A 112,679-nucleotide genomic window follows, 5' to 3' on the forward strand; every position below is an offset into this window, starting at 1 on the left:
CCCGAACTCAGTAGTGAAACGATGCATCGCCGATGGTAGTGTGGGGTTTCCCCATGTGAGAGTAGGTCATCGTCAAGATTCAAATTCAGAACCCCCATCTGCGAAAGCAGGTGGGGGTTTTGTCTTTAAGTAGAAGTCACCCAATTTCGCTGTCACGTTACTTGGTAACGGATCGGCAACAGAATTTCTTGACGACCATAGAGCATTGGAACCACCTGATCCCATCCCGAACTCAGCAGTGAAACGATGCATCGCCGATGGTAGTGTGGGGTTTCCCCATGTGAGAGTAGGTCATCGTCAAGATTCATTCCGAAACCCCTGTCTGCTGACGCAGACAGGGGTTTTGTCTTTCTGCTCCCAGCAAAGATATCCCCAGGCTCTCGAAAGCCACACACAAAAAAACCAGCCTCCACTGCTGAAGGCTGGCTTCGAGCGACGCAACTATTTAGAACTGATAGCTTACGGTCGCACTCACATTTCGTTCTTCGCCCATATAACAGAAGCTCAAGCTTGCGCAGGACGCGATATAGGATTCGTTGGTCAGGTTGTTTGCGTTTACCCGCACATCAACACCTTTGAGCCCTACCTTGCTCAGGTCATACCCCACGGATGCATCCAGCAATGTGTACGCTGGAACCCTCATGGTGTTTTCAGCATCCGCCCAGCTATAGCCGACATACCGAACACCACCGCCCAGACGCAGCCCGTCGAGAGCGCCACTGTTGAATGCATAATCACCCCAGACCGAAGCCATATGTTTGGGGGCCTGGGTGGGTGAGTTTCCTTTGTTCTCGATGATAGTGGTCGCCGAACTCAATGTGCTGATCATCGACTTCGAGTATTCGATATCTGTCAGCGTGTAACTGCCCAGCACCTTGAAGTTATCGGTCAGCTGAATATGAGCTTCAAGCTCCAGTCCCTGTGAGCGTATTGCGCCAACAGGACGGTAGAAGTTTTCTTGAGGCAGCTTGGAAGCCAGGTTTTCTTGATCGATATGGAAGACTGAAGCTGTAAACAGATTGTCTGTGCCTGGTGGCTGATATTTGATCCCGGCTTCCCATTGGGTGCCATCCGTAGGCGCCAGCGGATTACCGCTGCTGTCGGAGTAAGAGTTAGGGTTAAACGACTCGGAATAACTGAGGTACGGAGCAATTCCGTTATCGAACAGGTAAAGCACACCGGCCCTGCCAGTGAGTTTGGTTCGCTTGTCACTGATTTCGGTTCCTGCCGGACGCCCTGTCTCAGCCAGTCGGTTCTCGTCGGAGGTATCCACCCAATCCTGGCGGATACCCAGGGAGAAGCGCCACTTGTCGAGCTCAATCAAATCCTGCGCATAAAGGCCTGTCTGTTCCAGGCGTCGCAGGTAACTGGTCGGGCTGTAATAACTGATTGCGGAGTTTCCATACACGGGATTGAAAGCATCCAGGGACGTCACTGCGCCGCTGGTCCAGTCAACCACGGTCTTGCGTCGTTGATAGTCCACGCCGAGCAGCGTCGTATGCTTGGCCGACCCGGTAAAGAACTCAGCCTGCAGCATGTTATCGATGATGAATGCGTGCAGACGCTCATCGCCACCGGAGTAATAACGGTTCAGTTCGTTGCCGGTCGCGCTGGTCCAGCCATAGGCGTAGACCTGCTCGTTCTTCACCCTGGAATCCAGGTAGCGGAAGTTCTGCCGTGCCGTGAAGACATCATTGAAGCGATGCTCGAATTGATAGCCGAATGACTGTTGGTCGCGGCTGAAGCCATCCACGCCTGGTTCGCCATCGAAAAAGTTCTCCGATATGCGCTGGCCATTGCGTTGATGAAGCGCACCATCCGCCGGCACGCCACCGTGATAGCCACCTTCGGGGTCGTGCTGTAGATAGGCTTGCAGTGTCAGCGAAGTGTCTTCGTTGAAGTCGATGCTTACGGTGGGAGCCAGCGCATAGCGTTTCTCTTCCACATGATCGAACTGGGTGTCGGATTTATCGGTCAGCCCCGTAAGTCGATAGGCAATGCGTTTGTCTTCATCCACAGGACCACTGAAATCGAATGCCAAGCCTCGCTGACCCTGTGTACCGACCGTGGCCTGGATCTGGTGATAAGGCTCATAAAGCGGTTTCTTGCTGGTCAGCGCCACCAGGCCACCCGGAGAGCTGCGACCATAGAGCACCGACGAAGGACCTTTGAGGATATCGACCCGCTCAAGGAAGTACGGGTCGACCTGCATGGTGCTGTAAGTCCCGCTATCGCCCATGGACTTCAGACCGTCCAGATAGATGTTATCCACAGACCCGTCATTGAAGCCGCGCATCGCGACATAGTCGTACCGATGAGTTGCTCCATACGGATTGGTCAGCACGCCAGGGGTATAGCGCATGGCTTGCGAAACCGTCTGTGAACCTTGATCGTCCATCTGTTGCCGGGTGACAACCGAGACGGACTGTGAGGTTTCCAGTAGCGAGGTACTGGTCTTGGTCGCGATCTGGCTGTGGGTGGCGTTATAGCCTTCCATGCTGCCCAAGGCATTTCCCAGGGCAAACCCGCGAATATCCGTGTCTGGCAACGACAGTGTCTGGTCTTCAACGGCCCGCAGGACATAACTGCTGCCATCTTGCGAGATGGCCTGCAAGCCGCTGCCACCCAGCAGAATGTTCAAGGCCTGACCTATTGAATAATTACCCTGCAATCCCGGTGAGCGGGCGCCTGCCGTTTGTGCCGGTGTAGCGGATAGCGTGATCCCCGCCTGCCGGGCGAACTGATTCAGCGCCTCGCCCAGTGGTGCTGCCGCGATGGAGTAGTTGCGTACGACGCTGGCTGAAGAAGCGTTGTCCTGGGCCTGCACCTGAAGCGGCAAGACCGTCGTGCCCAGAGCGATGGAGACCAATGCTGCACGAATGGCCGTGCGCAGGGCTGGTGAGTCGGAGGCAGCACAAACTGAATGCGAGATACCTTGAGGCCGGGTCATGAGAGGCAGTTCCGTCAGGTTCAATCAGAGAAATAGGGGTACTGATATCCATGCCGGACACCTGAGCGAAACCCGCCAGAAATAATCAGGCCTGACGCTGTAGCGTCACCCACCAGCGGGTGTGGTAACTGAGTTTTACAGGAAGAGTCTGAGGCAGGACCGCGAGCAACTTGTCGGTATCCTCCAGCCTGAACACGCCGGAAAGCCGCAGGTCTGCAATGTCATCCGCACACCCCAGATAACCCCGGCGATAGCGCCCGACCTCCGCCAGGAAATCACCCAGACGCATATCCTTCGTCACGATCAAGCCTTCGCTCCATGCGCCTGCTTCCATATCCAGTGCCGGGAGCAGGGTGGCGCGCTGTCCGGAAACCGAATAACTCTGGCCTGCCTTCACGTTTATCGGGGATGTGGCAGGCGAGCGGATAATCAGGCTGCCCTCCGTCACGCTGACACGGGTCCGGTCCTGATCCTGACGAACGACGAAGCGGCCGCTGATGCCTTCAAACAGACCGTGGCGGCTCTGCACCAGCAGTGGCCTTGGCGCGACACTTTGCGAGTCGGCCCCGCAGGCAACCAGAATCTCCCCGCGTGTGAGGTTTATCAGGCGGTGCAGGGTATTGAAGTCCTGATCCACCGCGCTGTCGGTGTTCAATTGCAGACGTGTGCCATCCTGCAACCGGTAACTGTTGCGTTGACCCACGTTGGTAGCAAAGTCGGCCTGCCATTGCTGCCAGGGCGCCATATCACGGGAGATCCATGCAGCGGAGCCCAGTACTACGATACCGGACAGTAATTTCAGCGCTTGTCGACGTCCCAGTCGTTGCGCGCTGTTCTCCAGTGCTTCAAAGGCGGCTCCCGATCCGGGTAATGCCTGGAAGCTGCTGTTCAACTCATTGCTCAGTGTCTGGATACGTTGCCAGGCACATTCATGATCGGCGTGTTCGGTACGCCACTGTTCACACTGCTTGCGCAGGCCTGGATCGGCTGACGAATTGTTCAGCCGCATGGACCACTGGATCGCCTGTTTTACAACCTGTGGCGAGGGCTGGCGCTGGCGAGACGGCTGCAAGGTACGGCTCATGCGTCGTATCGCAGTACATAGCAGTGATAAAGCGCATCGGCGATATAACGCTCGACCGAACGCAGGGACACGCCCATCTGTCTGGCAATCTGCTTGTGCGGCATTCCCTCGCATTGGGCCAGCAAAAATGCTTGCCTGACCTTCGGTTTGAGGCCGTCGAGCATTCGGGCAATGCTTTCCAGCAACTCGAAAACCAGCTCGCGGGACTCGGGCGAAGGTGTCTCGTGGGGCGGCAGATGAGCAATGGCTTCCAGATAAGCACGCTCAAGTTCTTCACGGCGCCAGTGATCGATGACCAGGCCCTTGGCAACGGTACGCAAGAAGGCTCGTGGGGTTTTCAGCTCAAGCAGTTCGCTGCGATTGAGCAGCCGCACAAACGTATCCTGTGCCAGATCAGCCGCATCGGCGGCATTGCCCAGTTTGCTGCGCAGCCATGAATGGAGCCAGCCATGGTGATCGTTGTAGAGCATGTGTATGGCCGAGTGCTGAGAAGGCATTGAGGCGCGCCATCCCAGCGCTGCGCGAATGATAATAAATCGCATTGTGTGAAAGCGTCCGCCAATTTGCAACCTCTCAAATGCCTGAACCCGCTCAGGCTTCTGGCGCTGAGCGGGTTTTGGTCACTGCAACAAATCAGGCAAACAGGCTGCGCACGTTACTCATGGCGCTGTCAGCGAAGCCCTGGAGGAATTCCTGGAACGCCGGCAGTGTTTCAGGCCCACCCTGATCGGGTTCGGCGATGATGGTCCATGTTGCAACCGAATCGTTCTCGCCAGTGGGTTGGACGGTCATCGCTGCCCAGAGATTGCCTACGGGCAGGCTGGTGTAGATCAGCGACCAGGTCATGAAGCGCGCATTGTTATCGTGAGAGTTCAGTTGTTCGATGGCCACGTTGCCGTCCTTGAACAGTTTCTTGCGCACCGAGCGCACGCCCTTCCCGGTGACTTCAGTGCTTTCCAGCGCCGGAATAAAGGCCTGGAAACCGCCAAAGTTGCCGACGATCGCCCAGACGCTGTTGGCATCCCCCGGCACTTCCACTGCCGAGACGACTTTGCACAGTGTCGGGTTCTTGATCAGGGTGTCCGGTTGCAGAGTGTTGATTGAGCTCATGTCGTTCTCCATTTGTTTCGTGTTGGGTTGTCGATGGTTCAGATAAAGTCGATTTCTTTCAGGTAGTCGCAACCCTTGCGCAGCAGCGCCGGGGTTTTCTGCGGGTATTGCTCACCCATGTGCCGGATGCCGGCCAGGGCGTTCTGGTACTCGATCATCGAGATGTCGCCGATGTCTTCCTCGAAACCGTCCAGATAGAAGCCCAGCACGCCGAACAGTGCGTTCTGGCTATCGACGCGGTTGAGCTGGGTTTGCCAGTGCGCCACGCTGACCATCTCGAACTCGCGCCCGGCTTCGCGGAAGGCATCCACGTAACTGTTCCAGCTCAAGGGCTCGGGGTTGTGGAGGTTGAATACCGCACGGCTGGCCTGATAGCGGCTGGCGTGGAAACCGATGAAGCGTGCAAGGAAGTCCACCGGCATCAGGTCGAAGTTCATGGCGAACTCCGGGACCTTGCCAAGTTGCAGGGAGCCTTTGAGCATCAGCATCAAGCGGTTTTTCTGTGGCTGGCACACGCCTGTTACGCTGCTGAAAGCAATGTTGCCGGGGCGGTAGATATTCACCCACACGCCTTGCTCTCTGGCCCTTTGCAACACCCGCTCCGCGACCCATTTGGACAGGTTGTAACCGTTCTTGATGTAGATCGGCGGTGTGGCGGCGGCAGGTTGCTCCAGCACACTGCCCGCTGCATCGACGGCGCTGGAAGCCGACAGTGTCGAGACGAAGTTGAAGATCTTCTTGCTGCGTCCCTCGCACAGTCGCAGGCATTCAAAGACCGGTGCCACGTTGTCACGGATAAGCGTTTCGTAATCCTGGACATGGTTCACATTGGCCGCGTTATGCACCAGTGCGCCAAAGTCCCGATCCAGTCGCTCATACACGTCATCACTCAAACCCAACTGCGGTTGAGTGACGTCGGCGGGATAGACCGTTACACGGCTCAGGTCCAGATGCTCCAGCCGGTTTTCCCGCAACGACTGAACGAAGCGTTCGTGTGCGCTTTGCCCCGAGCCTTCGCGCACCAGGCACGCAATCTCGCTCGCTCCCCAGGCCAGCAGCGCTTCGACGATATGCACGCCGAGAAAACCATTGGCACCGGTCACGATGACTTTGTGGACATCGCCCAGCCTGCTGATCGGCAGCACCGGTATTTCCAGATCGGCGTTGGCGTCCAGCAGCGCTTGCGGGCTGACGGTGTAACTCGAAACGCCTTCGCTTTCGATCAGGCTCGCCAGCGTCAGCACGGTGGGCGCTTCAATAAAGCGATTGATGGGAATGCTGCGCCCGAACCGTTCGCGAATCCCCAGCAACATGCGCGACAGCAGGATCGAATGGCCACCCAGATTGAAGAAGCTTTCGTCGGTGGAAATATCCCCGATGGGCAGTTCAAGAAGCTCTGCCCACAGTTCGAGAAGCTTTTGCTCCTGCTCCGTTTCCGGCAGGCGGCGGGGTTGCTGGTCTGCGAAGCTTACTGGTATTTCCAGAAGGGCCTTGCGATCGATCTTGCCGTTACTGGCAAATGGCATGTTCGCCAATACCGTATAGGCGCCGGGATGCATGTAGTCCGGCAACAGGCGTTGCACGTGCGCTTTCAATGCCGACAGGGCGACCTCTTCAGCCTCATGAGGCTGGGCAGCAAAGGCCAGGATGCGGCGCTGGCCATCGACGACCACGGCGACCTGCCGATACAGCTGACTGCTGCGCAGGCAGTGCTCTATTTCCTCCGGCTCAACCCGAAATCCGCGGATCTTCACTTGATTGTCACGACGTCCGGCCAGCTCGATACCGTCCGGGGTCCATTTGCCGATGTCCCCGGTGCGATAGGCACGCAGTTGCTGCCCGTCTGGCAAGGTCAGCGTCACATAGCGTTCGGCTGTCAGCTCAGGATTGTTCAAGTAACCCAGGCACACGCCAGGACCGACGATATACAGCTCGCCCTGAGCCTGCTCCGGCACTGGTTGCAACTGCTCGTCCAGAATCCAGACCTGGCTGTTGGCAATCGGTCGGCCCAGATTGCGGTTGCTGCTGCCAGGCCGGAACTGCCCGGCAGTGACCAGAACCGTGGCTTCGGTCGGGCCGTAGAGGTTATGAAAGTGGCACTGCCGGGTCAGGTGCTCGATGACATAAGGCTCGCAGACGTCGCCTCCGGTCATCACATGCTCAAGCCCCAAGGGCTCGTCCAGCGGCAGGATACTCAGCAATGCAGGTGGCAGAAACGCATGGCTGATGCGGTCTTTCAGCAGGCTGACCAGCCGCAGGGGATCACGTCGCTGGTCTTCATCGGGTATCACCAGCTCTGCACCACTGAGCCAGGTGGGGAAGATATCGATCACTGAAGAATCGAAGCTCAGTGTCGAGAACTGCAACACCCGGCAGTGCTCGGACAGGCTGACGTACTCCGCATACCAGGCAGTGAAGTGGCTGAGATTACGCTGACTGAGCAGCACGCCTTTGGGGTGGCCAGTGGTGCCTGAGGTATAGAGCGCCATACACGGCGAGTCGCTATGCGTCAGTGGCCTGGTCAGAAGCTGATCTGGCTCCGTCACCTGGATCGATCCGATATCCAGTGCGGGAAACCCGGCCTTGGCCAGCGGATGCGAACCGTCATGCAGCAACAGCAGGGCACCCGAGTTTTCCAGAATGTATTGCTGGCGCTGAACGGGCTGGCTGGGGTCCAGTGGCAGGTAGATCGCGCCACTGCCGAGAGTTGCCAGAATGCCTGCATACAACGCGACAGACTTGGGCAGGCAAATGCCGATGACCACAGGTGTTGTCTGCTCTCTGGCCTCAATCAGCGGCAGTAAATGACGCTGGATTGCGACACCTTGAGCGTACAACTCCCGATAGCTGAAAACCTGACCGGCAATCGACAGGGCCGAGCGTTCGCCAAAGGTCTGAAAGCTTTGCTCCAGGCGTTCGACCAGAGGCGTTTGGGCCACTTCCAGCAGATGCGGTTGATCGGTCTGATTCAGACGATGCCTGAACAGCAGATGATCTATCGCCTGCAGGCCATCCTGCCATTCGCTTTGTGCGGGAGTGGTCGTGGGCAGGGTGCTGAAATACTTCTCGTCCCTGGACAGGCGACTGATCAGCAGCGCGGTCTGGTCGACACACTCCGCGATTGCCGCGTCGCGCAACATACGGCCGTTGCCCGACTCCTGAGCAGGCAGCCACTCTCGCACGATCAGGTGCTGGGCCGTGGCCGAACCGTGCCAGCACAGCAACTCAAGGCGTGGCAGGCCATCGGTTGAGTTCGGACTCAAGCCGACACGAAGGCTCAGGTGATCGGTGCTAGCGAATGCCTTGAGCCGTTCGCCATTCATGTCCAGGCTGCCGTCTTCGATCAGTATCGAGGCGTTGTCGACAAGGCTCGCATTCAACTCGGCCTGATCGCTCAGGCGATGTACCGCATGTCCGTGTGCGAGCAGTTCTGTGTGCAGTTCGCTCAGGGTCAGGCTATGACCGATGAGCACGATCTCCAGACGTTTCATTGCAGCATTCCCTGGGCTGGCAGATAGTCGGCCAGCGCCCGCTGCACGCAAGCATCTTCAAGCATTGAACTGCTCTTGAAGAAGCGCACGATATTGCCGATCAGAGGGTGATGGCGATTGATGGGAAAGCTCACCGCCGTGATTTCATCCTTGAGCGCCTGCTTGACGGAATCTGCGACCTGCAGGTGATCGATCAGGATGAAATCGAAGCCGTGCTGGATATCACTGGTCAAATATTGAGCAATGAATGTCGGCATGATGCGGGCGATGCATTCGCGATCCTCTTCGGGCGCGGTGTGCCAGTAGATACGCACCAGTCGTGCCCAGAACCCTGAGTGACGGCCCTCGTCGAGCAAGTGATCGGCCATCAGCCCCTTGACCGACTGCTTGACCGAATCGTCCTTGGCGAAGGCCGCCACATCGTTGGTCACGGTGTTTTCCGCGATGGCTACGCAGATCAGTTCCACTGCGCTGCGCAGATGCTCCGGCGCCAGGGCGAGGGCGGCAGGAATGGCCCGGCTCAGCTCGATTTCATCGGGCAGTTCAATCGGTTCGATCCCCGTCAGGGCGATGGTCTGCTGCATGAAGTCCATCGCCACCAATGCGTGGTAATCCTCATCGACCACTACTGTCATGGCGTCGTAGCGACACGCAAAAGGAAAGCGGATGGTGAAGTTGTCCTTGGCGATACTGCGCGCGGTCTTGTCGACAATTTCGGTTTCAAAGATCACGACATCGTTGATGAACTTGTAGAGGCTTTGCACCAGTGCGTAATCACGCAGGTGCGGGCACTCACGGGTGAAGGTTTCGCTCAACACCAAAGGCTGGCGGCTCAGTGGGTAGATCAGTTTTTCATCGTTCTCGACGATTCGGCGTGGGCGAGTGCGGATAGTGGCGCGACCTTCCCAGGCATCAATGAACGACCTGTAGTCTTCTGCTTTCATGATGGCTTCCTTGTAGACGCGATATCAGGCGCTGGCTTGCATCAATGGCGAGCGCATGCTCATGCGCAGGGTGTCCCACAGCTCGACCCGGCTATCCACGGCGGCAATGGCGGCCTGATAGACTTCTCGCTCGCGCTGCTCGTCGCCATTGACCAGTCGGGCCAGCAACTGCTCGGCAGCCGGGCCGTGGTCCTCCGAATCGACTTCGATATGGCGTTCCAGGTAATAGCGAAAGGTCGGGGCCTGATCGACGGTGATGCCCCATTCATCGAGGATGCTCTGGAACATCACCGGGATAACGCTTTCGCGGCCATGCAGAAAGGCTGCTGCCACGCTATGGGCGGGTGCATGCAGCGCGGTATTGAGTGTGTGGGTCACGAATACCGTTGCCGCCTGGCCTGCATTGACGCGCTGCAATGCCGTGGCGTAATGCACGCCCTGTTTCTGAAGCTCGACGAAACGTTCTATCTGCAAGGTGCTGGCGCCAATCTCGCGCATGGCATCCAGATACAACTCGAAATGGCTGTAGTGGCCGTGGCTCAGCTTGTCGTCGGATTCTTCACCCAGCACGATTTCATTGATCAGCCTGGCTGCCGATGCATCCCGAGGCGGTAGCCAGGGCAATTGGGTACACGTCAGCTCCTGCTGTAAACGCTTGGTCAGCGACATGAAGTCCCAGACGGCGAATACATGGGTTTCCATAAAACGTTTAAGCACTTCCAGGGAATTGATTTCAGCAAAGATGGGGTGTTGGCTAAGTTCGGTTTTCTTGCGGTCCAATAGCGTTTTCTGACAATGCATGGCGATATCCCGGTAGTTGTAAGTGCAAGTGTTGGCTGTGGCGTGTGGCTAAATAACAGCTTTCGTTCTTGAAGAAACACGCTGCAGGAGGCCTGACTAACAGGCAGGTCAGCGCCTGTTAGTTGAAACGATCAATAACCGTAAAAGTCAGTTGTTTCGTTGCAGGTCCTTTGCAGAGCCATGAGTGCCCACAGCTGCAGCCTGTGTGGGCGTGGCCGAATAACCAGTGGTGTCGGCCGTTGTGACGGGCTGCGAATAAAAGTTAAAGCACTTTCAATGAACTTCGCAATTGTTTTTTATTATTATTTTAGTTGCTGTTTTTCAAGGTTGTAAGTTGCCATATAAAACTATTGATTTAAGTTTTATAGGGGCGTGAGCAACCCTTTCGGCTGATAAGAGCCAAAATTGAGAGTAATGAACGAATGCCTCGTTCAGCGTTGCTGTTATGCCGAACAATCAGAGTTTTTGACTTTTGGAGGGCGATACTGGAAGTGACTTCCAATGCCTTGTTGCCCTTGCAGGAACTCCTTTCTCAATACGTTCAAATGAACAGATCGCTGCCCTGCACCAGACGGGCAGTTCAAGAGCGACCAAGGCGCAACCCTCCGGTTGGATCACGCCGCAGTCACGACCGAGTTTGCCTTATTCCTGAGGCAGACCAACCCGGTGGTTCAGGAAAACAGGCATAAAAGCGCTGCCCGCGAGCAGATAGCTCGCAGCGCATGGAAAGGGTGCTGAAAGGGGAGTGAGAAGCGTCAGGCCACGAGGGTCAGGTGATCAACCGGAGTTGATTCAGGCGATGCTTTTCTTGCGTTGGCGTACCGCTGGTTTTTCTTGCTCGGCCTTTTTGTTGTTGAGGTATTGAGTGATTGCCTTGACACCACGATTGAGGTGGTTTTGCAGAGAACTCACGATTTGCTCAACGGCTTTTTCTTCGGCCAGACGCAGCAGCTCCCAGTGGTCGTCCTGGGACAGTTTGCCAAGGCCCATGGACGAGAGATTGAAGCGCAGGAAACGCTCTTCTTCGTTCAGGCCTTCTTCTACCAGACGCATCAAGCGCTTGTTGGGCGTCTTGGCGTACAGAGACATGTGAAACAGGCGGTTGAGGGTGCCCATCTTGGAGTAGTCGGTTTCAACCTCAAGCAACTCGATGTAGCTTCGTGCGCTTGCCAGGTCGTCGGCATCCAGTAACGGAATGGAAAGGCGCAGAGCCTCGGACTCCAGCAGGATGCGCAGACCATAGGCGTCAACGGCATCTTCGGTGATCAACGGTGCGACGACGGCGCCTTTATGGGTTTCGACGCGCAGGAGTGACTGTGCCTCAAGCTGGCGCAATGCTTCGCGCACCGGCATTCGGCTGACACCGAATAATGTGGCCAACTCCTGCTGACGCAGGGCTGTACCACTCGGCAGGCTGCCATCAATAATGGCGTTGCGCAGTTTTTCTTCGATAACAGATCTGGCAAGGTGCGCGGGAGGCTGTTCGTTTCCCAGGACCGAGCACAAAAAGGCTTCTCTATCAGTTTTGCGCATCGCCATACTTCTTCATCAACCTGGCTGGATTGGATTCATGGTTGCCAACAGACCTGAGTCTGTTCCCGTTCTGCTACAAGCAGCATGCCCGCAGTTGCAGAGCATTTTAGCGCTCCTGTCAGCAACATGTTGAATGAGCATTTATATACACACGGCTTTTTAGACGCTTTTTTCGAACATCGCGAGCATTTGCCGATGGCCTGCTCGCGATGATGCCTTACCGGTAACAGAGCGCCTTAAGGTGTCAGTCGCCCCGAGACGAAATGTTGCACATCGTTGAAGCCGGCGGTAGACGCATGCCCCGGTGTCACCAGCGAGTCGATGAAGGCTTCGTCCTCGGCGGTGATCTTCACTTCCAGTGCCTTGGTGTAATGCCCCCACTGTTGTTCTGTACGCGGGCCGACGATAGCCGAAGTGACGGCTTTGTTATTGAGCACCCAGGCAATGGCGAACTCGACGAGGCCGACGCCTTTGTCCTGCACGTACTCCTGGAGCCGCTGGGCGATGCGCAGCGACTCCACACGCCATTCCGTTTCCAGCAGACGCTTGTCCTGGCGGCCGGCGCGGCTATTGCTGTCAGGCGTTACATCCGGTGCGTACTTGCCGCTGAGTACGCCACGTGCCAGCGGGCTGTAAGGCACCACTCCCAGGCCATGAAACGCGGCGGCAGTGATCTGCTCGATCTCGGCCTGGCGATTGACGATGTTATACAGCGGCTGGCTGATGACCGGTTTGTCCACGCCCAGGCGCTGGGCGACGTTGACGATTTCCGCGATTCGCCAGCCACGATAGTTCGACAGGCCCCAATAGCGGATCTTGCCCTGGCGGATCAGATCGCCAATGGCCGATACCGTCACTTCCAGAGGGGTGTCGTGATCTTCTTTGTGCAGGTAATAGATATCCACATAATCGGTATCCAGTCGCTGCAAGCTGTTTTCAATGGCATTGAAGATGTGTTTGCGGTTCAGGCCGGCCCGGTTCGGGATGCCATCGCTCGGGCCTATCGCAACCTTGGTCGCCAGCACCCAGTCGCTGCGATGCGAAGCAATGGCTTCGCCGACTATCTCTTCGGAGCGTCCGCCGTTATAGACGTCGGCGGTGTCGATGAAATTCACGCCCTGATCCCGTGCATGATCGATGATGCGCAGGGATTCTTCGGTTCCGGTCTGTTCGCCGAACATCATGGAGCCGAGTGTCAGCGTGGAAACTTTCAGGCCTGACTGGCCAAGAGTTCTGTAAATCATGCTCAACATCCTCCTTGTCATTGAAAGCTGGATCAGGAGGCCATACTGGCTTGTTTATGGGGGCGTTGAAAAGGCCCAAGTATGTGACTGGATTATTTGATTGCATCGATGCCCGCGCTGAGAGGCGGGCAGGATGGTGTGGCATCAGAAATCGACGGTTGCCGAAACCTTCAGGGTTCTTGGTGTCCCTTGGGTCAGGTAACTGTTGGAAGTCGAAGCCGATGCCCAATAGGCTTTATTGGCTACGTTCTCCAGATTGGCGCGCAAGGTGATGTCGCGCTCCTCCAGCTTGAAGCGATAACGAGCGCCCAGATCGACCCGTGTCCAGGCTGGAATGCTCAGTGTGTTGGTGCTGTTCACGTATTGGCCGCCGGTGCGCAGCAGACGTGCATTGAGCGCCGCGCCATTGATGCCCGGGACGTCCCAGTCTGCGCCCAGGTTGAACTGATAGCGCGGCACGCCGGCCGCCTGGTTGCCATCCGTCAGCCCGCCTGCGGTTTTTTTCAGCTCGGTATCCATCCAGGCCGCACCGGCCAGCAGGCGCAGCCCGTCCAGCGGTTCGCCGAACAGGTTCAGCTCGGCCCCCTTGTTCAACTGTTCGCCATCGACCCTGAAAGTCCCGAGGCTGGAACCTGCGTTGGGGTAGGTCGCGCTGTTGGGTTGCTCGATGCGGTACACACCCAGTGTTGCACCAAAGCTGTCCCAATCCAGCTTGACCCCGGCTTCGGTCTGTTTACTGCGTCTGGGCGGGAACACTTCGTTGATGTTGGTGACACCAGAGCCGGGTGCGGTAGGCCCTTGCGCCAGGCCTTCGATGCGGTTGGCGTAGAACGAAACATGCTCCCACGGCTTGAGCACCAGCCCATAGACAGGTGTCGTGATGGACTCTTCATAGTTGGACGTTCGGGCTCCTGACGCGGTGTTCCAGGAGTCGACTTCGATGGACTGGCGTCGCACGCCGACCGTCAACAGGATGCGGTCGTCGACAAAGCCAAGGGTGTCGGAAACCGCAGCGCTTTTCATGCGGTTCTTGCCAACGATGCGTGGATCATTGATGTCGCTGCCGAAGTAAGTGGCAGGCGGAGTCGGGCGTGTGGCTTGCACCGGGTTGTACAGGTTGCTGGGGAAGCGGTTGGCAACATACAGCGCTTCATAGGCCGAACGCTGTTCACCCCAGACACCCGCCAAGCCGAAGTTGACCTGATGGCTGATCGGCCCGGTCGCGAAATGGCCGTTGAGCCCGCCCATGACGCTTTTGTTGTCTTCGTCATGGGGCGGGTAAAGAAAGCCGCCGCGTGCAGTGCCGCTGGCATCGCTGACATAGAGTGAAGAATAAACACCGTTCTCGCGGGTGTGCTTGGCACCGACGCCTGCATAGGCCGTCCAGTTATCGTTCAGGTCGTACTCGCCATTGAGCATCCCGTAAGTGTCTTCAAGCTCCGACCACGTCCAGTCCTGTGCATAGTTATGCTTGGCCGATGGTGCTTTTGGCACGCTGGTGCCGGTGGGGTACACCACGGCGCGGCCCTGATTGATGCGTTCTTTCTGGTAGCCCAGGTCGGCAGAAAGACGCAGCCGCTCGCCGCGATAATCCAGCGCAATGGCGATCAGTGCCGAGCGTTGGGACTCATCATCAATGGCGGTATCGCCCTCGTGTTGCGCCAGATTGATCCGCGTGCCGAACTGATTGTCTTCGCCAAAACGCTGCCCCAGATCCAGATGCCCGCCAACCTGGCTGTCGCTGGTGTAATCCAGTGTTGCACTGCGTGTCGGCGTATCCTGAGCGCGCTTGGGCACCAGATTCACACTGCCGCCAATGCCACTGCCTTGAGGTGAAATGCCATTGAGGAATGCATTCGGGCCTTTGAACAGTTCGACGCGCTCCAGTGCTTCGGTGGTGATGATCTGGCGCGGCAGAACTCCGTACAGACCGTTGAAGGAAATGTCGTCGGTCTGCAGCGGCAAGCCACGGATGGTGAAGACTTGAGAAAAGTTACCGAAGCCCGCCGACTGCCGCACGGAGGCATCATTGAGCAATACATCGCCTACTGTCCGGGCTTGTTTGTCCTTGATGACTTCAGCGGTGTAACTCGTCACGCTGAACGGCACATCCTTGATCTCACGATTACCGAGCATGCCCAGGCGCGCGCTGCGCGCGACTTGTCCGCCCTCATAGGTTTCGGTCGAACGGCTCGCTTCACCGTTGACAGTGGTCGCGCCCAGTTCCACTGCATCGCCCGCTTCGACTTGAGGCGCCAATGTGTAGCCATGGTTGCCGGTACTCAAAAGCGTATAGCCGCTGCCCGCCAGCAACTGCTGGAAACCTGCCTGCACGGTATAGCTGCCCTGCAAACCCGCGCTCTGGCGGTTGTTCAGCAGCGCGGGATCGAATGACAACGGCACGCCACTGATGGCGGCGAACTGCGCCAGCACCTGGCTCAACGGGCCGGGAGCAATGGCAAAGACCCGGGTTACGCTGCCATCGGCGGTTTCAGCAGCCAGCGTAGTCTGCGCTGGAGTCAGCGTTGTCAGTGCAATCGCCATGCTCAGCGCCGCGAAGCGGAAGCGAGCCGTGCTGTTTTTGAAGGAGGGCTGAAACGGCCTGGAAGTCATTCGGTATTCCTGTCGGCGCAGATAAAGTGAGGATTTATCTGCTTACCGAACGACACGCAAAAAGGTATCAGTGAAAGGTGAGCGTTAACGTGGTTCGACGGCGACCCAGTAGCGCGTCAGGCTGCTGACCGTGATCGGCAGGGAGTCATGCAGCAAGCGCAGGCTGGCATCGGTGTCGCGCAGAGGAAATGCCCCGGACACTCGCAGATCGGCGATAGCCGCATGGCAGCGCAATACCCCGGAACGATAGCGGCCCAGTTCATCGAGCAAGTCGGCCAGGCGCATGTCCTGAGCGAGCAGCATGCCGTTTTCCCAAGTCAACGTACCTGCCGCCAGTGGCGCGACCGGCATGACGGTCGTACGACTGAACGTACTTTGCTCGCCGGCTTTTATCACCAGACTCTGGCCAGCATTCGGCTGCATGTGTACCGAGCCTTCCTGCACCGCGACCAGGCTGCGTTCGCCGTCGATGCGGACACTGAAACGTGTGCCTAGTGCCTGAGCCGTACCCTGTTCAGTCTGGACGTAAAAGGGACGCGAGCTGGAAGCGGAGTCTTTCGCGGTGGTGATCAATATTTCGCCAGTCAGCAACTGGATACGCCGTTCGTGAGCGCTGAAGGCAATGTTCATGGAGCTGGCGGTGTTGAGCAGTACGCGGGTGCCGTCGGGCAATGTCAGGTTTTTCTGCTCGCCGATGGCCGTGTGATGATCTGCCGTCCATTGCCGCCATGGCGTATTTTGCCAGGCCAGCCATGCCGTCGGCCCTGCCAGCAATAGAATGCCCAGACGAGTGAGCGCCTGACGCCGACCGATTCCTTTGTTGTGGCTGACCCGCTTGAATGTCTCGGTGGCAATCGCTGCGGGCAACGTCCGGAAGTCTCCCAGAATCGCTTCTGCCCGTTGCCAGGCTTGCGCGTGTTGAGGGCTGCGATTGCGCCAGTTCTGCACGGCGCGATGGTCTTCTTCGGTTGCAACGCCCGATTGCAGTTGCACCATCCAGTCAGCGGCTTCGCCAAGGATCTGCGGGTCGATCTGCTGGCTCATCAGGCCACGCTCAGACAGGCAACGAAAGCGTCGCGCATGTAGCGTTTGACGCTGATCAGCGAGACATCGAGTTCCGTGGCGATCTGCGCGTAGGTCAGCCCGTCGATCTGCGACATCAGAAATGCCTGGCGCGTCCTGTCAGGCAAGTCGCGCAGCATGGCTTCGACCCGATACAGGGTTTCCAGAATCAGCAGACGTGTTTCCGGTGACGGGACTTGCGGTTCAGGCAAATGAGCGATGGTTTCCAGATACGCTCGCTCGACATCCTGCCGCCGCCAACGGTCAATCACCAGGCCCTTGGCGATGTGAGTCAGCAAGGCACGAGGTTCGCTGCCTGGGTTGCGCAGCGTCTGGCGCGTGAGCAGGCGCATGAACGTATCGTGCGCCAGATCTGCCGCATCGCTGCTGTTTCCCAACTTGCGGCCGAGCCAACCCTGCAGCCAGCCGTGATGCTCGCAGTAGAGGTTATGGATATCCAGATTGAGTGAACGATCACCTGAGGACATAGAAATCACAGAAGCGCTCCAGGCGTCCTTGCTGGATGTAATTAAGAATTGATCGCATTCTAGCTTCGTGTGATGACGGGTGGCAATTCGGTTGCACACACTGGCTGACGTCCGGTCCTGAAGGCCCTGCATGGCGCAGGGCCTCAGCTTGCTAGGCTTTCTTCGGCAGGCCCCATGCCTCGAGCGGGAAATCTTCCAGCGAGGACAGTATCAGATCGGCATGTTCGTACTGTTCGACCGGCATGTGCGAGTCCGGAACCGCCACGGCATACATACCCGCAGCCTTGGCCGCAGTGACGCCGAATGGCGAGTCCTCGAACACCAGGCAATCCTTTGGCGAAACCCCCAGACGGCGTGCCGCTACCAGAAAAATATCCGGTGCAGGCTTGGCAGCTCCGACCTCTGGGTCATCGGCAGTCACGACGGTTTCAAACAGCTCGAACCATGCCCGATGCGAGGTGGTCTTGGCCTCGAAGTAATGGATCGAAGAGCTGGTCCCGACTGCGATGGGAATGTTGTTCGCCGCCAGATGCCGCACCAGTGCTTCTGCGCCCGGCATTGCCGGAGCAAGCGGGAAGCGTTCATCAAGCATCGGCTCGCGTATTTCCAGGAACTCGTCAATGGAAATAGGCAGCTCCAGCGCCTGGATAACGTAGCCTGAAAAGTCACGGGCGCCACGGCCAATGGTGTGCTGCTTGATTGACCAGTCGAAGGTTTTTCCATAACGGCTGGCAATCAGATGGGTGACTTCGGTGTAGACCCCTTCCGTGTCCAGCAACAAACCATCCATATCGAAAATCACGGCCTTGATCGGGCCTCGCTCACCTTGCTGTGCACTCATGTCATCAGATCCCGTTTTCAAATTCGATGTCAGCCTAACCTATAGGGTTGCTGCGACAAACCAGTGGCTAATACATGGCATCCATGCTTTATAAAATTAACTCGTAAGGCTTAAGCGCTTTGACTGTTTGAGGGACTCCCTGGCGGAGCATCATGTCGAGATACTGCTGAACATCCATGGGCGGCGCTTTTAATGTGCCTCGGTGTTTCTGTACTGCCGTGAGGACTGCCGCCTGATCCAGATCCCAGAGGTCAATAATGAATTCGTCCGGGTGCTGGGGCTCGATATCGAAAGCCTCAAGTGCCGCATCAGGAAAGTCTTTCAGGTTGAACGTCACAATGACTTCTGCCTTGCAACGTATCGCTGCTGCAAGCACATGCCGATCATCAGGATCAGGCAGGTTCAAATCCGCGCAAAGCATTTCATGGCCCGTCACCAAGCCCCCGGCATTGCCTTATCCATCAGTTGGACTGTGCGGGCCAATTGCTCCATTGTCAGGTCTGGCCGGTTTTTCAGCACATTGCGTGTCCACTCATCATGAATCTGTGCACTCCAGCGAGCCCTATACAACCCTGAAAGACCCAGCCACATCAGCAGATCGCGCAAGGGGGCGGGATAAAGGACGCAGGCATCATAAACGGCTGTAAATGGCGAATGCCTCACTCGTAGCCCATCCCAAGCTCTTGTGCCTGCCTAGCCAATGCTTCCATCGCCTCCTGGCTAGCCATGTCTCGACGCTGTTTGAACGCCGTCAAATCGGAGAATAAAACCCGGCGATGCCTGCCGGTCTTGTGAAAAGGTAATTCTCCAGCCTCCAGCAATTTCACTAGATGTGGTCGAGAAACGTTGAGCAAGTCAGCGGCTTCCTGGCTGGTCAGTTCGGCGTGAATCGGCACAACCCTGACAGCATTACCAATAGCCAGTTCGCCAAGAATATCTACAAGCAGCCGTAGGGCTGAGGTGGGCAACTCGATGGGGTGCGCCTTGTTTTCGTTATCGAAGATTTCAATACGCTGCGTTTCAAATTTCGTTGACAGAAAGGCAGCCAATTCACGCTGGCCCTGTTCGGCTGCTTTGACTTCCCTGTCGAGAGGAAGATGTGTTTTCGACAAAGCTGTAGCGGTCACGATGGCAGTCCTTCTGAAATTGTTACTGGGTCCCGAGCCTAATCGAAATAAACGAAAATCAAAATAAACGAAATAAACGAAACAAGAGGGCGATAACAAACGCACAATGCTAATCTTTCGCGACTTTTTCGGCAGTGGCGTGTGCTACGCCAACCCCCGCTATTCAAGGCGTGTGTCTGAAGCCCGTCGTGGGCGCAGGGAAGGCTTTTTCAATTATCGGAACGGACATCTTCAAGTCGCTATGAATAAATCAGCAGGTATCGCGGTAGGCGTCATTGTTGTGGCCGGTGCATTGGCAAGTGCTGGCGCCTGGTACACCGGCAATCAACTGGGCGGCGTGCTCAACGACTCGATCCAGGCCGCCAATCAGGAGCTCAAGAAGTCTCTCGACGGCACGGACAACAGCATTACCCTGCAACTGGTTTCGCTGGAGCGTCATTTCTTCAGCAGCACCGCCCATTATCGCGTTGATCTGAAAGGCCCGGATTTGAGCCGCAATGGCCAGGATCCGCAGTTCGTGTTCGTCGATCACATTGAGCACGGGCCGATTCCGCTGTCGCGTCTGAAAACCCTGAAGCTCATGCCGGTCATGGCCCAGAGCAATTTCGAGATGGAGAAGAACACCACCTCGGAAAAATGGTTCGCCATGAGCGGCGATGCTACGCCCCTCAAGGGACAGGCCAGCATTGGCTATGACCGCTCCACCAGTGGCTGGCTGAAAATGTCGCCTCTGGAAATGGTCGATGCGGACGGGACGTTCAAATTCTCCGGCCTCGACATCAATGCCGAAGCATCTGCCGACGCCGAGAAGATCAAGGTCACGGGCAAGCTGGATAACCTGCAGCTCAATGTGGCTTCACAAGAAGGGCCTGTGAGCATCGATATCAAGGGCCTGACCTTCGACACCGGTGGTACCAAGGGCCAGTCCGGCCTGTATCTGGGCCACAGCAACCTGAAAATCGACAGTACCGGCTTCCAGATAGTCGGCAAGCAGCCTGTGTTGATCAAGAACTTCGCCAATACCAACCTTGCGCAGGAAGAGGGCGGTAATCTGGCCATGCAGATCAACTATGACCTGGGCATGATTTCCTACAGCGGCAAGGATATTGGCTCTTCACATCTGGGCTTCAAGCTTTCCGGTTTCAACGCGCTGTCGACCAAGACCTTGTATCAGTTCTATCAGGAGCAGGTTCTGCCACAGCAACAGGCCGCAGCACAGGCCAAACGCCCATTCCAATTGAAGCTCAGCCCGGCTGACGAGCAATTGATGAAGAGCGAGCTGAGCAAGTTTCTGGCAGGTAAACCTCATATCGAGCTGGAAAAACTCTCGCTCAAGACCGCCAATGGCGAAAGCCACATGAGTCTTGCCGTTGATCTGACCGATCCAGGTCCTCTCGATCAGCCTGGCAGCGATACGGCGGTAAAAACCATTAGCCAGCTCAAGGCCCAGGTACTTCTGTCCAAGCCGATGATCAAGGACGTCGCGACCTTGCAGGCAGGCTTTAACGGGCAGACCGACGCTCAGGCGATTGCCGATCAGGCCACTGCCGCCAGCGACATGCTCAGCGCCATGGCCGTCATGCTGCAACTGGCCAAGGTAGAGGGCGACACCATCTTTTCCAACTTGCACTACGCCAACGGTATGGTCGACTTCAACGGCCAGAAAATGACCCTGCAACAGTTCCTGGCAACTGTCATGGTCAAAGTGGGTGCGTTGAGTCAGTAGTGAGGTGTGTCTCCATTGCGTCAGGACTGCGCTGCCCGCAGTCCTGATCTGACAATGAAGTGACTCCTGCGAGGCCGTCTTTAAAAAAGCTCGCTTCCGTCTTCCAGTGCAACCAGATCTTGTGGGTCCAGGGTGGGCAGTGCAGGGATGATGTCCATCGAGTTGAAGAGATTGCCGAAGTTATAACGCCACTGGAGCGCGAAACTCATGCCAATCTTTCCATCAAGGTCACTGCGCAGGAAACGTTGCCATTCATTATCATTGGGAAGGCGGGCGAAGTCTTTGTGGTTGTCGATAACCCAGTCACTGCACGCATTGATGATTGCCGAAGCCTTATAGTTAGAGAGCCGGATTTCCAGCACCTTTTCCAACTCGCTTCTATCAAGCGGCTCAATGCCTTTGCGCAGATCAATTGCCTGCTTTTTATCAAAATCTTTTTCGATACCGTCCAGCAAACCAAGAAGAATATCATCCGTTTCGAATAGCGAGTAAACCAGCCTGAGCAGTGCTTTGGCGCGCCAGTCCTGCTGGTTAACGTGGCAGAGGAATTGAAGCATCTTTTTGCAGGCGGCTTCGTTTCTGTGAAACAGTTCGTCCTTGTTTCGTTTGGCAATCGCGCAGAGGTTTCTGTCCGCGATTTCACTACCACGAAGATAGGCTGCGTTGATGATCTGGATACGAACGGGCGGTGGGTTTCGTTTAGCGGTCTGGTAGTCGGTAAGCAGGATTATTGCATCACTTTCATTACCGAGTACTCGCTCATAGGCAGAGAAGAACGGTTCACTTGTGCAAAAGTTTTCGGACGGAGATTTGACCCCGAGATTCAAGAGAGGAATATCGACGCCTTTTGCCGGGTTGACTACCAGGGCAGGAATGTCAAAGGCGTTCAATGTGTGTTTTTCAAGCACACCGATCAACGTCATTTCAATAACACTGCCGATCGTCTTGCCATCAAGATTGGGCATTGATTGCCCTGTCAACAGCAGCTCATACCAATGAGGTAGCTTACCCCCTCGCCCGATGCGTTGGAGAGTTCCTTGAATATTGGCAACATTTTCCCCGCGCAGGTAGCTGTTCAGCTGATAAACAATACTCTGTAAGTTGTTTTTTATGTGGTCGCGCAGATGTGAGTTATGAATCATATTAAGTCCATTTGCCTTTCAATCGTGGTGTTAGCCGCTGTATTCAGAGCGCTTTGAAAAGAAGTACCCTCGTGGTTGATGACTTTGCGCAAGGCCCACTCGACAAGCACTGGCGGTACGGCGTTGCCATAAAGGGTGTACTGGTCGTAGACCGAGGCTGTATTGCAATGCTGGTCAGGAAACCCCTGAATCCGTGCATATTCGACGTTTGTCAGCCTTCGATATTCGTTGCCTACCTTATAGCGCTCATAATGACGGCTGGCGGTGCAGGTCAGTGTGGGGGCGACGCCATTGATCCCGAAAATGGAGTAGCCCATGCGGGCACCGCCTTTCTGGTTATACAGGATTTCCACGCCGCTATAGTATCTGTTGACCTCGTCGCTATTCTTTATTCTTTCAAGCGTATCTTCTGTGAAAAAGAACCTGGCGTCAGGCCGGGTTTCCAGAATGTCATAAAGCTTTACGTCTTTCTGTTTTTCCGAAAAGCGATTGAGTTTTGCATGAAAGAATTTTCCGTGTAGCGCGAGCCCCCACGTGTTGAACTTTGCTCCGTGGTCTTCAATGTTTTTCCAGCTTGAAAAGTCAGCGGCTTGTCTGATCTGTGCGGGTGTCAGCTCGGAGATATCTTCCTGATTGCACAGGTGAGAGTTTGGCGTTTGGTCTTTTCTGCCGATGATAACAATACGTTCACGGTTTTGGGCAAGACCAAAATCAATGGCATTGAGCACGCGCCACTCAACGAGATAACCCACTTTTGAAAGTGCATCCAGAATGGTTGCGAAGTGCTTTCCGTTATCCATGGATAACAGCCGTTTTACATTCTCAAGTACAAAGTATCGTGGGCTTTTTTTCTTGAGAATATCAACGATTTTTTCAAACAGTGTGCCGCGCATGTCTTCGATGCCCAGTTTTTTCCCGGCGCTGGAAAAAGGCTGGCATGGAAAGCCCCCGGTCAATATATCGTGATCGGGTATGGTATCCAGCAAGAGGTTTATATCACCCTCATGAAAACTCTCAGATCCGAAGTTGGCGCGATAAACGGCAGCTGCTTTGGTATTTATATCGTTGGCCCAGATGGTTTCGATACCTAGCGAGTCGCACGCTATTCTAAATCCGCCAATCCCTGAAAAGAGTTCAATTGCTTTCATTGATTATGTACATCGTGCAGAGCCTGAAATGGCGCAATTCTACACGAATGCCCCAAATAGGGAGAATCGCGGAGGTTTTGCATCCGCATCCCGGTAGGCTTTCTCATTTTTGCGAGGCAACAAAAAACCCGCCGAAGCGGGTTTTTCCAAGACCATTCCAACTCCCTGTCGGCTGCCTTCCCGGCGATGGTCGATCATCCCTGATCCTGGCGAACTCCTTGTTCGCCACTTGTTGGATCCAATAGTACGGGGGTTGTCAGAGGGTAAAAAGAGCCAAATGCCGCTACGGCGTGTAAGCCTTTGGCTATACATGAGATTGAGATTTAATCTCATATAGGCCTTCAAGGGGTAAAGGTCGTGGTGGCTTCACAATACCGCTGCGCTGTATTTTTGCTTTCTTCATTGCGATCCCGCGCCGAACGCTTGGTCCATTCCCGGCATTCTTCCTTGAAATGCACTTGGGCAGAGAGGCGGCACTCGCGCCTTTCCACTGAGCGATTGAGAAAATTCTCGCAAACGCTGTCGCCGTCGATACGGTTGTCATAGAGACGCCATTGCGCACGATAGCGGCCATTGCCGTCCCACTCTCGAATCGACACGGTGGCGACTGTATGAGGTTTTTGCTGGCGTGCGGGGGCTTTGCGCGAGGCGTCTGACTTGAAGTCAGCCATGTAGCTGGCAGACACCATGCCTGTGGCGGGAGCAGTCTGAGCAGGGCGCGAAGCCTGGCCGAAGCGGCAGTTCAGAACACTTTCATCAATGACATTGCCGTCCTTGATGCAGTTATCCAACGGCTGCGCAACGGGGGCCGAGCCCTGTGCGACAGGCGTCGGAACGATGTAGGGCTCCACTCGCAAGGCCGGGCGTGCAAGCTCGCTGACGACCTGGACAGGAGCCTCATCGACGGGCTCTGGCGCAGTTGCAGGTTCTGGCTGTTCGAGAGCGATCAGCGGTACAGGCTTGGGCGAGTAAGCACGCGAATACAGCCCCACTGCCAGCACAGCGAAAATGCTCAGGCAGAGCAGGGCCAATACATAACGACGTGATGATTTGCGGGGGCGAACGATTCGCTGTTTGCCCGGATGCGAGCCGAGCACCACATCGACCTGGCCGGGGACAAGGCGCTGAATGCGAATGATCCCGTCGTCATCCTGTGGCTTGGTGGAATCCATCCCTGCTCCTTGAGTGCTGGTCGGTAGGCAACGCGCAGTTTTTCTAGACGGCGTTTCGGCAGAGGGCTGGATTTCTAAAGTGCTTTTTTCTGTTTTTTATTGCCTGAACGAAAACTGGCCGCTTTTCAGGGCGGCCAGTCAGGTATTGCGCAGATTGATCAGCGATGACGCCAGTCACGACCGTGTTTACGATGACCGTAGTGCTTGCGGTGGCCATGGCCGCCGCGGTAGTCGCGACGATCATCGCGACCGTTACGGTAACGACGGTCGTCTTCGCGGCTCTCGTTACCCATGTAGTTACCGAGTGCGCCGCCTGCACCGCCGCCAGCGGCTGCGCCGATGAGGCTGCCAGTGTTGCCGCCTACGCTACGGCCGATCACGTTACCGCCCGCCGCGCCCAGACCGCCACCAATGGCTGCTTCTGTACGGTTGCGACGATCCGCACCAACCGCACCGCCGGCTGCGCCGCCCAGGCCTGCGCCAATCGCTGAACCTGTGCTGCCGCCGATCTGTTGGCCGACGACCGAACCGAGTACCCCACCTAATGCACCGCCTACGCCTGCTTCCACAGTTCCGCCTGCTGAGGCGAAGCCGCTTGCGAGAGTAAGAGACAACAACAGAATCGAGGAATACTTCATGTATGGAATCTCATAGGGATGACGAGGCGATCCTGATGTGGCGCAGGAAATGTCGCAATGAGAATCCGACGAGTAACACGACTGCAACACAAATAGCTAACTTATTGTTTTACATATGGAACTTAAGTTATTTAATGCAGTCTGAGTTCACTTGATGCAGGCCCGATTCTTACGAATTCGGGCCTTTTTCATGGCCACAAATCTGTGGCAGGTTGCTGGCGAAGCGGTCAACGCAGAATCAGATAATCCGCGCCGACTCGCTCGAGCGCTCCAGACGAATCGCCACGAACTTCGACGTTGGCGTATGGCTGCCTTCTCCGACGCTTTCCAGTGGCACCAGCGGGTTGACCTCTGGATAGTAGGCTGCCGCCTGCCCCGCAGGAATATCAAATGGCAGCAGAGTGAAGCCCTTGACGCGACGCTCGTGGTTATCGCTCCAGATCGAGACAAGGTCCGCTTTCTGACCCGGCTGGAAGCCCAGACGGATAATGTCGGCTTCATTGACGAACAGCACGTCACGTTGTCCTTTCACGCCGCGATAGCGGTCATCCAGGCCATAAATGGTGGTGTTGTACTGATCGTGGGAGCGCATGGACTGCATGATCAGGTCCGGGGTCTGGCCCGTGGAGCTGATGCCTTCATGAATCAGCTTGAGCGGCAATGCATTGGGCTTGAAGTTGGCGCGTGTCGACGCCGTGTTCCAGCGTCGGGCACCTGCGGCATTGCCCAGATAGAAACCGCCAGGATTCTTCACGCGCTCGTTGAAGTCCTTGAAGCCGGGGATGGTGTCGGCAATCAGGTCGCGAATGCGGCTGTAGTCTTCGATCAGCCATAGCCAGTCCACGGGCTGCTTGCCTACGGTCGCGTTGGCGATACCGGCGATGATTGCAGGCTCCGAGCGCATCAGCGACGAGGATGGCTGCAACTGCCCGTTGGAGGCATGGACCATGCTGAACGAGTCTTCCACGGTGACCGCTTGCGGACCGTTGGCCTGAATGTCGATGTCGGTACGACCGAAGCACGGCAGGATCAGCGCTTCCTTGCCATGGAACAGGTGGCTGCGATTGAGCTTGGTGCTGATCTGTACGGTCAGGTCGCAGTTGCTCAGTGCCGCCGCAGTGCGCGGGCTGTCCGGCGTCGCCTGAGCGAAGTTGCCGCCCAGCGCGATGAACACTTTGGAGCGGCCATCGGCCATGGCATGAATGGCTTCGACCACGTTATGGCCGTTTTCGCGAGGGACCTTGAACTGGAAGCGTTTTTCCAGCGCGTCGAGCAGGAACACCGGTGGGCGTTCGTTGATGCCCATGGTCCGGTCGCCCTGAACGTTACTGTGGCCGCGTACCGGGCACAGGCCTGCGCCCGGTTTGCCGATATTGCCGCGCAGCATCATCAGGTTGGCAATTTCCTGAATGGTCGCTACCGAGTGGCGATGCTGGGTGATGCCCATGGCCCAGCACATGATGACGTTCTGGCCTTTGGCATACATCCGGGCCGACTGTTCGATATCGCTCAGCGGCAGGGCGGATTGCTCAAGGATTTCTTCCCATGAGGTTTCGTCGATGGCCGCCAGGTAGTCCAGAACACCTTGGGTGTGTTCGTTGAGGAAAGCGTGATCGAAAACGGCTGGCGCATTGTTGAGCTGGGCCTCGCGCTCCCATTGCAGCAGGAACTTGGCCATGCCGCGCAGCAGCGCCATATCGCCGCCCAATGCTGGACGGAAATACGCTGTGTTGGTCGGGCGATCACCGTTGGTGAGCATTTCCATCGCGTGCTGTGGATGCTGGAAGCGCTCAAGACCACGCTCCTTGAGCGGGTTGACGCAGACCACCTGAGCACCGCGTTTCACCGCATCGCGCAGCGGATCAAGCATGCGCGGGTGGTTGGTACCCGGATTCTGGCCCAGTACGAAAATCGCGTCGGCGTGTTCAAAGTCATCGAACGTCACCGTGCCTTTACCCACGCCCACGCTTTGCGACAGAGCCACACCGCTGGCTTCGTGGCACATGTTCGAGCAGTCAGGGAAGTTGTTGGTGCCGTAGGCGCGCACGAACAGCTGATACAGATAAGCCGCTTCGTTGCTGGCACGACCCGAGGTGTAGAACTCTGCCATGTTCGGGCTTGGCAGGTTGTTCAGGTGTTTGGCGATCAGCGCGAAGGCATCGTCCCAACTGATGGGTTTGTAACGGTCGCTTTCTTTGTCATAAACCATCGGCTCTGTCAGGCGGCCCTGATATTCCAGCCAATAATCGCTTTGCTCCAGCAGCGAGCTGACGCTGTAGCGAGCGAAGAACGAAGCGTCCACGCGGCGCTTGGTGGCTTCCCAGTTGACCGCCTTGGCGCCGTTCTCGCAGAACTTCACCATGCCGCTTTCCGGCGAGTCGCCCCATGCGCAGCCAGGGCAGTCGAAGCCGCCGTTCTGGTTGGTCTTGAGCATCATGCGCAGGTTTTTCAGCGCGTTGTCACTGCCCAACCAGGCCTGTGTCACGCTGATCAGTGCGCCCCAGCCACCCGCCGGGCCTTTGTAAGGCTTGTAGCGAGGCGTCGGTGTTTTGTCGGCTTGGTGATGAGTGCTCACGCTTGAATCTCCATCGCAGGGCTATAGACCCGCGGCGCACTGTGCTGCGGCAGGTGAATTAGATTGAGGTTATGACGGCGTGCCCATTGCAGGGCCAGGCCAGTGGGCGATGACAGGCTGACCAGCGTCTGGATACCGGCACGCAAGACCTTCTGGATCAACTCCAGACTGCAGCGGCTGGTGACGATGGCGATACCGCCTGTCAGGCCAATGTTCTGGCGGACAAGCGCGCCGATCAGCTTGTCCAGGGCGTTGTGGCGCCCGATATCTTCACGTCCCAGCAACAATTGGCCGTTGCTGTCCATGAACAATGCGGCATGCACGGCACCGCAATGTTGGCCCAGTGGCTGGAATTCGCCGATGCGCTGACGCAGGCCTTGCAGCCATTCGGCTGGAGGCAGCGGCGCGCCGGGCAATACATTCAGTTCCGGCAGGGCCTGTTCGACCGCTTCAACGCCGCACAGCCCGCAACCGCTGGTACCGGCCAGTTGCCGACGTTGCTGCTTGAGGTTCCAGAAGGCACGGCTGGCGATCTCGACCTCGGCCTGCATGGCTGACCCGCAACCGCTGAGCTTGAAGTCGTAGATTTCATCCGTTGAGGCAATGATGCCGCTGCCCAGGCTGAAACCGACAATGAAGTCTTCCAGATCCGTCGGGCTGACCAGCATCACTGCCTGGCTGATGCCGTTATAGGCAATGGCAAGCGCCACTTCTTCGGCAAGTGCTGTCTGTGCCGATTCATCGCCCTCGAGGTTCGAGTAGCTGTAGAACTGGCTTGCTTGAGGCGCGTGCGCCTGAAGAGCGGGCGCCGCGCTGGCCGTGCGCTTGGCGTGCATGAGCTGGATTACCGGCAATTTGATAGCCCTTAGCCTAGGCCTCTTGTCGGGTATCGTCTAATCGCTAGTTCCAATGCTCTGATAGATGACGTCGATCAATAATCTTTAATGATTTTCTGCTAGCAGCGTGAAGCAGGCCTCCGCCAGCGCCGAGCGCGGTGCGCTGCGGCGCATGATCAAGCCTATGGGGGCGAGTGTGCGTGCGTCTTCGATGGGGTGCAGGCCCAGGTGTTCGGTGAGCATGTCCAGACCGCCATCCAGCGGCATGATGGTGCAGCAGAAACCGCCATGTACGGCTTGCATCAACTGGTGAACGGCATCGGTTTGCAGCAAGGGTTGTGGATGCAGGCCGCGGCTGTGGAAGTTGTGATCGATGGACTGGCGAAAATGCATGCCGCTGGTCAGCGTGCCCAGCGGCAACCCGATCAGTTCACTCCAGCTCAGCGGTTGCTCGCCAAAACTGAAGTAGCGTCGGTCATACAGCAGGCCCATGCGGGTTTCGTCGAGAGTCAGGGTGTCGAAGCGTTCGTTATCCAGGCGCTCCAGATACGAGACGCCCAGATCGATGCGATTGCTCGCCAGTTGTTCCAGAACCTGCTCGGAGCTGAGCGATGACAGTTCAAAGCGCAGGTTGGGGTGGATCTGATGCAGCCGGTGCAGCAGCGAGAGCGGGTCGAAGCTCGAAAGGGGCACCACGCCCAGGCGCAGGGTCCCGACCAGATGCCCACGGCAGGCCGCTGCTTCGGCCTGCAGGCCGTCATAAGCCGAGAGGACTGTCCTGGCCCAGGCCAGTACTCGCTCACCGGGAGCTGTAAAACCTTCAAAGCGCTGCCCGCGCATGACCAGCGGCAACCCCAGTTCTTCTTCAAGATTGCGCAGACGCATGGACAGAGTGGGCTGGGTGATATTGCAGCGTGCTGCGGCCTGGCCGAAGTGACGGGTCTCGTCGAGCGCGATCAGGAATTTCAGTTGCTTGATGTCCATCTTCACTCCGATAGGCGAGGCAGGGAATCGATTCTACGCGCTCAACGATGACGATGGGATGGGCAACGTTGGTCGGAACTCCGCAAACCCACGGTTACGGGAGCTATGGTTAATCCTTGCGGGCGTGGCAACAACCGTGAAGGAGAATAGGCAATGAGTCTTTTCAGTTTCTTGAAAGATGCAGGTAAAAACATCCTCGATGCGCTGACACCGGGCAATGCCAATGCCGACGAAGTCCTGAAAAAGCATATTTCCGAGGTCGGATTGGGTAATCCCAATGTTCAGATCACACTGGACGGCAGCAAGGTCACCGTGACAGGAGAAGTATCCAGTCAGGAAGAAAAGGAAAAGATCTTGCTGGCGTTGGGCAATATCTCGCGTGTCGATACAGTGGACGATCAACTGACCCTCGCGGCCGGTGCTCCGGCGACGGCCGCGGCCCGATTCGTCACAGTGGAAAAGGGCGATACCTTGAGCGCCATCTCGAAGCGTGTATATGGCGACCCCAACCAGTATCAGAAAATATTCGAGGCCAACAAACCGATGCTCAAGGATGTGAACCATATCTATCCGGGGCAGCAGTTGAGGATTCCTGATTAGGTTTTCAAATGGAGTTTTCGGAGCGAATTCATTCGCGAAGAGGCCACTTCGCGAATGAATTCGCTCCTACAAACCCTTGATCAACTCCAGATAATTCCTCACCGCCTCGAACTCTTCGGTGTTCTTGGGGCCTTTCTGGCTATTGGGTTCGCTGACTGCCAGCAAATGCGCCACACCAAAGCGTCGGGCACTGCGCAGGATCGGCAGGGTATCGTCGATGAACAGGCTGCGCGCCGGGTCGAACGCGGTGTCGGCCTGCAAGGCGTCCCAGAACTGCTGGTTTTCCTTGGGGAAACCGTAGTCATGGGAACTGATGAGGCGCTCGAAGTAGGGCGCCAGTTCGATCCTCTCCAGCTTCAATGACAGCGAATCGCGATGGGCGTTGGTGATCATGATCACGCGCTTGCCGGCTTTCTGGAGCGCGGCCAGAAAGGTCTGTGCGTCGGGTCGCAAGGCGATCAGGTGTGCGGTTTCGAGTTTCAGGTCGCGCACCGACAGCTTCAACTCCTTGCTCCAGAAGTCCAGGCAGTACCAGTTGAGCGTCCCCGCATGGCTCTCGAACAGCGGCTGCATCTCCATCAAGGCCATGGCCAGACTGACTCCATGCAGCTCTGCATAGCGCTGGGGCAAGTGCTGCATCCAGAAGTGGTCGTCGTAATGCAGGTCGAGCAGAGTGCCGTCCATATCCAGCAGGACGGTATCGATAGTGCTCCAGGGCATTGAAAGCATTCTGGCCTCTTCAGGGAATTGATGGCGGATGTAAGCATATCCGACACAGACAATCGGAAAAGCCACGGTATAGTACCCTGTCACCGCAAAGGAGCCTGTCATGCGCCAGAAACCTACCGTACTCGCCCGCGAAATCGTCGCCAGTAGTCGCTTGTTCCGAGTTGAAGAGCTGCAATTGCGCTTTGCCAACGGGGTCGAGCGTACTTACGAGAGGCTGGTGGGCAGGGGCGCGGGATATGGCGCGGTAATGATTGTTGCCATGATCGATGCCGATCATGCGCTATTGATCGAAGAATATTGCGGCGGCACGGACGAGTATGAATTGTCCTTGCCCAAGGGGCTGATCGAGCCAGGCGAAGATGTGCTGGCGGCCGCCAATCGCGAACTCAAGGAAGAAGCAGGCTTCGGTGCCCGCCAACTGGAACACTTGACCGAGCTGTCCTTGTCGCCCGGTTACATGAACCAGAAGATTCAGGTGGTGCTCGCTACCGACCTGTACGAAGAGCGTCTTGAAGGTGATGAGCCTGAGCCGATTCGTGTAGACCAGGTCAACCTGCGGGAGTTGGCCAACCTGGCCCAGAACGCCCAGTTCACCGAGGGCCGCGCCCTGGCGGCTCTCTATCTGGCACGCGACCTGTTAACCCAACGTGGATTTTTTCTGCCATGACTGATGTGTTCGGCAACCTGCCGCATCCGCTCCTTGCTCCTGTGATCGGTCTTGTCCGGCTGGCGGGTGAGGCGATCCTGCCGTTCTGGCGCTCGGGCGTTGCCGTGACCGCCAAGGCCGATGACTCCCCCGTGACCGCTGCCGATCTGGCGGCTCATCAGGTATTGGTCGAGGGCTTGCAGGCACTCGATCCTTCGATTCATGTGTTGTCCGAAGAAGATGCCGATATCCCCCAGAGCGAGCGCGCTGGTTGGGAGCGCTGGTGGCTGGTTGACCCGCTGGACGGCACCAAGGAGTTCATCTCTGGCAGCGAAGAGTTCACGGTCAATGTCGCGCTGATCGAGCGCGGGCGTGTGGTGTTTGGTGTGGTTTCCATGCCCACCAACAACCGCTGTTATTTCGGCGGTGCCGGCCTGGGCGCCTGGCGCAGCGACAATGACAGCCACATTGCGCCCATCGCGGTGCGTAACGAGCCGGGTGCCGGCCAGGAATTCACCGTTGTCGCCAGTCGCCGCCACTCCAGCCCCGAGCAGGAGCGCCTGCTGGCAGGATTGTCCGCTGGCCTGGGCGAGTTGCAACTGACCAGCATCGGCAGCTCATTGAAGTTCTGTCTGGTGGCCGAGGGCGCAGCCGATTGCTACCCGCGTCTGGCTCCGACTTCTCAGTGGGATACTGCCGCAGCCCAAGGTGTACTTGAAGGCGCTGGCGGCGAAGTGCTGCAACTCGACGGCGAACCGTTCAGCTATCCGCCCCGCGAATCCTTGCTCAACCCGTTTTTCCTGGCCTTGCCTGCCAAGGCGACATGGCGCGAGAAACTGCTGGCACTCTGTAGGAGCGAATTCATTCGCGAATAAGCGGAGCGCCGCCCGATTCGCTCCCACAGAATGCCGGTTCACCGATGCAGTACAAACTGCCCGGTAAACCTCACGGCATCCGCTTCGCTGTCCTGAGCCGTGATGCGGGTCTGCAAGGTCAGGCGCGCTCGGCCTCGGCGTTGGTAGGTAGTGATGAACTTGTCCCACTGGGCATCATCCGGTGCATCGCACAAGGCAATGGCGTCGCCACGAACCGGTAGCGGATAACTGATCTGCCCGTCCTGAATCACGATATGCCCATCGTCGATCCCGACTTCTTGCAGCCTCAGATGCAGCCAGCCCCAACCCGCCAGTACCGCGCCGCAATAAAGGCTGCCGCCGAACAGCGTGCTTTTGTGGTTGATATTGGGTGCCAGCGGCAGGTGCAGGCGCAGTCTGCGATTTTGCCAGTCGATAACCCGCATGCCCATTTCACGAGTCAGCGGGATGTCGTGGTGCAGGACGTGTTCCAGCGCTTGTGCTGCCGAGTCATGTTCATTCGAGGTCATCGGAGGCTCCGTTGCTATCGCCAAAACTCAGGCCGTGCTTGCGCAGCTTGTCGTGCAAGGTCTTGCGTGGCAGCCCCAGCGCTTCGGCCAGACTACGGACCGAGCTGTGCGGGCGAGCCAGTTCGGCAGCAATGAGGGCGCGCTCGAAACTCTCCACCTGATCGCTCAAGCCGCCACTGACCGGTGCGGCTTCCGGCGTGGTGCTGCCTTCCAGCTCCAGTTCCAGCCCCAGGGCAAAGCGTTCGGCGGCGTTTTGCAGTTCGCGCACGTTACCCGGCCAGTTGTGGCGCAGCAAAAGAGCGCGCTGGCCCGGTGTGAGTTCATGCTTGGGAATGCCGTGGCGCATGCTGGCGGCATCGGCGTAATGCTCGAACAGCATCAGCGCGTCTTCGCCTCGCTCACGCAGCGGCGGGATGCGCAGCGAGGCGACATTCAGCCGGTAATACAAGTCCGCACGGAAACGCCCTTGATCGGCGGCCTGACGCAAGTCTTCCTTGGTGGCGGCGATCACGCGGATATCCAGCGGGATCTGCTGGTTGCTGCCCATGCGCTCGACCACGCGCTCCTGCAACAGACGCAGCAGTTTGACCTGCACATCCATGCTCATGCTTTCGATTTCGTCGAGGAACAGCGTGCCGCCGTTGGCGAACTCGAATTTGCCGATACGGCGCTTTTGCGCACCGGTGAAAGCGCCGGGCTCATGGCCGAACAACTCGCTTTCCACCACCGACTCGGCCAAGGCCCCGGCGTTGATCGCCACGAACGGGCCGTTGCGGCGGTTGGACAGGTCATGCAAGGCTCTGGCAACCACTTCCTTGCCTGCGCCGGTTTCACCGAGTATCAACACGTCGGCCCGTGTTGCGGCCAGGGCACCGATCTGTTCGCGCAGCCGCAACATCGGCGTGGACTGGCCGACCAGCCGGGTACTCAATTGCTGACGATCACTCAAGGCCAGCCGCAGGCTTCGGTTATCCAGTACCAGCCGGCGCAAGGCCAGGGCCCGGCGTACGCTATCGAGCAAGGCATCGCTGGCGAAAGGCTTTTCGAGAAAGTCATAGGCTCCGGCGCGCATGGCCTGAACGGCCAGCGGGACATCGCCATGGCCGGTAATCAGCAGCACCGGCAGTTCGGGGTCCTGGCTATGCAGGTGGCTCAGTAACTCTAGTCCATCCATGCCTGGCATGCGGATATCGCTGACGATGACGCCCGGCCAGTCGCGCCCGATGCGGTTGGCCAGCCCGCTGGCTTCGGCCAGAGGCAGGACTTTCAGGCCCGCCAGGTCGAGCGTCTGGCTCAATGCCTGGCGCAGGTGCGAGTCGTCGTCGATCAGCACCACTTGAATCTGGCTGTCGATGGCGGTATCCGAACTCATGCGGAGAGATCCTCTGGCGGTTGAAGGTTGGCCCCTGAAGAGCCGGCGCGCAGGCGCAAGGTGAGTAATGCGCCGCCTGTCGGGTGATTGGCGAACAGCAGCTCGCCGCCCAGAGCGCGCATCAGCGTATCGCAGATTGCCAGCCCGAGCCCAAGGCCCTGGGTGCGGGTCTTGGTGGTGAAAAACGGTTCGCGTGCCCGTGCCAGTGCTTCCTGGGTAAAGCCTGGTCCATTGTCGCGAATGTACAGGTTGACGCCCTCATCGGTGGCTTCGGCACTTATCCACAGCCGGCGGGGTGGACCTTTTTCGGTCAGGGCATCCAGCGCATTGGCCAGAAGGTTGCCCAGTACCTGGCGCAGACGGGTTTCGCCAGCCTGAACCCATAGCGTGGCGTCCGGCAGATCACGGATCAGTTCGACTTCCATGGCGCGTCGCCGCTTGGCCAGCAGCGCCAGAGCGTCGTCCAGCGCCGGTTGCAGCGCAACGCTTTCCGGCGCATGCCGATCCCGCCGGGCGAAGGCGCGCAAGTGGGCGATGATCGAAGCCATGCGCCCGGTCAGCTCGCTGATCAGCTTCAGGTTGCCGCGCGCGTCTTCGGTACGTTGGTGGTCGAGCAGCACTTCGGTGTTTTCGGCATAACTGCGGATTGCCGCCAGAGGCTGGTTGAGTTCGTGGCTGATACTGGCCGACATGGTACCCAGCGCCGAGAGCTTGCCCGCCTGGACCAGTTCATCCTGAGCACGCACCAGCTCTTGTTGAGCCTGCTCGCGCTCCAGTACTTCCTGCTTGAGCCGGCTGTTGAGGCCTTCCAGATCGCTGGTGCGCTCGATGACGCGCATTTCGAGTTCACGTCTGGCTTTTGCCTCAAAGGCGATGCGTTCCAGATAGTGACGGCGGCGCTGCATCATGAGGCCCAGCAGCGACATCAGCACCAGCAAGCCGGCACCACCAATCGCCACGACAGTACGAACCTGCCGGTCGACCAGAACACGCGGCGCAAGGATGCTCACGCTCCAGTCGGTTTCCGCAATCGAACGGGTCTGGGTCAGCCAGGAGCGTTCATCGAGCTTTAGCGGACGGGGATCACGTGTTGGATAAGGCTGTATGGCGACAATGGCCTCCTTTTCCTTTTCGCTCAATTCACGGGTCGAGCGGAATCGCCATTCAGGGTTGGAAGTCAGGATCACCACGCCGTTCTGGTCCGTGAGCAGCAATTGCTCGGGCGTCTTGCCCCACAGGGTTTCGGTGTGGTCCAGATCGACTTTGACTACGAGCACTCCGGTGACGACCCCGTTGTCACTGACGGGCGCGGCGAAAAAGTAGCCGCGCTTGACCGAGGTTGTACCCAGGCCGAAAAAGCGCCCCAGTTTTCCGGCCAGCGCATCGCTGAAGTAAGGGCGGAACGAGAAGTTGCGGCCCACGAAGCTGTCGTGCTGATCCGAATTGGAGGCTGCTATGGTCAGGCCGTGGCGGTCCATCAGGTACATGACGTCCGCGCCGGTCTGTCGAACGATATCCTTGAGCAACTGATTGGCGTGCTGCTGTGTTGCCTGATCGCGAGGCTGGGCCAGGACCTCATGCAGGGCCGGCAGGTCGGCGAGAATCTGTGGCAGGGTTTCGTAGCGATGCAGGGTGCCCAGCAGGCTGGCAACGTACAGATCAAGCGTCTGTCGATTCTGGCTGGCCAGTTCGCTTCGGTAGTAGCGTTCGGCAAGGTGCTCAAGGGGCCACAGCATCGGTGCCAGGCACAAGGCCAGAAGGGCGAGACTGCGCCAGCGAGGGCGTTGTGGAATAGCAGCTTTGGTAGTCATGTCTGGGCGATGGCCGAAGGGGTTGCGGGCCTGTCTTTCGCGAATGAATGGGCTTCTACCGTGCGTAGGAGCGAATTCATTCGCGAACCTCACGATCGCGTCAGAGCAGGCGTCTCAGTAAGCAGCATTATGCCTGCCGCTGAACCGACAGGCACTCATGCAAACAGATCTGCTTCCTTCAGGCTCTTGCCTTGCTGATCCTTGGCCGACAATTGCGGTGCTCCGGCAAGTTCCCAGTCGATTGCCAGGTCAGCGTCATCCCAGCGAATGCAGCGCTCGGCGGACGGGGTGTAATAGTCGGTGGTCTTGTACAGGAACTCCGCGTAGTCACTCAGCACCACGAAACCATGGGCAAAACCTTTGGGGACCCACAATTGGCGATTGTTTTCAGCCGACAGCCTGACGCCTACCCATTTGCCGAATGTCGGGGAGCTGCGACGAATATCCACGGCCATATCCAGGACTTCGCCTGCGGTGACGCGCACCAGTTTGTCCTGGCTGTGTTCGATCTGGTAATGCAGGCCACGCAGTACGCCTTTCTGCGAGCGTGAGTGGTTGTCCTGAACGAAGTCCGGCTTGAGGCCGGTCGCTTCGTAGAAGGCTTTAGCGTTGTAGCTTTCATAAAAGAAGCCGCGTTCATCGCCAAACACTTTGGGTTCGATGATCAAGACGTCTGGCAACTCTGTGGCAATCACTTTCACTTACGTTCCCCTGCAAGTTGGAACAGATACTGACCGTAACCGGTCTTGCCAAAGTAGTCGGCACGGTGCAGTAAATGTTTACGGTCTATCCAGTCATTCTGATAGGCGATTTCTTCAAGGCAAGCGACCTTCAGGCCTTGTCGATGCTCGATGGTCTGCACATACGCCGAGGCATCAAGCAGGCTGTCATGGGTGCCGGTATCGAGCCAGGCAAAGCCTCGTCCGAAACGTTCGACCCGCAGCTCGCCGCGCTGCAGATAAGCATTGTTCACATCGGTGATTTCCAGCTCGCCGCGTGGTGACGGCTTGACGTCTCTGGCGATCTGAACCACTTCGTTATCGTAGAAATACAAACCTGTGACCGCGTAGTTGGATTTTGGAGCCTTGGGTTTTTCCTCGATGGTCAGCGCACGGCCTTCATCGTCGAAGTCGATGACTCCGAAGCGCTCCGGGTCTTTGACCCAGTAGCCGAATACCGTTGCCCCCTTGGTACTGGCCGCGGCTTTTTGCAATTGTTCGCTGAAATGCTGACCGTGAAAGATATTGTCACCCAATATCAGACACACCGAGTCATTGCCGATGAACTCTTCCCCGATCAGAAACGCCTGGGCCAAACCATCGGGCCTGGGCTGCTCGGCGTAATGAAAGCTTACGCCGAACTGGCTGCCGTCGCCCAGCAGCTTGCGATACTGCGGCAAATCCAGGGGTGTCGAGATAATAAGGATTTCCCGGATTCCGGCCAGCATCAGCACCGAGATCGGGTAGTAGATCATAGGTTTGTCATAGACCGGCAACAGTTGCTTGGAGATACCCAGTGTGATGGGGTGCAGGCGTGAGCCAGAGCCCCCGGCCAGTACGATTCCCTTGGTCATGCGATCAGATCCTTATGGTCAGTGAAGCCCAGTCGTTCTCCTTGATAACTGCCATCCTGAACCCTGCGGCACCAGTCCAGGTTATCCAGATACCATTGCACGGTCTTGCGCAGCCCTGAGTCGAAGGTTTCGACAGGCGTCCAGCCCAGTTCGTTTTCGATCTTGCCGGCATCGATGGCGTAGCGTTGATCGTGGCCGGGACGGTCGACCACGTAAGTGATCAGGTCGCTGAAGTGCTCCACACCCGTGGGGCGAGCCGGGGCCAGTTCTTCCAGCAGGGCACAGATACCGCGTACCACATCGATATTCTTCTGCTCGTTATGCCCGCCGATATTGTAGGTCTCGCCGACCGCGCCCTCGGTCACCACCTTGAGCAGCGCTCGGGCGTGATCTTCGACGTACAGCCAGTCCCGCACTTGCAGACCGTCGCCGTACACCGGCAGTGGTTTGCCCGCCAGTGCGTTGAGAATCATCAGCGGGATCAGTTTTTCGGGGAAATGAAACGGCCCGTAATTGTTCGAGCAGTTGGTCACGACCACCGGCAGTCCGTAGGTGCGATGCCAGGCTCGAACCAGATGGTCCGAAGCCGCCTTGCTGGCGGAGTAGGGCGAGCTTGGCGCATAGGGCGTGGTTTCGGTGAACAGGTCATCGACGCCATGCAGGTCGCCATACACTTCATCGGTGGAGATGTGATGGAAGCGAAAGACCCGGCGCTCGGCCTCGGGCAATGTCAGCCAATAGCCGCGAGCAGCTTCCAGCAGACTGTAGGTGCCGACAATATTGGTCTGGATGAAATCGCCTGGGCCATCGATGGAGCGATCCACATGGGATTCGGCAGCCAGATGCATGATTGCGTGGGGCTCGAATCGTTCAAGCACGGCGCTTACCCTGGCCTGATCACAGATATCGGCCTGCACGAACTCATAGCGTGTGTTGGTCGCGATGCCTGCCAGTGATTCAAGATTGCCCGCATAGGTCAGCTTGTCGAAGTTCAGTACTTCGTGCTCTGTGTTCTGTACCAGATGTCGGATCAATGCAGAGCCGATAAAGCCTGCTCCACCGGTCACGAGTATTCGCATGATCGGGTCTTCTCTGTAGTAGGTCTTGATCGTTATGCAGCATAGCCTGTCGCATTACGACGCACGGCATGCCGACAGCATCGGGCAATATCAGGTGTAGACGTAATGAAATAAATTGATAGATCAGCGCCCCATCGCCATAAAACTGCCGCCCGGTCACTGAACAGAGGTTGGTGACGTGGATCAGGCACCCTATAGTTGCTCGATTGGAGTGCCTCGGCTGAGCTGGCCGGGGATCATAACAAGAACGAGGTTGTGACATGCCGCTCGCTACGCTTATCCGCCGATCCAGCCTGCCTTGCCCGCAGGTCGATGTTGACCAGGCCCTGCAACTGCTTGGGCAGCATTACGGGTTGAGCGGGTCACTGAAAGAGCTGGGCAGCCAGCAGGATCGCAACTTTCTGCTCGACGCCGGGCAGCGCCGCTACGTGCTGAAAATCTGCCACGGCGATTACTCCACTGTGGAACTGGACGCCCAGCATGCGGCGCTACAGCATCTGGCAAGCCATTCAGCGGTGCGCGTGCCGGGCGTGATTCGCGCCAACAGCACCGAACAATTGCTGTCTCTGGATGTCGATGGCCGGGCCGTTCATGTGCGTTTGCTGGAGTTTATCGATGGTCAGTCTCTGGGCCATGTTCAGCATCTGAGCCATGAAGTCGTTTCCGGGCTGGGTGAGCTGTGCGCCCAGGTCGATCAGGCCCTGGCGGCGTTCGAGCATCCCGGCCTTGAACGTATCCTGCAATGGGACCCCAGGCATGCCCATGCCTTGATCAAGCATCTGTTGCCGGTCATCTCGAATGCCAATGAGCGCACCTGCCTCATGGAAGCGGCCGAACAGGCGCACCAGCGATTGCGGCCACTGATCCCGGAACTGCCGGTCCAGGCTGTTCATCTGGATATCACCGAGCACAACGTCGTCTGGGCACGTGACGCAGAGCGGCGCTGGCAATTGCAGGGCCTGATTGATTTCGGTGATCTGGTTACAACCTGGCGGATTGCGGATCTGTCGGTCACGTGTGCTGCGCTGTTGCACCATGCCGAGGGTGATCCGTTCTACATCCTGCCTGCGATTCGCGCTTATCACGCCATCAACCCGCTGAAGGTTGCAGAGTTGCAGGCCTTGTGGCCACTGATCGTCGCCCGCTCTGCGGTGCTGGTACTCAGCAGTGAACAACAGGTCAGCGTCGAGCCGGACAACGCCTATATCCAGGCCAACCTCGAAGGTGAATGGGGTATTTTCGAGGCTGCCACTTCGGTGCCGATGAGCCTGATGGAAGTGGCGATCCTGCAGGCGGTCGGGGTCGAGCCGCCGACAGTCGAGCAGCCGGTCTATTTCCCCTTGCTGCCCAGCCTGGCTGGTCGTGAGTTCCAGAGTGTCGATCTGAGTGTGCTCAGCGAGCACTTTGTCGCCGGGAACTGGGAGCAAAGCGGCATCGACGAACGCTTGTTGATGGAAGCCGCTGCTCAGGCCGGGCAGGCCTCAAGCCGTTTTGGCGAATATCGCTTGTCACGAACCTTGCCCGATAGCGCCATAGAGCCTGACACCTTTGCTCTGCACGTTGAACTGCACATCCCGGCCGAGACGCCTCTGCATGCGCCTTTTAACGCGACCCTGCGTCTGACGGCCGATGCGGCGCTATGGCTGGTCGGCGATACGCTGAGCTTGAGGTTGTGGGGCGCAACGACAGACTTGAAGCCGGGCAGCCTCGTTGCGGCCGGAGATGTGATCGGGCAAGGCGGTGGCTCCCTGCTGCTGCAACTCTGCACCGATGCCGAACTGAGCCCGCCGCTGTTTACTACAGCGTCCCGTGCCGCTGCGTGGCGGGTGCTGAGCCCGTCACCCGCGACCTTGCTGGGGTTCGACTGTGATGCGCCTGTTGTCCAGGATGCCCCTCAACTGCTGGTCCGTCGCGATGCCAGTTTCGCCCGTTCCCAGAAGCATTATTACCAGGCCCCGCCGCAGATCGAACGGGGCTGGCGCAATCACTTGATCGACATGCAGGGCCGTTCCTACCTGGACATGCTCAATAACGTGGCAGTGCTGGGCCATGGTCACCCGCGCATGGCACACGAAGCCGCTCGCCAGTGGTCGTTGCTCAACACCAACTCCCGTTTTCATTACGCTTCCATCGTCGAGTTTTCGGAGCGCCTGCTCAAGCTGGCACCCGAAGGAATGGATCGTGTGTTCCTGGTCAACAGCGGCACCGAGGCCAATGATCTGGCGATTCGTCTGGCCTGGGCCTACAGCGGCGGGCGCGACATGCTCAGCGTGCTGGAGGCCTATCACGGCTGGTCGGTGGCCACCGATGCCATCTCCACCTCTATTGCCGACAACCCGCAGGCGCTCAGCACCCGTCCGGACTGGGTACATCCGGTGACGGCCCCCAATACCTACCGCGGTCCTTATCGTGGCAGCGACAGCACGCCGGACTATGTGCGCAGTGTCGATCAGACGCTGGCGAAACTGGCCGGGCAGCAGCGGCAGGTGGCAGGGTTCATCTGCGAGCCGGTGTACGGCAATGCCGGAGGGATTTCCTTGCCGCCGGGTTATCTGCAAGAGGTTTATCAGAAAATCCGTGAGCAGGGCGGCGTGTGCATTGCGGATGAAGTTCAGGTGGGTTACGGACGCCTGGGCCACTACTTCTGGGGTTTTGAAGAGCAGAACGTGGTGCCGGACATCATCACCATGGCCAAAGGCATGGGCAATGGGCACCCTCTGGGTGCCGTCATTACCCGCCGCGAAATTGCCGAAGCGCTGGAGGCTGAGGGGTATTTCTTCTCGTCATCCGGCGGCAGCCCGGTCAGTTGCCGTATCGGCATGGCGGTGCTGGATGTGATGGAGGAAGAAAACCTGTGGGAAAACGCCCGGCAGGTCGGCGACCACTTCAAGGCGCGCCTGCAAGCATTGGCCGATAAACATCCGTTGGTGGGCGCGGTGCATGGCATGGGGTTTTATCTGGGCGTCGAGTTTGTCCGGGATCGCCAGACTCTGGAGCCTGCCACCGAAGAAACCGCACAACTGTGTGACCGCCTGCGCGAACTGGGCATTTTCATGCAGCCGACCGGCGATTACCTGAACATTCTCAAGATCAAACCGCCGATGTGTACCACCCGGCAAAGTGTGGAATTTTTTGTCGAGAGTGTGTCCAAAGTGTTGAGCGAGCTGGAATAAATTCGATTGGTATCGGCTTAAATTGAGTTTTTATTTTGTTTTGAGCCGTTATCCACTTTAAAAGCCGATTTTTATCCGTTATAAAACGGCAACTGTTTACTGATATCCGTAGGAGCGAATCGGGCGGCGTTCCGCTCATTCGCGAATGAATTCGCTCCTACGCAGTTTTTACGTCATCCATGATTGTCATGAGCCCGCCCAGGAGGCATTTCCATGAGCCGTATCGTCACCGTCGCCGCCACCCAGATGGCTTGTTCCTGGGATCTGGAAGCCAATATCGAAACCGCCGAGAAGCTGGTGCGTGAGGCTGCGGCCAAGGGTGCGCAGATCATCCTGATCCAGGAACTGTTCGAGATGCCGTACTTCTGCCAGAAGCCCAACCCGGACTATCTGCAGTTGGCGACCAGCGTGGAATCCAACGTTGCCATCAAGCACTTCCAGAAGATCGCCAAGGAGCTGCAAGTCGTCCTGCCCATCAGCTTCTTCGAGCTGGCCGGGCGTGCGCGCTTCAACACCATCGCGATCATCGATGCGGACGGCACCAACCTGGGCATCTACCGCAAGAGCCATATCCCGGACGGTCCCGGTTATCACGAAAAGTACTACTTCAACCCGGGCGATACCGGCTTCAAGGTCTGGCAGACCCGTTACGCGAAAATCGGCGTGGGCATCTGCTGGGACCAGTGGTTCCCGGAGTGCGCCCGCAGCATGGCGTTGCAAGGCGCGGAAATCCTGTTCTACCCGACCGCCATCGGCAGCGAGCCGCATGACAAGACCATCAGCTCCCGCGATCACTGGCAGCGTGTGCAACAAGGCCATGCCGGCGCCAACCTGATGCCGCTGATTGCCAGCAACCGCATCGGCAACGAAGAGCAGGACGGTTACGACATCACCTTCTACGGCTCGTCGTTCATTGCCAACCAGTTCGGTGAGAAAGTCGCTGAACTCGATGAAACCGAAGAAGGCGTGCTGGTCCACACCTTCGACCTGGACGAACTGGAGCACATTCGTAGTGCCTGGGGCTCTTTCCGTGACCGCCGCCCGAACCTGTACGGCGCGATCAAGACCCTCGACGGCTCGCTGGAGTCCTGATCGCCATGACGACGCTCAAGAGCACGCCGCGCGCTGACGGCTTCCACATGCCCGCTGAATGGGCGCCTCAGAGTCAGGTCTGGATGGTCTGGCCTGAGCGTCCTGATAACTGGCGCCTGGGCGGCAAGCCCGCGCAGGCTGCACACGTTGCCATCGCCAAGGCGATTGCCCGTTTCGAGCCGGTCACGGTCGCGGTTTCGGCCAGCCAGTATGACAACGCTCGTGCGCACCTCGACATGCCCAACATTCGCGTGGTTGAAATCAGCAACAACGATGCCTGGGTGCGTGATACCGGCCCGACCTTCGTCATCAATGACCAAGGCGAAGTGCGCGGCGTGGACTGGGACTTCAATGCCTGGGGCGGTTTTGACGGTGGCCTGTATTCACCGTGGAATCTGGACTCGCAACTGGCGAGCAAGGTCCTGGAAATCGAGCGTTGCCCGCGTTACGTGACTGAAGGTTTTGTGCTGGAAGGCGGCTCGATCCATGTCGATGGCGAAGGCACGCTGATTACCACTGAAGAATGCCTGCTCAATCGCAACCGTAACCCGCACCTTTCTCGCGAGCAGATCGAGGCGGTACTCAGCGATAACCTGGCGGTGGACAAGGTCATCTGGTTGCCAGACGGCCTGTTCAACGACGAAACCGACGGGCATGTGGATAACTTCTGTTGCTATGTGCGCCCCGGTGAAGTTTTGCTGGCCTGGACCGATGATCCCAAAGACCCCAACTACACACGTTGTCACTCAGCGTTGAGTATTTTGGAAAACACTCGGGATGCCAGAGGCCGCGAAATCATCGTTCATAAAATGCCCATTCCCGGTCCTTTGTTCGCGACCGAAGAAGAATGCGCAGGCGTTGATAAGGTGCACGGTAGTCAGGAACGCGACCCTTCGGTGCGTTTGGCAGGCTCTTATGTGAACTTCCTGATCGTCAACGGCGGCATCATTGCACCGAGTTTCGACGACCCGATGGACGAAAAGGCCCGTGAAATCCTGCAACGGCTTTTCCCGGAGCATGAAGTGGTAATGGCACCTGGCCGTGAATTGCTGCTGGGTGGAGGCAATATTCACTGCCTGACGCAGCAGCAGCCTGCGCCCCGGAAATTAATTCGGTAACATTTGCTTACATGCGTAACTGGCAAATGGTCCTTTTTTTGCTGCACTAAGCCCATCCACCGATGGGCTTTTTTTTGGGTAACGCTTTGTAGCAATTACCTTGAGGCTGGCCCGACGGCGGGTAAATAACGGGAGGTTTTTTTCGTTTTTCTGTCACAAAGCGTCCGTAGATTTAGCCCCTCATGGCTCAAGAGGTTGTCATTATGAACGCAGGTATCAACCAGCATCATGCTCGTGGTTTGTCTGCTAGTAACGAGGCTCGTCAGATGATGGCGGATTGGTTAAGGACGACCAAACTCCCGAAACCCCGACCGGATGTGCGTGCAATGCTTTTGCAGCGATATCCAGCCGGCCTGTTTAATGATGCAGAACTGGAAGCTCTGCTAGGCGTGCTAAAAGATTGACTATTGTGTGGGCCCTCGCACAGCGGCCATCTCCGTGTTTGACACCCCTCAAGCCTTGGGACTAGGATTCACGTCCCACCGCTTGTGGCTATAAGCCATGTACGTCCATCTGTAGTCCACTGCGATGATTTCGTTCGGTCTCTATACTTTTGCCCAAAGTTAGAGTCCACGGTCAACCTTAGGGAAGCCGCCACGGCGCGTGTAAATCCGTAATGAAGGAAAATAAGATGTTTAATAAACGTATCGGTTTGCTCGCTCTGGGCATTATCAGCGCCAGCCAGGCAATGGCGCAGGGGCAAGCAGAATCCAAGGGCTTCGTCGAAGACAGCCACTTGACCGTGAATCTGCGCAACGCTTACATCAACCGCGATTACAAGAATGGTGATGACGACAAGGCTGAATGGGGCCAGGCGTTCATCGGTAACTTCACGTCCGGCTTCACCCAGGGCACAGTGGGTGTGGGCGTTGATGCATTCGGCCTGTACGGCATCCGTCTGGATGGCGGTAAAGGTCGCAGCGGTGCTGGCGGTATCGACTTCTTCAAGCAAGGTAGTCCTGACGCAGATGGCAGCAATGGTTCAGCGGCCAATGACCTGGCTCGTGCTGGCGCAGCGGTAAAATTCCGCGTTTCCAACACTGTGCTCAAGTACGGCGATCAAATGCCTCAGCTGCCAGTGCTGAGCTACGATAACTCGCGCCTGTTACCAGAAAGTTACACCGGCACCATGATCACTTCCAAAGAGATCGAGGGTCTGGAAGTCGTTGCTGGCCGTTTCACTCAGGAAGCTCGCAAGAGTGCTGAAGGTCGTGACAGCGGTGGCTTGAAGAGCATCAACGTGTTCGGTGGTAGCTACAAGTTCACTGACGCGTTCAGCGCTGCGGCTTATGCTTCCGACAACGAAGATGTCTTCAAGAAGCAGTACCTGAACCTGAACTACGTCTTCGCTCTGCCACAAGACCAGTCTCTGACTCTGGACTTCAACGGCTACAAGACCAAGCTGGACAAGGACTACTCGGCTGCTGCAGCCGCTGGCGCACGTGACAACAAGATCTGGAGCCTGGCGGCGACCTGGGCAGTGGGTATTCACTCCTTCACCCTGGCTCACCAACGCAGCAGCGGCGAGACTGCCTACAACTACGGCGGCTATAAAAATGCCGGTGGTTTCGGTGATGGCGGCAACACCATCTACCTGGCCAACTCCTACTGGTCTGACTTCAACGGCAAGGACGAGCGTTCGTGGCAAGTTGCCTACGGCGTCGACCTGTCCAGCCTGATCACTCCAGGCCTGAGCTACAAGACTGCCTATGTTCGCGGTGACAACATCGACGACGGCACCGTTGGTAGCGGCAATGGTACAGAGCGTGAGTTCTTCAACCAGCTGACCTACGTTGTACAAGGCGGCCCGGCCAAGGACTTGTCCGTTCGCCTGCGTAGCTCGATCCTGCGTGTTTCCGCTGATGCTCAAAACTACAACAGCGAAGGTAACGAAGTTCGTATCTTCGTCGACTACCCAATCAACGTTTTCTAATGACGTGATTGTGTAACCGCTGTTTGAAAATGCCCCGGTCTCTGGATCGGGGCATTTTTTATGGGGGCCGATCAATGTTGTCGGCTACCATTCACAGATTCCCGCACCAGCCGGTCAAGCCCATGGCCCTCGCCGTACCTCCCGACCTCACCGATACCGACATTCCCGTGCAACCTCTGGCGCGCACCTATCCACGTGGGCATTACACCGAGCCGCATCAACATGTATGGGGTCAGGTGCTGTATGCGATGTCCGGGGTGATGTGGGTCGAGACACCGCTGGAAGCGCTGGTCGTACCGCCACAGCGGGCTGTGTGGTTACCGCCGGGTGTCGAGCATGGCATCCGCGTGGTGTCCGAACTGGAAATGCGCACCCTCTACCTGCAACCGGTCCTGGCCCGGACACTGGACAGTACGGTTCAGGTATTCGAGGCAGGAGGTTTGTTGCGTGAGCTTATCCTCAGTCTCGTCGCACTGGATCGTGATCGTGAGCCGCACTACTACGATGCGCTCGTCAATCTGGCCTTGCTGGAACTCAAGCGAGCCAAGCGATCACTATTGAAAGTCCCGATGCCCGACGGCTCCGACCGGCGTCTTATGAATATCTGCCAGGCAGTCATGAGCGAACCATCGCTGGATATCCCGTTCGAGCAACACGCTGCAAACGCTGGTGCCAGCGTCCGGACTCTGGCCCGTCTGTTTCAAGGCGTGCTGGGCATGGGCTTCGCTGAATGGCGCAGACAAGTGCAACTGGCGACCTCCGTGGCGGAAATCATTCAGGGTGTACCGGTCAGCCGTATCGCCCGGTCACTGGGCTATACACCCAGCAGCTTCAGCGACATGTTCCGTCGCGAGCTGGGCATGGCACCTTCGCGCTATCTGTAAGCGCGATTCTATGAAAGACATGAATATGTCTACCTGACCGATAGCCAGAAGCCCTTGGCCGATAGCCCCCTCAACCTTTCCCTACACTCTGCGCATTCCATACGTTTGAGCGGAGACACCCATGAAAGCCCTGCAATTTTCCCGAACCGGCGACCTCGCGGCCCTGGAGTTCGTCGAACTGCCCAAGCCCGTAGCCGGTGAAGGCGAAGTCCTGATCCAGGTGAAAGCCGCAGGCCTGAACCCCAGCGATGTGAAGAACGTACTGGGACGTTTCCCCTACACCACACTGCCACGTATCCCGGGACGCGACTTCGCCGGAGTGGTTATCGAAGGCCCTCAAGCGCTGCTGGGCCAGGAAGTCTGGGGAACCGGCAAGGAACCGGGATTTTTTCGGGATGGCTCCCACGCCGAGTTTCTGGCCTTGCCCGTCCAAGGCGTTGCCTTGAAACCCAAGGCCCTGAGCTTTGTTCAGGCCGCCAGCCTCGGCGTGCCTTACACCACCGCATGGGACGCACTGCAACGCAGCCTTGTGGCGCGCGATACCCGTTTGCTGGTGATTGGAGCGAACGGCGCGGTCGGCAGCGCGGCCATGGCACTGGGCAAGATACTTGGCGCTCAGGTGCTGGGTGCGGTGCGTCGTCCCGAGCATCTGGAAAACCTGCAAGCCGCAGGTTTCGACGGGATTCTGCTCGACACGCCGCAAGGCCTGGCCAGCCGGGTCAACGAAACCTTCAAGGGTGGCGCAGACGTGATCTTCGACACCACCGGCTTCTGGTTGCCCGCTGCCGTACCGGCGCTGGCCACCTTCGGCCGCATCGCAATCATCGCCGCGCCTGTCGACGGGCATGTGCAACTGCCAGCCCTGGCGCTGTATCGCAAGGGCGGTTCAGTGGTCGGCATCAACTCGCTGCTCTACGACTGCCAGGCCTGTGCCGGGATGCTCAACCAGTTCGGGCAGTTCTTCGATCAAGGGTTGCTGGAACTGCCGAGCGGGTTGCTTGAGTCGCCCTTGAGCGAAGGGCTGGCGCGTTATGCCGAAGTGAACGAGGGCAGGGGAGAGAAGGTCATCCTCATCCCCTGACGCTTCATGAAACCTTGAAGCGGGTCACCATCTTGTTCAGATCCACTGCCAGGCGTGACAGCTCATGGCTGGCAGTGGTGGTTTGATCTGCACCGGTCGTGCTCTGCAACGAGAGGTCGCGAATGTTCACCAGGTTGCGATCAACCTCACGCGCCACTTGTGCCTGCTCCTCGGCGGCGCTGGCAATGACCAGGTTGCGTTCGGAGATTTCATTGATGGCCTTGGTGATTTCTTCCAGCGCCTGCCCCGCGCTTTGGGCGACATCCAGAGTCGCTTCGGCCTTGGAACTGCTGTTCTGCATCGATATCACAGCCTGTTCGGTATCGTTCTGGATGCCGCCCACCATGACTTCGATTTCCTGAGCCGATGTCTGGGTACGATGCGCCAGTGCTCGAACCTCATCGGCAACTACCGCAAACCCACGGCCTGCCTCACCGGCACGCGCAGCCTCGATGGCCGCGTTCAGAGCCAGCAGGTTGGTTTGCTGCGCAATGGCCTGAATCACATCCAGCACTTTGCCAATCGCTTGGGATTGCTGAGCCAGCGAGCGGACCTGATCGGACGTCACCGCCACATCCCGCGTCATTTGTTGAATGGATGACAGGGTTTCACTGACCCGGTTACGTCCTTCCAGCGCCGAATGACTGGAAAGCCGCGAAGCCTCGGAGGTCGACACCGCATTACGCGCCACTTCCTCAACTGCCGCCGTCATTTCATTGACCGCGGTGGCTGCCTGCTCGATCTCGTTATTCTGCTGCTGAAGCCCGCGGCTGCTCTCATTGGTCACGGCATCCAGCTCCTCTGCCGCAGACGCCAGTTGTGTGGCAGACCCGGAAATCTGCTGGATGGTCTTGCGCAGATTGAGCTGCATCCCGCTCAAGGCCTGCTGCAAGCGCGAGATCTCGTCGTTGCCTTGCACTACAACGTCTTTGCTCAGGTCACCCGCAGCCACATCTTCCGCCACCTGGACTGCATCCTTGAGCGGACGCACGATACTGCGAGTCAGCAGCACCGCCAGCAGAGCCGTCAGCAAGGCTGCTGCGATAATCACCCCGGCAATGATGAAGCGAGAATTCTGGTACTGATTACTGGCATCTTCCACGGCCGCGTTGGCGCCGGCGGTATTCAAGGCAATCAGTTTTTCGAGGAGCGGTGCCATCTGGTCCGAGTAGACCTTCAGATCGCCGACAATCAAGCCATTGATCTGATCGGTTTCACCCGCCAACGAAATCTTGCGCAGGCGGTCTTGCGCTTGCAGATAACTTTGCAAGGCACCCTTGAACTGCTTGAACGTCTCAGCTTCTTCCGGGGAACTGATCAATGATGTGTAGCTTTCTGCGATCTGATTGGCCTTTTGCGTCAGCGTATTGAGCCGAGCCTCGGCCTTGTCGACATCAGCCTTGGAGCGATTGACCAGGATGAAATATGACATGGTACGAAAGCGAGTCGTGGTGTCAGCCATCTCGCCGAGCAAGCGTGTACTGGTTAACCAGATCTTGCCGATATCACTGCTCGATTTATTCAACGACTGCAATTTCTGCAAGCTCAACAGCCCGAGCAGCACCACGATCAGAGCGATCAGCGCAAACCCCAGAGTGGCCCTTGATGCGATACCCAGGTTCCGTAACGACATTTTTGTATTCTCGTGAGAGCCAAGACGATTGGAGTAATAACGCTATATCGGTCGCAGGGAATGTTTCTTAATATTTCGGTGATACTGAATGGGTATCAGTGATCATGGTTTGGATACGGTTTTTGCCCACGCCCTCTACCTGCTCGGCTACATGGCAAAGCTCGGGCGCGGCAGCGTATTGATCTGTCAGGCATGTGAAGAGGTGGGGTTTCCAGCACCCATTTGGCATTGCGACGGATCTTCAGCAGCACTGGGATACGCATCCGGGAGGACGCGAATGGCTGACTCCCAAGTGTCTGTTAATTCATTATTCACATCATTAAACGCCAGTTATTCCGCTTTTCGCCGGTTTGCTGGAAGTTTTGCATCACTCGTAGCGTGCCTTGTGAATCAATTGAAACTTCAGGCTGTCGTTTCTTCGACTTGCCCGACCCGATTCTCTCGGGTGCTGCTTGATCTGGCAGAGGTTTGAAGAGGCTAGATAACAATCGTTATAAAAGCCTTCATAATTGATGTAAGTGATAAGAATCTTTACACATGCGGTAGCCGCGAACGGATTTATATGAATGCGGTCATATGCCGCTCCCGGCGCAAAGGTTTCCTCTGCACACAGTCATTTATGGGATGGCCGCACCCATGCCCGCCTGCGTCGCCAGCAAGCAAGCAGGGTGGCCATGCCCAATCGGAAATTCAGAACATTTGAAAAATGAAACTGTTAATTTGTTTTCAGAAGATTTAAAGTACTTACGTCAGAGTAAGTATGGGTAAAAAGCTAAAGATTGATACAGGATTTGTAAGAAAATATTTCGGTATCGATAGTTTGTGAAGAAAAATAAAAAACTTCCAATTACTCATTTGTCGGCAATAAAAATCAAGTAATATTTTTCAAACTCAACAATATAGAATTTTAATTATTCTTTTAGCTGCTATTCATTATTCTTCGGCAAGGATTTGGTTTTCTTACGGATAAGGTCTGCTTGGCCGGGGTAATGACAATGCATAAACGAACTGCTCGCCCGCTTGATTTAGTCATGCCTTTAATGGCTGCCGCATTGGCAATAATTGTCTCTGAGCCCGCTCTGGCAGACACACGTGAACTGCGGATCGACTTACCGGACCCGCTCCCGCACGTGCGCGTACTGACGGTTCTGGTGGGCCTTCATCTTCTCGGCCTGTGCTTCGGCCTGGGCGGCGCGACCATGCTGGATTACTGGATCCTTCGCTGGATGCGCAAGGGCAGTTTGCCGGCTGAAATCAAGAGCACTTTCACCTTCATCAGTACCGTGGTCGCCATAGGCCTTGGCCTTCTTTGGCTTTCCGGCCTGGGGTTTCTCGCCCTCTACAGCCTTGAATCCCCGGAAAAGCTCGGCAACCCCAAACTCTGGGCAAAGATATGCATCGTCTCGGCCCTGACACTCAATGGCATGCTTATCCATGTATTCGTATTGCCCGTCGTGTTGCGCGACATGAGCCGACCGATCCTGGATGGCGTTTCGCGTAGCCGTATCGCCATATTCCTGGTTTCAGGCGCTCTGTCCGCGATCTCCTGGTACACCGCATTTGCACTCGGCATCTTCCGCGAACTGAACAACGGCGTTTCCTTCAACCTGCTGATCGTGTTGTGGCTGACCCTCACCGTTGCCGCCTTCCTCGCCGCAAGCCTGCTCTGGATGCAGCTTCGCGATGCACGGAAACGGAAGTCGGCGGTTACGAGTGCTGCTGCGGTTGATGCAATTGATGAGGCCAAGGTTGAGAGGGTTGTTGTTTCCTGATTGGTTGGGCTGACATCCTCTGCTGTCAATTGTGTCTGGGCTGGCAGGTATTGGTTAGAAAGCACTGCCAGAAAAAGCCTACGAAACAACAAGACACATACGTTGATTGCGTGGGCGTGGTCCGACTATTAGATTTGCAAGCCTGCCGCTAGCCTAGTCTCGCCACAGTCAATCCTGTGGTCGGGTGTCGCAACCTGATGTGTTTCTGAGGCGCGGTTTCGTGCCATAGCTCTCTAGCTGGCGCTTCTAGTGTCCAGCTAGCGTATTTCTATGGCGGACCGTGCGGGGCAGGCTTCGGTCTGGCCGGTTTCCTCAGACACCGGTTTGCGACCCTCGTACGGTCTGCCACCCTTTTTCCGTGTCGCAACGGTGGATGGCAGTTCCTTAATCCGTCTGAGGAACCAAGGATGCTGGCTTACCCCCCTTTTACGCACGGGCACCGCCCGCTACGTCAGACCTTATTGCACTTCGATCACGGAGGTTCCCTTCATGATTGATCGCTCACTACTGTCCCGCCTTCCACCTTACGACCTGATCAGATTGGCGTCTCTCAAGCCTGATGAAGCTGCGGCCCATTTTCGTGTTGCCGCCCGGCTCTGTCTGGACGGTGCCCGATGTGTGGCCTTTCGTGATCAGGAGCAGGAACGATTGGCTCATCGGTTGATTACCGACGGTATAGCGCTCTATACCCTGGCTTTTCAGAGACTCAGTTTGTCGTCGCCCCGTGCCATTGGAATTTCCACGACATGGCTGGCTGCGAATGACTCAGGTGAAGAGCTGAGGTTATGAGGTAAAGGCTGTGATGCGACTTGGCACTTCGTATGGAGCTATGCGATAGCTGGGCAATGCTCACAAAAGCACCTGTCTTCTCAGCGTGAAAGACAGGTGCAGACAGCTCAGGGTTTACTGATTGCCCTGCTTACACTCCAAGCCCGCCACCGAAGCTTCAACCAGCGCCCGCGCTGCCTCTATCTGATGCACTACCGCCTGCGCCAAGGGCCGGAATTCCTTTGTACTGTTATCCACCGTCTCATAAGCAGTCGCCGCTGCGCATAGCAGATATTCGGAAGCGAGCACTAAAGCATCCTCGATTTTGATACCGGGCTTTACATTGAAAAGGCCGATATTGAAATCGCGGGTCGTTGATCGGAAGGTAGCAGAGAGGTTGGAGGGTTGAAGTTCAGAGGAGATTACAGCCTGGGTGTTGGAATATCAGTGAAAAGCTACCGAGAGTGAGAAAGGCCTTCCTTTCTGCAAGTTTTTTTGGGGAATTGCGTATTGCGGCACCAGGAATCGAAACATGATGCAAGTGATTGATTTTTATGAATACTATTAGGTTCTACTCAAAAATCTATCGCTAAAAATACCCTTACGATCAGTAATCTCGCGAAGGGGTCAGGTCTCGCCTGCGTTGGGGGGGTGAGATTTATTAGCTGCTGCGGCTCAGCTTCAACTGTCCATGCGGAATTGCCGAAATAAGTTGACCATCTCTGAATGGCTGCTGATTTTTTACTTATTAATTTTGGGATTTATTAGGCGATAGCTTGTGAGCTTGTTTAGAGAGGATGCTCTGCATTAAACTCACAGCTATCACAGTAGTCTTGTTGCAAGGAAGAACGTATGGGGTATGCAGCGGTTTTTAAAGGTTGGGGCAAGATAACGATTGAAGATTTACTAGTTGCTTATAGAAAAGCAAAGGCTGACTGTTTTTTTGAGAATACATTTCCGGCTGCCATTAAATTTGCAGAGTATGAGCAAGACTTACTTGGTAATCTAAATTTATTGTTGGAAAGATTGATCTCAAAGTCTGGCTTTTTTGATGACGATAGAATGCTAGGTGAATATCGAATTCTCCCCAAAAAACTTAGCATTGATCCTAAGCGAAATGGGTCTAAGGGGCATATTCATTTTTCTTGCCCAGTGAGAGCATTTGAACATATAAAAAGCAATAGTGATGTCGTTCCGGAGTTTCGGATCGTTGGCGATTTTCCGGTAGATGCGCATGTGGTTTCTGCACTTTGGATAAACATGGTGGGCCACAAGTTTGATGCTTGTCTAGGTCAAGATTGCTATGGGGCCCGCCTGAAGCGCGTTAGGGATGACGAAAGTTTAGATAAAAATTCCCATAAACCATTTCATGTGCGAGCAGTTGGTTCATTTACTCCATACTTCCAACCTTACCAAAAATGGCGTAATGATGGCTTGAGAGCAATTCGATACGAGCTTGAGAAAGATCGAGATGTGATTGCTGTGTCCTTAGACCTGAAAAGTTACTATCATTTTGTAGATCCACTTGCAATTGCTGCTCCGGAGCTACAGAAAAAATTAGGGATCGAACTTTCAAGGGATGAACAACAGTTTACCAAGGTGTTGGCGCAGTTTCTGTCGAACTGGTCAAAGGGGGCGCAGGATTTTAGCGAAAAATTGGTTAAAGAAGCTGTTGAGATCCCTGGTGGACTGGTGATTGGTTTGACGGCAACTCGAATAATATCTAATGTATTGTTGAGCCACTGGGATAGATTGATAAGAGAAGAAATTGCTCCTATCCATTATGGTAGGTATGTAGATGATATGTTTATCGTGCTGCATGATACAGGGAATATTACCAGTGCTAAAGAGTTCATGTTCTTTTTGCAGAGCCGATTAGGTGAGGATTGCATTTTTCAAGAATCGGACGACGAGGGAAGGCAACGAAATAAAGACGAAAAATTGTGGGAAATTCAGCAAGGGGAGGAGTTGCAAAAGAAAACTAAGATCAAGCTGCAGGCAGAGAAACAGAAGCTATTTGTCCTGCATGGTCGAGCTGGCCTTGATTTGCTAGATAGCATTGAGAAAGAGATTTACGAGCTGTCTAGCGAGCATCGCTTGATGCCTTCTCCAGATCAGCTAGAGGATTCTACAGCAGCTCGAGTGCTTTCAGCAGCAGGGAGTGTAGGTGATCAGGCAGACACTCTACGAAGAGCAGATGGGTTGACAATTCGGAGGCTGAGCTGGTCTTTGCAATTGCGCCATGTAGAGACGCTGGCGAGAGATTTACCTCCAAATGAGTGGGTGAAACAGCGTGAGGAATTTTATCAGTTCGCACACAACCATATTGTACGGCCTGAGAATATTTTTGCTCACTTTGTCTACTTGCCTAGGCTCCTTGGTTTTGCAATTAGTTTGAATGAGTGGGAGCACGCAGAGCAGATTGTAGTACGCGCATTTTCCGCGATTGACCAGTTGGCGGCACATGTTAAGCCGGGTAAGTTAATTGGTTTAAATGGCACTGAAGCAAAAGCAGGTAATGAGCTTTGGCGTTATGTAAAAGGAACGCTCGCTTGGATGTTTGTCGACGCGGCTGCGCGTTACTATGATCCCAAGAAGCTGCTAAATCAAAATCGTCCAAAGAAGGAGGCACGTTTAGCTGAATTGTTTTTACAAGTGATTATTGAGGCGTTGACTGATTTCGGAGATATATTGGATTTCCGAATAGGTTCAGAAGATTTTTATAAGAAGGCACCTCTAATTGCTATGGCTGATCTCGCTAAAGAGCCTTATAAGCGTATTCTAAATATTCGGTCAGTCCAAGATTTAGTTGTTGAAAATTCAGGAAATGATGAAAAATTCATTTCTAGCTTACTGGCAAGTTCTGAACTAATTGATGTTGATGCTTTGAAGCTGTTTTTGAAGTCAACCAGACGATCTCGGCTCCACAAGGTAACGGCGGCGGCACGCAAACAAGAGAGCTTAATGCCTTATCTATTTCCAACAAGGCCACTTACGCCAGCTGAGATTGCAGAACTTGCCCCTGAATGTGTAGGGCTCCCGGGGAATAGTCGTGAGGTATTCACAGAAAGTCCGGCGGCTATTTGGGCGAAATACGTGCAGGCTCTAAGAGGAGTTTGGATACAGCCTACATTGCTAGCGTTAGAGCAGGAGGGGAAGAGCGAAGCAGCAGATACAGGAAATTATTTGCATATAGGGACTAAGCGAAAGTCAAAAGTTGTAGTGGCTTTAACTAATATTAAAACAGATGATAGTTCCTGGGCAGCTACGGCTTGTGATAAGCCAAATCTCTCGTTGGAAAGATACAGTAGAATTGCCGAACTTGTTAATCAAGCTATTCAGCTTAGCCCAAAGCCAGACTACGTGCTTTTTCCAGAACTTTCTGTACCGTTGAGGTGGGTTGATAGTATAGCAGGGAGACTTAGCGCTGTAGGAATTAGTTTGGTAGCTGGTACTGAGTATCGGCATTATCCAAAGAACAAAGTGATTAGTGAGGCATATCTTGTCCTAGCTGACAATCGCCTTGGCTTCCCTGCCTCCGTTATAATTAGGCAGCCTAAGCTTCAACCTGCCGTAGGTGAGGATCAGCAGCTTACTGCAATTTATGGTAAGTACTGGGCTTACGGAAAACTGAAAAAAATTTCGAGCAAGCCAGTTTATATTCATAATGGCGCTTGTTTTGGGGTTATGGTTTGTTCGGAATTGCAAAATAGTAAGGCGAGAGTAGACTTTCAAGGCAAGGTTGATGCTCTTATGGTGTTGAGCTGGAATAAGGATCTTGAGACTTTTTCGGCACTTATAGAGTCGGCTGCTCTAGATGTCCATGCATATACTATTTTGGCTAACAACAGGAAGTATGGAGATAGTCGCGTGAGGGCGCCTTCTAAAGAGCCCCATATGCGAGAGTTGGCTCGCGTACGTGGTGGCGATAATGATTTTATCATTGCGGCAACTTTGGATATAGACGCGCTTCGAGCGTTCCAAAGCCGGGCAAAAAGATGGCCTCAGAGCGATGATTTATTCAAGCCACTACCTGAGGGCTTCAAGCTGAGCCATCGCCGAAGGAGACTTCCTCCAAAGTAATAGTGTAGGGGCGCCAGTATCAATTGCTCTTATCAGTATGGTTGCTGGCCTGCCTGCTTGCGATTTATTTGCAGCCCCTTATCACGCCTCATCATCAGCGTCGTAGCCCTCATAGGCAAGCAACCGTTTATAGTGTTTACCCGGGCAGCCACGCTGGCTTGATGAGGTGTAAGGCTCTACTTATAAATCATGGGTTGGCCTGAGGTCTTTCTATTTTTGATGCGGCTGAAATGGACACAGTATAACCACGCTGGGAAAGATTGTCGTAGGCGCGCACTAAATTTACCTTGCTAAAAAAAGGTAAGTTATCTTTTACCGTGGTTGGCTCATCTCCAAGTATTAAAAATACTACCTCGTAATCCGAACTCTTAAAATTATCAATTGGTACGAGGTCTCGAGCGGCATTACCGAACGTGCCAAGAACTTTTCTGGCTGATTTTCTAAAGTCACGGTCTCCGAGCAATATTTCTGCAGCGACACTGCCTTGAGCAAAAAGATGACTCAATCCGGCTGAACCACCTTTTCGATGCTTTACATGGATAAACTGTTTTGCTGATGTGAGCAGGTCGCATAGCTCAACGGAGCTTGTTGATTTGTTACTTTTAATAAGTCTTTTATCTAGTAAGTAATAGCTATGCGCTTGAGCCGCTCTGATGTTATAGTCGCCCTCTGCTTCGATTTTGGATTTATTGCTTTCTTCCCATGTGTGAATTTGCGGGAATCGAAGAGGTGAAACGGCGATCTGCGTCAAGCTTGCATTCGTTCTTCCCATGAACGAGTTGTCAATTTCATACCACGTGCCACCAAAAATTATTGTGGTTTTGTTTGCTTCAGAGACTTCGTAGTATATGCATTTGTAAATCGAGTGGCTAAACTCATTGTCGTGTATGTCAAAAACATGTAGCTGGTCCCGTTTAATTGATTCGATAGAGACCTTAGAGGCGTCGATATTAGCCAAGTATAGGTCGGTGGAAATTGTGGGCGTTTGATTTGATTTTGTGCGTGTAAAGCTGAATCCCGCGATTGAATCCCACTTTTCAATTTCAGGCAAAGTTAAAACTAAATTTGAGTCGCGAGCTTTAATGGCTGCCAATAGAATAGCATCAAAATGATCTATTTGAGACTTTTCCTTGACTTTTCTGACGTTATCAACCCATAGAAAGTTAGCTTTGTAGTCATTTTTTTGATATTGAGATTTCAGCTTCCTGGCTATATCGGTTAGATCGCCTATCTCCATTTCTATTCCGAAAGAAAACATAGCGTCACCACCCGATATATTCTTAAATTCGACGCCAGTTTTTGGAGTGCCTGTGACCGCTCGCAAAATGTCTTTAGAAATATCGATGCCAAAAACACTTATTTCAGAGTCTCGCGTGGCTTGTGACCTTTTCTGCACAGGCTGATCGTCAAGGGTATGTATGTCAACACTTCGAAGGTTTTCATGATCAAGAGTATTTAATGCTGTTTTAAGCCCAAAATCTTGGACAAAAAATGATAGATCTATTAAGTGCCTGCCATAACCGAAGGCTATTGCAAATACATCATTATCAACCCTTATGAATAGAACCGCGGAACTGGATTTGTTGCCGATATCCGCAACGGTTTGTCCAGCAATTTCGTCAGCTATGTCTGACCAATTTGGCTTTTTTTCAGTTGCACGCTTTACGTATAACACGCCATTAAGATCAAGGTTTGAGGCGGTCTCATATCCCACTACATCTTTGTCTGCAGCGAGAAGATCAGCAAAGCCATTGTAGGTGACTTCGGGTTTTTTCAAGAAAATATTCAGATGGCGATATTTTTTCCCTGGCATCGCGTCTTCCCTGAACTTAGCGTAGTGGTATTAGCCTTTATTCGTTGATATTGCTTGAATCTGCTAGCTTTGACAACCCCTGTTTAGTCGGCACACAGGCCAATGGTAGCGGTAGCCTGTGACGGTAATGACTAATTGGTAACTCGGCCTGTCGACTTAAAAACTATGGCGGTGTCTTCGCGTGCTGTTTTTTTGAGGTTGTGGATGAAAGTAGTTTTCTTGCACTCAAGGTGTCGAGTGTTATCTAAAAAGTCAATAATTTAATTAACTAATTTAAATATAAGGATTTCTATGGTGGGTTGGCGTGCCTTTGTATCAAGACCAGGGTTGACCACTGGCCGGCCAGCTTGGCCGAGCCTGATATCCATTTTCCAGCCTGCAGTGGGTCCGACTGAATCGATTACGAAAATTAACAGTACGGGGGCAGTGTTTTCGGGACGGCACAACTGCCCGTCACAAATTCACCGTGATGTTCAATCAACGCTATTAGAAATAGCCTTTAGCAGCTAGATCTAGAGTAGTCCCCACGTCATCCCGCCAAGAATGTTGAGTGTTATCAGGGATCAAGGCCCCTGCGACCTGTGAGGGGTGTCCACTAACGCGGGACTTGCGCCTCCTTACGACCGGGAGCTTGGGCATCCCATGATCTTGCCTCCTGAACACTTCCGAAGAAGTGGGCGGGTAGAGGCAGCACTGGCTGACGAGACCAGCGCCTGAAGATCCTGAGCCATGTGCAAGCAGCACTTCGATGACCGGGGCGTGCCTGACTGTCAGTCAGATGCAGTCCATTCCCTGGTCTGAGGCACCATCATCTGCATCGCTGTTGTTGGTGACATCGGTGTTTGTCACGCCGATTGTTACGAGGGGGAATGCCGCAAAGCCTCATACGAGTTGGGCTGCAGCAGTAGGAGCGCCCGTCTTTTTTCTGAAGAAAGAGACGGGCGAAGGTTGGCGCAAGAAATGGCCAAGCTGATAGGTGCCTCAGGGCACCTAGGAAGGGAAGACCCTGTTAAAAGTAGGCATCCATCACAGGGCACGAACTCATACAGACTTTCATACCGCCTTCTTCCTACCTTCCAACTCCGCCACCGCCGCCTGAACCAATGCCCGCGCTGCCTCTATCTGATGCACCACTGCCTGGGCCAATGGCCGAAACTCCTTTGTGCTGTTATCCACAGTCTCGTAAGCGGTTGCCCCTGCGCAAAGTAGATATTCAGAGGCAAGCCCCAGAGCATCTTCAATCTTGATGCCTGGCTTTACGTTGAACAGGCCGACGCTGATGTCGTGAGGTGGGTGTGGCGTAGTGCTGATCATGGTGACTCCTTGACGTGGTTGAGCCATCACGTTTCGCGACTAAACGAAAGGTGGCGGCTATGCGCGGGTTAGTCGACCGGGACGTCAAGCACCCGGCGCACCCGAAGGTGCCCCGTGCATAGCCACCATAAAACATCACGCCGGTCTCAAGGACGCGGGCGCGGGATAGGGCGCATTCTGGCTTGACGATGTTCGGGCGACTAAACCCGGTCGCTGGTTTCGCGACAGGCAGGAAGGTAGTCGCGGCGTCGGGCATCTACAAGCGGTTGCTGCGGGTATCCTCGAAGTTCAGAAGAGTCCTACAGCTGGTGGAAGTCTGGGCTAATGGGGTCGAGAGTTTCACTGGCCCCGTCGCGAGCAAGCTCCCTCCCACAAACTGCGCCACAAACAAGAAAGGCCCACCTTTCGGTGAGCCTTTCTTGGTACTTCGTATGGTGCCGGCACCAGGAGTCGAACCCGGGACCTACTGATTACAAGTCAGTTGCTCTACCAACTGAGCTATACCGGCGTAATGGGCTGCGAGTATATAGAGTCTGTTGCGCTTGTAAAGCCTAGCTGTCTGATTCGGTTGAAAAAAACTGAAAGCCCTTGTGGCTCATGGCCTGAATGCAGGATAGCTGGAGGTCGGTGCGTAGGCAATTTCCCCGGTTGCTGGGCGATGGGGCTGGAGGGTGGTGTTGAAAGTGAGGAGGGTGGGCGTTGTCTTGGGGGCTTTGGCAGGAGGCTGATGCTTGTGTGGTATTCGGACTTTTTGAGTAGGCCTTTTGAATCAGGTACTTGAGGAATAGTGGCCATTCGGACTGGTATTCCTCTCGGGATAGAGATCGGCCATTTGCCACCGTTTGCGGGGCTGCCGGGGCTTGCATAAGCTTGGTTTCAACGGCCCGGACCACTGGCAGTAACGGAAAGGGTTGTTGGCTTTTCAGCCGACAAGACAAGGATTGTCGTTGGTATTCGAGGGATCGAGACCTGGCTACGGTAGTGCAGTAAACCGCTGGTCGGGGGTTGTCTGGAAAGTGGTCATTTTTAATCTGAACTAATGCTTCAAAAATGCCCGGATCCAAGGATCCGGGCATTTCAGTCTGTCCGCTGGCCACATGAGACTGATGTAAGAGGAAATCTTGCCGATATAGAGCTTGTTAAATGGCATGCCGCCATGGATTGCAAGACATATGCAAAGAACACTTACTCATTACGAGCAGCTCAAGGTCGCTCGCGATGCCTCTCCTGAACAGATCAAGAAGGCTTATCGCAAGCTGGCGCAGCAGCTGCATCCGGACAGAAACCCGGCTCCCGACGCTTCGGATCTGATGTGCATTATCAATGCATCTCATGATGTGTTGGCAGATGCTGCAAAGCGCGCGGCTTATGACGCGCAGCTCGCTTATGAGGAACAGAAGGCCAGGGAAGCCTATATCCGGAGTCGGCAGCTTCAGACCAGTGGTGCGCGCGCTGCCAGTGCTTATGCGGCCGCAGGTCCTGCCCACAGGCCTCAGCCTGCTTCACCGCCGCCTCGGGCGGCTCAGGCGAGCCCGCCGCCATCCAGGCCAACAGGCCGTAAACGTCGGCGTAGCGTGCTGCGCTGGGCGTTGGTGTTCATGATTTTTTGCGGGGCCGGTGTCTGGATGGGTTATGACCCGGATGCAGGCAAAGCCTACGTGCCTACCGAGGCCTTGCCGGTTGCTCACACGTGGGTCAAGCCAGCGCCTGCTCCAGTGGATGCGCCAGTGGGGAGTCCGATCAAGCTGGTGGACCCGGCACAACCCGAGTGCGTGATACCGGATCTCGATCCAATGGGCGCTGCATGGCCGCAGAAGGCGGGTTATGTGAAGGATATGCCGCTGCGCAAGGACAACGGCTGGTCGCAGATCATCATCGACAATACGGGCGGTGAGTCGGCGGTTTACGCCAAGGTCACGGATGCAGTGGGTCGCAATGCCTTTCGGCATGCATTCATCCCGGCCGGTGCGGTGTTCGCGTTCTCCAAGATGGATGCCGGCCTGTACCAGCTCAAGTACAAGATGATCAACACCGGCTGTGCCTATGCCTCGAACCGGATCCTGCTCGAAGAAACGCCGATGGGCAGCCAGGTCAAATCCAGCGTCTACAAACTGACACTGCGCAAGCTACAGAATCGCAATGCGCAGTTTTCCAATCTGAGAAACGATCAGTTTTGACCTTGGCGACGCCCCCCTCAGTTTTTCTTTCTGATGAGTTTGTTCAGGTAGTACCTGGGGCTTAGCAGGTCTTTGGGCCTTGGCTTGTAGTGGGTCTTGTTTCTTTGCGTGGGGTCGACCGGCCCTTTTGAGGCAGTGTAGTAATAAAGCGCGATTGAGCGGCGGGTGATGTGCTCGGGCGTCGTCAGGGGTTCCGGGTGGCCGTGGTTGCTGTCGGCGTCGGTGTTGAAGATCACGCAGCGGTTGTAGATGGGCAGGACTTTTTTCAGGCATGTGCGCATGTCCACATCCCAGAGTTCCAGGTTGCCGCCGTATTCCTCTTTCCAGTCCGGGTTGAGGTAAATGATGGCGTTGATCCGGCGATCGACATTGAGCTTTTTGTTCAGCCGAAAGTCCGAATGCACGCCCAGGAAGCCGCCCTTTTTGGTTTCATGCAGGCCGCCGCCTGTGAAATACGGGTCAGGTATCAGGCCTTCGATGCCGGTGAGCTTTTCAAGAAAGTGCAGCATGGGTGCCGAGTTGAAGGCGTTGAAGACTTTCTTCAGATGAGGGTCGCATTCATTGGGGCTGATCTGCCTTTTGTGCTGCCCTTTGTAGCCGCGCTCGTAGAGCATTTCGTTGTCGGTCGGCTCGGCGGGGAAGTGCTCGCAGATGCTGGCGATCAGGTCTTGCGGTAAAAAGTCGTCGAGGACGATATGCGCAAAGGGTGCAGCCTGGGTATAGGTATCGGTCAGCGACTGACCCAGCTCGCCAGCGGCAGCCAGGTCAAAATCAAGCTCTGGAGCCAAGGTGATCGGCAGTGTTTGTTGAGTTGCAGTCATTGCCGCTCCAATAGTTGGAAAGTCATCACGTGTTCATTGTCGACGCGCTTTGCCCGTTGGCATTGCTCTTGTTGATACGTCGCAGGATATCGTTGTACATCTTGACCCGTCGATGGGTCGTGTCATAACCACCGGCTGCCGAGACAGTACCTGCCTGGATGTGGTCCAGGTAGCTGAATATCTTGCGTGGCGACAGAAACTCGATGTCATAGCCGAGCTGGATCATGGTGTCCTGCAGGGTATAACCCGGTACCCGATCATCCATCTGGAAGTGCAGGCCGTGCTGCTTCATGAGCTTGGTGTTCCAGAGGGTGCAGAAGCTTTTCAGGTGTTCTTCGCGATAAGGCTTGGGCTGTTTGGAGCGCAGGCCCAGAGAGAGTTTCAGGCGGCGGAAGTGGTGTTTGAACAGTCGGGAGCTGAAGCGCCAGATGGTTCTGGCGGTGCCACGATTTAGTTGCTCTACACAGCCGACTGCCGCAACTTTCGGGTTCTGGATGATCTTGTCCAGCATCATCGAAAATACGTGTTTGTCGAAAATGAATGTATCGGTGTGCAGCAGGAAAAGGTAATCGGTTTCGACCCGCTCAAGGATCATATCGAGGGCTTTGCCGTGGGCGATATGGCCGCTTTCCGGGCCAGGGCTTTTACGCTCGATGAGGTTGATCCAGTCCAGAGTGCGCAGGTATTCAGTGCTGTCATCGGCTGAATCGTTGTCCACTACCCAGACCTGATTCGGGGTGCCGCCCAGGTGCTGTTGCAGCAGATCCAGACAAATCTTGGTAATTTCGAGAGTCTTGTAATTGACTATGGCAATGCTGAAGGTAGGTGTTTTATCAGATACAGAATCAGGATTGCTCATCGTCATGTACTCAGTAATCGCTTGGAAACGCGCGCAAGGAAGCGTACTCGTATTTAATTGTTTCTTTATGTTTCCTGATTGGCTCCCACAGACATACGCTATGGCTATTGACTCAATAGCCAGGCAATTGCGGTTATTGTCCAAGGGAACTAACAGAAAAAACTAGCGCGGCTATCCTATAAGCCCTCGTCCGGTACGTAAACCCTAATGACTGCTGTCGCCCCATCCTTCGCGCACAGCTTTGCGGATCCCCTCCAGCAGCATTGCAAAGGCCGGGTTGTCGTTGTTTTCGGTCCAGATCAGATGCAGTTCGCTCTGTACGCCTTCCCCCAGATCGATATCCCGGAACACCACGTTCTTGAATACCACGCTGGTTGCGCAGCGCGGGACCAGCGCCAGCCCCATTCCCGCATTGACCAGCGCCAGGATGGTCAGTGACGAGCCAAGCCATTGCACATATTCCGGAGCAACGCGGGCAGAGCGGAGCATGCCGGTCAGCAGTTCGTTGAACGGCGGGTAGGCTGAGTGGGAGTACATGAGGAACGGCTGCGCATCGAGGTCCTGGACCGACACGGTTTTACTGTCGGCCAGACGATGGCTGCAAGGTACAGCCAGCACGAAGGGTTCGCGCACCAGGCATTCGGTGGCGTAGCCGGGTTCCAGCAGCGGGGTGCGCACGATGCCCAGGTCGATGCGGCGCGCACGAAGAGCTTCGTGTTGCTGATAAGTGTTCATTTCCGACAAGTTGATTCTGACGTGGGGCTGCTTGAGTCGCGCTTCTGCGATGACCTTGGGCAGAAACTCATACACCGCACTGCCGACGAAGCTGATATTCACTGAGCCGATATCACCTTCGGCGAATCGCCTGGCCGTGGCGGCAGCCTGTTGGGCGCGCTCCAGCAGGTTCTGGGCTTCGACAAAGAAGGCGCGGCCTGCTGCGGTCAAGGCGACATTGCGGGTGTTACGGGTAAACAGGTCGACCCCGAGGTGATGTTCCAGCAACTGAATCTGCCGACTGAGCGGCGGCTGGGTCATGTTCAGCCGTTCGGCGGCGCGGCGGAAGTTGAGTTCAGTCGCGACAGTGGTGAAGCAGCGCAGTTGAGTGAGCTCGAACATTGATCTAATCCGGGTATCAATGGAATGCCAAGTTAGATTAGACGGGATCAATCGCCGCGTCCATGATCGACTCGTCCCTAAAAAAACAATGAACGGGAGTCGTATCTTGAAGAGCCTCCAGAGCCCCACCGATGCTCCTGTGCTTGCCCGGGCAGCGGCCAAAGTCAAACGCCATGTGCTGCCGTTGTTCGTGGTGATGTTCATCGTCAATTACATCGACCGCGTCAACATCGGCTTTGTGCGCAGCCATCTGGAAACCGACCTGGGTATTGGTGCCGCAGCCTATGGGCTGGGTGCCGGGTTGTTTTTCGTGGGCTACGCGCTGTTCGAGGTCCCTTCCAACATGTTGCTGCAGCGCTACGGTGCCCGTGTCTGGCTGACGCGCATCATGTTCACCTGGGGCGCAGCGGCCATGGCCATGGCCTTTGTGCGGGGCGAAACCAGTTTCTATGTCCTGCGCTTTATCCTCGGTGCGGCCGAAGCCGGGTTTTTCCCCGGCATCATTTACTACTTCACCCAATGGCTGCCGTCTTCCGAGCGTGGCAAGACCATGGCGGTTTTCCTCAGCGGTTCGGCCATTGCCTCGGTGATTTCCGGGCCGGTTTCCGGTGCGCTGTTGCATATCAACGGTCTGGGCCTGCATGGCTGGCAGTGGATGTTTCTGATCGAAGGGTTTGCCTCCGTTCTGCTCTGCGGTTTTGTCTGGTTCTGGCTGCAATCCCATCCGAGTGAAGCGAAATGGCTGAGCGAGGAAGAGAAAAGCGTACTGATTGCCGCGATTGCCCAGGAGCAACGCGAGCGTGAGGCCGTGCAGGTCGCCAGGCCTTCGATGTTCAAGCTGCTGGCTGACCGGCAGATCGCGCTGTTCTGCTTCATCTACTTTTCCATCGCCCTGACGATCTACGGCGCGACCTTCTGGTTGCCCAGCATGATCAAGAAAATGGGCAGCCTGGGCGACTTCCAGGTCGGGCTGTTCAACTCGGTGCCCTGGATCATCTCCATCGTGGCGATGTACGGCTTTGCTGCCATGGCCAGCAAATGGAAATTTCAACAGGCCTGGGTTGCGCTGACGCTGGTTATCGCTTCGTTTGGCATGTTCATGTCGACAACCGGCGGGCCTGTTTTTGCCTTCGTCGCGATCTGCTTTGCCGCCATCGGCTTCAAGGCTGCATCCGCGCTGTTCTGGCCGATCCCGCAAAGCTATCTGGACGCTCGCATCGCGGCAGCGGTGATCGCGTTTATCAACTCCATCGGCAATCTTGGCGGCTTTGTTGCGCCTACGACGTTCGGAATTCTGGAACAGACCACCGGCTCGATCGAGGGTGGCCTGTACGGATTGGCAGCGACCTCGCTGTTGGCCGCCGTAGTGATCTTCTTTGCTCGCACAACGCCCGTCAGCCGCCATGGCAAACCCGTCGAAGCGGCCGTGCCTGAGCGCGCGGCAACACACTGATACCAGGATCAGGAGCCTTACCTTGAAAATCAAAAGAGTGACCGTGACCCCCATCGCCTTTCGCGATCCGCCGCTGCTCAATGCCAGCGGCATTCACGAACCCTTCGCGCTGCGCTCGATCATCGAGATCGAGAGCGACAACGGCTATATAGGTTTGGGCGAGAGCTATGGTGACGCTCCGGCGCTAGCGATTCAGGAGCGTGTGAAAGACCAGTTGATCGGCCTTGATCCGTTCAATCTCAACCAGTTGCGCGCCATCGTGCAGGCCACTGTCGCCGCCAACAAGACCGACAGCCTGGCCGGTGCGGAACTGGCGCCCGGCTCCCATGCCAGCAAGGCGGTCAGCAACGCTTACTCGGCATTTGAGGTCGCGTTTCTGGACCTTCAGGCCCATTACCTGAATGTGCCGCTGGTGGATCTGTTGGGCGGCGCGATTCGTGATGAAGTGCCGTTCAGCGCCTATCTGTTCTTCAAGTACGCCCAGCACATCGATTCGCCCTACAAACCGGACAACTGGGGCGAAGCCCTGAACGAAGAACAGATCGTGGCCCAGGCCCGGCGCATGATCGAGGCGTATGGCTTCAAGAGCATCAAGCTCAAGGCCGGTGCGCTGGAACCTGAGCATGAAGTCTCCTGTATCAAGGCCCTGAAGAGGGCATTCCCCGGTTACCCGCTGCGTATCGACCCCAATGCCAACTGGTCACTGGAAACCTCCATTCGCATGGCCGAATTGCTGGGCGATGATCTGCAATATTACGAAGACCCGACGCCAACGCTCGAAGGCATGTCCGAGTTGCACAAACGTACCGGTCTGCCGTTGGCCACCAATATGGTCGTGACCGACTTCGATGAGTTCCGCCGTAGCGTGGCGTTGAACAGCGTGCAGATCGTTCTGGCCGACCACCATTACTGGGGCGGACTGCGTGATACCCAGGCATTGTCGAAGATGTGCCAGACCTTTGGCCTTGGCGTATCCATGCATTCCAACTCGCACTTGGGCATCAGCCTGATGGCCATGGCCCATGTCGCCGCTTCGGTCCCCAATCTGGATTACGCCTGCGACACCCATTACCCCTGGCAGGAGCCGGATGAAGAGGTGATAAAAGGCGGCAAGCTACCCATTGTCGACGGTTGCGTAAAAATCACCCGCGCCCCGGGCCTTGGGCTGGAGCTGGATTACGACCAGTTGGGCAAGCTACACGACCAATACCTGAGCTGCGGCATCCGTCAGCGCGATGATGTGAAACAGATGCAGCGTTACAAGCCGGACTGGAAGACCGTCAAACCAAGGTTTTGAGGCCTTGGAAGTGGGCTCTTGCGGGAGCCCAGCCACCCTGTTTGTCCGTAGGAGCGAATTCATTCGCGAACCAGCGCCACATTCAAAAAACATCCCTGAAAAGAAGCACATAGCTGGCCCTTTGATTTCTGTTTCATTGGCAAACTCGCTTTCCTTTCAGAAGCTTGGGTGCTGGCGCTATGCGGAGTTTTGCATTGACCGTTGCGGTGTTTGTCCTGGCCGGCGTTTCGGTCGGGGTTCAGGCCAAGGAGTTGACCAAGAGTACGCGCTCGATATGCACATGGGGTTCGGGTATTGCGGCGGGGGCTCAGGAGTCGAAGCTTGCCGGGGTTTCTCTCTATGGTGCTCGCAACAAACTACAGACCCGCAAGTTCCCTCAACCCTGGATGCGCATGACCGCCATGGGCATCACGGAACAGACCTATAAAAGCTCGTCTCGCCTCAAACCCGCTGCCATCAAGCAAACCTACTATGAACAATGCGTCAAACATGAACTGGCGCGCAGATAAAACCTCGCTGCTCACTCCTTGATGGCGGCTGTACGCAGGGCACCTTCGGGTGCGCCGGTTCTTAGCTCACCGGTCGACTAACCTGTGTACGGCTGCCACCCCTCATCGCCTGTCTTGTGATGCCTTGCAACGTTTTTGGCCTGAACTTGCAGGTCCGTTCCCTTTCTTTTGACAGACATTTCCGAGAGAATCCCAGCCCGCTTGCGCCTCTCTGTTTGTGCTTCTAGTCTGCGTCGGTCGCTGCTTATCAGCGATCGGGTTTAGTAGCCCAGTGGGTTAAGGCGTAACACAACCGCATTCTGTCAGGCGTTTCATGCCTGCCTGTTATGGCGGCTGTGCGCTTGGCACCTCCGGGTGCGCCGGTTCTTAGCTCACCGGTCTACTAACTCGCGTACAGCTGCCACCCTTTCGTTTAGTAGCGATCTGTTGGCAGCTCCATAATGGAGAGCTAAACGCATGGTCAAGATTACCCCTGATCCACCTTTCAACGAGGCGTCCACTGCGCCTGTTTTCGATCAATCAGTCGTCAAGCGGGCCATGGCCTGTTATCTGCCGACAAGTCGTCCGCCAAAAGGAGACGACAAAGGATTTGATTTCATGAGCCTTGAGGCGACGTTGCTGCATGCGATGGATTTCCTGCGATGTGCATCGGCAACGGCCTATGAGCTGGGAGACGATCTGAATGGTTCGCAGCGCGACCTGGCTTTTGCCGCCATGCATATGGCAGAAATGGCCAAGGTGATGGTGGAGCGATCACTGGAGTGTGTGGAAGCGAGTTGATGCACGATCTTTCGCGAGCAAGCCCCCCCATATTGAGACTGTGGGAGGGAGCTTGCTCGCGAAGGCCGTCTTCAAAAACACCTCGTCCCAGAGCCTTTATGCACAACCCGTTCAGAATGAAAACGATTTTTCCGCCGATCCGTGCGGATGCTCGCATTTTGTCGCGAAGTGCCGTTTTCCGCGGCTTCTGACCGGGGTGTCAGGAAAAAACAAGGCGCTTCAGTAACTGGCGCACTAAGGTTTTAGAACGCTTGTCTGAATTTTCATCAACAGAGTTATCCACAGGATGTTCCGTTGATTCGGGTCATTGCTTTTGTGCCAGAACCAGCAGGTTGCGCGGGGTGAGTTGGCTGTCGCAAAAAGTGCCGACGCTGACGCTGTAACCATGCTCCTGCACGTACATGGCTCGATCCAGGACCAGCCATAACTCCAGAGGTCGACGGAACAGGTTGCGCACCAGTTCCAGATTGCGCACCTCTGCCAGTCGCTTCCAGCCTGCGGCCTCCAGTTCTGCCCAGTCCTGCTGGCCCGGATCGGGAAGGTTTTTCAGGTCTGCCAGTTCGTGGCAGTAGTCGCTGTAGGGTTTGTCCAGCCAACTGACGGGCAGCGAGGGTGTGGGCAAATATTCATCAATGCCGCGCAACTGGCGTTGTAGCAGGTCAAACCCAAGTCGCCGGGCCATGGATGTGTCGCGCTGGCGGCGGACACGAGCGCCCGCTGTAACGGTTTCGCTCAATGGCAGGCCCAGTTCGTCCCGCGACAGCTTCAAGGCTGAGCTGCGGCCTTCGTTGGACAGCGCCTGATATTCGTCGAATCGGGTGCGGTTGTAACAGCAGGGAGCAATGGCCATATGCACACAGCCTGCCTGGCTAGCGACATGCATCAACTGCACATGCAGATCGCCACAGGCGTGCAGGGCGACGGGCGAGTGTTCGGGCTTGAGGTGGCGCCAAGTGTCATCTGCCATGACATCCTGTTCCACATGCTCAGCTTCGATGTGTTGGCGTGCGCTGAGTTTACGACCGGCCTCGATCAGGGCCGGGTCGCGCTCCAGACAGGTCACTTTCTGTCCGCTTTGTGTCAGGCGACGGCCCAGGTGCCCTTTGCCCGAGCACCAGTCGAGCCAATGGGTGGCGCTTTGCCGGAATTGCAGATGGCTGGCAAAGGCTTCGATCTGTTGCCATTTACGCCCCGGCACATCGACGCTCTGGCGTGGCTCCACCGGTTCAAGCGGGTAGGCAGGCAGTTCGCCGAGTTGCCCCAGCTCAAAGGCTTCGTCCGCCAGTTGCTTGAAGGGGTAGGGCGCATCGAGACGTTCGGGGTGATTGTGCGCGGTTTCGGCTTGATCCAGCGTGCGCTGGCGCAGCCATGTGGCCAGTTCCGAATATTGCTGTTCCCACGGCATGTGCGCTTGTGTGAAAGGCTTTGGTCGCCACAGCGACTGGTACGCGAACAGAAAGCTGTCCAGCGCCCGAAAGCGGCTGCGAAGGTGTTCATCCTGCAAGCAAGTGTCAGAGGGCATGATGGTGACCGTGTAGAGGGGCTGACTATATGAAAGCCAGCCCCCTTCATATCAGCGCCCTTGGCTGGCGTCTACGCGCAATATCCGTTCCAGCAATCTGAACCCCTGGACCAGCACGTAAGCCATGACCAGATAGAACATGCCCGCTGCGAAGAAAATCTCCACCGGCAGGTAAGTGCGGGCAATGATGGTTCGTGCCATGCCGGTCAGTTCCAGCAGAGTGACGGTGCTCGCCAGGGCACTGGCCTTGAGCATCAGGATCACTTCGTTGCTGTAGGCCGGCAGGCCGATGCGTGCTGCGCGGGGCAGGATGATGTAGAACAGCGCTTTCCATTTGGACATGCCCAGCGCCCGCGCCGCCTCGACTTCACCCACCGGTACGGCCTGAATCGCGCCACGCAGGATCTCGGCAATGTAAGCGGCGGTGTGCAGGGTCATGGTGATGACGGCACACCAGAACGGGTCGCGCAGATACGGCCAGAGCGGCCCTTTGCGCACGGCCTCGAATTGCGCCAGGCCGTAATAGACCAGGAACAACTGCACCAGCAGCGGCGTGCCGCGAAAGAAGAAGATGTAGGCGTAAGGCAGGGCGCGTACGTGCAGATGTTTTGACGAACGTGCGATGCCCAGCGGGATGGCGATGATCAGGCCGGCGATGACCGCAATCGCCACCAGCTCCAGCGTCAGGGTTGCGCCCTGTGCCAGCTTTGGCAGCCACTTGATGATGACTTCCCAGTTCATGACCCGCTCCTCACAAAGCCGCGAGCGGCACGTTTTTCCAGGAAGTGCATACCGACCATGGCCAGTATCGTCAGGCCCAGGTACATGAAGGCTGCGACCAGATAGAACACGAAGGCTTCCTTGGTGACACTGACGGCAATCTGCGAGTGGCGCATGATTTCTTCCAGGCCGATCACCGAAACCAGTGCGGTGTCTTTCATCAGAATCATGAACAGGTTGCCAAGGCCGGGCAGCGCGATGCGCCACATCTGCGGCAGGATGAGTTTGAAGAGGATGCGCGAACGCGACATGCCCAACGCCAGACCCGCTTCGCGATGGCCTTTGGGGATGGCCAGGATGGCCCCGCGAAAGACCTCGGTCGCATAGGCGCCGAAGCACAGGCCAAGGGCTATGACGCCCGCGGCAAAGGCGTTGAGTTCAAGGCCGGGGATACCCAGCATTTCGCCCAGGGCGCGCATGCCGTTGACGGTGCCGAAGTAGATCAGCAACACCCAGAGCAATTCAGGAATACCGCGCACCAGCGTCGAGTAAGTACCGCCCAGCCATTGCAGTGGCTTGTAAGGCGACGTTTTTGCCAGGGCGCCGAGCAGCCCCAGTATCAGGCCCAGACACAGGGCCGAAAGGGCAAGCTGAACAGTCATCAGCGCACCAGCCGCAAGGGCCGGGCCGAATCCTTGGAGGTCAATATTCATGGGCAGGCTTTGCTAGGGACGGACCGTCACGCCTTCAGAGAGGGCGCGACGGTCACGTCAGGCAGATCAGAGAATGCTGAACGGGAAGTACTTGTCGTTGATCTTCTTGTAGGTGCCGTCAGCGATGATTTCTTTCAGTGCATCATTCAGCCTTTCGCGCAGCGGGTCGCCCTTGCGCACAGCGATGCCGATCTTGTCGTTCTGCTCGACGGGATCGCCTTTGAACTCGAAACCTTTGCCTGCATCGCTTTTCAGCCATTCATAGCTGACGTATTTGTCGGCCAGCATGGCGTCGACACGGCCGGATGCCAGGTCGAGGTAGGCGTTTTCCTGGGTGTCGTAGAGTTTGACGGTCACGCTGTCGCCCAGCTTGTCTTCAAGCCAGGTACCGGACAACGTAGCGCGCTGGGCTCCGATGATCTTGCCCTTGAGCGATGCCTTGGCGGCTTCGACGTTTTCGGTGTTGATCTGCGAGTCTTTCGGCGCAATGAACTGCAGCTTGTTGGAGTAGTACGGGTCGGTGAAGTCCACAGCCTGCTTGCGCTCTTCGGTGATCGACAGCGACGAGATCAGGAAGTCGAACTTTCTGGAGTTGAGCGCCGGAATGATGCCGTCCCAGTCAGAGGTGACGACTGAACACTCGGCTTTCATCTTGGCGCACAGGGCCTGGCCGATTTCGTAGTCGAAACCGACGACTTGCCCGCTGGCGTCCTTGTTGTTGAACGGTGGGTAAGCGGCCTCGATGCCCATTTTCAGGGTTTCAGCAAAAGCGCTGCTGGTGAATGCGACAGTGACAGCGGCTGCCAGCAGGAACTTCTTGTACATCTGCATGGGGGTTGCTCCGTTAGCGGTTGCTCGACATGAATTGTTTACACCTTACCGACAGCGGGTTCTCGAATACTTGCTGTGGTGTGCCCTGTTCTTCGACCTGTCCCTGATGCAAAAAGACGACTTCACTGGAAACTTGTCGTGCAAAACTCATTTCGTGGGTCACCAGCAGCATAGTCCGGCCTTCTTCGGCCAGTGCGCGGATGACGTTGAGCACTTCCTGGACCATTTCCGGGTCCAGCGCGGAGGTGGGCTCATCGAACAGAATCACTTTAGGCTGCATTGCCAGAGTGCGTGCGATGGCAGCGCGTTGTTGCTGACCACCGGAAAGCTGTGCCGGATAAGCGTGTCGTTTATCGGCGATGCCAACCTTGGCCAGCAGCGCTTCAGCGACTTCGATGGCTTCGGCCTTGCTTTGGCCCAGCACGCGGCGCGGTGCTTCGATGATGTTGTCGAGCACGCTCATGTGCGGCCACAGATTGAAGTTCTGAAAGACAAAACCGATCTCGCTGCGCATGCGATTGATCTGCCGGTTGTCGGCGGCGACCAGCTCGCCATTCTTGGCGGCTTTGAGCTTCAGCTCTTCGCCTGCCACCAGAATCTGTCCCTGATGAGGGTTTTCCAGCAGGTTGATGCAGCGAAGCAGCGTGGACTTGCCGGAACCGGATGAGCCCAGGATTGATATCACATCACCGTCACGAGCAGTCAGCGAGATGCCTTTGAGCACGTCCAGCTTTCCATAGCGCTTGTGCAGATTGCGGATTTCCAGGGCGGGCGTGGCCTCGGCCATGTGGGGGGACCTCATATATTTTGTACGCCCTTCGAGTGGGGCGAGCGCCAAGCTAGCACAGGGCTCGAAAGACAACCAACAGCGTCAGGTCTGGCGGGCAGTGTTATGCGGCGGGGTGTCGCATCATCGCAGCAGACTGTCGCCGCAAGGCAATGGATGCGTCTGTTTGATGCCCGCTTTATAGCCTGAATGCGCGAAAAGGGCGCGATGTTGCCAGCTTTGGCTGGGTGTTGGAAGTAGCTTTTACGGTCTTGCGCACCATATGCGAGCTTGTCTGGTTTTTTGTGTGTGTTTTCGGTGCGCCAATATGGGTATGTCCTGAGGTGTTAGGTAACAAAACTTGCAGGCTTGATAAAAAATCCTTCCTGGCATTTCCGCACTTTCAGGGCTGCGAGCCCTCTGTTCTCTATGCGACGTCGCTTTTGAAATATTTTGGCGCAGTTTTTGCGTAAAGAATAAAGAACGGCACCGTTGCTTTCTTTTTACGAGCGCTTCGGTGTGCATCGCTCGTCTTGCAAAAGGTGGTTTTATGAGCAGTACCGCTAACTCTTCCGGGCTCGAACAGGGGCTGAAACCTCGACACATCACGATGCTGTCGATTGCCGGTGTGATCGGCGCAGGCCTGTTCGTAGGTTCAGGCCATGCGATTGCCGAGGCAGGTCCTGCCGTGCTGCTCGCGTATGCCGCAGCCGGTACGCTGGTTGTGCTGGTGATGCGCATGCTGGCCGAAATGGCTGTAGCCTCGCCTGACACCGGTTCGTTTTCCACGTATGCCGACCGCGCCATCGGGCACTGGGCCGGTTTCACCATCGGTTGGTTGTACTGGTGGTTCTGGGTTCTGGTGATTCCGTTGGAGGCCAACGCTGCCGCGACCATCCTGCATGCCTGGTTCCCCGATGTGGGGATCTGGGTGTTCACGCTGGTGATTACGTTGCTGCTGACGGCCACCAATCTGTTCAGCGTCAAGAACTACGGCGAGTTCGAGTTCTGGTTTGCATTGATCAAGGTCGTGGCGATCATTGCGTTCGTGGTGCTGGGGGTTGTCGCGATTTTCGGTCTGCTACCGACCAGTAATGTCAGCGGCGTCAGCCACTTGTTCGACACTCAGGGTTTCATGCCTAACGGCCTGGGCGCGGTATTGGCAGCGATGTTGACCACGATGTTCTCCTTCATGGGGACCGAGATCGTGACTATTGCAGCCGCCGAGTCCAAGAACCCGGGCAAGCAGATCACCAAGGCCACCAATTCGGTGATCTGGCGGATCTTCCTGTTCTATCTGGTTTCGATCTTTATCGTTGTGTCGCTGGTGCCCTGGAACGACAGCCGTCTGGCTGAAGTCGGTTCCTATCAGACGGTGCTGGATGTGATGGGTATTCCCAACGCCAAGCTGATCGTGGATCTGGTTGTACTGGTGGCGGTGACCAGTTGCCTGAACTCTGCGCTGTATACCGCTTCGCGCATGCTGTTCTCTCTGGGCAAGCGTGGCGATGCTCCGGCAATGTCTACCCGCATCAGCAAGAGCGGCACGCCTCACTGGGCGGTGATACTTTCGACTGCCGCTGCCTTCCTGACCGTGTTTGCCAACTATGTTGCTCCGGCTGCCGTGTTTGAATTCCTGCTCGCCAGTTCCGGCGCAATCGCCTTGCTGGTGTATCTGGTGATCGCCGTTTCCCAGTTGCGCATGCGTCAGAAACGTATCGCCAAAGGTGAAGCCATCGACTTCAAGATGTGGCTGTTCCCGTGGCTGACCTGGGCTGCGATCTTCTTCATCGTTGCGGTGCTGACCGTGATGCTGATTCAGGAAGACCATCGCCATGAAATCATCGCCACCGGCGTGCTCAGCCTGAGCGTGATCGCCGCAGGCCTGCTGGTTTCCCGCCGCCGCAAGGCTTCACGGGTTGGAGCTGCGGCGTTGAGTTGAGCCCCGTAGAAGCGAAAAATAGCGCATGACCCTGAACGGTCGTTCTTGATAAATGAGAACGGCCGTTTTTGTGTATATTTAAATATGCTTTTTAAAGTGCTTTTTTGGGCACCATTATGTGGCTCGGCCTTGGGTCGACAGGAGAAAAACAATGGCATACGCACTACTGGCGGAAGTCGCTGCGTCTGTGACTGACCTCAAGAAAGATCCTATGGGGACTTATCGTGAAAGCAATGGCGACCCGATGGTGATCCTTAATCGTAATGAGCCTGCTTTCTACATTCTTTCGCCAGAACGATATGAAGAGCTTCTTGACCTGCTCGATGACGCTGCGCTTGCCCGCAAGATCAAAGAGCGCAGAGGTGGCCGCACTGTGAAGGTAGATATAAATGACCTCATCGCCGAGGCAGAGAAACGATAAGTCGGTCTCTCATGCCACAGGAACTTATACGCTTGAGTTTTTGATAGAGGCCAAAAAAGAATACGACGACCTGGACAAGACAGTTCAGCTTCAGCTTTTGAAAAAACTGCGGTCACGATTACTGGAGCCCAAGGTTCAGGCTGACAAGCTGCGAGATATGCCCGGGTGTTACAAGATCAAGTTGCGAGCCAGTGGCATCAGACTGGTTTATGAAGTCATTGATGCCAGGCTTGTTGTCAGCGTGATTGCGGTTGGTCGACGTGATCATGAGGTCGCCTATCAGGTGGCCAGGAAAAGGCTCAATTGATGGTATTCAAAGCATGCCTGTGCATTGAGTGCGTTGGCCTATTCGCGGATGAGGGAGTGCGATCCGCTCATCCGCGAGACTTCACAACTTGAACTGGCGCAGGGTCGTATTCAGCTCTGTAGCCAGTGTCGCGAGGGCGTGGCTTGCGCTGCTGGTCTGATCAGCTCTTACGGCTGATTGTGCTGAAAGGTCACGGATGCGCACCAGGTTGCGGTCCACTTCGCGTGCGACTTGGGCCTGCTCTTCGGACGCGCTGGCAATCACGGTGTTGCGATCGTCGATCACCATCACCGAGTTGGCAATAATCGCCAATGCCGAGTTTGCGGACTCCGCCTGGTTTTTGGTGCGTTGGGCCTGTTCGGTGCTGATCTCCAGTGCGGATACCGTACTTTTGGTGCCTTGCTGGATATGGCCGATCATGGATTCAATTTCCTGAGTCGACTCACTGGTCCTGTGTGCCAGTGCGCGAACCTCGTCGGCGACCACCGCGAAGCCACGGCCTGCATCGCCGGCGCGAGCTGCTTCGATGGCGGCGTTGAGGGCCAGCAGGTTGGTCTGTTCGGATACCGAGCGAATCACTTCCAGGACCTTGCTGATTTCCAGCGTCCGACTCGCCAGTTGCTGGGCCTGCTCTGAAGCGCTGCCGACATTCTTCGTCAGCTCGGTGATGGAGTTGACGGTCTGCTTGAGTTCTTCCTGCCCTTGCTGTGCTGAGCGAGAAGACGATTTCGACTCTTCCGAAGTCGACACCGCGCTACGCGCAACCTCTTCAACGGCCTGGCTCATCTCGGTCACGGCAGTGGCTGCCATTTCGATTTCACTGTTCTGGGTTATCAGGTCGGCGTTGCTGCTGGCCATCAGCGCATTCATCTGGCTGGTGGCTGACGATAGCTGTTGGGCTGCATCGTCGACCTGATTCAAGGTGGCCCGCAGGTTCTCCCGCATGCGTTCCATCGATTGCAGCAGCAGGGCGACTTCATCGACACCGCGACTGTCCACATCGATCGGGCGCAGATCTCCCGACGCAAAGATTTCCGAAGCCTTGAGGGCCTGATTGATCGGTGCGGAAAGGCTTTGCGTCAAACGCCATGCCATGACCAGTGTTGCCAGTACCGCCAGCACCATGACTGAAACAGAGATGGTCTTGGCTTTTTCATACGCCGCTGTCGCACTTGCGCTGGATTCGGCTTCGGCCTCGTCGTTTACTTTTTCCAGTCTGGAGAGCGCAGCCGCCATGCCTTCTGCACTTTTTGGCATTTCCACCCTGATGACCTGACGCGCCGCATCTTGCTGGTTGTCCTTGATCAGTTTGTACGCCCGCTCTGCACCATCGGCATAGGCCTTGTAGGTGGACTCGATGCTGGCGATCAGCGTTTGCTCGGTATCCGTGTTGATAAGTGGTTTGTAGGCTTTGACCGCGTTGTAGAACTTGTCTTCTTCCTTCAGCAACTCGGTATAAGCCTGTTCTATCTCGGCAGGGCTTCTTGAGATCATTCTGAGGATGGCGATGCGGGTGTTGGCGAATGCGAGGGTGATGTCATCGCCCAATGCAATGCCAGGCATTGAGTCATTTTCGATTTCCAGGCCTTCCGAGCGAATATTGCCCATTTGCTGGATGTTGAAAATGCCGAGCCCTATAACCATGGCAACCATGAACGTGAAGCAGGTCAGGGTGCGTTTGGCTATTTTCATGTTTCTCAAATACATACCCGCTCCGAGTTCATCCGATGTGCTGCGCTGAGGGGCGCCTTGAGCAGGCGCGTACGCAGCTATATCGGATTCTCGGGTAGAAGCTGAAGCCTGCTTTAGATGAAACCTGCGGTTTAGAGCTGTCTTGTCGTTATTGAGGTGGACATGACGTTTTTGTGCACTTCAACGCTGCCCTTTTGAGTCCCGTTTGACCAGCAACTCGGATGCCTTGTTGTAATCGGCCTGGAATGTCGGGCTACCGATCCACTCAACGGCCGTGTCTTCGTCCTCATCGTGGAACAGGGCGCGGTAGGTGATGAGCAGGCCCATCATGAAGTCGGTGGCTTGCTCTTCGTCTTCTTCGCTGATGACCAGTGCCAGCACCGGGTATTGCAGGAAAACCACGCACAGCGCCAACTGGCTGATGGCTTCGGCGGCCTTCATGGCTTCAAACAGGTCTTCGTAATCGGCCGGGTCGAAGCCGTTTTCGACGATATCCTGAAAATCGAAGGTGTTCAGGTCGAGCTGCACATCATCGAACGGTTGATTCACAAGGGGGGAAGCGAATACAGGGTGAACGACATTTTGTGCCGGTTTGCCCGAGCGGTTCTGCTTGGCTTTGATCTTGGCGCGCTTGGCACGTTTTTGCTGTTTGTCTGGCGAAGCCATGAACGGGTCCTTTGGCAGGCGATAAGGGCAATGGCGATCATTGAACCCCAGACGCTCTCAATAACCAAGGGGCGTCGGTTTGCCGGGCAATGAAAACCCGCACGAGGCGGGTTTTCAAGGTACAGCCTGGGATGCTGATCACGGCTCAGGTTTTATTTGCTTCGTCGAATCGTGTGGCAAACATGCTGACGGCTTCTACGGCTTCGCTGGCGCCATCACGAATCTGGATAATGACCTGGCCAGCCTGATCGGCCAGGGTCACGCCCCGAATTGCGCCTTCCTGAGTCGTGCTCATGCTGGCGACAGCCTCGCGGGTTTCGTTCAGGATCTTGCCGATCATGTCCGCGATTTCTGTCGTTGAGCCGCTTGTACGACCAGCCAGCTGGCGGACTTCATCCGCAACCACCGCAAACCCCCGGCCCTGATCGCCTGCGCGAGCAGCTTCGATTGCCGCGTTGAGGGCCAGCAGGTTGGTCTGGTCCGCGATGCCGCGAATGGTGTTGACGATGGCGGTGATCTGCTCGGAGCGCGATCCCAGTTGCCCCACCAGTTTTGCGGAGGCGCCGATGCTGTCTGCAATCTGGCGCATCTCTCGGGCGGTTTCCTGAATGACCAGCGTGCCTTGCTCGGCCACTTTTTCGGTTTCAGTCGAAATGTGGTAAGCCCGCGAAGCACCGAGCGAGTCGGCCTGCTGTTTTTCCACGTGTTCGGTGATGTCGCTGGCGAACTTCACGATCTTGCAGAGCTTGCCTTCCGCGTCGTAGACCGGGTTGTAAGTCGCTTCCAGCCAGACCACCTTGCCATGCTTGCCGATGCGCTTGAACTGTCCGCTGAAGAACTCACCCTGGTTCAGCTTGCGCCAGAAATCGCCATATTCAGAGCTGTTGGCCAGGCTCTGTTCGCAAAAGCCACGGTGGTGCTTGCCTTTGATTTCATTCAGGCCATAACCCATGACATGCAGAAAGTTATCGTTGGCAGCCAGCACATTGCCGTTGAGGTCGAATTCGCACACGGCCATGGCTCTGTCGACAGCGACAAGCTTGCCGCGAGACTCGCTTTCCTGAATGACCTTGCGGGTGACGTCCAGTGCGTATTTCACCACTTTGAAGGGTTTGCCTTGCGTATCGAGCACCGGGTTGTAACTGGCTTCGAGCCAGACGCTATGCCCGTTCTTGTCCACGCGCTGGAAGGTGCCCGAGACGAAGCGGCCAGCGCGTAACGAAGCCCAGAGTTCACTGTACTGGCTGCTGCGCGAGAGTGCCGGTGAGCAGAATTCACGGTGGTTCTTGCCGGCCAGCTCTTCGGCCCGGTATCCCATTGCGGTCAGAAAATTATCGTTGGCCCGGATGAGTTTTCCGTCCAGATCGAATTCTGCCACGGCCATCGAACGTTCCAGCGCGCCCATCAATCCCTTGAGTCCATCAACTTCGGCCTTCATGGCTGCCAGTTCAGCTTTGATTTTTGTCCCGAACATAACCTGCCCCAGTGCTGTTTGACCTACTGACTCTCACGACGATATCGACCTGAAGGTGAGTGGCATTAATCTGGCAGAAGAGGATTCCGATCAGTGGATGAGCGGTTTTTTTGACGTCAAAAGGATGGGCGTTTGAGGGGGTAATGAATGCGCTTTTTGACGTCGTTTTGTACGGAGAGGCAACGCCGAAAACAACAGCAATTACAGGTGAGTGGCAAATGACCTGATCCGGTTCCATCAATATGGAAATTAATTTTCGGATGCGGCCCTTATTACGTGATCCAGTCGAGAATCAAGGCCACCAGAAGACAGACCAGGAGTGCCAGAAGAAGATTTCTGGTTATCCGCAGCAAGTACCACAGGCATCGGCGCCATAGTGGCCAGTTTCTATCTTTCTTGAGTGATCCGAACTCGATCACGTCGCCGATGACTTCAAGTATTGCTGTGATGGCGTCCAGGCTCATTGCGAATTGCTCCGTGCCTGATCCTCATCCGTATGCAGTCAGGAGCGAGCCCGCACCAGCCTGCCCAGTGACACTTCATTCGTTACGCCTTGCAGCTTCTCTTCCCCGGCCTGCATCACGTTGCATATGCGAAGCACTGCCTGAGCATCCGGCTCATTTCCTGAAGTGCTCAGCCGCTCCGCAATGCGCATCAATTCAACCGCCGACCATTTCAGATCGGAGGCGATGCCTTGCAGGTCACGACGCAGGTCCTGGTTGGGTTTGTTCAAGGCCATGTTTGTCTCCGGTGGGGCGCGAGGCCCACAGTCAATGACAATGCCGGGTGCCGGCCTTCTTGTCGTTATGACAGCCTTGCTTGTCGGTCCGGCCGCCGTGCGCGATTGCGGAAAAGGAGGTGGCGGCAAGAATGGCCGCGAGGAGGAGGGTAGTAAACTTCATGACAGATCCTTCTGTTGATAAATCCTGTGGCTCCCCGACGTTCCAGACCGCTCGGGCGAGCAGCGGAGTCCCTTGGCGAGACCGCAAGGTGGCTCTTTGATGCTGCTCGAATATAGCAAAGGCTTATTCGTGGTGGGCAGGAAATTATTGAGGGGGCTGGCCCCATACGGATAGCGCAGAGACTAATTCGTGGAGAATCAGATATGTGTCGCAGCTCTGTTTGCAGCGGGGGGGTTAAACCGCAGACAACAAAAACCCGGCGATGAAGACCGGGTTTTTTCATGATGCGATGTTTGTCAGACGGTTTTTGTTTGAGCAGCGGCCATGATCTCATTCTGACGCTTGGTGGCCTCAGTCAGTACGGTGCTGTAAACACGTTTCTTCTCATCGGATTTCGCATTGCGAATGAACTCGGCGAACGGGTTGCCAGCCTTCTCTGAACTCGACTTGAATAAAGTCATGGCTTGCTCCTGGAGCTAGGTATTCCCAAGCGTAGCCATCAGTAGGTCACGGGTGTAGCGCTCGGGTATGTGGTAATCAATCTTGTCTACACCAGCCTTGTAGAGGCGGTCTGAGTTATCTATGTGTTTCAGCAACAGGTCTACATGGACGTCTTTTCCATACTCTAGCTTAAGCGCATTCACTACGTCACGCGCTGCGAAATACTGCTCGACGAAGTGCTCCGCGAGAATCCGTCGACCCTCAGCCTTCTCTCGTGCCTTTACAAACTCCCAAGCTAGCATTGGATTTTGATAGACATACAGAATTTGAACGTACCGCCCCTTTTCCAGTGACCTTTCCACGTTACTTCTCGCAATGTCGAGCTTGGCGAGAGTGCCATCCAACAGAAATGACTGCTTTTTCTCCAAAGCGAAATCTAGAATTTTGGAAACCAGGATCGATACGGCACCTTGGAAAAGGTAAGCATTGCCTCCCTTGTATTCCTCAAACTCGCCCCTCAGTTCATCTGGATCTATTCGTAAGATGGAGGTGTTTGTGAAAAGATTCACCAAAGCAATTGATGCCTCTGTCTTGCCCGCGCCTGGCGACCCCGACATGAATACTGACACTGGCTCATCTTCGGGTCGATAGACATCAGTTGCCGTCAGTCGTTGACCAATCTTTTTCTTGTTGCCTTTTGCGAAGACTATTGCGCTATCCCAGACTCGTTGCTCATCGGCCGTCAATGGCATCTGACGTTTCCTTTATTGTAATTGTCCTGAGATCCATCTTGATGAGCGCCGTGAGGCGTGCATCTGTTGCACCTATGATTGCTCGGCACGACTGACGCTGTGAATAGCTTTTGGGTTTCCCTTTGTTGCACCTGTTCAGAAGCGGGCGATTGGTTGATGTCCTCTCTTGAGATGCGATTCGCTGTATAAAATTGCAGACAACAAAAAACCCGCACTAGGCGGGTTTCTGTTTTTCAGATGGCTTTGACACCACCTGAATCTAATTAGTGGTGCCCAGAGACGGAATCGAACCGCCGACACGGGGATTTTCAATCCCCTGCTCTACCGACTGAGCTATCTGGGCAACGGGGCGCATTAGACGTGTTTTTCAGGAGGTCGTCAAGCGTCATGTTGAAAAAAATTTGAATTATTACCGACGCTTACGACCTTCATTGCTGGAAACGCTTTATTTCTCGGGGGGAACGTAGCCTTCGGCCTTGGCGTATTCCTCGCCGGAGAGGAACTTGTCCATCTCGGTCTGAAGAAATTTCCGGTCCTCGGCGTTCATCATGTTCAGGCGACGTTCGTTGATGAGCAGGGTCTGGTGTTTCTGCCAGTCGGCCCAGGCTTTCTGCGAGACGTTGTTGAAAATGTCTTCGCCTTTTGCTCCCGGGTACGGGGCGCGTTCCAGGCCTGGCAGTTCTTCTTTGTATTTACGGCATATTACGGTGCGGGTCATGACGACTCTCCTGCATTCAATACGTCGGCCGCGCGTTTGAGCAGCTTTTTCACTGGGGCGGCAAGGCCCAGGCGCGGCGGGGTGGCGAGGTTATACCAGAGCCAGTCGGCTTCGGCCACGTGATGGGCGGACTCCTGAACCTGAACCAGCCAGGGTTCGATGCTCAGCTGGAAATGGCTGAAGGTGTGGACCAGCCCCGGCATTTCGTGATGCGCGCCAAGCTCCAGCGAGTGTTGCAGTGCCAGGTCTTTGAGGTCGTTGAAGTCATCCAGCTCCGGCAGGCTCCACAGGCCGCCCCACAGGCCGCTGGAAGGGCGGCGATAAAGCAGAATCGCGCCGTCGCGGTTGGCGAGCATGGGCATCAGGGTGCGTTTCTGCGGGACGGTCTTGCGTGGCTTGGGAATCGGGTAGCGGGTTTCCAGGCCCAGCAGGTGCGCTTCGCAGCCACGCTCCAGCGGGCAGAGCAGGCAACTGGGTTTGCTGCGGGTGCAGAGCGTGGCGCCCAGGTCCATCATCGCCTGTGTGTAGTTGTTCACGCGGCTATGGGGTGTAAAGCGCTCGGCAGTGGCCCATAGCTGTCTGGCGACCTTGGGCTCGCCCGGGTAACCTTCCTGTGCGGTGTAGCGGGCGAGAACGCGCTTGACGTTGCCGTCGAGGATCGGCGCACGAATGCCCATGCTCAGACTGGCAATGGCGCCCGCAGTCGACAGGCCGATGCCGGGCAGCAGGGTGAGTTTTTCCACATCGCGAGGAAACTCACCGCCGTGATCGGCAACGACTATTTTTGCGGTCTTCTGCAGGTTGCGGGCGCGGGTGTAATAACCCAGCCCGGTCCACAGGTGCAGCACTTCGTCTTCCGGTGCTTCGGCCAGGGCCTGTACGGTGGGCAGCGCCTCCATGAAGCGGTCGAAGTAGTTCAGCACAGTGCTGACCTGGGTCTGTTGCAGCATGATTTCCGACACCCACACCCGGTACGGGGTAATGCCTTGTTGCCATGGCAGATCATGCCTGCCATGACGGTCGTACCAGCTCAGTACTGCCTGGGAGAATTGCTCGGGTTGCATTGCAGAATCGGCTCTCATCGTTTGAACAGGTTCTTGAGGGCGTCCTTGAGTTCCGGGCTGACTTTGTCGCCGAGTTTGTCATCCAGTTTTTCTTCAAGCTTTTCGCTGATCCGGTCGCCGGCCAGCTTGGCCGCGATCTGGCCGATGCCTTCCTTGTCGAGACGACAGGCCTTGGCGCCCAGTTCCAGTGGGCCCCGGCACTGGATTGGCCATTCGATGCCCACGTAGCGCGGGTTGATCTCACAGGCCGGGTCCGGCATGTCGCTCTTGTCGCCTTCGATGATGATGCCCAGGCGATAATTCATGCCCAGCACGCGCAGGTCGATATCGCCATTGCCGTTGACAGCCAGGCCCGGAATGCGCGCCTTGAGGTCAGGGTTGCTGGCCACGCCATTGCGCACGGTCAGGTTGCCATTGAGTTGCTGGAATGGCGTGTCCTTGCCGCGAGGTTCGCCGCTGAGCGTCTTGCGGTTGAGGGTCGAGATGCCCTGGCACAGTTGCTGTTCAAGGTTGGCATTGACCAGCACGCCATTGTTGAGCGCAAAGCTGGCTGTGCCGTTGAGGCTGTCGACCAGAGCCTTTTCGCTGTTGCCCTTGCCGGTCAGGTTGCTATTGAGGGTCAGCAGGCCTGTGACCGGTGGCGTTTGCCCCTGGCTTTGCAGAATACGCTCGACCGGCACCCGGCTGACTTTGGCTTGTACGCTGGCCAGAGGAATGTCCGGGCGGGCGTCGAGGTTGCCCTTGATTTCAAAGTTGCCGTTGTAGAGGTCGCCACGCAGGCTTTCGACGCTGATGACGCCGTTCTGTGCCTGGGTGGTGAGTACGGCATTGTCGATCGGCAGTTTGTCGATGGTCAGTTTGCCGAAGCTCAGGTCTGCCTGGACGTCGAGGGTGCGCAGGCGCTCAAGGGGCAGTAGTTTGGCAGTGCTCCAGGCAGCCTTGGCAGGTTGGTCCGGCAGTGGCGTGTTGCCGGCGAGAGCTGCCGCTTCACCACTTTGCACTTCGGACTGGCGAGCGGCTTTGGCGCTTTTGCTTTCTTCACTCTCGGCCGGGCGATAGCGATCGGCATCGAAGGTGTCAGCCTTGAGTTGAAGGCGCAGTGCCTGTCTGGCGAAGTCATCTATGGCGACACGGCCCGTGAAGGTGCTGTTGTCGAGCTTGAGGTTGAGGTCTTCGAGCACCAGGCTGTTCGGCGTACCGCTCAGGCGGGTGACCATTTCGACCTTGCTCAGTGCTCCGTCGGCCATGGCTGGCAGAGGCTGGCCGATGTTGTCGAAGAAGGAGCGTACATCGAGTTGGGCGATGGACAGGCCTCCGCTGATTTGTGCCGTCTTGTCCAGATCGCGGGCGCGCAACTCGCCGAGGGCGCGCAACTGGTTGGCGGAAATCTTGAGGCTGTTCCACTCGGCAATGTTGGCGGCGAGGTCTACCAGCAACTGGCCCTGAGCGGCGAAGGTCACGGTCTTGCCCTGCAAGGGTTCGCCAGCAGCTTCGCCTGACAGGCGCATGTCTTCGAACTGGTAGCGCTTGAGGGCGCGGTCCAGGCGCAGGTCGCCGACCAGTTCGGTCCTGATACGCACAACCGGCTGATTGGTGCTCAGAAAAGCCGTCAGCTTGATCGGGATGTCCGAAGCTTCCCGTACCGCACCGGTGCTCAGCTGAATACTTTCGGCGGTAAGGGTCCGGCCTTTGCGGGCGTCGCTGTATTCGACGCGGGCGTTGTTGACCGTCAGGCTGTCGATATCCAGCTTGATGGGACGCGACGATTTCTCCGGTTTGTCTGCTGGCGAGGCAGGCGCCGTACCGGAAGGTTGTTCGGGTGTTGGCGCGCTAGCGGTGGCCGGCTTGCCGATGTCTTCCCAGTTGCCATGGCCGTTTTCATCACGATTGAGGCGCAGGTTCAGGCCTTCTACCCGCACGTCGCTCATCTGTACTTCGCGGCGCAACAGCGGGAGTACGCGAACGGACAATCCGAGCATCTGCAGGTCGGCAAACGGTGCGGTGGGAGCGCTCAGGGTTGCGACGCTGGCGTCATGCAACTCAAGGCCCAGCCAGGGGAACAGGCTCCAGCCGATATCACCGTTCAGCGTCAGCTCGACATTCGCCTTGTCGCGCGCCAATTGCCGAATCTCGTCTTTGTAGTCGTTGGGATCAAACAGATGGGTCAAGGCGAAGCCGAGAGCCACGATGATCAGCAGCAACCCGAGAATAAACAGCCCCAGGATTTTGCCGAACGCTTTCATGGGCGAGTCCTTGTTATCGATCGTTCAAAAAATAGCCCACGAGTATACCGCTCTCACGAGTGTCGGGGGCTTTGGATGCCTTGGGCTGCTGCGCGGGTAGGATTTGCGATTTCCAGCGGCACGTTGAGCTTGGCCGCAAGGGCCAGGACTTCAGGAAGCTCGGCGGTTGTCTGCAAGCGTAGTTCGCAACCTGCATCCCTGGCCGATTTCTGTGCATGAGCCACAAGGCGCTCGGCAACGCCACGTCGACGGGTGAGTGCGCGCACGCAAAGATGCGACAGCCGCCAGATGTCGCCGGTCTGTTCCAGGCGTGCCGCGCCCAGTAACCGGTCGTTGAAGCGTCCCGCCAGAAGTGTTCCGTCACTCAGCGTTGTTTCAATCAATTGCGCCGCATCGGTGAAGGGCGAAAACAGCCATTGCGGGGCGTCGCGATATATCTTTTGCAGGTCTTCCTGATCCTGATAAGTGGGGGAATTAATAATCCCAACTAAGACCGGCATTCTATTTCCTCTGTTCGTAATTGATTGTGTCTATTACTTCATAGATGGCATGGATTGGGTAAGTAATTAATTGATGTAACACGATACTTACGGCCCTTGGTAAGTGTTAGTCTCTCGCCATCGCTGGTCAGGTGCGGCTTTTTGCCACGTCTCTGGAACTTCCGCCGATAAAACAGTCATGGCCGTCTGGCATGGAGACTGTGGGCGGACCAGCGCATAAGTCCTGCGAGCATTACACATCTGGGGGTAATCACAATGAGCACAAGTACAGCTTTGGGCGGCGCTACCGCTCAACCTGCGTTCTTGTCCAAGGAACGCATCATCGCCAAGCCCGGCTTCAACCGCTGGCTGGTCCCGCCTGCTGCTTTGGCAATCCACCTTTGTATCGGTATGGCTTACGGCTTCTCGGTATTCTGGTTGCCGCTTTCCAAAGCCATCGGCATCTCGGCACCCGTTGCCTGTACACCTGACATGGGCTTCTTTGCACAGATCTTCTCGTCGACCTGTGACTGGCAGATCTCCATGCTGGGCTGGATCTACACACTGTTCTTCATCTTCCTGGGCTGCTCGGCTGCCATCTGGGGTGGCTGGCTTGAACACGCAGGCCCACGCAAGGCCGGTGTGGTTTCGGCTCTGTGCTGGTGTGGCGGTCTGCTGATTTCCGCACTCGGAATCTACACTCACCAGATCTGGCTGATGTGGCTCGGTTCCGGTGTGATCGGTGGTATCGGTCTGGGGCTTGGCTATATCTCCCCTGTTTCGACGCTGATCAAGTGGTTCCCGGACAAGCGCGGCATGGCGACCGGCATGGCGATCATGGGCTTCGGTGGCGGCGCGATGGTGGGTGCTCCTCTGGCAACCGCTCTGATGGGCTACTTTGCTACCGCTGAAAGCGTTGGTGTATGGCAGAGCTTCGTCGTGATGGCGGTGATCTACTTCATCTTCATGCTTGGCGGCGCACTGGGCTATCGCGTTCCTCCGACTGGCTGGAAACCTGAAGGCTGGACCGCTCCTGCCAAGAAAGCCAGCAATGCGATGATCACCAATCGTCACGTACACGTCAGCGTGGCCTGGAAAACTCCGCAATTCCGTCTGGTATGGCTGGTGCTGTGCCTGAACGTTTCGGCGGGTATCGGTATTCTGGGCATGGCTTCGCCACTGTTGCAGGAAGTGTTCGCCGGCAAGTTGCTGGGTAATGATCTGACTTTCAGCCAGCTCAATGCCGATCAACTGAAAGCAATCGCTGCCATCGCGGCAGGCTTTACCGGTCTGTTGAGCCTGTTCAACATCGGTGGTCGTTTCTTCTGGGCATCGTGCTCTGACTACATTGGTCGCAAGGCAACTTACTTCGTGTTCTTTGCCCTGGGCTTCGTGCTGTATGCATCGGTTCCGACCCTGAGCCACATTGGCAGCATCGCACTGTTCGTGGGTGCCTTCTGTATCGTGCTGTCGATGTACGGCGGTGGCTTCGCGACTGTTCCGGCTTACCTGGCTGACCTGTTCGGTACGCAAATGGTGGGTGCAATCCACGGTCGTCTGCTGACTGCATGGGCTGCTGCCGGTGTACTGGGTCCGGTACTGGTCAACTACCTGCGTGAATATCAGCTCAGCCACGGCGTTGCCCGCGCTGCTGCCTACGACATCACGCTGTACATCCTGGCTGGCATGCTGGTTCTGGGCTTCATCTGCAACCTGTTGATTCGCCCGGTTGCCGACAAGTACTTCATGACTGACGCCGAACTGGCTGCTGAACAGGCAATCGGTCATGACAAGGGCGCTGCTGCAACCACTTCTCTGGAGTGGAAGGCGTCTGAAGGCAGCAAGCCATTTGTTATCCTGGCCTGGCTGGCTGTTGGTATTCCTCTGGCGTGGGGCGTGTGGGTCACCCTGCAAAAGACTGCCGTACTGTTCCACTAAAACAGTCGGGCAAAAAGAAAGCGCTTGCACAGGACGTGCAAGCGCTTTTTTTATGGCCTGTTTTTATCGGGTGGCCGATTTATCCGCGAAGGTTGCAGGTGTGTTGCGGGTCTTGATGGCGTAAGCCACACCCAGCGCGATCAGCCAGAACGGCAGTATGTACACCGAGATGCTGATGCCCGGTGTGAACAGCATGATTGCCAGAATGCCGAACAGGAAGACCAGGCAGATGTAGTTGGTGGCTGGATAGCCCCAGCTTTTGAAAAGCGTGGTTTCGTTGGCCTGACGCTTGGCGCTGCGGAACTTGAGGTGGGTAATGGTGATGATGACCCAGTTGAGCACCAGGGCTGACACCACCAGCGCCATCAGCAATTTAAAGGCCTGCTCCGGTACCAGATAGTTGATCAGTACGCACATGCCGGTAGAGATTGCCGAGATCGCCAGAGCATTGACCGGTACGCCGCGGGCATTGACCTTGAGCATCGCCTTGGGCGCATTGCCCTGTTTGGCCAGGCCGAACATCATCCGGCTATTGCTGTAGACGCAACTGTTATAGACCGACAGCGCAGCCGTCAGGACCACGACGTTCAGTACGGTCGCAACGATGTTACTGTCCATTGCATGGAAGATCATGACGAAGGGGCTGCCACCGGCACCCACTTTCTGCCATGGGTACAGGCACAGCAGAACGGCCAGTGCGCCTACATAGAAGAGCAGAATGCGGTAGATCACCTGATTGGTGGCGCGGGGAATGCTGCGCTGAGGGTCTTGCGCTTCGGCAGCGGTGATACCGATCAGCTCCAGGCCGCCAAATGAAAACATGATGAAGGCCATGGCCATCACCAGCCCGCCGATGCCATTGGGGAAGAATCCGCCGTATTGCCACAGATTGGCGACAGCAGCGTCAGGCCCGCCATTGCCGCTGGCCAGCAGATAGGCGCCGAATACGATCATGCTGATGATCGCGACCACTTTGATGATGGAGAACCAGAACTCCATTTCCCCATAGAGCTTGACGCTGCTGAGGTTGATCAGGTTGATGATCACGAAGAAGATTGCTGCCGAAACCCAGGTGGGGACTTCCGGCCACCAATACTGAACGTACACGCCGACCGCTGTCAGTTCGGCCATCCCGACCAGCACGTACAGGACCCAGTAGTTCCAGCCGGACATGAAGCCTGCAAAGCTGCCCCAGTATTTATTGGCGAAGTGACTGAAGGTTCCTGCGACCGGCTCCTCGACCACCATCTCGCCGAGCTGGCGCATGATGAAAAAGGCGATCATGCCTGCAATCGCATAACCCAGAAGCACCGAAGGGCCAGCCATGTTGATGGTATGAGCAATTCCTAGAAACAACCCCGTACCAATCGCGCCACCCAGCGCGATCAGTTGGATATGCCGATTCTTCAAACCCCGATGCAATTGATCGGGCGGCGTTGATTGGGTCATTGAAAATCCCTGCAAGTATTGATTACGGATCGGCTGGTTGGCCATCTTGGCTTTACGATTGGGCTCGATTGCAAGACAGGTGCCATCTCTATTGTGGTCTGGTGATGCACTTCGGGTTGTCGCTGTTGATGCTTTGAAACTGATAGGCTTCCCGGCCTGGAACTCTTTGGTACGAGCGATTGCCCTCAATGAAAATGAATGAAATCGACGACTTCGACTTGAAGATCCTGACCCTGCTTCAGGCCAATGGTCGCTTGACCAACCAGGAGCTTAGCGACCTGGTCGGGCTTTCGGCATCACAATGCTCTCGTCGCAGAATCAGTCTGGAGCAGGGTCATCTGATCCTTGGCTACCATGCCCGTGTCGCCCCGCAGGCCATGAGCCGCGCGGTTCTGGCAATGATCGAAGTCCGTCTGGTCAGCCACAGCACTGAATACCGGGAGATATTCCAGGCGTTGGTTGCAGACCTCAGTTCGATCATCGACGCCTATAAGACGACGGGGGATGCGGATTATACGCTCAAGGTTGCTGTTGCAGACCTCGATAGTCTCAATCGCCTGATGGAGTGTATTACTGCAAGCGACAGTGTTGCGCATATCAAGACGGCTGTTGTTCTGGAGCGCCTCAAGGAAAACAGTGTTGTGACAGTGTAAGTCGATGCACTGTAATGGCACATAATTAATATTTGTGTGCGCAAATGATGCATATGTTTTGTTATTATCGTTACTTGTGTGCGTGTAAATGTATTTATTGGCTAACATCGGTCTCTTTGTGTAGGATTTGCGCTCATATCGTGAGTTGCCATGGCGTTGCTGGATAAAGAGCGCTGTCATTCACCCTCATCGACCATGCCTGAGCGCCATAATGACCACCCACACCGCCACTCCCAACAGTCTTGCTACCCGTCATTCGGCCCAGGAAGACGTATTTGCCCTCGTTATTGCCACTATCCTGATCTCCTTCAGCGTACTGATGCTGCGCCAGGCTGGCGTCATGACGGGCGGCACGGCGGGTATTGCACTGTTTTTCCACTACACCTTTGCTGTGCCTTTCGGCGTTGCGTTCTTCACCCTCAACCTGCCGTTCTATTACCTGTCCTTCCGTCGGATGGGCTGGTTGTTCACGCTCAAGACCTTCTGTGCAGTAGGGCTGGTATCCTTCTTCTCCGATCAGCACGCCCTGTTCATTCATATCGATCAGTTGCAGCCGTTTTATGCCTCCGTGCTGGGTAACCTGATTCTGGGCGTGGGCTTCCTGATTCTGTTCAGGCACCGTGCCAGCCTGGGAGGCGTGAATATTCTTGCGCTGTACCTTCAGGAAAAATATGGTTTCAAGGCTGGCTGGTTGCAGATGGGCGTGGATATTTGCGTGCTTATCGCTTCCCTGACGTTTATCAGCCTGCCGACTCTGGTAGCTTCCATTGCTGGTGCCGTGCTGCTGAATTTCATCATTGCGCAAAATCACAGATCCGACCGCTATTCGGCCTGATTCATTAATTAGAGGAGTTGTTCCGCATGCTAGCCCACGTAGAGTCATACGCCGGAGATCCGATTCTTTCGCTGATGGAAACCTTTCAGAAGGACCCTCGTGAAGACAAGGTCAATCTCAGTATCGGTCTGTACTATGACGCTCAAGGGCTCATTCCGCCTCTGGCCGCCGCTGTCAGTGCCCTGCAGCAAGTGGCCGAGAGCGAGAAGGCAGCTTCTCTCTACCTGCCGATGGAAGGTCTGGCCCCTTACCGTCAGGCGGTGCAAACCCTGCTGTTCGGTACCGATCATCCTGCTGTGCTTGAAGGTCGTGTGGCGACCATCCAGACCGTCGGTGGCTCGGGCGCGCTGAAGGTCGGTGCGGACTTCCTGAAATATGCCTTCCCTGAATCTCAGGTCTGGGTCAGCGACCCTACGTGGGAAAATCACCACGCCTTGTTCGGTGGCGCGGGTTTCAAGGTTCACACCTATCCGTACTTCGATTCGCGCACCGGTGGCGTGGACTTCGAGGCCATGCTCGGCAAGCTGAAAACCTTGCCGGCACGCAGCATCGTGTTGCTGCACCCTTGCTGCCACAACCCGACAGGTGCCGACCTTTCTGTAGAGCAGTGGGACCTTGTGATCGAACAGATCAAGAGCAGCCAGCTCATTCCGTTCCTCGATACGGCCTATCAAGGCTTCGGCAAAGGCATGGATGAAGATGCCTACGCGATCAGAGCGATGGCCAGCGCAGGTATCACCACGGTGATCAGCAACTCGTTCTCGAAAATCTTCTCGCTATATGGCGAGCGGGTCGGCGGGTTGTCCATCGTCTGCGAAGACGTGGCTTCAGCCACCAATGTGCTGGGGCAACTCAAGGCGACCGTTCGTCGCAACTATTCCAGCCCGCCTGCTCATGGCGCGTATGTCGTCTCCAAGGTGCTCAACACTCCGCAGTTGCGTGAGGAATGGCTGAGTGAAGTGGAAGGCATGCGCCTGCGCATCATCGACATGCGTCAGAAGCTGGTGACGGCACTGGAGCAGAAAGTCCCGGGCCGTGATTTCAGTTTCATTCTTCGCCAGAGCGGAATGTTCAGCTACACCGGCCTGACGCCTGAGCAGGTCGATGAACTCCGTGAGAAGCATGGCGTTTATCTGGTCCGCAGTGGCCGTGTGTGCATGGCCGGGTTGAACGAGGCGAATATCGGCAAGTTCTGCGATGCGCTCGGCAGTCTGTTTACCGCTGCATAAAGCCATCCCGAGGCTGGTGTCAGCAGGCTTGAGGGGCGTGAAATCGTCGATTTTGCCCCCTTAAGCCCCATAAACAGCCATCATCTTGCCTTCCCCTCGTCTGTTTGCTTCATGCCGGCCGCATCTGGGCCTATAATGGTCACCTTTTTCGCCCAATGATTTTGCGGAGCTGGTGATGGCCGAACGTAAGGCATCCGTCGAGCGCAATACCCTGGAAACCCAGATCAAAGCCTCGATCAACCTGGATGGCACCGGAAAGGCCCGATTCGATATCGGTGTTCCTTTCCTTGAGCACATGCTCGACCAGATCGCCCGGCACGGGTTGATCGACCTTGATATCGAGTGCAAAGGCGACCTGGAAATCGACGACCACCATACAGTGGAAGACGTCGGTATCACCCTGGGCCAGGCTTTCAGCCAGGCCATCGGTGATAAAAAGGGTATTCGTCGCTACGGCCATTCCTATGTGCCGCTCGATGAAGCCTTGTCGCGTGTGGTCATCGACTTCTCGGGTCGTCCTGGCCTGCAAATGCATGTGCCTTACACCCGCGCCGTGGTCGGCGGCTTTGACGTGGACCTGTTCCAGGAATTCTTCCAGGGCTTCGTCAACCACGCCAACGTGACCCTGCACATCGACAACCTGCGCGGCACCAACACTCACCACCAGATCGAAACCGTCTTCAAGGCATTCGGTCGCGCGCTGCGCATGGCGGTAGAGCTGGATGAGCGTATGGCCGGGCAGATGCCTTCGACCAAGGGTGTGCTCTGATGCAGACGGTTGCTGTCATCGATTACGGCATGGGCAACCTGCACTCGGTCGCCAAGGCGCTTGAGCATGTTGGCGCAGGCCGTGTGCAGATCACCAGCGATGCCAAAGTCATTCGCGAAGCCGACCGCATCGTGTTTCCGGGTGTGGGCGCGATCCGCGACTGCATGGCTGAAATCCGCCGCCTGGAGTTCGATTCGCTGGTGCGTGAAGTGAGCAAGGATCGTCCTTTCCTCGGCATTTGTGTCGGCATGCAGGCCTTGCTGGATCGCAGCGAAGAAAACAACGGCGTGGACTGCATCGGCATGTTCCCCGGCCAGGTGAAGTTCTTCGGCAAGGACCTGCAAGAGCAGGGCGAACACCTGAAAGTGCCGCACATGGGCTGGAACGAAGTGACCCAGGCGGTAGATCACCCGCTGTGGCACGACATTCCAGATCGGGCGCGCTTCTACTTTGTCCACAGCTTCTATATCCAGGCGGCCAACCCGCGTCAGGTCGTGGGCAGTGGGCATTACGGCGTCGATTTCGCCGCAGCCCTTGCGGACGGTTCGCGCTTTGCCGTGCAGTTCCACCCCGAGAAGAGCCATACCCATGGCCTGCAATTGCTGCAGAACTTCGTTGCCTGGGACGGTCGCTGGTAATCGCCATGAGTAAAGCCAGGAGCAAGCCGCCGATTCTCACCCTCACTCCTGAGCAGGAGCAGCAGGCCATCGACAAGCTGAAGCGGTTGTTTTCGCAGCGCTTCGAAATGGAGCTGGGGTCGTTTGAAGTGGCCGAAGTGCTTGAGTTCTTTACCAGCGAGATTGCCCCGCACTATTACAATCGAGCGGTTTTCGATGCTCAGCAGCTCCTCAAGGAGCGGTTCGAGAGCATCGAAAGCGATCTGTGGTCGCTCGAAAAGAGCAGCTGAAAGCTTCAGGCTTCAAGCTGCAAGAATTGAATTTGATAGACACGCACGCTTGAAGCTTGCCGCTCTTTTGACGAAGGAAAAAGTATGCTGATTATTCCCGCGATCGACCTTAAAGACGGTGCCTGTGTACGTCTGCGCCAGGGCCGTATGGAAGATTCCACGGTGTTTTCCGATGATCCGGTAAGCATGGCTGCCAAGTGGGTCGACGGTGGTTGCCGCCGTCTGCATCTGGTCGACCTGAACGGTGCGTTTGAAGGTCAGCCGGTCAATGGCGAGGTTGTCACTGCCATTGCCAAGCGTTACCCGCAACTGCCGATCCAGATCGGTGGCGGTATTCGCTCGCTGGAAACCATCGAGCATTACGTCAAGGCGGGCGTGAGCTACGTCATCATCGGCACCAAGGCAGTCAAGGAACCCGAGTTCGTGGCTGAAGCCTGCCGTGCATTCCCAGGCAAAGTGATCGTTGGCCTGGACGCCAAGGATGGTTTCGTCGCCACCGACGGCTGGGCTGAAGTCAGCACCGTACAGGTCATCGATCTGGCCAAGCGTTTCGAGGCTGATGGCGTCTCGGCTATCGTTTATACCGACATCGCCAAAGACGGCATGATGCAGGGCTGCAACATCCCGTTCACCGCCGCGCTGGCCGCCGCGACCCGTATTCCGGTGATCGCTTCCGGTGGCATCCACAACCTGGGCGACATCAAGGCCCTGCTGGACGCCAAGGCCCCTGGCATCATCGGCGCCATCACCGGCCGTGCGATCTACGAAGGGACGCTGGACGTGGCTGAGGCGCAGGCGCTCTGTGATCTGGAGCAACGCTAATCCAACCGTAGGAGCGAATTCATTCGCGAAGCGATTTCAGCCCACAGCATCACACGCTGATTTCGCGAATGAATTCGCTCCTACGGGTCTGATCTGTTTTGGAGACTAACCCCATGGCTCTGGCCAAACGCATCATCCCTTGCCTGGACGTCGACAACGGTCGAGTGGTCAAGGGCGTCAAGTTCGAGAACATCCGCGATGCGGGCGATCCGGTGGAAATTGCTCGTCGCTACAACGAGCAAGGTGCTGACGAAATCACCTTTCTGGATATCACCGCCAGCGTCGATGGCCGTGATACCACGCTCCATACCGTCGAGCGCATGGCCAGCCAGGTGTTCATTCCGCTGACCGTCGGTGGCGGTGTGCGTACCGTTCAGGACATCCGCAACCTGTTGAACGCCGGTGCCGACAAGGTCTCGATCAACACGGCGGCAGTGTTCAACCCGGAGTTCGTCGGCGAAGCCGCTGCACGCTTCGGCTCGCAGTGCATCGTGGTCGCTATCGATGCCAAGAAGGTTTCCCTGCCGGGCGAAACTCCGCGCTGGGAAATCTTTACCCACGGTGGCCGCAAGCCGACCGGTCTGGACGCCGTGCAGTGGGCGAAAAAGATGGAAGACCTGGGCGCCGGTGAAATCCTCCTGACCAGCATGGACCAGGACGGCATGAAAAACGGTTTCGATCTGGGCGTTACCCGTGCGATCAGCGATGCGCTGGGGATTCCTGTGATTGCATCCGGTGGTGTCGGCAACCTTGAGCATCTGGCTGCCGGTGTCATTGAAGGGCATGCGAGTGCTGTTCTGGCGGCGAGCATCTTCCACTTTGGCGAATACACAGTGCCTGAAGCCAAGGCCTACATGGCCCAGCGCGGTATCGTCGTTCGCTGATGCACAGGCGGGCAAGTCCTTGCCCGCCTGCCATGAAGCTTCTGGTTTCAGGTATCTGAAAGCGACATTGCAAAGTGCCGAGCTAGACACTGTCATGGGATCACGGCACTCTGCACGGGTTTGTCATGATCGAGTGCCGAAATATGTTCAAACGTCTTTTTCTTGCACTGATCGGTGTCAGTACTCTTCTGAGTTTCAGCGCTCGGGGCAGTGACGCGCCGGCCTCTTCGATTGTTCTGCTGACCGAAAACTATCCGCCTTACAACATGGCGGTCGATGGCAAGAACTTCGCCCAGGAAAACAACCTCGATGGCATCGCTGTCGAGATCGTGCGCGAGATGTTCAAGCGCGCCGGTATCGGCTACAACCTGACCCTGCGTTTTCCTTGGGAGCGTATCTACAAGCTTGCGCTGGAGAAGCGCGGTTATGGCGTGTTCTCCACCGTCCGTACGCCCGAGCGGGAAAAACTATTCAAATGGGTTGGCCCCATCGGCCCGGTTGACTGGGTCCTGCTGGCTCGTGAGGACAGCACGATTGCCCTGACCGATCTGGAGCAGGCCAAGGCTTATCAGGTCGGCGCCTATAAAGGTGATGCGGTCGCCCAAAGCCTGACTCTCCAGGGCTTCAACCCTGTTTTGATGCTGCGTGATCAGGACAACGCCAGAAAACTGGTCAATGGCCAGATCGATCTGTGGGCCACCGCCGATCCTGTAGGCCGCTATCTGGCCAAGCAGGAAGGCATCACTGGTTTGAAGACGGTCTTGCGCTTCCATAAAGCCGAGTTGTTTCTGGCGTTGAACAAGGATACGTCCGACGACGTTGTCGCACGCCTGCAAAAGAAGCTGGATGAAATGCGCGCCGAAGGCTGGGTCGACAAGGTTCAGGCGCGCTATCAATAACGCCTCACTCGGTCACGGACACAATGTCCTCGCGCACGCTGGAGCGCTGGCCGTTGACATCATGGGCGTAGGTGCAGATTTTTATTGGCAGTGATTTCCTGCGCAGCACCAGATTGCTGCCCAAGAGCCTTTTGAAACCTTGCGGGTCGGCGCAGTCTGTTTTCGCAGGAGGGCCGATCTTCATGGTGTAGCGGTCAATCAGGCCACCGGAATCACGCAGCCAGTTGATCTCATAAGAACCGAACCGGTTCTTTTCGATATGCACTCGCGGCTCGCTTGTCGGGCCTGCTGCTTGCAACTCCACAGCCAGTGTCAGTGTGTTGCGCATCATGCCGTGGCTGGGTCGCTCATCGGCTGACGTTACCCCGACAATACATAGCCAGTTGATGCCGATCTGTCGGTCGACAGGGTCATCAATGCTGGCGTCCTGCGAGGCGATGGTGTGGCTGTAGCCCACCGGGTTTTCACATTGCAGTGGCGAATCGACCTTCTTGTAGCGATAGAAGGGTTTATCCACAGTGAATTTCAGATTCCATCCCGGATAAACCTCATTACCCTGTGCGTCCAGCCGCACTTTTACGTATTGCCTGGGTGGTTTTTCAAAGATGATCGAGTGTGCAGGAAATAGCCTGCACTGCTGGGGATCGGTGTTGAGCTCGCCGTCGATAAAGCATTCGTTCAGGCGGGTGACCGGGCTGCCAAAGTTACTGTCGGGCGCCTGTGGCGGGAAGCCGGGTGGAAACTCCATGCCACGCTCAATCGCAAAGCTCTCTGGTGATGGCTGGTTGGTGAGATTCAATACCGCGAACATTTCAAGGGTGTCACGGGTCAGCAAAGGGCTCCCGGATGAGCCCTTGGCGATGTCCTTGCACTGATTGCTGACCGTGTGGCGCCAGACCCAGGGCTGTTGCAGGATTTCCCCCGAAGACTGATGAACACATGCCGCCATGCGCAGATGGCCTGTGCCTATATAGAGAGGGGCGCCAATCGACAGGATATCGCGGCCATCTTCCGGCATCTGGTTGGTGAGCCTGAGTGGCTGGATGCCGTCAGCGATCAGTTCCCCGAGCGTCGGCTGCAACTCGACAATCGCCAGATCCACGCCTTGCATGCTGCTCCAGCGCACACGCTTCAGTGGATAGCTGTACACAGTGCTGTCAGTGAAAAAGTTGAACTCGACCGTGCCCTCGATTTCAGCATCGGTGATGATGAGCCCGTTGCGTCGGGAGATGCAGTGGCCATTGGTAAGCAGATAGGCAGGCGCTTCGACCGGGCTGCCGCTGCTGCGTGTATCGATTAACGTCGCAGTGCAGTGCGAACCTTTTCGGCTCTTGATGCGACCGATGCCGTTCCAGCGATTGTTCTGGCCGTCCGCGTTAAGCAGGACTCTGGACGGGGCAAGAGCAAGCAGGCCTTCGCCATGATCGTGGGCGGTGGCATGGCCGGGCAAGTACAGCAGGCTGACGATGCAGCACGCGGCAGTGAAAATGCTGAGATTCATGTTTCTTCCTTGATAACGACATGGAGATCAGTCCCTTTAATCGGGGGCTGACGCTGTTATCAAGGCAGTAACGGCGGGAGACATTTAAAGCAGGCGGAGCCTACAGCCAGTGTGGAAAAGTCGAAGCCGGTCAGGACGGGAGTCAGCGGTACAAGCCATCTTTTCCGTGCCCGGCCATGGCTTTATTGCCCCTCTCGCTGATCATGTGGCGCAGCTCGATCCATTCGATGCCCTGCGCCTTGAGCCTGGGCAGCTCCCGCTCCAGGACATCCAGGGTTACAGGATAAGGATGGCCTATGACGACCACCGATCCTTGTTTGTGGGCCAGTTTGATCGCGATCTGCAATTGCCGGGTAATGGCATCGGCTGTGCGCTCATCGTCCAGGAATACATCGCGGGACACACTGGCCAGGCCGATACGTTGTGCCGCCGCTGCCGCAACGGTTTTGGCGCTGGTGCGGCTGTCGACAAAGAACATGTGCCGCCGCTGCAATTCTTCCATGAGCCAGGCCATGGCCACTGGTTCGCTGGTCATGCGGCTGCCCATGTGATTGTTGATGCCCGCCGCATAAGGCACCTTGAGCAGGGCTGCGCTCAGTCGGCTTTCAAGCTCCGGCAGCGGCAGGCCGGGATGCCAGGCATACGGCCCGGTTGCCGGGTCCATTGGCATGTGCAGCATGACGGTCTTGCCAGCAGCGTGTGCCTGTCTGGCGAAGTCGGTGGCATGAGGCGTGTCGGGCATGATCGCCAGCGTCACGGGGCCGGGCAGGGCAAGGGTGCGACTGTCACGCGCCGGGTTCTGGCCCAGATCGTCGATGATCAGGCTCAGATAGGCGGAGGACGGCCTGGCCTTCTCGCTGTCCGGGGTTGCATGGGCAACACCGATCAGCGAGAGAGCCAGCCACAGGCATGAGAGAAAACGCATGCCTTAGTTGCCGCGGGTGATACTCAGGCCTTTGAGCAGGCTGAGGGCCTGATTGAGCTGGTAGTCTTCATCCTGCAGACGGGCCTTGGCCGCTGCGCCGCCCTTGACGGTCGGCTTGTCGGCACCGCCGTTGCCATTGCCCAGGTGACCGAGCAGGTCGGCTTCCTTGTAGTTCTCGCCGTCCGCTTCATTGGTGACCTTGGCGCGGCGCACAACGATGTCCGGGTTGATGCCCTGAGCCTGAATGGAGCGACCGTTAGGCGTGTAGTACAGCGCGGTAGTGATCTTCAGGGCGCGGTCGTTGTTCAGCGGCAGGACGGTCTGCACCGAGCCTTTGCCGAAACTGTCGGTGCCCATCAGGATGGCGCGTTTCTGGTCCTGCAGGGCGCCGGCGACAATCTCCGAGGCCGAGGCGCTGCCGCCGTTGATCAACACCACCAGAGGCGCGCCTTCGCTGGCGTCTGCCGGGTCGGCGGAGAAGCGTAGTTCGGAGTTGGCGATACGGCCCTTGGTGTAGACGATCAGGCCCTTGGTCAGGAAGTGATCCGCCACGGCAACCGCCGATTGCAGCACGCCGCCCGGGTTATTGCGCAGGTCGAGGATCAGACCGCTCATCTTCTTGCCGTTGTCCTTGCGCAGCTTGGCCAGCGCCTTGCCGACTTCATCGCCGGTCTTGACCTGGAACTGGGTGATGCGGATATAGCCGTAGCCGTTCTCCAGCATCTGCGCCTTGACGCTCTTGACCTGAATGGTGGCCCGCGCCAGCGTCACGTCGAATGGCGTGCCGCCATCGCGTACCAGCGTCAGGGTGATCTTTTCACCGATCTTGCCCCGCATCTTGTCGACCGCTTCCTGCATGGTCTGACCCTGGGTCGGTGCGCCGTTGATCTTGACGATCAGGTCGCCTGCCTCGATGCCCGCCTTGGAGGCCGGAGTGTCGTCAATGGGCGAAACCACTTTGACGAAACCGTCCTCGACGCCAACCTCTATGCCCAGGCCGCCGAACTCGCCGCTGGTGCTTTCCTGCAACTCCTGGAAGTCCTCCGGCCCGAGATAGGCCGAGTGCGGATCAAGATTGCTGAGCATGCCCTTGATGGCGTTTTCCAGCAGGGTCTTGTCGTCCACAGGTTCGACATAGGCGGCTTTGACCCGATCCATGACTTCGGCGAAGGTGCGCAGCTCATCGAGCGGCAGCGGCGCCTTGGCGTTGGCGGGCGCGACAGCTGCTGGCGCTGGTGCTGGCGTGGCTTTTTCGGCCGCTTGGGCCAGAGGCGAGCCAATAACGATGGCGATAGCCAGGGTCAGCGAGGTGAGGCGGGACAAATGCAGCATGTCTAACGAACTCCTACAGATATTGGGGCCGACTTATCCTTGAGTGCGGCACCATTGGGCTGGATCGCTTGGGCGACCCTGCTGACGAATAGCAAAATACAACGCTGATGTGTCTTGACCGCCGCTATTGCCTACGGTGGATATTGCCTCACCGGCCTTCACGATGTCGCCTGCCGACTTGAGCAGGCTCTGGTTGTGACCATACAGGCTCAGATATCCGTTGCCATGGTCGAGAATGACCAGAAGACCGGCGCCGCGCAACCAGTCAGCGAAAACCACGCGACCGCCATGCACGGCATGGACCTGGCTTCCGGCACCTGCGCTGATCATCACGCCGTCCCACTTGGTCCGCTCGTCATCTCCACGTGCTTCGCCGAAGCGGGCAAGCAATCGACCATCGACAGGCCATGGAAGTTTTCCCTTGGCTTCGGCAAAGGCGCCGCCATAAGACGCGCCAGAGCTGGAAACAAGTGCGCCGGGAGCTTTGACTGGGCGCCTGGGCGTGGGTTCATCACTATTTCGGCTGCTGCTGGCCGCACGCTGGCGTTGCTCTTCGGCTTCGCGGGCGGCAACCAGTGCTTTCTGCCTTGCTTCCTCGGCCTCACGGGCCTGACGGGCGAGGGTTTCCTCGATGGTCTTCAGCACTTTAGCCAGATCGGCCTGATCCTGCTGGCGCGCCTGGAGTTTCTGATCCCGCGCCTTGTAGTCCTGGTTGAGCTTGGCCAGCGCTTGCTGACGTTCCTGGCGCACTTTGGCCAGTTCTTCGCTCTGGCTGTCCAGGTTGCTTTTCTGAACCAGCAACTGTGCTTGCTGAAGGTCGATGTCTTTTTCGACACCGGCCAGCTGGCGCAGGGTTTCATTGAAGTTTTTCAACTGGGTCAGCCGAGCCTGGCTGATGTAGTCGTAATAGGTGAGGGTGCGGGCGAATTTCTCGGGGTTCTGCTGGTTGAGCAGCAGTTTCAGGTATTCCTGCCGGCCACTCTGATAGGCGGCGCGGGCCTGGATGGCGATCAGGCGTTGTTGCTCAGCGCGAGCGGTGTTGAGTTTTTTTTTCTCACTGTCGAGCCGCTGGAGCTCGGTTTCGGTCTTTTTTAGTTCCTTTTGCAGGACCTCGACCTGCTTTTCCAGCTTACCCATTTCGGTTTCGGTGGTGCGAAGGTCCTTCTGGACGCCCGCTTTCTCTTCCTGAAGCTTGTTCAGGACTTTCTGCAGCTCGGCAACATCCTGACGCGCAGCGTCGATCTGTTTTTGGGTTTGCGCACGCTCATCATCGGCGAACGCCGGATTGAGCAGGCAAATCAGAACAAGGGCAATCAAGGCGCGGAGCATGAGGGTGGGCGATACCGAGGAATTGTGAGAAAAAATGACAGGCCTAGTATGCCCGCCATACGGCACAAAAAAAACGCCCCGCAGCCACTGCTTTGGGGCCTGATACATAAAAAACCGGCATTGTCTGATGTCGAAATGCCGGTTCAGAGCCTTTTACTCCGCGACCAGGATCGAGTGACCGGTCATCTCTTGCGGTTTTTCCAGATCCATCAGGTGCAGCAGGGTCGGCGCGACATCGGCCAGGACGCCGCCTTCACGGACTTTCAACTGGCGTTTGCCAAAGTAGATGAAAGGCACCGGCTCTGAAGTGTGTGCAGTGTGAGCCTGACCTGTGGAGTCATCGGTCATCTGCTCGACGTTGCCATGGTCTGCGGTAATCAGTGCTTCGCCGCCGACCTTTTCCAGAGCATCGGTGATGCGACCGACACACAGGTCCAGGCATTCCACGGCCTTGATCGCCGCTGCCATGACGCCGCTATGGCCAACCATGTCGCCGTTGGCATAGTTGACGACGATGACGTCATAACGCTGGTTCTCGATAGCGTCGACAATCTTGTCGGTGACTTCCGGTGCGCTCATTTCCGGTTGCAGGTCGTAAGTGGCGACTTTCGGCGACGGAATCAGAATGCGCTCTTCGCCCGGGAACGGCTCTTCGCGGCCACCGGAGAAGAAGAAGGTGACGTGTGCGTACTTTTCGGTCTCGGCGATGCGCAGTTGCGTCTTGCCGTTATCGGCCAGGTACTGGCCCAGCACGTTTTTCAGGCTGCCGGCAGCGAATGCCGAGGGTGCAGGAATGCTGGCGGCGTATTGGGTCAGCATGACGTAGTTGACCTTCGGCTGACGGGCGCGCTCGAAGTCCTTGAAATCGTCTTCGACGAAGACGCGGGTCAGCTCGCGGGCACGGTCGGCGCGGAAGTTCATGAAAACCACTGCATCGCCGTCTTCGACTTTGACCGGCTCACCGATGCGCGTGGCCTTGACGAATTCGTCGTTCTCCTCGCGTGCATAGGCGGCTTCCAGCCCGGCAACGCCGGTTTCTGCCTGGAATTCGGCCGTGCTGTCGACAATCAGGTTGTAGGCGGTGGACACGCGGTCCCAGCGATTGTCGCGGTCCATGGCGAAGTAGCGGCCAATGATGGTTGCAGTACGACCCTTGCCCAGGCGGGCGAAGGCTTCGTCCAGCAGCTCAAGGGAGCTTTTCGCGCTGCGCGGCGGTGTATCGCGGCCATCGAGGAAGGCATGCAGGTAGATCTTGTCGGCGCCACGCTTTACAGCCAGTTCGGCCATGGCGACCAGATGATCCTGGTGGCTGTGAACGCCGCCGTCAGACAGCAGGCCCAGGATATGGACGGCCTTGCCGGCTTCGACAGCCTTGTCCACGGCCTTGCAGATGGTCGGGTTCTCGAAGAACTCGCCGTCGCGGATGGCTTTGGTCACCCGAGTGAAGTCCTGATAAACCACACGCCCGGCACCCAGGTTCATATGGCCGACTTCGGAGTTGCCCATTTGCCCGTCCGGCAGACCCACATCCATGCCCGAACCTGAAATCAGGCCGTGAGGCATGGATGCATAGAGGCGATCCATGACTGGCATCTTGGCTGCCAGAATGGCGTTGCCTTCAGGGTTTTCGCTGTGTCCGAAGCCATCCAGGATGATAAGGACCAGAGGTTTTGGGGTGGCAGTCATAGAACCCACTCGAGGCTGGTTAAAGAAAGTACAAAAAAGATCCGCATTTTAAGGGCAAGTTCAAACGGCGTCACTGCCGCACGGACTTTGGCCCTCCATGGGTGCTGTGTATACTGGCCGACATTTTAACGCCCTGGAACCTACTGATGGTTGCTCATCTGCTTGAATTCGCCACTAACCACTACCTGATCACCGGTGCTTTCTTCATTCTGCTGGCCCTGCTGATTGCCTATGAATTGAGCAAGGGCGGTCGCAGCCTGAGCACGCGCGAGCTGACAGCTCTGGTCAACAGCGACCAGGGCGTGGTCATCGACGTGCGCTCCACCAAGGATTTTGCGACAGGCCATATCGTTGGCTCCTTGAATTTTCCGCAGGACAAAGTGCTCACCCGCACTTCCGAACTGCAAAAACACAAGGACAAGACGTTGATCATAGTCGATGCATTCGGGCAGCATGCAGGTAGCACAGCCCGCGAGCTTCTGAAGTCGGGTTTCAAGGCGGCCAAATTGTCTGGCGGTATTTCCAGCTGGCGCGCCGATAACTTGCCTTTGGTGAAATGAAATGCCTGAAGTCATCGTCTACTCAAGCGACTATTGCCCTTATTGCACACGCGCCAAGCAGTTGCTGCAAAGCAAGAGAGTTGCCTTTGACGAGATAAGAGTCGATGGCAAACCTCAGGTTCGCGCCGAAATGGTCGCAAAGGCCGGTCGTACTTCTGTGCCGCAGATCTGGATCGGTTCCAGGCATGTCGGCGGTTGCGACGACCTCTTTGCCCTTGAGCGCGCAGGCAAGCTCGACCAGTGGTTGGAAAACTGAGTTCAACTTCACACCCTATTTTTCATAAGGATTCGACATGACCGAACAATCGACCAACGGCGTTACCAACGAAGAGAACTCTCCTCAGTTTTCCTTGCAACGTATTTATGTTCGCGACCTGTCGTTTGAAGCGCCAAAAAGCCCTGCGATCTTCCGTCAGGAGTGGACTCCTAGCGTAAGCCTGGACCTCAATACCCGTCAGAAGCCGCTGGAAGGCGATTTCTACGAAGTGGTGCTGACCTTGTCCGTGACCGTCAACAACGGCGACGAAGTTGCATTCATCGTTGAAGTCCAGCAAGCCGGTATCTTCCTGATCAAAGGTCTGGACGATGCTTCTTTGAGCCACACTCTGGGCGCGTTCTGCCCGAACCTGCTGTTCCCTTACGCTCGCGAAGCGATCGACAACCTGGTTGTTCGTGGTTCGTTCCCAGCGCTGATGCTGTCCCCGGTGAACTTCGACGCGCTGTACGCTCAAGAGCTGCAACGCATGCAGGAAGCTGGCGAAACGCCAACCGTGCAGTAAATAAAAAAAGCGCCTTGCGAGGCGCTTTTTTGTGTGTGGGCGAATTCATTCGCGAATGAATTCGCTCCCACCAGGGTTCAGCCTTTGCCTTTGGTCCGCGTCATATGCGGCCCGCTGTTCTTCTCCAGATACTCGATAATCATCCCCGCCACGTCCTTGCTGGTCGTCATTTCAATGCCTTCCAGGCCCGGCGATGAGTTCACTTCCATGACCAGAGGGCCATGGTTGGAGCGCAGGATATCCACACCCGCAACACTCAAACCCATGACCTTGGCAGCGCGAAGGGCAGTCATGCGTTCCTGTGGGGTGATCTTGATCAGGCTGGCGCTGCCGCCACGGTGCAGGTTGGAGCGGAATTCCCCTGGCTTGGCCTGACGCTTCATCGAAGCAATGACCTTGTCGCCAACCACGAAGCAGCGAATATCCGCGCCACCCGCTTCCTTTATGTACTCCTGAACCATGATGTCTTGCTTGAGGCCCATGAACGCCTCGATCACCGACTCGGCGGCCGTGGCTGTTTCACAGAGCACCACGCCGATGCCCTGAGTGCCTTCGAGCACCTTGATGACCAGCGGTGCGCCGTTGACCATCTGGATCAGGTCGGGGATATCGTCGGGCGAGTGGGCAAAACCTGTGACCGGCAGGCCGATGCCCCGGCGCGACAGCAATTGCAGCGAGCGCAGCTTGTCCCGTGAACGGGCAATGGCCACCGATTCATTGAGCGGGAACACGCCCATCATTTCAAACTGGCGCAACACCGCGCAGCCATAGAACGTTACCGAAGCGCCGATGCGCGGGATGACCGCATCGAAGCCTTCCAGCGGCTTGCCGCGATAGTGGATCTGCGGCTTGTGGCTGGCGATGTTCATATAGGCGCGCAGGGTGTCGATCACCACCATCTCATGGCCACGCTCGATACCAGCTTCGACCAGACGACGGGTGGAATACAGACGCGGGTTACGCGAAAGCACAGCGATCTTCATGCAGCACCTGAGGAAGTAGAGACCGGGAACACCGGCTTGTCTTGAACGTAAGTAATGCCTGGATTGACCACCAACTGGCCATCGATCAAGGCGTTTGAACCCAATAGCAGCCGATAGCGCATCGACTTGCGGCAGGCCAGGGTGAATTCCACCGGCCAGACGCGATCACCAAGGGCCAGCGTGGTGCGGATCACATAGCGAACCTGCGCCTGGCCATTGGAGCTTTTGATTGTCTTCATGGCGACCAGTTGGGCTTCGCATCGGCGATGACGCAACTGCACCACGGTGCCCAGATGAGCGTTGAAACGAACCCATTTCTGGCCATCGCGTTCAAAAGGCTCGATCTCGGTGGCATGCAGGCTTGAAGTGCTTGCACCGGTATCGATTTTTGCCCGCAGGCCTGCTACCCCCAGATCGGGTAGCGCCACCCACTCGCGCAGGCCGATAACTGTCAGATGATCGAATGTCTTCAAAGCGATTCCATATGACTCAAGACGTCTGCCAGACACCAGGGTCAACCTGGGCCAGTGCTTTGAATGCAGGCCTGGCGAACCAGTAACCCTGCATCAGGAAAATTCCGCAGTCAGCGAGGAAATCTCGTTCTTCGGCGTGTTCGATGCCTTCGGCAATCACTGTAACCCCCAACTCCGCACACATTGTGACAACACCACGAACGATAGCCTGACGTACTCGATCACGATGGATATCGCGAATCAAATCCATGTCGAGTTTTATCAGATCGGGTTGGAAGTTCGCCAGAAGCGTCAGCCCGGCATAGCCCGCGCCGAAATCGTCGATGGCCGTCATGAAACCGAATTCGCGATATTCGCGCAGAATATTGCTCAAATGGCCATAGTTATCTACATGCTCGTTTTCGAGTGTCTCGAAAATCAGCCGGTCCAGCGGGAAGTTGTGCTGCCGTGCTGCTTCCAGCGTACTGCGGATGCAAAGCTCGGGACGATACACGGCATTGGGCAGAAAGTTGATCGATAAACGTTCGGTCATTCCCAATCGGGCTGCACCTGCGATGGCCTTGGTGCGACAGCCCTGATCGAAGCGATAGCGGTTGCTGTCCGTGACCTGGCTCAGGATCGAGTAGGCGCTCTCGCCATTGGGGCCTCGTACCAGCGCTTCATGGGCAAACACCGACTGGTCGCGCAGATCAACGATCGGCTGATAGGCGAACTCGAACGCGAAGTCCAGTGCGGGGCTGCCCGTGCAACCTTCACAGCCCTTTCGGGGCGCGGTCAATGAGGTCGGGAATTCTGTCATGTCGCACTTCCATGTTTATATCGGGAGAAAATTCGCACTGACCGGCTTTGACAGGCAAGGATTGATTGCTTCATGTTCGATAGGGCGCAGGGAATGTACGAAGGTCGGCGACTGTATCCAGTCACTTTCCGTACCGCGCCCGCAGGTTCAGACTGTTTCATGAATGAGGAATTCACATGGCGAAAAAGACTGAAGAAGACGACGACAAGGTTCGCCTGGACAAATGGCTGTGGGCTGCACGCTTTTTCAAGACCCGGGCACTGGCCAAGGCTGCAATAGAAAGCGGCAAGGTTCATTGCCGTGGCGAGCGCTGCAAGCCGGGCAAGGAACCCCATGTCGGTGACGAGATTCTGGTCCGCACGGGCTTCGATGAGCGCACGGTCGTGGTCGAGGCGTTATCCATCGTGCGGCGCGGTGCGCCCGAGGCGCAAACCCTGTACCGCGAAACGCCGGACAGCATTGCAAAGCGCGAGCATGCAACGGCTCAGCGCAAGGCAGGGAACCTGAGCGTCACCACCGATGGGCGACCGACCAAGAAGCAGCGGCGACAGCTTTTCGAGTTTCACGGCAGCAATCACGGCGACTGAAACTGTGCGCCAGTAATCAGCACGAATCGCCATTCGGCTTGGAAGAGTGCCGCATAGCCCATAAAATGCCCTGCAACGGTATGGCAGGGTGCATCCGTGGATGCTCGACACTGCCATCAATTGTCATTCCTTCAGATACCTTCTTCTTATGCATGATTTACCGGACATCGACTTCACCCAGCGCTTCATCTTCGACGAAAGCGACGTTCGTGGAGAACTGGTCGCGCTGGAACGCAGTTACGCCGAAGTGCTTGCCAAGCACCCTTACCCGGAGCCGGTCGCGCAACTGCTCGGCGAACTGATGGCTGCTGCGGCCTTGCTGGTCGGCACGCTGAAATTCGAGGGTCTGCTGATTCTGCAGGCGCGCTCCAGTGGCGCTGTACCACTGCTGATGGTCGAGTGTTCCAGCGAGCGCGAATTGCGCGGCATTGCCCGCTATGACGAGTCCCTGATCGCAGCGGGTGCCGGTCTGCAGGACCTGATGCCCGATGGCTCGTTGACGCTGACCGTGGACCCGAAAAAGGGCAAGCGTTATCAGGGTATCGTGGCTCTGGATGGCGTAGACCTGTCGGAAAGCCTCTCCAGCTATTTCGTGATGTCCGAGCAGCTTGGCACACGCTTCTGGCTCAAGGCTGACGGGCATCGCGCCCGTGGTCTATTGTTGCAACAGCTTCCCGTGGCGCAGATCACCGACCCCGAAGAGCGCGATGCCAGTTGGGAGCATGTCGTCACCCTGGCCAACACCCTCTCGGCCGAAGAACTGCTGGGCCTGGACAACCAGACCATCCTGCATCGCCTGTATCACGAAGACCCGGTTCGCCTGTTCGATATCCAGCCTATCTGCTTCCGTTGCAGTTGCTCGCGCGAGCGTTCCGCCAATGCGCTGGTCAGCCTGGGTCTGGAGGACGCGCAGCAACTGGTGCAGGAGCATGCGGGCGCGATCGAGATCGACTGCCAGTTCTGCAATGAGCGCTATTTGTTCGATGCCGCTGACGTCGCCCAGCTGTTTGCTGGCGGTGGTGTCGATTCACCATCTGACACGCGCCACTAATCGCTGGCGAAACTGTCTCAGAACATCGTGTGGGCGGTTGTAATGCTGTTCTGACAGGAGGGTCCTACCATTTTTGGGCTTTTCTGGCATAATCCCGCCCACTTTTCCGCTGTAGTAGTGGTTGTTTTTTTACTACAAAACCGTTTGAAGCACTCGGCCACTGGCCGACGGGGACCCTGATGACGCAAGCAAACAACGCTGTGTACACCGATCTGAGCATCGACGAACTGGTCAAGGAAGCCCTTGCCCGTGGTGAAGGCGAGCTTTCCGACACCGGCGCACTGGTTGTGCAAACAGGCCATCGCACTGGTCGTTCGCCAGCCGATCGTTTCATCGTTGAAGAGCCGAGCACTCAGGACGCAATTGCCTGGGGCACGATCAACCGCAAGTTCCCGGCCGACAAGTTCGATGCCCTGTGGGACCGCGTTGCGGTCTACCTGAGCGAGCGCGAGCGTTTCGTTTCCCACGTTCATGTAGGTTCCGATCCTGCGCACTACCTGCCAGTCAAGATGACCACCGAGACTGCGTGGCACAACCTGTTTGGCCGTTGCCTGTTCATTAACCCTGAGCAGTACAACCCGGCCGAGAAGGACGAGTGGCAGATCCAGAACGCTCCATGGTTCGTCTGCGAGCCAGAGCGCGACGGCACCAACTCCGATGGCACCGTCATCATCAACTTCGCAGCCAAGAAAGTGCTGATCGCTGGCATGCGCTACGCCGGCGAAATGAAGAAAGCCCTGTTCTCGGTACAGAACTTCCTGCTGCCAGCAGTTGACGTTCTGCCGATGCACTGCGCGGCCAACATGGGCGAAGAGGGCGACGTGACCCTGTTCTTCGGCCTGTCCGGCACTGGCAAGACCACCCTGTCCGCTGACGAAAGCCGCTACCTGATCGGCGACGACGAACACGGCTGGGGCGTGGGCGTTGTGTTCAACATCGAAGGCGGTTGCTATGCCAAGTGCATCGACCTGTCCGAGAAGAACGAGCCTGTCATCTGGAAAGCCATCCAGCACGGCGCCGTACTGGAAAACGTCGTTCTGGACCCGGCCACCAAGAAAGCCGACTACGCCGACGACAGCCTGACCCAGAACAGCCGCGCAGCCTACCCGCGTGAACTGATCGAAAAACGCGCACCGCTGAACCTGGGCGGCGAGCCAAACGCTGTGATCTTCCTGACCTGCGACCTGACTGGCGTACTGCCGCCTGTGTCGATCCTCAGCGAAGAGCAAGCGGCTTACCACTTCCTGTCGGGTTACACCGCACTGGTTGGCTCCACCGAAATGGGTTCGGGCGCTGGCATCAAGTCCACCTTCTCCACCTGCTTCGGCGCACCGTTCTTCCCGCGTCCGGCTGGCGAATACGCAGAGCTGCTGATCAAGCGCATCCGCGGCTTCGGCTCCAAGGTCTACCTGGTCAACACCGGCTGGACCGGCGGTGGCTACGGCGTTGGCAAACGCTTCAACATCCCGACCACTCGTGGCGTGATTGCAGCCATCCAGAGCGGCGCGCTGATCGGTGCAGAAACCGAGCACCTGGACACCATCAACCTCGACGTACCGAAGTCGGTACCGGGCGTTGAAACCGGCCTGCTGAACCCACGCAACACCTGGGCTGACAAAGCGGCTTACGACGAAGCAGCCAAAGGCCTGGCTGGTCTGTTCATCGAGAACTTCAAGAAGTTCGACGTGAGCGACGCTATCAAGGCTGCTGGTCCGAAGCTGTAATTCGGGTTAGCTGCACAAAAAACCGCCCTTCGGGGCGGTTTTTTATTGTGCGGTGCGGCTTTTCGCGACTGAAGTCGCTCCTACACCGAACGCTGTAGGAGCGACTTCAGTCGCGAAAATCTCAAAAAATGTGACGATTCCGAAAGACCAATCCGTATCTTCTGCGTGAAACTTCCCTGACAATCCAACCCGCTTGTGCCTGCCAGATACGGGAACTAGTCTGCGCTCCGTCGCTGCAAAATCAGCGACCGGGTGTGAGAACCTGTTTTGTTTGGGTAATGAGCAGTCAATTGTTCGTCGTCTTTCGGCGTGCTCTATGGCGGCTGTGTACGGGCAGACTTCGGTCTGGCCGGGTTACCCTACACCGGTTTCTCACCCTGTACACAGCTGCCACCCTTTGTCGTGTGAGAACGGCAAAAGCTGGCTCCCGTTCAGCGTAGGGAGAAAGACCATGCTAAAAATAACCCCCGATCCACCCATCAAACTCGAAGAAACCCTCCTGCGTATTTCCGACCTCTTGCGCAGTGCCTCAGCCGCCGCCTATGAAACCGGTGACCAGCTCAGCGGCCAGAAGCGTGATCTGGCGTTTTCGGTGATCTATCTGGTGGAGATGGCCAATGCGCTGGTCGAGCGATCTCTGGAAAAGATTGAGGTTGGGGCCTGATGCGTTCGCGAATGAATTCGCTCCTACCGAACCGCCGAAAATTCGTAGGAGCGACTTCAGTCGCGAACCCCTTCAGCGCTCAAACCCCAGATCCTGCCTCAGAGCCTCGACACAGAAGTCTACGAAGGCGCGTACTTTGGATGAGCCGCGACGGCCTTCCAGGTAGACCACGTGTACGGGTTCCGGGGCGATTTCAAACGCTTCCAGCACGCATTTGATGCTCCCATCCTGCAGACGCTCGCGTATCTGGTACGACGGCACCTGAGTCAGCCCCCAGTTCTGCATCATTGCGCTGATGGCTGCGTTGAAGGACGTCAGGTGCAGCCTTGAACCGACGTCTACTGAGTGGTCGCGCCCATCGACCCGGAAAGCCCATTTGGGTGGGCGTTCGGAAGCGGATGTTGAAATGGTCGAATGTCGCCGCAGATCGTCTGGGTGTTGCGGTGTGCCATGTGCCGACAGATAGGCTGTGGATGCACAGACCATGCGCCGCACGCTGCCTACGGGGATAGCGGTCAGTGACGAATCGGGCAGGGCACCGATTCGTATGGCTACGTCGACGCCTTCATCCAGCATGTGTACGACTCGATCTACCAGGATGGCGCGGATGTCTACGGTGGGGTGTTGGTCAAGGAAGCGAGTCAGCACCGGCGTGACGTGCAACGCGCCAAACATCTGCGGTGCCGTGACCGTCAGCAGACCGCTGGGAGTCGTGTGGACGCCTGCCGCTGCGCTTTGCGCTTCATCAAGGTCTGCAAGCAGCCGACGGCAGTCCGTGGCAAAACGTTGTCCTGCTTCCGTGAGGCGCAGGCTGCGGGTTGTGCGCACGACCAGCAGAACCCCAAGCCGGCTTTCCAGTTGGGCGATTGCACGTGTCACCGTGGCGGTAGAAAGACCGAAATGGCGAGCCACGCTGGCGAAGCTGGATTGCTCCGCCACCGCTGAGAAAAGGGTCATTTCCTGAATTCGGTCCATAGGCTTCCTGTCAGCATTGCAGTAACTGCAACAGTGAATTGAGGTATGTGGTGATTCTAGGCGAATGGCGCAATGCTTAGTATGAACCTCAATTTCATTCTGTTTGAGGTTTAACCATGAACCACTCCAACTCCCAGGCAGGCAGCGACACGCTGGATGTCAGCCGGCGCAAAATCCTCATGGCATCTGCAGTGGGCGCTGCGTCGGCGCTTGCCGTTTCGGCGGTAGGTGCTGCCGGGCTCTCCGGTAAAAGCTCTGCAGCCAGAGAAAGCGCTTTGCCAGTTGATGATGCTTTCCGCATTACGTTCAACACGCAAAAGGTTGGCGAGGTCGAAGTGTTCTATCGCGAAGCCGGCCCCAAGGATGCGCCGGTGTTGTTGCTGTTGCACGGCTTCCCGACCTCCAGCCATATGTTCCGTAACCTGATGCCGTTGCTGGCGAATGAGTACCGGCTGATCGCGCCAGACCTGCCAGGTTTCGGTAACACTCAAGCGCCGCCGCGCGGTCAGTTCGATTACACCTTTGAAAACCTCTACAAGGTGATCGAAGGCTTTACCGAGGCCTTGGAACTGAAGAAATACAGCCTCTACATTTTCGACTACGGCGCGCCCACAGGCCTGCGCCTTGCTGCCGCCAACCCGGAAAAAGTCACGGCCATCATCAGCCAGAACGGCAATGCCTACATGGAAGGTTTCAGCGATCAATGGGGGCCTTGGCAAACCTATTGGCGCGAGCCTACGGCGGCCAATCGCGAGGCCTGCCGGGCTTCGTTATCGCCGGAAACGATTCGTGACTGGCAATATGGCACGGGCTCCGATCTGAAAAAGCTGTCACCAGACGGGTATAACCTGGACATCCTTTATATGGCACGGCCAGGCGCAGAAGAGATCCAGC

The 112,679-nt window shown here is 56.5% G+C and carries 102 protein-coding genes, 2 tRNA genes, 2 rRNA genes and 4 pseudogenes (1 of these 110 running past the window's edge); 43 read left to right on the top strand and 67 right to left on the bottom strand.

Annotation, left to right across the window (positions count from 1 at the left end):
- Together rrf (Q6A51_RS27740) and rrf (Q6A51_RS21870) are read left to right on the top strand one after the other, a co-directional pair.
- Positions 1-78: ribosomal RNA gene (gene rrf, locus Q6A51_RS27740) — 5S ribosomal RNA — on the top strand; the annotation flags it as partial.
- Between the two features lie 109 nt (positions 79-187).
- Positions 188-303, top strand: a 5S ribosomal RNA gene (gene rrf / locus Q6A51_RS21870).
- A gap of 142 nt (positions 304-445) precedes the next feature.
- Here the strand turns inward: rrf (Q6A51_RS21870) and Q6A51_RS21875 are convergent.
- The 15 genes and pseudogenes from Q6A51_RS21875 to Q6A51_RS21945 all read right to left on the bottom strand — a co-directional run bounded on the left by Q6A51_RS21875 (position 446) and on the right by Q6A51_RS21945 (position 19,288).
- Positions 446-2,950, bottom strand: a complete 2,505-nt coding sequence (locus tag Q6A51_RS21875; protein WP_304575719.1) for a TonB-dependent siderophore receptor — start codon at positions 2,948-2,950, stop codon at positions 446-448.
- Positions 2,951-3,035: 85 nt separating this feature from the next.
- Positions 3,036-4,034 (bottom strand): FecR domain-containing protein, encoded by a 999-nt coding sequence (locus tag Q6A51_RS21880; protein WP_304575720.1) that lies wholly within the window; start codon positions 4,032-4,034, stop codon positions 3,036-3,038.
- A complete protein-coding gene (locus Q6A51_RS21885) occupies positions 4,031-4,531 on the bottom strand; it encodes a sigma-70 family RNA polymerase sigma factor (RefSeq protein ID WP_201019025.1) in 501 nt (166 codons plus the stop codon). Before Q6A51_RS21885 ends, Q6A51_RS21880 begins: the two co-directional genes overlap by 4 nt.
- 136 nt (positions 4,532-4,667) lie before the next feature.
- Complete coding sequence (locus Q6A51_RS21890) at positions 4,668-5,144, bottom strand: SRPBCC family protein (protein WP_201019024.1); 477 nt, start codon at positions 5,142-5,144, stop codon at positions 4,668-4,670.
- 38 nt (positions 5,145-5,182) lie between these two features.
- A complete protein-coding gene (locus Q6A51_RS21895) occupies positions 5,183-8,635 on the bottom strand; it encodes a non-ribosomal peptide synthetase (RefSeq protein WP_304575721.1) in 3,453 nt (1,150 codons plus the stop codon).
- Complete coding sequence (locus tag Q6A51_RS21900) at positions 8,632-9,579, bottom strand: diiron oxygenase (protein WP_201004232.1); 948 nt, start codon at positions 9,577-9,579, stop codon at positions 8,632-8,634. Before Q6A51_RS21900 ends, Q6A51_RS21895 begins: the two co-directional genes overlap by 4 nt.
- 24 nt (positions 9,580-9,603) lie before the next feature.
- Complete coding sequence (locus Q6A51_RS21905; protein WP_201004230.1) at positions 9,604-10,380, bottom strand: DUF3050 domain-containing protein; 777 nt, start codon at positions 10,378-10,380, stop codon at positions 9,604-9,606.
- Positions 10,381-11,172: 792 nt separating this feature from the next.
- A complete protein-coding gene (locus Q6A51_RS21910) occupies positions 11,173-11,913 on the bottom strand; it encodes a GntR family transcriptional regulator (protein WP_201019022.1) in 741 nt (246 codons plus the stop codon).
- A 236-nt stretch (positions 11,914-12,149) separates the two neighbouring features.
- Positions 12,150-13,157 carry an aldo/keto reductase gene (locus Q6A51_RS21915; RefSeq protein ID WP_201004227.1) on the bottom strand — a complete coding sequence of 336 codons (1,008 nt, stop codon included), beginning with the start codon at positions 13,155-13,157 and terminating at the stop codon, positions 12,150-12,152.
- A gap of 144 nt (positions 13,158-13,301) precedes the next feature.
- Positions 13,302-15,770 carry a TonB-dependent receptor gene (locus Q6A51_RS21920; protein ID WP_304575722.1) on the bottom strand — a complete coding sequence of 823 codons (2,469 nt, stop codon included), beginning with the start codon at positions 15,768-15,770 and terminating at the stop codon, positions 13,302-13,304.
- Positions 15,771-15,854: 84 nt separating this feature from the next.
- A complete protein-coding gene (locus Q6A51_RS21925) occupies positions 15,855-16,814 on the bottom strand; it encodes a FecR domain-containing protein (protein ID WP_304575723.1) in 960 nt (319 codons plus the stop codon).
- Positions 16,814-17,320 carry a sigma-70 family RNA polymerase sigma factor gene (locus tag Q6A51_RS21930; RefSeq protein WP_201019038.1) on the bottom strand — a complete coding sequence of 169 codons (507 nt, stop codon included), beginning with the start codon at positions 17,318-17,320 and terminating at the stop codon, positions 16,814-16,816. Before Q6A51_RS21930 ends, Q6A51_RS21925 begins: the two co-directional genes overlap by 1 nt.
- Positions 17,321-17,471: 151 nt before the next feature.
- Positions 17,472-18,161: an HAD-IA family hydrolase gene (locus tag Q6A51_RS21935; RefSeq protein WP_304575724.1), complete on the bottom strand. Its 690-nt coding sequence runs from the start codon at positions 18,159-18,161 to the stop codon at positions 17,472-17,474.
- An 88-nt stretch (positions 18,162-18,249) separates the two neighbouring features.
- Positions 18,250-18,824: pseudogene (locus Q6A51_RS21940) on the bottom strand (PIN domain-containing protein).
- Complete coding sequence (locus tag Q6A51_RS21945; protein ID WP_458296247.1) at positions 18,821-19,288, bottom strand: helix-turn-helix domain-containing protein; 468 nt, start codon at positions 19,286-19,288, stop codon at positions 18,821-18,823. Before Q6A51_RS21945 ends, Q6A51_RS21940 begins: the two are co-directional and overlap by 4 nt.
- A 241-nt stretch (positions 19,289-19,529) precedes the next feature.
- Here Q6A51_RS21945 and Q6A51_RS21950 point away from each other — a divergent pair, with 241 nt between their 5' ends.
- The gene (locus Q6A51_RS21950) at positions 19,530-21,014 is read left to right on the top strand and encodes a YdgA family protein (RefSeq protein WP_304575725.1); all 1,485 of its coding nucleotides are present in this window, start codon (positions 19,530-19,532) and stop codon (positions 21,012-21,014) included.
- An 80-nt stretch (positions 21,015-21,094) separates the two neighbouring features.
- Here the strand turns inward: Q6A51_RS21950 and Q6A51_RS21955 are convergent, their stop codons facing one another.
- From Q6A51_RS21955 to Q6A51_RS21985, 7 genes are all read right to left on the bottom strand, one after another.
- The gene (locus Q6A51_RS21955) at positions 21,095-22,156 is read right to left on the bottom strand and encodes a hypothetical protein (protein WP_201019017.1); all 1,062 of its coding nucleotides are present in this window, start codon (positions 22,154-22,156) and stop codon (positions 21,095-21,097) included.
- Positions 22,153-23,304, bottom strand: a complete 1,152-nt coding sequence (locus tag Q6A51_RS21960) for a DNA cytosine methyltransferase (protein ID WP_201019016.1) — start codon at positions 23,302-23,304, stop codon at positions 22,153-22,155. Before Q6A51_RS21960 ends, Q6A51_RS21955 begins: the two co-directional genes overlap by 4 nt.
- Before the next feature lie 341 nt (positions 23,305-23,645).
- Positions 23,646-24,476, bottom strand: a complete 831-nt coding sequence (locus Q6A51_RS21965) for a hypothetical protein (RefSeq protein ID WP_201004216.1) — start codon at positions 24,474-24,476, stop codon at positions 23,646-23,648.
- 158 nt (positions 24,477-24,634) lie between these two features.
- Entirely contained in the window at positions 24,635-25,114 is a 480-nt protein-coding gene (locus Q6A51_RS21970; protein WP_201004214.1) for a YMGG-like glycine zipper-containing protein, read from the bottom strand.
- Positions 25,115-25,352: 238 nt separating this feature from the next.
- Positions 25,353-27,689: an FdhF/YdeP family oxidoreductase gene (locus Q6A51_RS21975; RefSeq protein ID WP_304575726.1), complete on the bottom strand. Its 2,337-nt coding sequence runs from the start codon at positions 27,687-27,689 to the stop codon at positions 25,353-25,355.
- Positions 27,686-28,525, bottom strand: a complete 840-nt coding sequence (fdhD, locus tag Q6A51_RS21980; RefSeq protein WP_122321596.1) for a formate dehydrogenase accessory sulfurtransferase FdhD — start codon at positions 28,523-28,525, stop codon at positions 27,686-27,688. The genes Q6A51_RS21975 and fdhD overlap by 4 nt, the downstream gene beginning before the upstream one ends.
- Positions 28,526-28,630: 105 nt before the next feature.
- Positions 28,631-29,509, bottom strand: coding sequence for a LysR family transcriptional regulator (locus tag Q6A51_RS21985; protein ID WP_122321598.1), 879 nt, complete (start codon positions 29,507-29,509; stop codon positions 28,631-28,633).
- 153 nt (positions 29,510-29,662) lie between these two features.
- On the opposite strand from Q6A51_RS21985, the gene lysM reads away from it, so the two are divergent.
- Positions 29,663-30,109 carry a peptidoglycan-binding protein LysM gene (gene lysM / locus Q6A51_RS21990; protein WP_201004206.1) on the top strand — a complete coding sequence of 149 codons (447 nt, stop codon included), beginning with the start codon at positions 29,663-29,665 and terminating at the stop codon, positions 30,107-30,109.
- Positions 30,110-30,175: 66 nt separating this feature from the next.
- Here lysM and yrfG read toward each other — a convergent pair whose 3' ends face one another.
- A complete protein-coding gene (gene yrfG, locus Q6A51_RS21995; protein WP_304575727.1) occupies positions 30,176-30,838 on the bottom strand; it encodes a GMP/IMP nucleotidase in 663 nt (220 codons plus the stop codon).
- 100 nt (positions 30,839-30,938) lie between these two features.
- Here yrfG and nudE point away from each other — a divergent pair, with 100 nt between their 5' ends.
- Together nudE and cysQ are read left to right on the top strand one after the other, a co-directional pair.
- Positions 30,939-31,505 carry an ADP compounds hydrolase NudE gene (nudE, locus tag Q6A51_RS22000; protein WP_198729196.1) on the top strand — a complete coding sequence of 189 codons (567 nt, stop codon included), beginning with the start codon at positions 30,939-30,941 and terminating at the stop codon, positions 31,503-31,505.
- Positions 31,502-32,359 carry a 3'(2'),5'-bisphosphate nucleotidase CysQ gene (cysQ, locus tag Q6A51_RS22005; protein ID WP_201019014.1) on the top strand — a complete coding sequence of 286 codons (858 nt, stop codon included), beginning with the start codon at positions 31,502-31,504 and terminating at the stop codon, positions 32,357-32,359. Before nudE ends, cysQ begins: the two co-directional genes overlap by 4 nt.
- 38 nt (positions 32,360-32,397) lie before the next feature.
- Here the strand turns inward: cysQ and Q6A51_RS22010 are convergent, their stop codons facing one another.
- The 6 genes from Q6A51_RS22010 to rfbB all read right to left on the bottom strand — a co-directional run bounded on the left by Q6A51_RS22010 (position 32,398) and on the right by rfbB (position 38,703).
- Positions 32,398-32,868, bottom strand: coding sequence for a YiiD C-terminal domain-containing protein (locus Q6A51_RS22010; RefSeq protein ID WP_304575728.1), 471 nt, complete (start codon positions 32,866-32,868; stop codon positions 32,398-32,400).
- Positions 32,855-34,240 carry a sigma-54-dependent transcriptional regulator gene (locus Q6A51_RS22015; protein ID WP_201004198.1) on the bottom strand — a complete coding sequence of 462 codons (1,386 nt, stop codon included), beginning with the start codon at positions 34,238-34,240 and terminating at the stop codon, positions 32,855-32,857. Before Q6A51_RS22015 ends, Q6A51_RS22010 begins: the two co-directional genes overlap by 14 nt.
- The gene (locus Q6A51_RS22020; protein ID WP_304575729.1) at positions 34,237-36,051 is read right to left on the bottom strand and encodes a sensor histidine kinase; all 1,815 of its coding nucleotides are present in this window, start codon (positions 36,049-36,051) and stop codon (positions 34,237-34,239) included. Before Q6A51_RS22020 ends, Q6A51_RS22015 begins: the two co-directional genes overlap by 4 nt.
- A 155-nt stretch (positions 36,052-36,206) precedes the next feature.
- Positions 36,207-36,752, bottom strand: a complete 546-nt coding sequence (gene rfbC, locus Q6A51_RS22025; protein WP_201004194.1) for a dTDP-4-dehydrorhamnose 3,5-epimerase — start codon at positions 36,750-36,752, stop codon at positions 36,207-36,209.
- Positions 36,749-37,624, bottom strand: coding sequence for a glucose-1-phosphate thymidylyltransferase RfbA (gene rfbA / locus Q6A51_RS22030; protein WP_201004192.1), 876 nt, complete (start codon positions 37,622-37,624; stop codon positions 36,749-36,751). Before rfbA ends, rfbC begins: the two co-directional genes overlap by 4 nt.
- On the bottom strand, positions 37,621-38,703 hold the full coding sequence (rfbB, locus tag Q6A51_RS22035) for a dTDP-glucose 4,6-dehydratase (protein ID WP_304575730.1): 1,083 nt from the start codon (positions 38,701-38,703) through the stop codon (positions 37,621-37,623). Before rfbB ends, rfbA begins: the two co-directional genes overlap by 4 nt.
- Before the next feature lie 260 nt (positions 38,704-38,963).
- Here rfbB and Q6A51_RS22040 point away from each other — a divergent pair, with 260 nt between their 5' ends.
- From Q6A51_RS22040 to Q6A51_RS22070, 7 genes are all read left to right on the top strand, one after another.
- Positions 38,964-41,876, top strand: coding sequence for an aminotransferase (locus tag Q6A51_RS22040; protein ID WP_304575731.1), 2,913 nt, complete (start codon positions 38,964-38,966; stop codon positions 41,874-41,876).
- A 213-nt stretch (positions 41,877-42,089) separates the two neighbouring features.
- Positions 42,090-42,968, top strand: a complete 879-nt coding sequence (aguB, locus tag Q6A51_RS22045; RefSeq protein ID WP_201019008.1) for an N-carbamoylputrescine amidase — start codon at positions 42,090-42,092, stop codon at positions 42,966-42,968.
- 5 nt (positions 42,969-42,973) lie between these two features.
- Complete coding sequence (aguA, locus tag Q6A51_RS22050) at positions 42,974-44,086, top strand: agmatine deiminase (protein ID WP_304575732.1); 1,113 nt, start codon at positions 42,974-42,976, stop codon at positions 44,084-44,086.
- A gap of 203 nt (positions 44,087-44,289) precedes the next feature.
- Entirely contained in the window at positions 44,290-44,490 is a 201-nt protein-coding gene (locus Q6A51_RS22055; protein ID WP_201004183.1) for a hypothetical protein, read from the top strand.
- Positions 44,491-44,717: 227 nt separating this feature from the next.
- Positions 44,718-46,019, top strand: coding sequence for an OprD family porin (locus Q6A51_RS22060; RefSeq protein WP_304575733.1), 1,302 nt, complete (start codon positions 44,718-44,720; stop codon positions 46,017-46,019).
- A 122-nt stretch (positions 46,020-46,141) separates the two neighbouring features.
- A complete protein-coding gene (locus tag Q6A51_RS22065; RefSeq protein WP_304575774.1) occupies positions 46,142-46,903 on the top strand; it encodes an AraC family transcriptional regulator in 762 nt (253 codons plus the stop codon).
- Between the two features lie 121 nt (positions 46,904-47,024).
- Positions 47,025-47,984: a quinone oxidoreductase family protein gene (locus Q6A51_RS22070; protein WP_304575734.1), complete on the top strand. Its 960-nt coding sequence runs from the start codon at positions 47,025-47,027 to the stop codon at positions 47,982-47,984.
- Positions 47,985-47,988: 4 nt separating this feature from the next.
- Here Q6A51_RS22070 and Q6A51_RS22075 read toward each other — a convergent pair whose 3' ends face one another.
- A complete protein-coding gene (locus Q6A51_RS22075; RefSeq protein WP_201019004.1) occupies positions 47,989-49,617 on the bottom strand; it encodes a methyl-accepting chemotaxis protein in 1,629 nt (542 codons plus the stop codon).
- Positions 49,618-49,705: 88 nt separating this feature from the next.
- On the opposite strand from Q6A51_RS22075, the gene Q6A51_RS22080 reads away from it, so the two are divergent.
- The 3 genes from Q6A51_RS22080 (at position 49,706) to Q6A51_RS22090 (ending at position 52,178) form a co-directional block, all read left to right on the top strand.
- Positions 49,706-50,089 carry a hypothetical protein gene (locus Q6A51_RS22080; protein WP_304575735.1) on the top strand — a complete coding sequence of 128 codons (384 nt, stop codon included), beginning with the start codon at positions 49,706-49,708 and terminating at the stop codon, positions 50,087-50,089.
- A 559-nt stretch (positions 50,090-50,648) separates the two neighbouring features.
- Positions 50,649-51,389, top strand: coding sequence for a hypothetical protein (locus Q6A51_RS22085; protein ID WP_304575736.1), 741 nt, complete (start codon positions 50,649-50,651; stop codon positions 51,387-51,389).
- Positions 51,390-51,878: 489 nt separating this feature from the next.
- Complete coding sequence (locus tag Q6A51_RS22090) at positions 51,879-52,178, top strand: hypothetical protein (RefSeq protein WP_304575737.1); 300 nt, start codon at positions 51,879-51,881, stop codon at positions 52,176-52,178.
- A gap of 114 nt (positions 52,179-52,292) precedes the next feature.
- On the opposite strand, the gene Q6A51_RS27600 is transcribed toward Q6A51_RS22090, so the two are convergent.
- A complete protein-coding gene (locus Q6A51_RS27600; RefSeq protein WP_405046172.1) occupies positions 52,293-52,580 on the bottom strand; it encodes a DUF6124 family protein in 288 nt (95 codons plus the stop codon).
- A 429-nt stretch (positions 52,581-53,009) separates the two neighbouring features.
- Between Q6A51_RS27600 and Q6A51_RS22095 the strand changes: the two genes are divergently transcribed.
- Complete coding sequence (locus Q6A51_RS22095; RefSeq protein ID WP_304575738.1) at positions 53,010-56,240, top strand: RNA-directed DNA polymerase; 3,231 nt, start codon at positions 53,010-53,012, stop codon at positions 56,238-56,240.
- A 187-nt stretch (positions 56,241-56,427) separates the two neighbouring features.
- Here Q6A51_RS22095 and Q6A51_RS22100 read toward each other — a convergent pair whose 3' ends face one another.
- The 3 genes from Q6A51_RS22100 to Q6A51_RS22110 all read right to left on the bottom strand — a co-directional run bounded on the left by Q6A51_RS22100 (position 56,428) and on the right by Q6A51_RS22110 (position 59,875).
- Positions 56,428-58,053, bottom strand: coding sequence for a TIGR04141 family sporadically distributed protein (locus tag Q6A51_RS22100; protein ID WP_304575739.1), 1,626 nt, complete (start codon positions 58,051-58,053; stop codon positions 56,428-56,430).
- 1,053 nt (positions 58,054-59,106) lie between these two features.
- Complete coding sequence (locus Q6A51_RS22105; RefSeq protein ID WP_304575740.1) at positions 59,107-59,367, bottom strand: hypothetical protein; 261 nt, start codon at positions 59,365-59,367, stop codon at positions 59,107-59,109.
- A 432-nt stretch (positions 59,368-59,799) separates the two neighbouring features.
- A tRNA-Thr gene (locus Q6A51_RS22110) sits at positions 59,800-59,875 on the bottom strand.
- A 664-nt stretch (positions 59,876-60,539) separates the two neighbouring features.
- On the opposite strand from Q6A51_RS22110, the gene Q6A51_RS22115 reads away from it, so the two are divergent.
- Entirely contained in the window at positions 60,540-61,544 is a 1,005-nt protein-coding gene (locus Q6A51_RS22115; protein WP_304575741.1) for a J domain-containing protein, read from the top strand.
- A gap of 17 nt (positions 61,545-61,561) precedes the next feature.
- Here Q6A51_RS22115 and Q6A51_RS22120 read toward each other — a convergent pair whose 3' ends face one another.
- From Q6A51_RS22120 to Q6A51_RS22130, 3 genes are all read right to left on the bottom strand, one after another.
- Positions 61,562-62,365, bottom strand: a complete 804-nt coding sequence (locus tag Q6A51_RS22120) for a 2OG-Fe(II) oxygenase (RefSeq protein ID WP_201004154.1) — start codon at positions 62,363-62,365, stop codon at positions 61,562-61,564.
- Positions 62,366-62,390: 25 nt separating this feature from the next.
- A complete protein-coding gene (locus Q6A51_RS22125; RefSeq protein ID WP_304575742.1) occupies positions 62,391-63,224 on the bottom strand; it encodes a glycosyltransferase in 834 nt (277 codons plus the stop codon).
- A gap of 204 nt (positions 63,225-63,428) precedes the next feature.
- Positions 63,429-64,340 (bottom strand): LysR family transcriptional regulator, encoded by a 912-nt coding sequence (locus Q6A51_RS22130; RefSeq protein ID WP_304575743.1) that lies wholly within the window; start codon positions 64,338-64,340, stop codon positions 63,429-63,431.
- A 106-nt stretch (positions 64,341-64,446) separates the two neighbouring features.
- Here Q6A51_RS22130 and Q6A51_RS22135 point away from each other — a divergent pair, with 106 nt between their 5' ends.
- The 4 genes from Q6A51_RS22135 to Q6A51_RS22150 all read left to right on the top strand — a co-directional run bounded on the left by Q6A51_RS22135 (position 64,447) and on the right by Q6A51_RS22150 (position 68,379).
- Entirely contained in the window at positions 64,447-65,793 is a 1,347-nt protein-coding gene (locus Q6A51_RS22135; protein ID WP_304575744.1) for an MFS transporter, read from the top strand.
- Between the two features lie 22 nt (positions 65,794-65,815).
- Positions 65,816-67,090: a glucarate dehydratase family protein gene (locus tag Q6A51_RS22140; RefSeq protein WP_201018990.1), complete on the top strand. Its 1,275-nt coding sequence runs from the start codon at positions 65,816-65,818 to the stop codon at positions 67,088-67,090.
- A 179-nt stretch (positions 67,091-67,269) separates the two neighbouring features.
- Complete coding sequence (locus Q6A51_RS22145; RefSeq protein WP_304575745.1) at positions 67,270-67,599, top strand: hypothetical protein; 330 nt, start codon at positions 67,270-67,272, stop codon at positions 67,597-67,599.
- A 456-nt stretch (positions 67,600-68,055) separates the two neighbouring features.
- On the top strand, positions 68,056-68,379 hold the full coding sequence (locus Q6A51_RS22150; RefSeq protein ID WP_201018989.1) for a DUF6124 family protein: 324 nt from the start codon (positions 68,056-68,058) through the stop codon (positions 68,377-68,379).
- A gap of 304 nt (positions 68,380-68,683) precedes the next feature.
- Here the strand turns inward: Q6A51_RS22150 and Q6A51_RS22155 are convergent.
- The 5 genes and pseudogenes from Q6A51_RS22155 to Q6A51_RS22175 all read right to left on the bottom strand — a co-directional run bounded on the left by Q6A51_RS22155 (position 68,684) and on the right by Q6A51_RS22175 (position 72,952).
- Positions 68,684-69,951: pseudogene (locus tag Q6A51_RS22155) on the bottom strand (methyltransferase).
- A gap of 1 nt (position 69,952) precedes the next feature.
- A complete protein-coding gene (locus Q6A51_RS22160) occupies positions 69,953-70,642 on the bottom strand; it encodes an ABC transporter permease (protein ID WP_201004139.1) in 690 nt (229 codons plus the stop codon).
- Positions 70,639-71,334, bottom strand: a complete 696-nt coding sequence (locus Q6A51_RS22165) for an ABC transporter permease (RefSeq protein ID WP_201004138.1) — start codon at positions 71,332-71,334, stop codon at positions 70,639-70,641. Before Q6A51_RS22165 ends, Q6A51_RS22160 begins: the two co-directional genes overlap by 4 nt.
- Positions 71,335-71,400: 66 nt before the next feature.
- Positions 71,401-72,165: an ABC transporter substrate-binding protein gene (locus tag Q6A51_RS22170; protein ID WP_201004136.1), complete on the bottom strand. Its 765-nt coding sequence runs from the start codon at positions 72,163-72,165 to the stop codon at positions 71,401-71,403.
- 13 nt (positions 72,166-72,178) lie between these two features.
- Entirely contained in the window at positions 72,179-72,952 is a 774-nt protein-coding gene (locus Q6A51_RS22175; RefSeq protein WP_201004134.1) for an ABC transporter ATP-binding protein, read from the bottom strand.
- 529 nt (positions 72,953-73,481) lie between these two features.
- Here Q6A51_RS22175 and gabP point away from each other — a divergent pair.
- The 3 genes from gabP (at position 73,482) to Q6A51_RS22190 (ending at position 75,601) form a co-directional block, all read left to right on the top strand.
- Positions 73,482-74,873, top strand: a complete 1,392-nt coding sequence (gabP, locus tag Q6A51_RS22180; protein ID WP_304575746.1) for a GABA permease — start codon at positions 73,482-73,484, stop codon at positions 74,871-74,873.
- A 151-nt stretch (positions 74,874-75,024) separates the two neighbouring features.
- Positions 75,025-75,294: a type II toxin-antitoxin system Phd/YefM family antitoxin gene (locus tag Q6A51_RS22185; RefSeq protein WP_117167450.1), complete on the top strand. Its 270-nt coding sequence runs from the start codon at positions 75,025-75,027 to the stop codon at positions 75,292-75,294.
- Positions 75,263-75,601, top strand: coding sequence for a type II toxin-antitoxin system RelE family toxin (locus Q6A51_RS22190; RefSeq protein ID WP_201018986.1), 339 nt, complete (start codon positions 75,263-75,265; stop codon positions 75,599-75,601). The genes Q6A51_RS22185 and Q6A51_RS22190 overlap by 32 nt, the downstream gene beginning before the upstream one ends.
- Before the next feature lie 81 nt (positions 75,602-75,682).
- Here Q6A51_RS22190 and Q6A51_RS27605 read toward each other — a convergent pair whose 3' ends face one another.
- The 15 genes and pseudogenes from Q6A51_RS27605 to Q6A51_RS22255 form a co-directional block, all read right to left on the bottom strand.
- A complete protein-coding gene (locus Q6A51_RS27605; protein WP_405046173.1) occupies positions 75,683-76,555 on the bottom strand; it encodes a methyl-accepting chemotaxis protein in 873 nt (290 codons plus the stop codon).
- Positions 76,538-77,308: pseudogene (locus Q6A51_RS27610) on the bottom strand (MCP four helix bundle domain-containing protein); the annotation flags it as partial. The pseudogene Q6A51_RS27610 and the gene Q6A51_RS27605, both read right to left, overlap by 18 nt.
- Before the next feature lie 165 nt (positions 77,309-77,473).
- Positions 77,474-77,959: a hypothetical protein gene (locus Q6A51_RS22200; RefSeq protein WP_304575748.1), complete on the bottom strand. Its 486-nt coding sequence runs from the start codon at positions 77,957-77,959 to the stop codon at positions 77,474-77,476.
- Positions 77,960-78,104: 145 nt separating this feature from the next.
- Positions 78,105-78,662: a methyl-accepting chemotaxis protein gene (locus Q6A51_RS27615; protein ID WP_405046174.1), complete on the bottom strand. Its 558-nt coding sequence runs from the start codon at positions 78,660-78,662 to the stop codon at positions 78,105-78,107.
- Positions 78,657-79,433, bottom strand: a pseudogene (locus Q6A51_RS27620) (PAS domain-containing protein); the annotation flags it as partial. The gene Q6A51_RS27615 and the pseudogene Q6A51_RS27620, both read right to left, overlap by 6 nt.
- Before the next feature lie 272 nt (positions 79,434-79,705).
- Positions 79,706-79,897 (bottom strand): hypothetical protein, encoded by a 192-nt coding sequence (locus Q6A51_RS22210; protein WP_304575749.1) that lies wholly within the window; start codon positions 79,895-79,897, stop codon positions 79,706-79,708.
- Positions 79,898-79,935: 38 nt separating this feature from the next.
- Positions 79,936-80,172, bottom strand: coding sequence for a hypothetical protein (locus Q6A51_RS22215; protein WP_201004123.1), 237 nt, complete (start codon positions 80,170-80,172; stop codon positions 79,936-79,938).
- 31 nt (positions 80,173-80,203) lie between these two features.
- On the bottom strand, positions 80,204-80,335 hold the full coding sequence (locus Q6A51_RS22220; protein WP_117148191.1) for a YHYH domain-containing protein: 132 nt from the start codon (positions 80,333-80,335) through the stop codon (positions 80,204-80,206).
- 296 nt (positions 80,336-80,631) lie between these two features.
- Positions 80,632-80,796: a hypothetical protein gene (locus Q6A51_RS22225; protein ID WP_304575750.1), complete on the bottom strand. Its 165-nt coding sequence runs from the start codon at positions 80,794-80,796 to the stop codon at positions 80,632-80,634.
- Positions 80,797-80,811: 15 nt separating this feature from the next.
- Positions 80,812-81,528 (bottom strand): zeta toxin family protein, encoded by a 717-nt coding sequence (locus Q6A51_RS22230; protein ID WP_304575751.1) that lies wholly within the window; start codon positions 81,526-81,528, stop codon positions 80,812-80,814.
- Positions 81,529-81,795: 267 nt separating this feature from the next.
- A tRNA-Phe gene (locus Q6A51_RS22235) sits at positions 81,796-81,871 on the bottom strand.
- A gap of 102 nt (positions 81,872-81,973) precedes the next feature.
- Positions 81,974-82,246 (bottom strand): oxidative damage protection protein, encoded by a 273-nt coding sequence (locus tag Q6A51_RS22240; protein WP_201004118.1) that lies wholly within the window; start codon positions 82,244-82,246, stop codon positions 81,974-81,976.
- Entirely contained in the window at positions 82,243-83,310 is a 1,068-nt protein-coding gene (gene mutY, locus Q6A51_RS22245; protein ID WP_304575752.1) for an A/G-specific adenine glycosylase, read from the bottom strand. The genes Q6A51_RS22240 and mutY overlap by 4 nt, the downstream gene beginning before the upstream one ends.
- 14 nt (positions 83,311-83,324) lie before the next feature.
- Complete coding sequence (locus tag Q6A51_RS22250) at positions 83,325-85,553, bottom strand: AsmA family protein (RefSeq protein WP_304575753.1); 2,229 nt, start codon at positions 85,551-85,553, stop codon at positions 83,325-83,327.
- A 53-nt stretch (positions 85,554-85,606) separates the two neighbouring features.
- Positions 85,607-86,053, bottom strand: coding sequence for an acetyl-CoA sensor PanZ family protein (locus Q6A51_RS22255; RefSeq protein ID WP_201018980.1), 447 nt, complete (start codon positions 86,051-86,053; stop codon positions 85,607-85,609).
- A 255-nt stretch (positions 86,054-86,308) separates the two neighbouring features.
- Here Q6A51_RS22255 and Q6A51_RS22260 point away from each other — a divergent pair, with 255 nt between their 5' ends.
- Positions 86,309-87,970, top strand: coding sequence for an OFA family MFS transporter (locus Q6A51_RS22260; RefSeq protein ID WP_201004110.1), 1,662 nt, complete (start codon positions 86,309-86,311; stop codon positions 87,968-87,970).
- A gap of 63 nt (positions 87,971-88,033) precedes the next feature.
- On the opposite strand, the gene Q6A51_RS22265 is transcribed toward Q6A51_RS22260, so the two are convergent.
- The gene (locus Q6A51_RS22265) at positions 88,034-89,419 is read right to left on the bottom strand and encodes an amino acid permease (RefSeq protein ID WP_201018979.1); all 1,386 of its coding nucleotides are present in this window, start codon (positions 89,417-89,419) and stop codon (positions 88,034-88,036) included.
- Positions 89,420-89,607: 188 nt separating this feature from the next.
- Here Q6A51_RS22265 and Q6A51_RS22270 point away from each other — a divergent pair, with 188 nt between their 5' ends.
- The 9 genes from Q6A51_RS22270 to Q6A51_RS22310 all read left to right on the top strand — a co-directional run bounded on the left by Q6A51_RS22270 (position 89,608) and on the right by Q6A51_RS22310 (position 96,417).
- Positions 89,608-90,072 (top strand): Lrp/AsnC family transcriptional regulator, encoded by a 465-nt coding sequence (locus Q6A51_RS22270; RefSeq protein WP_236124175.1) that lies wholly within the window; start codon positions 89,608-89,610, stop codon positions 90,070-90,072.
- A gap of 211 nt (positions 90,073-90,283) precedes the next feature.
- Positions 90,284-90,907, top strand: a complete 624-nt coding sequence (locus tag Q6A51_RS22275) for a YitT family protein (protein WP_201004106.1) — start codon at positions 90,284-90,286, stop codon at positions 90,905-90,907.
- Between the two features lie 26 nt (positions 90,908-90,933).
- The gene (locus Q6A51_RS22280) at positions 90,934-92,136 is read left to right on the top strand and encodes an amino acid aminotransferase (RefSeq protein ID WP_304575754.1); all 1,203 of its coding nucleotides are present in this window, start codon (positions 90,934-90,936) and stop codon (positions 92,134-92,136) included.
- 175 nt (positions 92,137-92,311) lie between these two features.
- Complete coding sequence (hisB, locus tag Q6A51_RS22285; RefSeq protein ID WP_025262442.1) at positions 92,312-92,905, top strand: imidazoleglycerol-phosphate dehydratase HisB; 594 nt, start codon at positions 92,312-92,314, stop codon at positions 92,903-92,905.
- Positions 92,905-93,543 (top strand): imidazole glycerol phosphate synthase subunit HisH, encoded by a 639-nt coding sequence (gene hisH / locus Q6A51_RS22290; RefSeq protein ID WP_201018976.1) that lies wholly within the window; start codon positions 92,905-92,907, stop codon positions 93,541-93,543. The genes hisB and hisH overlap by 1 nt, the downstream gene beginning before the upstream one ends.
- Positions 93,544-93,548: 5 nt before the next feature.
- On the top strand, positions 93,549-93,812 hold the full coding sequence (locus Q6A51_RS22295) for a DUF2164 domain-containing protein (RefSeq protein ID WP_304575755.1): 264 nt from the start codon (positions 93,549-93,551) through the stop codon (positions 93,810-93,812).
- An 84-nt stretch (positions 93,813-93,896) separates the two neighbouring features.
- Positions 93,897-94,634: a 1-(5-phosphoribosyl)-5-[(5-phosphoribosylamino)methylideneamino]imidazole-4-carboxamide isomerase gene (gene hisA, locus Q6A51_RS22300; protein ID WP_304575756.1), complete on the top strand. Its 738-nt coding sequence runs from the start codon at positions 93,897-93,899 to the stop codon at positions 94,632-94,634.
- Between the two features lie 113 nt (positions 94,635-94,747).
- Positions 94,748-95,518, top strand: coding sequence for an imidazole glycerol phosphate synthase subunit HisF (gene hisF / locus Q6A51_RS22305; protein ID WP_201004097.1), 771 nt, complete (start codon positions 94,748-94,750; stop codon positions 95,516-95,518).
- 143 nt (positions 95,519-95,661) lie between these two features.
- The gene (locus Q6A51_RS22310; protein WP_201018973.1) at positions 95,662-96,417 is read left to right on the top strand and encodes a substrate-binding periplasmic protein; all 756 of its coding nucleotides are present in this window, start codon (positions 95,662-95,664) and stop codon (positions 96,415-96,417) included.
- Positions 96,418-96,421: 4 nt separating this feature from the next.
- Here the strand turns inward: Q6A51_RS22310 and Q6A51_RS22315 are convergent, their stop codons facing one another.
- The 5 genes from Q6A51_RS22315 to gpmI all read right to left on the bottom strand — a co-directional run bounded on the left by Q6A51_RS22315 (position 96,422) and on the right by gpmI (position 103,190).
- Complete coding sequence (locus tag Q6A51_RS22315) at positions 96,422-97,918, bottom strand: trypsin-like serine peptidase (RefSeq protein WP_304575757.1); 1,497 nt, start codon at positions 97,916-97,918, stop codon at positions 96,422-96,424.
- Positions 97,919-98,060: 142 nt separating this feature from the next.
- Positions 98,061-98,843 carry a divergent polysaccharide deacetylase family protein gene (locus Q6A51_RS22320; RefSeq protein ID WP_304575758.1) on the bottom strand — a complete coding sequence of 261 codons (783 nt, stop codon included), beginning with the start codon at positions 98,841-98,843 and terminating at the stop codon, positions 98,061-98,063.
- Between the two features lie 3 nt (positions 98,844-98,846).
- The gene (locus tag Q6A51_RS22325; RefSeq protein ID WP_201004089.1) at positions 98,847-100,175 is read right to left on the bottom strand and encodes a S41 family peptidase; all 1,329 of its coding nucleotides are present in this window, start codon (positions 100,173-100,175) and stop codon (positions 98,847-98,849) included.
- Between the two features lie 33 nt (positions 100,176-100,208).
- Entirely contained in the window at positions 100,209-101,504 is a 1,296-nt protein-coding gene (locus tag Q6A51_RS22330) for a murein hydrolase activator EnvC family protein (protein WP_304575759.1), read from the bottom strand.
- A 153-nt stretch (positions 101,505-101,657) separates the two neighbouring features.
- Positions 101,658-103,190 (bottom strand): 2,3-bisphosphoglycerate-independent phosphoglycerate mutase, encoded by a 1,533-nt coding sequence (gene gpmI / locus Q6A51_RS22335; RefSeq protein ID WP_304575760.1) that lies wholly within the window; start codon positions 103,188-103,190, stop codon positions 101,658-101,660.
- Between the two features lie 146 nt (positions 103,191-103,336).
- Between gpmI and Q6A51_RS22340 the strand changes: the two genes are divergently transcribed.
- The 3 genes from Q6A51_RS22340 to secB are packed head-to-tail and all read left to right on the top strand — an operon-like array spanning position 103,337 to position 104,529.
- A complete protein-coding gene (locus Q6A51_RS22340) occupies positions 103,337-103,750 on the top strand; it encodes a rhodanese-like domain-containing protein (RefSeq protein ID WP_025262431.1) in 414 nt (137 codons plus the stop codon).
- 1 nt (position 103,751) lies between these two features.
- Positions 103,752-104,006, top strand: a complete 255-nt coding sequence (gene grxC / locus Q6A51_RS22345; protein WP_304575761.1) for a glutaredoxin 3 — start codon at positions 103,752-103,754, stop codon at positions 104,004-104,006.
- 37 nt (positions 104,007-104,043) lie between these two features.
- Positions 104,044-104,529 (top strand): protein-export chaperone SecB, encoded by a 486-nt coding sequence (secB, locus tag Q6A51_RS22350; protein ID WP_025262429.1) that lies wholly within the window; start codon positions 104,044-104,046, stop codon positions 104,527-104,529.
- Positions 104,530-104,606: 77 nt separating this feature from the next.
- On the opposite strand, the gene rimK is transcribed toward secB, so the two are convergent.
- From rimK to rimA, 3 genes are read right to left on the bottom strand one after another with little or no spacing between them, the layout of a single operon-like run.
- Complete coding sequence (gene rimK / locus Q6A51_RS22355; RefSeq protein ID WP_201004084.1) at positions 104,607-105,512, bottom strand: 30S ribosomal protein S6--L-glutamate ligase; 906 nt, start codon at positions 105,510-105,512, stop codon at positions 104,607-104,609.
- On the bottom strand, positions 105,509-105,985 hold the full coding sequence (gene rimB / locus Q6A51_RS22360) for a retropepsin-like aspartic endopeptidase RimB (protein WP_117167480.1): 477 nt from the start codon (positions 105,983-105,985) through the stop codon (positions 105,509-105,511). The genes rimK and rimB overlap by 4 nt, the downstream gene beginning before the upstream one ends.
- Positions 105,986-106,001: 16 nt before the next feature.
- A complete protein-coding gene (gene rimA / locus Q6A51_RS22365) occupies positions 106,002-106,784 on the bottom strand; it encodes a S6 modification regulatory phosphodiesterase RimA (RefSeq protein ID WP_304575762.1) in 783 nt (260 codons plus the stop codon).
- 176 nt (positions 106,785-106,960) lie between these two features.
- Here rimA and Q6A51_RS22370 point away from each other — a divergent pair, with 176 nt between their 5' ends.
- The 4 genes from Q6A51_RS22370 to Q6A51_RS22385 all read left to right on the top strand — a co-directional run bounded on the left by Q6A51_RS22370 (position 106,961) and on the right by Q6A51_RS22385 (position 110,810).
- Positions 106,961-107,371, top strand: coding sequence for an RNA-binding S4 domain-containing protein (locus Q6A51_RS22370; protein ID WP_304575763.1), 411 nt, complete (start codon positions 106,961-106,963; stop codon positions 107,369-107,371).
- Between the two features lie 148 nt (positions 107,372-107,519).
- Positions 107,520-108,422, top strand: coding sequence for an Hsp33 family molecular chaperone HslO (gene hslO, locus Q6A51_RS22375; protein WP_201004080.1), 903 nt, complete (start codon positions 107,520-107,522; stop codon positions 108,420-108,422).
- Between the two features lie 179 nt (positions 108,423-108,601).
- Positions 108,602-110,146 carry a phosphoenolpyruvate carboxykinase gene (locus Q6A51_RS22380; protein WP_304575764.1) on the top strand — a complete coding sequence of 515 codons (1,545 nt, stop codon included), beginning with the start codon at positions 108,602-108,604 and terminating at the stop codon, positions 110,144-110,146.
- Positions 110,147-110,597: 451 nt separating this feature from the next.
- On the top strand, positions 110,598-110,810 hold the full coding sequence (locus Q6A51_RS22385; protein ID WP_201018967.1) for a DUF6124 family protein: 213 nt from the start codon (positions 110,598-110,600) through the stop codon (positions 110,808-110,810).
- A 72-nt stretch (positions 110,811-110,882) separates the two neighbouring features.
- On the opposite strand, the gene Q6A51_RS22390 is transcribed toward Q6A51_RS22385, so the two are convergent.
- Positions 110,883-111,785 carry a LysR substrate-binding domain-containing protein gene (locus tag Q6A51_RS22390; protein WP_304575765.1) on the bottom strand — a complete coding sequence of 301 codons (903 nt, stop codon included), beginning with the start codon at positions 111,783-111,785 and terminating at the stop codon, positions 110,883-110,885.
- A gap of 275 nt (positions 111,786-112,060) precedes the next feature.
- On the opposite strand from Q6A51_RS22390, the gene Q6A51_RS22395 reads away from it, so the two are divergent.
- Positions 112,061-112,679: the 5' portion of an alpha/beta fold hydrolase gene (locus tag Q6A51_RS22395; RefSeq protein WP_304575775.1), read on the top strand. Its footprint extends 263 nt past the window's final position; 619 of the gene's 882 nt are visible here — the first part of the coding sequence; its start codon is at positions 112,061-112,063; the stop codon falls past the right edge of the window.

Source organism: Pseudomonas serbiensis, from assembly GCF_030580745.1.
Lineage (GTDB): Bacteria > Pseudomonadota > Gammaproteobacteria > Pseudomonadales > Pseudomonadaceae > Aquipseudomonas > Aquipseudomonas serbiensis.

What these genes read in the sequence shown, in the direction of transcription:
- Q6A51_RS21875 (WP_304575719.1), bottom strand. Translation starts at nt 2,950, where the DNA reads ATGACCCGGCCTCAAGGTATCTCGCATTCAGTTTGTGCTGCCTCCGAC.
- Q6A51_RS21880 (WP_304575720.1), bottom strand. Translation starts at nt 4,034, where the DNA reads ATGAGCCGTACCTTGCAGCCGTCTCGCCAGCGCCAGCCCTCGCCACAG.
- Q6A51_RS21885 (WP_201019025.1), bottom strand. Translation starts at nt 4,531, where the DNA reads ATGCCTTCTCAGCACTCGGCCATACACATGCTCTACAACGATCACCAT.
- Q6A51_RS21890 (WP_201019024.1), bottom strand. Translation starts at nt 5,144, where the DNA reads ATGAGCTCAATCAACACTCTGCAACCGGACACCCTGATCAAGAACCCG.
- Q6A51_RS21895 (WP_304575721.1), bottom strand. Translation starts at nt 8,635, where the DNA reads ATGAAACGTCTGGAGATCGTGCTCATCGGTCATAGCCTGACCCTGAGC.
- Q6A51_RS21900 (WP_201004232.1), bottom strand. Translation starts at nt 9,579, where the DNA reads ATGAAAGCAGAAGACTACAGGTCGTTCATTGATGCCTGGGAAGGTCGC.
- Q6A51_RS21905 (WP_201004230.1), bottom strand. Translation starts at nt 10,380, where the DNA reads ATGCATTGTCAGAAAACGCTATTGGACCGCAAGAAAACCGAACTTAGC.
- Q6A51_RS21910 (WP_201019022.1), bottom strand. Translation starts at nt 11,913, where the DNA reads ATGCGCAAAACTGATAGAGAAGCCTTTTTGTGCTCGGTCCTGGGAAAC.
- Q6A51_RS21915 (WP_201004227.1), bottom strand. Translation starts at nt 13,157, where the DNA reads ATGATTTACAGAACTCTTGGCCAGTCAGGCCTGAAAGTTTCCACGCTG.
- Q6A51_RS21920 (WP_304575722.1), bottom strand. Translation starts at nt 15,770, where the DNA reads ATGACTTCCAGGCCGTTTCAGCCCTCCTTCAAAAACAGCACGGCTCGC.
- Q6A51_RS21925 (WP_304575723.1), bottom strand. Translation starts at nt 16,814, where the DNA reads ATGAGCCAGCAGATCGACCCGCAGATCCTTGGCGAAGCCGCTGACTGG.
- Q6A51_RS21930 (WP_201019038.1), bottom strand. Translation starts at nt 17,320, where the DNA reads ATGTCCTCAGGTGATCGTTCACTCAATCTGGATATCCATAACCTCTAC.
- Q6A51_RS21935 (WP_304575724.1), bottom strand. Translation starts at nt 18,161, where the DNA reads ATGAGTGCACAGCAAGGTGAGCGAGGCCCGATCAAGGCCGTGATTTTC.
- Q6A51_RS21950 (WP_304575725.1), top strand. Translation starts at nt 19,530, where the DNA reads ATGAATAAATCAGCAGGTATCGCGGTAGGCGTCATTGTTGTGGCCGGT.
- Q6A51_RS21955 (WP_201019017.1), bottom strand. Translation starts at nt 22,156, where the DNA reads ATGATTCATAACTCACATCTGCGCGACCACATAAAAAACAACTTACAG.
- Q6A51_RS21960 (WP_201019016.1), bottom strand. Translation starts at nt 23,304, where the DNA reads ATGAAAGCAATTGAACTCTTTTCAGGGATTGGCGGATTTAGAATAGCG.
- Q6A51_RS21965 (WP_201004216.1), bottom strand. Translation starts at nt 24,476, where the DNA reads ATGGATTCCACCAAGCCACAGGATGACGACGGGATCATTCGCATTCAG.
- Q6A51_RS21970 (WP_201004214.1), bottom strand. Translation starts at nt 25,114, where the DNA reads ATGAAGTATTCCTCGATTCTGTTGTTGTCTCTTACTCTCGCAAGCGGC.
- fdhD (WP_122321596.1), bottom strand. Translation starts at nt 28,525, where the DNA reads ATGCACGCCAAGCGCACGGCCAGCGCGGCGCCCGCTCTTCAGGCGCAC.
- Q6A51_RS21985 (WP_122321598.1), bottom strand. Translation starts at nt 29,509, where the DNA reads ATGGACATCAAGCAACTGAAATTCCTGATCGCGCTCGACGAGACCCGT.
- lysM (WP_201004206.1), top strand. Translation starts at nt 29,663, where the DNA reads ATGAGTCTTTTCAGTTTCTTGAAAGATGCAGGTAAAAACATCCTCGAT.
- yrfG (WP_304575727.1), bottom strand. Translation starts at nt 30,838, where the DNA reads ATGCTTTCAATGCCCTGGAGCACTATCGATACCGTCCTGCTGGATATG.
- nudE (WP_198729196.1), top strand. Translation starts at nt 30,939, where the DNA reads ATGCGCCAGAAACCTACCGTACTCGCCCGCGAAATCGTCGCCAGTAGT.
- cysQ (WP_201019014.1), top strand. Translation starts at nt 31,502, where the DNA reads ATGACTGATGTGTTCGGCAACCTGCCGCATCCGCTCCTTGCTCCTGTG.
- Q6A51_RS22010 (WP_304575728.1), bottom strand. Translation starts at nt 32,868, where the DNA reads ATGACCTCGAATGAACATGACTCGGCAGCACAAGCGCTGGAACACGTC.
- Q6A51_RS22015 (WP_201004198.1), bottom strand. Translation starts at nt 34,240, where the DNA reads ATGAGTTCGGATACCGCCATCGACAGCCAGATTCAAGTGGTGCTGATC.
- Q6A51_RS22020 (WP_304575729.1), bottom strand. Translation starts at nt 36,051, where the DNA reads ATGACTACCAAAGCTGCTATTCCACAACGCCCTCGCTGGCGCAGTCTC.
- rfbA (WP_201004192.1), bottom strand. Translation starts at nt 37,624, where the DNA reads ATGACCAAGGGAATCGTACTGGCCGGGGGCTCTGGCTCACGCCTGCAC.
- rfbB (WP_304575730.1), bottom strand. Translation starts at nt 38,703, where the DNA reads ATGCGAATACTCGTGACCGGTGGAGCAGGCTTTATCGGCTCTGCATTG.
- Q6A51_RS22040 (WP_304575731.1), top strand. Translation starts at nt 38,964, where the DNA reads ATGCCGCTCGCTACGCTTATCCGCCGATCCAGCCTGCCTTGCCCGCAG.
- aguB (WP_201019008.1), top strand. Translation starts at nt 42,090, where the DNA reads ATGAGCCGTATCGTCACCGTCGCCGCCACCCAGATGGCTTGTTCCTGG.
- aguA (WP_304575732.1), top strand. Translation starts at nt 42,974, where the DNA reads ATGACGACGCTCAAGAGCACGCCGCGCGCTGACGGCTTCCACATGCCC.
- Q6A51_RS22055 (WP_201004183.1), top strand. Translation starts at nt 44,290, where the DNA reads ATGAACGCAGGTATCAACCAGCATCATGCTCGTGGTTTGTCTGCTAGT.
- Q6A51_RS22060 (WP_304575733.1), top strand. Translation starts at nt 44,718, where the DNA reads ATGTTTAATAAACGTATCGGTTTGCTCGCTCTGGGCATTATCAGCGCC.
- Q6A51_RS22065 (WP_304575774.1), top strand. Translation starts at nt 46,142, where the DNA reads ATGGCCCTCGCCGTACCTCCCGACCTCACCGATACCGACATTCCCGTG.
- Q6A51_RS22070 (WP_304575734.1), top strand. Translation starts at nt 47,025, where the DNA reads ATGAAAGCCCTGCAATTTTCCCGAACCGGCGACCTCGCGGCCCTGGAG.
- Q6A51_RS22075 (WP_201019004.1), bottom strand. Translation starts at nt 49,617, where the DNA reads ATGTCGTTACGGAACCTGGGTATCGCATCAAGGGCCACTCTGGGGTTT.
- Q6A51_RS22080 (WP_304575735.1), top strand. Translation starts at nt 49,706, where the DNA reads ATGGGTATCAGTGATCATGGTTTGGATACGGTTTTTGCCCACGCCCTC.
- Q6A51_RS22085 (WP_304575736.1), top strand. Translation starts at nt 50,649, where the DNA reads ATGCCTTTAATGGCTGCCGCATTGGCAATAATTGTCTCTGAGCCCGCT.
- Q6A51_RS22090 (WP_304575737.1), top strand. Translation starts at nt 51,879, where the DNA reads ATGATTGATCGCTCACTACTGTCCCGCCTTCCACCTTACGACCTGATC.
- Q6A51_RS22095 (WP_304575738.1), top strand. Translation starts at nt 53,010, where the DNA reads ATGGGGTATGCAGCGGTTTTTAAAGGTTGGGGCAAGATAACGATTGAA.
- Q6A51_RS22100 (WP_304575739.1), bottom strand. Translation starts at nt 58,053, where the DNA reads ATGCCAGGGAAAAAATATCGCCATCTGAATATTTTCTTGAAAAAACCC.
- Q6A51_RS22105 (WP_304575740.1), bottom strand. Translation starts at nt 59,367, where the DNA reads ATGATCAGCACTACGCCACACCCACCTCACGACATCAGCGTCGGCCTG.
- Q6A51_RS22115 (WP_304575741.1), top strand. Translation starts at nt 60,540, where the DNA reads ATGCAAAGAACACTTACTCATTACGAGCAGCTCAAGGTCGCTCGCGAT.
- Q6A51_RS22120 (WP_201004154.1), bottom strand. Translation starts at nt 62,365, where the DNA reads ATGACTGCAACTCAACAAACACTGCCGATCACCTTGGCTCCAGAGCTT.
- Q6A51_RS22125 (WP_304575742.1), bottom strand. Translation starts at nt 63,224, where the DNA reads ATGAGCAATCCTGATTCTGTATCTGATAAAACACCTACCTTCAGCATT.
- Q6A51_RS22130 (WP_304575743.1), bottom strand. Translation starts at nt 64,340, where the DNA reads ATGTTCGAGCTCACTCAACTGCGCTGCTTCACCACTGTCGCGACTGAA.
- Q6A51_RS22145 (WP_304575745.1), top strand. Translation starts at nt 67,270, where the DNA reads ATGCGGAGTTTTGCATTGACCGTTGCGGTGTTTGTCCTGGCCGGCGTT.
- Q6A51_RS22150 (WP_201018989.1), top strand. Translation starts at nt 68,056, where the DNA reads ATGGTCAAGATTACCCCTGATCCACCTTTCAACGAGGCGTCCACTGCG.
- Q6A51_RS22160 (WP_201004139.1), bottom strand. Translation starts at nt 70,642, where the DNA reads ATGAACTGGGAAGTCATCATCAAGTGGCTGCCAAAGCTGGCACAGGGC.
- Q6A51_RS22165 (WP_201004138.1), bottom strand. Translation starts at nt 71,334, where the DNA reads ATGAATATTGACCTCCAAGGATTCGGCCCGGCCCTTGCGGCTGGTGCG.
- Q6A51_RS22170 (WP_201004136.1), bottom strand. Translation starts at nt 72,165, where the DNA reads ATGCAGATGTACAAGAAGTTCCTGCTGGCAGCCGCTGTCACTGTCGCA.
- Q6A51_RS22175 (WP_201004134.1), bottom strand. Translation starts at nt 72,952, where the DNA reads ATGGCCGAGGCCACGCCCGCCCTGGAAATCCGCAATCTGCACAAGCGC.
- gabP (WP_304575746.1), top strand. Translation starts at nt 73,482, where the DNA reads ATGAGCAGTACCGCTAACTCTTCCGGGCTCGAACAGGGGCTGAAACCT.
- Q6A51_RS22185 (WP_117167450.1), top strand. Translation starts at nt 75,025, where the DNA reads ATGGCATACGCACTACTGGCGGAAGTCGCTGCGTCTGTGACTGACCTC.
- Q6A51_RS22190 (WP_201018986.1), top strand. Translation starts at nt 75,263, where the DNA reads ATGACCTCATCGCCGAGGCAGAGAAACGATAAGTCGGTCTCTCATGCC.
- Q6A51_RS27605 (WP_405046173.1), bottom strand. Translation starts at nt 76,555, where the DNA reads ATGGAACGCATGCGGGAGAACCTGCGGGCCACCTTGAATCAGGTCGAC.
- Q6A51_RS22200 (WP_304575748.1), bottom strand. Translation starts at nt 77,959, where the DNA reads ATGGCTTCGCCAGACAAACAGCAAAAACGTGCCAAGCGCGCCAAGATC.
- Q6A51_RS22210 (WP_304575749.1), bottom strand. Translation starts at nt 79,897, where the DNA reads ATGAGCCTGGACGCCATCACAGCAATACTTGAAGTCATCGGCGACGTG.
- Q6A51_RS22215 (WP_201004123.1), bottom strand. Translation starts at nt 80,172, where the DNA reads ATGGCCTTGAACAAACCCAACCAGGACCTGCGTCGTGACCTGCAAGGC.
- Q6A51_RS22220 (WP_117148191.1), bottom strand. Translation starts at nt 80,335, where the DNA reads ATGAAGTTTACTACCCTCCTCCTCGCGGCCATTCTTGCCGCCACCTCC.
- Q6A51_RS22225 (WP_304575750.1), bottom strand. Translation starts at nt 80,796, where the DNA reads ATGACTTTATTCAAGTCGAGTTCAGAGAAGGCTGGCAACCCGTTCGCC.
- Q6A51_RS22230 (WP_304575751.1), bottom strand. Translation starts at nt 81,528, where the DNA reads ATGCCATTGACGGCCGATGAGCAACGAGTCTGGGATAGCGCAATAGTC.
- Q6A51_RS22240 (WP_201004118.1), bottom strand. Translation starts at nt 82,246, where the DNA reads ATGACCCGCACCGTAATATGCCGTAAATACAAAGAAGAACTGCCAGGC.
- mutY (WP_304575752.1), bottom strand. Translation starts at nt 83,310, where the DNA reads ATGCAACCCGAGCAATTCTCCCAGGCAGTACTGAGCTGGTACGACCGT.
- Q6A51_RS22250 (WP_304575753.1), bottom strand. Translation starts at nt 85,553, where the DNA reads ATGAAAGCGTTCGGCAAAATCCTGGGGCTGTTTATTCTCGGGTTGCTG.
- Q6A51_RS22255 (WP_201018980.1), bottom strand. Translation starts at nt 86,053, where the DNA reads ATGCCGGTCTTAGTTGGGATTATTAATTCCCCCACTTATCAGGATCAG.
- Q6A51_RS22260 (WP_201004110.1), top strand. Translation starts at nt 86,309, where the DNA reads ATGAGCACAAGTACAGCTTTGGGCGGCGCTACCGCTCAACCTGCGTTC.
- Q6A51_RS22265 (WP_201018979.1), bottom strand. Translation starts at nt 89,419, where the DNA reads ATGACCCAATCAACGCCGCCCGATCAATTGCATCGGGGTTTGAAGAAT.
- Q6A51_RS22270 (WP_236124175.1), top strand. Translation starts at nt 89,608, where the DNA reads ATGAAAATGAATGAAATCGACGACTTCGACTTGAAGATCCTGACCCTG.
- Q6A51_RS22275 (WP_201004106.1), top strand. Translation starts at nt 90,284, where the DNA reads ATGACCACCCACACCGCCACTCCCAACAGTCTTGCTACCCGTCATTCG.
- Q6A51_RS22280 (WP_304575754.1), top strand. Translation starts at nt 90,934, where the DNA reads ATGCTAGCCCACGTAGAGTCATACGCCGGAGATCCGATTCTTTCGCTG.
- hisB (WP_025262442.1), top strand. Translation starts at nt 92,312, where the DNA reads ATGGCCGAACGTAAGGCATCCGTCGAGCGCAATACCCTGGAAACCCAG.
- hisH (WP_201018976.1), top strand. Translation starts at nt 92,905, where the DNA reads ATGCAGACGGTTGCTGTCATCGATTACGGCATGGGCAACCTGCACTCG.
- Q6A51_RS22295 (WP_304575755.1), top strand. Translation starts at nt 93,549, where the DNA reads ATGAGTAAAGCCAGGAGCAAGCCGCCGATTCTCACCCTCACTCCTGAG.
- hisA (WP_304575756.1), top strand. Translation starts at nt 93,897, where the DNA reads ATGCTGATTATTCCCGCGATCGACCTTAAAGACGGTGCCTGTGTACGT.
- hisF (WP_201004097.1), top strand. Translation starts at nt 94,748, where the DNA reads ATGGCTCTGGCCAAACGCATCATCCCTTGCCTGGACGTCGACAACGGT.
- Q6A51_RS22310 (WP_201018973.1), top strand. Translation starts at nt 95,662, where the DNA reads ATGTTCAAACGTCTTTTTCTTGCACTGATCGGTGTCAGTACTCTTCTG.
- Q6A51_RS22315 (WP_304575757.1), bottom strand. Translation starts at nt 97,918, where the DNA reads ATGAATCTCAGCATTTTCACTGCCGCGTGCTGCATCGTCAGCCTGCTG.
- Q6A51_RS22320 (WP_304575758.1), bottom strand. Translation starts at nt 98,843, where the DNA reads ATGCGTTTTCTCTCATGCCTGTGGCTGGCTCTCTCGCTGATCGGTGTT.
- Q6A51_RS22325 (WP_201004089.1), bottom strand. Translation starts at nt 100,175, where the DNA reads ATGCTGCATTTGTCCCGCCTCACCTCGCTGACCCTGGCTATCGCCATC.
- Q6A51_RS22330 (WP_304575759.1), bottom strand. Translation starts at nt 101,504, where the DNA reads ATGCTCCGCGCCTTGATTGCCCTTGTTCTGATTTGCCTGCTCAATCCG.
- gpmI (WP_304575760.1), bottom strand. Translation starts at nt 103,190, where the DNA reads ATGACTGCCACCCCAAAACCTCTGGTCCTTATCATCCTGGATGGCTTC.
- Q6A51_RS22340 (WP_025262431.1), top strand. Translation starts at nt 103,337, where the DNA reads ATGGTTGCTCATCTGCTTGAATTCGCCACTAACCACTACCTGATCACC.
- grxC (WP_304575761.1), top strand. Translation starts at nt 103,752, where the DNA reads ATGCCTGAAGTCATCGTCTACTCAAGCGACTATTGCCCTTATTGCACA.
- secB (WP_025262429.1), top strand. Translation starts at nt 104,044, where the DNA reads ATGACCGAACAATCGACCAACGGCGTTACCAACGAAGAGAACTCTCCT.
- rimK (WP_201004084.1), bottom strand. Translation starts at nt 105,512, where the DNA reads ATGAAGATCGCTGTGCTTTCGCGTAACCCGCGTCTGTATTCCACCCGT.
- rimA (WP_304575762.1), bottom strand. Translation starts at nt 106,784, where the DNA reads ATGACAGAATTCCCGACCTCATTGACCGCGCCCCGAAAGGGCTGTGAA.
- Q6A51_RS22370 (WP_304575763.1), top strand. Translation starts at nt 106,961, where the DNA reads ATGGCGAAAAAGACTGAAGAAGACGACGACAAGGTTCGCCTGGACAAA.
- hslO (WP_201004080.1), top strand. Translation starts at nt 107,520, where the DNA reads ATGCATGATTTACCGGACATCGACTTCACCCAGCGCTTCATCTTCGAC.
- Q6A51_RS22380 (WP_304575764.1), top strand. Translation starts at nt 108,602, where the DNA reads ATGACGCAAGCAAACAACGCTGTGTACACCGATCTGAGCATCGACGAA.
- Q6A51_RS22385 (WP_201018967.1), top strand. Translation starts at nt 110,598, where the DNA reads ATGCTAAAAATAACCCCCGATCCACCCATCAAACTCGAAGAAACCCTC.
- Q6A51_RS22390 (WP_304575765.1), bottom strand. Translation starts at nt 111,785, where the DNA reads ATGGACCGAATTCAGGAAATGACCCTTTTCTCAGCGGTGGCGGAGCAA.